This is a genomic window from Ornatilinea apprima (assembly GCF_001306115.1).
Taxonomy (GTDB): Bacteria; Chloroflexota; Anaerolineae; order Anaerolineales; family Anaerolineaceae; genus Ornatilinea; species Ornatilinea apprima.
In genome coordinates this window covers 1-105,320 of sequence record NZ_LGCL01000004.1, presented here as the reverse complement: position 1 = coordinate 105,320, position 105,320 = coordinate 1, and the positions used below count along the sequence as shown (strand labels likewise).

Sequence of the window (105,320 nt, the reverse complement as noted above, 5' to 3'; positions counted from 1 at the left end):
AGTATTCGTCCATCATCCAGCCCATCATCTGCGGGGTGGTGCCCACGTCGGGGGCGGGCACGTCTTGGCGCGGGCCGATGTTCTTCCACATTTGCTGCACCCAGCCGCGCACCAGGCGCTCTTTCTCGCCGAGCGAGAGGGTGGCCGGGTCAACGATCACGCCGCCCTTGCCGCCGCCGAGGGGAATATCGACCACGGCGCATTTCCAGGTCATCCACATGGCCAGGGCGCGCACGGTGTCGGCGGTTTCGGCGGGGTGGAAGCGGATGCCGCCCTTGTTGGGGCCGCGCGAGTCGTTGTGCTGCACGCGGAAGCCCTCAAACAAGCGAATGCTGCCGTCATCCATGCGCACGGGGATGCGAAAGTGGTATTCGCGCAGCGGCCAGCGCAGAAATTCGCGCACCTGCGGGTCTAGGGCCAGCAGCTCGGCCACATGGTCAAATTGTGCTTGAGCCATTTCAAACGCATTCGTTACAGAAGCCGTCATCGAGTAGGTCTCCTATTCACGATTTCCAAAGGTTTGATCGACTGCATTTCCGGTTGAAGGCGCGCTCCTCAGGCACAGGCGATAAATAAGCGGACACACCGGTTGTGTCCGCTTGGAAATCACCTTATGTTTCCTGAAATATAGCAAAGGATCAGCACAGCTCCTCCACCACGTTAATCTGCCTTAAGAGTAGCAAAATCGGGCGGGGGCGTCAAGATGACAGAATTCTCTTATTCTGGTGATATGTATCAATGTCTGACAAATAAAAATACCGCTGCGCGGATGCATTGTCACGCGCAGATCGTGAAGAAGATCACGTATGTCCCACTATCGCTGAGATTTGCGTTCCTGTAGCTGTTTTTCAAGCTCTTCGCGCACCACCTGGGGGTTGGCCTTGCCGCGCGCGGAGCGCATCACCTGGCCAAAGAACCACTGCGCAAGGGTCTCTTTGCCGTTGAAGTACGATTCCAGCTCTTTGGGGTTGGTTTCCAGGGTCTGGCGCACCAGGCGCGCAATGGTCTGCGCGTCCGAGATCTGCTCAAGACCCTGATTGCGGATGATGTCGTCTGCCTGGCGGCCGCTGCGCAGCATTTCAACCAGCACGCTTTTGGCAGTGTTGGCGTTCACGCGCGCGTTTTTCACGTCTTGCAGCAGGGCGGCCAGCCCGGCCGGGGTAACCTTAATGGTCTGGATGGTTTCACCGCTCTGGTTAAGCCAGCCAAACAGCTCGCCGGTGATCCATACACCCACCGTCTGGGGGTCCAGATCGGGGTTGGCGCGCAGCACCTCTTCAAAATAGTTGGCCACCGCCTGCTCAGAAATCAACTGCTCGGCAATGGCTTCGGCCACACCGTAAGAGCGGATAAAGCGATGGGCCTTGGCGCGCGGCAGCTCGGGCAGGGTAGAGGCGATAGCTTCGATCCAGGCCGCGTCCACCACCAGGGGCGGCAGGTCAGGCTCGGGGAAGTAGCGGTAATCGTGGGCTTCTTCTTTGCTGCGCTGCGAGAAGGTAACCTCATTGGTCTCGTCCCAGCCCAGAGTTTCCAGGCGCACCGGCTCGCCGCGCTCCATCATGGCGATCTGCTGCTCAATCTGGTAGGCGGTGGCGCGCTCTAAAGCGCGGAAGGAGTTAAGGTTCTTGATCTCAACGCGGGTGTTGAGTTCCTGGCTGCCTTCCGGTCGCACCGAGACATTGGCCTCAAAACGGATGACGCCCTTTTCCATGTCGCCGGTGTTGACCCCCAGGTAGCGCAAAATGGCGCGCAGTTCCTGGGCGTAGGCGCGCACTTCTTCCACGCTGCGCAGGTCGGGTTCAGTAACAATCTCCAGCAGGGGCACGCCGGCGCGGTTGAGATCGATCAGGGAATAGGCCCCGTCTTCCTGTTCCACATGGGTGAGCTTGCCGGTGTCTTCTTCCAGGTGAGCGCGGGTGATGCGAATGACCTTTTCACCCTGCGAGGTGTAAATCGTCAGGCGGCCGTCTTTGCAGATGGGATATTCGTACTGGCTGATCTGATAGCCCTTGGGCAGATCGGGGTAGAAGTAATTCTTGCGCGCGAAGAGACTCATCGGCGCGATTTCACATTCCAGCGCCAGGCCAACCCGCACAGCGTATTCCACGGCTTTTTCGTTGACCACAGGCAGCACGCCCGGCAGCCCGCAGCAGACCGGGCAAACCGCGGTGTTGGGGGCGGCGCGGGTGGGGTCTACCACCGGGCAGGAGCAGAACATTTTTGAGTTGGTGGCCAGTTCGGCATGCACTTCCAGGCCAATGACGGCTTCGTATTTCATTCAGTTCACTTTTCCGGGAGGTTCAGCGGTGGGATCAAGGTGAGATTAAAATTTCGTCCATTTTACCACAAGCGGTTGGGGGCCGCACCCGCTTTTTGGGCGGACAGCCGTCCGCCCCTACAGAAGAGGGCGACTCTATTCCCTTTCTGCCGTTAAATCCAAACGTGATAATGGTGGGTTTCGGGGCGGCTAGCTTGCCGAAGCACCAACATTCTCGCGCCCCTGCACCCACCCTACTTTTCTGCTCTACGCCGGTGCTCTGGTAGGGTGGTGTGGAGGCGGCCGATCCTTTTTGAGTCATGATGATTTCATCACCGCCCGAAACCCACCGTTGAATCCAAACGTGATAATGGTGGGTTTCGGGGCGGCTAGCTTGCCGAAACACCAACATTCTCGCGCCCCTGCACCCACCCTACTTTTCTGCTCTACGCCGGTGCTCTGGTAGGGTGGTGTGGAGGGCGGCCGATCCTTTTTGAGTCATGATGATTTCATCACCGCCCGAAACCCACCGTTGAATCTTCGGGCGGACAGCCGTCCGCCCCTACAGAAGAGGGCGAATCGCACCACCCTTACATAAGGTTACCTGGCGTGTCGCTCAACAAACCGGGCGATGCGTTCCAGGGCCTCTTCAATCTGGTCGTAGGCGGTGGCGTAACAGGCGCGCACAAACCCTTCGCCGCCCGCGCCGAAGGCCGATCCCGGCACCACAGCAACGCGCTCCTCGTGAAGCAGCTTCTCCGAAAATTCTTCGTCGGTCATGCCAGTTACGCTGACCTTCGGGAAAGTGTAAAACGCGCCTTTCGGCTCAAAGGTGGGCAGCCCCATGGCATTGAATTTTTCCACCATCAGCCGGCGGCGGCGGTCATACTCGCCCACCATTTGCTTTACAAACGGCTCGCCTTCTTGCAGGGCGGTGATGGCGGCCGACTGGGCAGTGGTGGGAGCCGACATGATGGTGTACTGGTGCAGGCGCACCAGGCCTTCAATAATATCCGGCGGGCCGGCGATAAAACCAATGCGCCAGCCGGTCATGGCGTAGTCTTTGGAAAACCCGCCCAGCAGCAGGGTGCGGTGGTACGCGCCCGGCAGGGTGGGAACGCAAACGTGCTGATGATCGCCATAAACCAGACGGTCATAAATTTCATCTGAAACCACAATCAGGTCATGCTCTTCCGCGATCTCGATCACTTCTGTGAGCGCTTCGCGGGGGGCCACCGCGCCGGTCGGGTTATTGGGATAGCCCAGCAGAATGGCGCGCGAGCGCGGGGTCACAGCGGCGCGCACAGCGGCCGGGTCGAGGGCAAAGTTGTTCTCCATCGTACTGGGCACTTCCACCGGCACGCCCCCGGCCATGTGCGCTTCGGCCTGGTAGGCCACAAAGCAAGGCGTGGGGATAATCATCTCATCGCCGGGGTTGAGCAGGCCGGTAGCGGTGAGATACAGCGCCTCAGACCCGCCCACGGTTACAATAATTTCCCGCTGGGGATCATACTCCACACCGTAGAGCTTTTTAAGATGGCTGGCAATGGCGCGACGCAGTTCAATGAGACCGTGATTCGAAGTGTAATGCGTCTCTCCCTTGCGCAGCGAGCGAACACCCGCCTCAAGGATCGGGTCGGGGGTGGTGAAATCAGGCTCGCCAATACCAAGCGAGATGACATTGTCCATGGTGGACACAATATCAAAGAACTTGCGGATGCCAGACGGCTTAAGGCTGGTAACCCGGTTGGAAAGATAGCTCCTCGGGCTGTGGGTGGATGTTTGCGGTTTGCTGGGCGCGGCACTCATCGGATAGGTTTACCTCCTGAACAATCAACTAGACAGGAATAACCAGCCACTCATCGCGGTATTCCTGGTACTGTAACTCATAAATCCGGTCGCCCTGTACGCGAACACGGAAACCTTTTCCGCCGGGAAGGCGGTATTCACGCAAAATTTCCAGCACTTCCAGCCGTTCTTCTCCCACCCGCACAGCCAGCGGCCGCTGCGGATAGGAGGCCCCAGCGTAACACTCTACCGAATCGCTCACCGGGTAATCTGTGAATTATCTCCCACATTCAAGCGATCGGGCTGGCCGGTGAGGATCACACGGTCACCGATCAGGCTGTCAGTCAGAATCATCTGGTCAATGGTGGATTCGTCACCGATGATCGAGTTACGAATCACGGCTTCGCTGACCTTGCAGTTCGCGCCAATTGACACATTTGGGCCAATCACAGCATGGCTGACTTCGGCGCTGGGGTCAATATAGACAGGCGGAACCACTACCAGTCCATCCTGGCCGGCGTAACGCTGGCTGTTGTCGCAGCCGTGATGAAGCAGGTAGCCGTTGGTCTCCAAGGTGGTTTCGGGAATGCCCGCGTCCAGCCAGATTTCCACCGGCACCGTACGGAAGATCTGCCCGCGCTCGAGCAGAATATTGACCGCGTCGGCCAAAAAATACTCGCCCTTCAGGGTGGTGCCGCGGCGCATCTGCTCTTCAATCGCGTCGATCAGGTCTTCGCCGTTCTTGAAGTAATAGAACCCCACAATCACCAGATTGTTGCTGATATCCTGCGGTTTTTCAATCAGGCGGGTTACGCGGCCTTCGGGGGTGACCTGCGCCACACCAAAGCGGCGCGGATCGGGCACGGGTTTAACCCAGGCCAGGCCGTCGGCATTTTCAGCTGCCAAAAAAGACAGGTCGGTTTCGATGAGCGTATCTGAAAAGGCCATCAGCGTGGGGCCTTTGAGGTAATCACGCGCCAGGTAGAGCGCGTCAGACTGCCCGCGCATCACAGCCTGGATGAGGTACTGCACCTTTTTCTCGGGGTGGAACTTCTCCATATGCTTCTGGATGGGCGCTTTGCCCTGCTCGCCGGTGATGAAAATATATTCCACGTCCCAATCCACGGGCAGGCTCTTGAATTGATCCAGGGCATAGTCCAGCACCGTGCGGCCGGCAATCGGCACCAAGGGTTTGGGCTTGCTCCAGGTATGCGGGCGCATCCGGGTTCCAAAACCAGCCATCGGCACAGCGATTTTAATTGTCTTGGTCATGCAATTCTCCCCATTCGAGTATTTGCTGCCATTTATTGTAACATTACTACGCCAGATTCCAACTTGCAAAGTGCTTACCAGATCAGCGAGGCGCAGCGGCTGATTCGGCCGGTATGAGCAAAGAGCCACCATCTGGCAGGCAATCGCGCGATGGTGGCTCTCAATACAGTCTACTTCGCGGTTATCCGATTTGCGTGAGCAGCTTGTCGGTTTGTTCTTCGATCAGGTCCACCGCGCGTTTAAGCGTTTCAGCGTCGAAAGCCAGCCGCGCGCCAGCCGCTTCGTACAATTTGGGCAGGCTGGCCGTGCCGCCCAGGCGCAGCGCCTTGCGGTAATTTTCCAGCGCCGAAGCCTGATCTTTGAGGGCGTTGGCCCACACCTGCACCGCGCCGAGCTGGGCCAGGCCGTACTCAATATAGTAGAAGGGCAGGGTAAAGATGTGGTGCTTGCGGTGCCAGCCGCAGGCCAACACGTCTTCCAACCCGCTCCAATCTTCGGCGGGGATAAAGCGCTGCCATTGTTCTGTCCAGGCGGCGTCGCAATTGGCCGGATCTTTGGCCTTTTCGGGGTTCTCGTAGACCCAATGCTGGAAAGCGTCAATGGTGGCCATATACGGCCAGAAGACCAGGCCATCATCCAGATGCTCCACAATGGCGCGCGCGGCTTCTTGGGGGGTGTAAAAGCCGCCCTGGTCTTTGGTGAGGTAAGGCGTGGCCAGCAGTTCCATGCCCATCGAGGCCACCTCGGCAAACTCCAGCGGGGTTTGCGTCTGCGGCAGGTAGGGCAGATGGAAGGATTCAAAGGCGTGGAAGGCGTGCCCGCTCTCATGCAGAGTGGTCTGTACGTCGTTGTGCGTGCCAATGGCGTTGGCAAAAATAAACGGACGCTTGCTGACGGCGTAGGTGGTGCAGTACGCGCCAGAGGCCTTGTTCTTGCGATTGGCCAGGTCTAAAAAGCCCTCGCGCGCCATGGTGTCGAAATATTCTCCTAACTGCGGATCGACATGATGGAAGACCGCCGAAGCCTTTTCTTTCAGCTCTTCGATGGTGGCAAAGGGTTTGAGGGGCGGTTCAGCAATCGGCAGACGGCCGAGCGGATCACGGGTGATGTCCCAGGGGCGAATGCTCTCCACGCCCATCTTCTGGCGGTGGCGCTCGTACACACGTTTGGAAGCCGGCACAACCACTTCTTCAATCGCCTTGTGAAAACGCTTGCAGTCCGCCGGTGTGTAGTCAAAGCGGTTGAACTGCTGCCAGCGGTAGTCGCGGTAACCGGGCTTGCCGGCATTGGCGGCCATTTGCAGGCGCAGATCAAGCAGTTCCACCCACTTCTGGTTGGTTTTTTCGCGGTCGCGCAGCGCCACTTCGGCGCCCATGCGCCAGGCCTTCTCGCGCACATCGCGCGGGGCGCTTTGGGTTTCGGTGAGCAGCTTGAGCAGGGTTAACTCCTGGCCGTTCCACTCCACCGTCTGCGCGCCGAGGATTTTCTCGTACTCGTTGCACAGCTTTTGCTCTCTGGCCTGCAGCGGCAGGTTCTCTTTGCGGAACAGTTCGGCTTCGGAGCGCATATTGCGCAGCGGAATTTCAAACCCTGCGGGTTCCAGGCCGCTTTGCACCAGCTTTTCTTTGAGCGCCTGCTCGGCCGACATGGCCGGCGGGAAAATGGTATCCATAAAGTGATCAAAACGCGCTTCGGCCTCGTGGTCGGCGGTGTAAGCGGAATGCGCCACATAGAGGCGGTTATACAGCTCGTCAAGGTGCTCGCTGATGCGCGACCAACCGGCCAGCCAGCTTTGCAGGTTCTCGCTGGAGAGTTGGGTTTCGATCAGCGCCTGATAATGCGGGGCAAAATCGCTCCACTCCCATTTCATTAACGCTTCAGTCGATTCAGGAAAAACGCCTGTCATTGATTGTCCTTTCTATCCAAACCTTCTGGGATTTGTAAATGCCAGTCGGTGGCCTGCTGGTAGGCATGCGCCGCGCGCAGCAGCGCGTCTTCGCGGAAGTGCGGCCCCATCAACTGCATGCTGACCGGCAGCCCCTGGCTGTCAAACCCGACCGGGAAGGCAATCCCCGGCACACCGGCCAGGTTGGCCGGCAGGGTGAAAATATCTTCAAGGTACATTTCCAGCGGCGAACCGCTGTGCTGCCCGATGCGGAAGGCGGTGGTGGGCGCCACCGGGGCGGCGATTACATCCACTTCGTTGAAGGCGCTTTCAAAATCATGCTTGATGAGGGTGCGTACCTTCTGTGCCTGGCCGTAGTAGGCGTCGTAATAACCGGCGGAGAGGGCGTAGGTGCCCAGCATGATGCGGCGCTTGACCTCGGCGCCAAAGCGCTTGCCGCGCGTGTTGAAGAACATCTCCCACATGCGCTCGCCTTCCTCGCGCGGGCCAAAACGGATGCCGTCGTAGCGCGCCAGGTTGGCCGAAGCCTCGGCGGGAGCGATGAGGTAATAAACCGGCAAGGCGTAGGCGGTGTTGGGCAGGCTGATCTCAACGATCTGCGCGCCCATCTGGCGGTAGGCCTCAATGGCGGCGCGCACGCCCTGTTCCACTTCGGGTTGAATGCCATCTATAAAATATTCTTTCGGCACGCCCACACGCAGGCCCTGGACGCTGGCCTGGTCCAATCGAACAGAAGGAACGGGCAAATCCATTGAGGTGGCGTCGCGCGGGTCGCGGCCGGCGATGTGCGGCAGAATGAGCGCGGCGTCTTCAGCGCTCTGCGCCAGCACGCCCACCGTATCGAGCGAAGAGCCATAAGCCACCAACCCATAGCGCGAGACGCGCCCATAGGTGGTTTTCAGGCCGGTTACCCCGCAAAAAGCGGCCGGCTGTCGCACGCTGCCGCCGGTATCGGTGCCCAGGGCGGCGGGGACAATGCGCGCGGCCACCGCCGCGGCGCTGCCACCCGAAGATCCGCCGGGGACGCACTCCAGGTTCCAGGGGTTGTGGGTGGGGCCGTAGGCCGAGTTCTCGGTGGACGAGCCCATCGCAAACTCATCGGTGTTGGTTTTGCCCACCGTAACCACGCCCGCCCTCAACAGGCGTTCCACCGAAGTGGCTGTGTAGGGCGGGATAAAATTCTCTAAGATTTTAGAGCCGCAGGTGCAGCGCACCCCCGACTGCGCCAGCACATCCTTAATCGCCATCGGCAGACCCAGCAACGGGGGTAGTTCGATGGAAGGGTCCTGCCGCCAGGCGGCGTATTTGCGGTCGGCCTCATCAGCCTGGCGCAGCGCCAGCTCGGGGGTGGGGGTGAGGAAGGCGTGCAGGCAACCATTCAGGGCCTCCAGTCGCTGGAGACAGGCTTTGGTCAGATCGTAGCTGGTGATGTCCCCCTGGCGCAGAGCGTCGAGGGTGGCGCGGACCGACATAACGTTTTCGGCTTTCATGGGCTACTCCAGCACCGGCGGCACGCGGAATTGGTGATTCTCGGTCTGGGCAGCGTTACGCAAAACGTCGTCCGCGCTCAGTCCCTGCTCGGCAACATCCGGGCGCAGAACGCTGCGCGGAGGCAGCACGCTGGATGTGGGCGGGATTCCGCTGGTATCCACCGACTGCAGGCGGGCGGCATATTCCAGAATATCGGAAAGCTGCTGGCGGAAGGATTCGAGTTCTTCCGCGGTCAGGTCCAATCGGGCCAGCTCGGCAATGTGTTCGACTTCAGATTGGGTCAGGCTCATGAGAATTATTATATCAAGAGTTCCACAGGCTGGGGATGATTTGTTGGTGGGTGCGTTCTTCCGTAAGGTCCGGTTCTTCCGTAGGGTGCAGCGGCACCGCACCGCCTTCGTGAAGGCGGGCTTACAACATCAATCACCATCGCGGGTAGGGTGGGTGGAAGGCGGGAAAACTGCTTCAAAGGTAAACCGGCGTACTGGCCCGCCTGAAACCCACCAATGGGTTTATCACCGGCGGGTTTCGGGCGGGGACAAAATGACTCTGCCTCAAGAAAGACCGTCCGCCCTCAACACCGCCCTACAAGAGAATCGCAATCTTCGGTAGGGTGGGAGCAGGGCGGGTCGAACTGATCAATGGTAAACCCGCATAGCTACCCGCCCGAATCCCACCAACAAAAGCCAATGGCGGGTTTCGGGCGGGGACAAAATGGTTTTGACACAAAACAGACATTCCGCCCTCAACGCCGCCCTACAAGAGAAATGTTCTTTCGTAGAATACAACAACCCTGCCGGGGTTGGGTCAGGCCGTCTTTTCGACCACCCAGAAATGCGACAGCCCCAGATGTTTGAGGGGTGTCTTTTCCAGAAACTGCAGCACGGCGCGCAGGGCTTTGCCCAACGCGGGGCGGCGGGCGATGATGTTGTCGTACGCACCAAAGATCACCGTGCGCTGTACCACCTTCACCGGCAGGCCGGCAAACAGGGCTTGCAGGTCGCGCGTGGTGTAGACGTTGACATGCGGGGCCAGCCGGTCGCGCCAGGCGCGCGGTAGATAATTGACCAGGGGAATGTTCCCAAAATGGTAACGCCCGCGCCAGTAGATACCGTGCGTCTCAAAGGGATAGCCTCGGTTGGGGCAAAAGAGCGTGAGCCGCCCGCCAGGCTTGAGCACGCGCACAATTTCGCGGATCACCTGCCGGTCGTCGTTGACATGCTCAATCACTTCATGGCTGAGCACCAGGTCAAATTCTTCGGCGGCGAAGGGCAGCGTCTCACCAACGGCGCACAGCGTGTTCAGCCCCAGGGCGCGCGCTTCCTTCGCGCGCTCAAACTCCACTTCCAGGCCGGCGGCCAGGCTGGCGCGCTCGGCGAGGCGCCTGAGGTACGCGCCCACACCGCAGCCGTTTTCCAGCACGCGGCCCTGAGCGCGCTCACCGGCGGCGTCGAGAATCATCGTCAGGCGGCGTTCCTGCCCGGCGCGCCACACATAAGAAGGCTCGCCGCGCAGAGCGGCTTTTTGAGAATGTTGTTCGCCCATGAATTTGGTCAGCTTTCGTTGGAATGCGGCACCCAGGCCAGCACAGTGGTGCCTTCACCCGGCTCTGAGGAAATGTCCACGTCGCCGCCCACGTTGCGCGCGCGGGTCTGCATGTTGGGCAGACCGTGGCCCAGCGCCAGGCGCACTTCGTCGGGTTCAAAACCGCGCCCGTCGTCGCGCACTTCCAGCAGGGCGCGGTCAACGGTGCGCCACAGGTTAACATAAACGTGGTGGGCGCGGGCGTGCTTGGCCGCGTTGGCCAGCGACTCCTGACAGATATGGAAAAGCGCCAGCGCCGGGGCGTCCGGCAGATCGGCCAGGCCGTCGGCGGGGCCCTGCAACGAGACTTCCACCAGGGTGTTGGCGCGGAATTCGCTCACCAGGCGGCGGATGCCCTGCAGCAGGTTTTCATCGTGCAGTTGGTGCGGGCGCAGGTCTAAAATGTAGGCGCGAATGTCGCGAATAGTGCTGTTCAGGGAGTCGATTGCCTGCACAATGCGGTTGTAGGCTTTGTCGGGGTCTTCACGCATCAACAGGCGGGCATGCTCCAGAATTAATCCCACGGCATAAATAGACTGAATCACACCGTCGTGCAAGTCCATGCCGATGCGCTCGCGCTCTTCAAGCACGGCCAGGCGGCGCTGCTGCAGGCTGAGGTGCACATTTTCGAGCGCGGTGCCCACCCAGGAAGAGATGGCTTCAATGAACTGCTTTTCAGTCTCATCGATGGGGCGCGGGCGTTGGGTTCCCACACACAGCACGCCCTGCACGCCCTGGCGTCCGTTGAGCGGGAAGCAGACAATCTGAGTGAGGTGATGCTCGGTCACCGAGTAATCGAGCTTGCGCGTGTCGCTGCCGGGGATGTGAATATGCATCGGCGCGCCGCTTTCGGCGGCCTGGCCCACCGCTCCCTCGCCCATGCGGAACTGCGGCTGCGACCAGAGCTTGCGCACCGGGCTGCCCTGGTGGTGCACCAGGCTGAGGCGCTTGCTGTCGCCCTGGATGAGATAAACCTCGCCCACTTCGAGTTGCAGGCTTTCAAGCACCTGATGAATGGAACGCTCCAGAATTTGATCAATATCGGTGGAAGAAGCCAGCGCCGCGGCCAGGTCGTTGATTAACGCCAGGTTGCGGTTCTTCTGGGTAAGATCGGCTTCGTTTTCCATCAGTTTGGCATAGAGTTTGGCGTTGCGGATGGCGGTGGCGGCGTAGGCGGCAAAGGTCTGGATGATCTGCTCGTCGGCTTCGGTAAACTCGCCGCCGTCAATTTTGTTGGTGATGTAAATCTGCCCCAGGTGCTCGCCGCCGTAAAGGATGGGCACACCCAGAAAGCTGTTCATTTGCGGATGATGTTTCGGGAAACCGGCGCTGCGCGGGTCGCTGCCGATGTCCGGCAGGCGCATGGGCTCGTCGGCACGCATCAACTCACCGATCAGGCCGAGACCGCGCGGGGGGTGGGGCATTTTCGCGATGTCTTCCGGCAGCATGCCCACCGGCACAAACTGTTCCAGCTCGCCATTCTCGCCCAGCACACCCACAGCGGCATAACGCGCGCGCGCCTGGCGGCAGGCCTCTTCGGCAATGCGCTTCAACAATGCGTCAAGAGAGCTCTCCTTGACCAGGTCCACGCTGGCGCGGTGCAAGGAGGCCATTCGCTCTTCAAGTTGCTCGCAGGATAAAGTATCCATAGGGTTATCCATTGAATTTTACCCGATGTCGCCGGTAACCGTCAATTTTGGTCAAAACAAGCTCGTTACCAGAATCAAACCAGGTTTATTTGGATATTTTATCACATTTTTGTCCGATTTAGAAGCATGCCCCGGGGTTCGCCCTCAACCCTCTACAGGCTTTTTACCCCGCCCGGCAGGCTGGTATAATCGAAACAGGAGGACCGCAGACAATGGACGGAATTTTTCGACGAAAAGAAGAAGAAAAACGTATGGGCGCCGAAGGCCGCCTGCCCCCCGGACAGGCGCTGACCAACAAGTTCCCGGTGCTTCATTATGGAACAATCCCCACCGTTGACCTGACGACCTGGACCTTAAGGATATGGGGGGCTGTAGAGCAGCCCTTTGAACTGAGTTGGGAGGAATTTAACCGCCTGCCGCGCACCACACTGCACATGGACATTCACTGTGTAACGCAGTGGAGCAAGTTCGACACCACCTGGGAAGGCGTTGCGCTGCGCACACTGATCGACGAGGGGCTGCTGCGCCTGAAACCTGAAGCGAAGCACGTGCTGCAGCACGCCGATCACGGTTACACCACCAACCTGCCGCTGGATGTGATGCTGCAGGATAATTTTCTGCTGGCCACGCACTTCAACGGCGAGCCGATCACGCCCGAACACGGTTATCCGCTGCGCGGGGTGGTGGGGGCCATCCCCGGGCGGGCCGACCTGAAAACGCCCTATTTCTGGAAAGGGGCCAAATGGCTGCGCGGGTTGGAATTTCTGACCCAGGACCAGTTGGGCTTCTGGGAGAAGGCGGGCTATCACAATGACGCCGATATCTGGAAGGAACAGCGTTACGCCAGCCAGGGTTGAGGCGGTTTTATATTCGGAAGAAGAAATTGATTGGGTCAACGGGAGCCGAGCGGCTCCCGTTTTGCTTTCCGTCCGGGCGAATCCAACCATTGGGGACTGGCCATCTGGCTATTGACAGGCAGACAAAAGCTGATTAAAATCCGATACAATTATACAATGATACAATAAGACAATTTTACGGGTAAGCAGACAGGAATCGAAATGGAAATGCAAAAAGACACCGCGCTGGACAAAATCTACATCGACTTTCAATCGGGCGTGCCGATTTACGTGCAGTTGATGGAGCAAATTGAGAATCTGGTGATGGGCGGGCAACTCAAACCCGGCGATCAGATGCCCACGGTGCGCCAGCTGGCGGCCGAGCTGGGCGTCAACTTTAACACCGTGGCGCGCGCCTACCGTCTGATGGACGAAGCCGGGATCATCTCCACCCAGCAGGGGCGCGGCACGTATATCCTCGCGCCGGAAAAACTGGAAGAAACCCAACTGCTGAAAATGGAAGTGCTGGACTGGCTGACGCAGCGCTTCTTTGCCGACGCGGCTTACAAAGGCTTCAGCCTGGAAGAAATTCGCGCCGCCTTTGAAAAAGAATGGAGCGACTGGATGAGCCGCCGTGATTTGGCGGCTGGCGCTGACGCCCCGCAAGATACCTCCAGCGCCTGATGGGAGCCAGGTCTGCCTTGAGAACGGATTGAGCAACAACCGCAGCCTTCGCCCGCCAGGAAACAACCGGCAAAGGCTGCGAATTTTTTATCCAATATCAAATTGAAGAAAACCATGAAAACAAAAACAACCCTTATCATATCTCTGCTGATCATCGCGCTGGTGTTCGTCTCCGGCTGGCTGGTTTACAGCCAGATGCCGGGACCGGTGATCACCCACTGGAATGCCCAGGGGCAGCCAGACGGATACTCGTCCAAAACCACGGCCATGGTTCTGATGCCGCTGATGATGCTGTTTACCAGCGCGCTGCTGTTTGGCGTTCCGCTGATTGACCCGCTGCGCAAGAATGTTGAATCTTTCCGCGGCATTTACAACCAGACCATTCTGGTAGTGAACGGGTTCTTATTGGTGGTGCACGTTGTGAGCCTGGCCTGGAACATGGGCTGGCGTATTAACATCAACGTAGTCATGCTGGTGGCGGTGGGGCTGATGTTGTTCCTGCTGGGACGCCTGATGTCGCACGCGCGGCGCAATTACTTCTTTGGCATCCGCACCCCGTGGACGTTATCCTCGGACCTGGTGTGGGAGAAAACGCACCGCTTTGGCGGAAAGGTGTTTCAGGTAGCCTGCGGCGCGCTGCTGCTGGGCGCGCTGATCCCCGACGCGGCCTTCGCGGTGATAATGCTGGTGGTCTTGGGTTCCGCGCTGGTGCCGGTCGTGTATTCCTATGTAGTTTGGCGGCAGATCGAACAACAGGTCGGGCAGTAATCATTAAATGTTTCACGTGAAACATACGCTTGAAAAAAAAACAAAATGTTTCACGTGAAACTTTAACACAAAGGATAACGAACATGATAGAACCAGTCATTGAAGTAACCCAATTGACTCACCAGTATAACGGGCACGCCGCCCTGGACCAGTTGAGCTTTAGCGCCCAAAAAGGGACGGTGGTGGGGCTGCTGGGGCCAAATGGGGCCGGTAAAACCACCACGGTGCGCCTGCTGAACGGTCTTTTCCCGCCGACCAGCGGGCAAATGCGCGTGCTGGGCTTTGACCCCGCCCGGCAGGGCGGAGAGCTGCGCCGCCGCACCGGCGTGCTGACCGAAACCCCCGCGCTCTACGAACGCCTGACCGCCCGCCAGAATCTGGCCTTTTTCGGCACATTGTGCGGGTTGAGCGCGGCAGAAGTTTCGGCGCGCGCGCAGGAACTTCTGGATTTCTTCGAGCTGCGCGAACGCGCCAATGACCGCGTGCAGACCTATTCCAAAGGCATGAAGCAGCGCCTGGCCATCGCCCGCGCGCTGCTCAACCGCCCGCAGATCCTGTTTTTGGATGAGCCTACCTCCGGCCTGGACCCGGAAGCCTCTCAGCAAGTGCACGAACTGATCGCCAATATCCGTGATCAGGACGGCCAGACCGTAATTTTGTGCACCCACAATCTGTTTGAGGCCGAGCGATTGTGTGACAAGATGGGCATTCTCAACCGCGGACGCCTGCTGGACTTTGGCAGCCTGACAGAACTGCGCCAGCGCCACGCCCCCGGTCTGTGGCTGCAGGTGCGCTTTTACCAGTCTGCGCCAGCCGCCATTCCCTCGATCAGCGGCCTGATGGAAGCTGTGATGGAAAACGAGCTGACCTGGCGCTTGAAGGTCAGCGAAGAGGCGGTGGTTCCCGCTCTGGTGAGCCAGATGGCCGCCAGCGGCGCGCAGATACTTTCACTGCAGCCGCAGTCGTTGTCATTGGAAGATGTCTATTTCAAATTGCAGAACGCACAGAAAGAAGGTGTGCAATGAACCCACGCATTTTACTTGCCATCGCAAAAAAAGACCTGCTGGAAGTGCGCCAGAATAAAGCGGCCTGGATGCCCATGATCATTGTGCCGCTGGTCTTCATCATCGTATTCCCGCTGATTATCCTGGTTTTGCCGCAGCTCTCCGGCCAGGCCGCCGAGCAGATGATCAACGACCCCGACATGGCAATGATGTTTGAGCGCCTGCCGGGCATCATCGCTGACAAAATCGCTGGCATGAACCCGATGCAGTCGATTGTGGTGATGATGCTGGGCTATTTCTTCGCGCCCATGTTCCTCATCTTCCCGCTGATGTTCTCCACCACCGTGGCCGCCGAATCCTTCGCCGGGGAGCGCGAGCGCAAAACTATGGAAGCCCTGCTTTACACGCCGGTTTCGGATACGGAATTGTTCTTCGGCAAAATGCTGGCCGGGCTTATCCCTGGCATCTTCATCTCATGGGCCAGCTTTTTGTTGTACAGCGTGGTGCTCAACGCCGCCGGATGGCCGCTGTTTGGCGAGCTGTGGTTCCCCCTGGCCACCTGGTACCCGCTGATCTTCTGGGTTACGCCCGCTCTGGCCGTGATGGGCGTGGGGCTGACGGTGCTGATCTCGTCCAAAGTGCAGACCTTTATGGGCGCGTACCAGGCCAGCGCCTCGCTGGTGATTTTAGTGGTCGGGTTGATGCTGGGGCAGTTCGCCGGGGTGGTTTACCTGAGCGTGGGGGTGGGCATGCTGATCGGTCTGCTGGCCTGGATCATCGCCGGGGTGATGGTGTTTGTGTCGTTCCAGAACTTTAACCGCGCCAAACTGCTGGTCAGCGGCAGTTAAACACAGAAGGATACCAACATGCTGGAATTCACATTTCTTCTGGCAATCCTGATCGAATGGGCGGTGCCCTTTGTGCTGGCCTTTCTCATCGCGCGCCGCTACCGGGCTGCCTGGGGATTATTCTGGGTGGGGGCGCTGGCTTTTGCCGCTTCGCAGATCGTGCACATCCCGCTCAATCTGGGCATCTCGGCTCTGTTCCGCAATGGGCTGATCCCCGCCCCGACGCCCGAAGCGGCCATCGCGGTGAACGCGGTGCTGGCCGGCACCACCGCCGCGTTGTGCGAAACCCCGGCGCGCCTGATCGCCCTGCGCCTGCTCAAAGAGCGCGGCCGCGATTGGGGTTCGGCGCTGATGGTGGGCGCCGGGCACGGCGGGATTGAATTCTCTTTGTGGGGCTGCCAGTGATGATGAATTTCGCCATCATGCTGCTGGCGCGTGAGCAGGGCGCGGCTGCCTTTGGCCTGCAAGACGCGCAGGTGCAGCAGTATTGGAGCGCGCCCTGGCACCTGCCCCTGGCCGGGGCAGTGGAGCGCATCACCACCATCGTGCTGCATGTTCTGTTGACCAGCCTGGTTTGGCTGGCCGTGCGTACGCGCAACTACTTATGGTTTGGCACCGCGCTGCTGTGGCACGCTCTGACCGATTCACTGGTGGTGCTGCTCGCGTCGGTAGAAGTCTCCATCTGGACGATTGAAGCGGTGCTGGCGGGGATCATGATCATCAACCTGGTAGGGCTGTTTCTGCTCCAGCGGCGCTACGGCGCGCTGCCAGCCGAAACATAAATAGAATACTTGTTCTACTATAATCAAAAAACTCTAACAAAACTCTTAACGAACTTCTGGCACAAAAGAACAAAATGTGATAAACTATTCAACGGCAGACGCCTGGGTGCCCCCCTCACCCTGGCGTTTGTCCTTTAACGGGCTTTTCCTGATCAACGCTCTTCTGTGGAAGAGCGTTTTGCGTTAAAAACCAACTTCCCCATACACCCGACCACCTCCCGGCCATCTTTCCTTTGATTTTTCATCCCCAGGCGTGTACACTAATAATCAGCTTATTCATCTTCTTCACCTTTATTCGAGGATTAATCAATGAGTCAAAAAATATCTTTCCCCTGGGGCAGCAAAAGTATTGACCTGGAACTGCCCGAAACCTGGACCTTGATGGGCAATATGGAGCCCGCCTCGCGCGTGGGGATCGACGACCCGCACGCCGAAACCGAAGCGGCGCTGCGCGCGCCGATTGGGTCACCACGCCTGGCAGAGCTGGCCGCGCACGGCATGAAGATTGCCCTGGTGATCGATGACGACAGCCGCCCAACCCCGGTGAAGGATATTCTGCCGGCGGTAGCGCGCGAGCTGCAAGAATCGGGGGCCGCGCTCAGCCAGGTAACGGTCGTACCGGCATTGGGCGTGCACCGCCCGATGACCGAAGAAGAAATCGCCCGGCGGCTGGGCCAGGGCTGGCTGGAACAGATGAACTGGGTGCAGCACGACTGCGACGACCCCGAGAAACTGGTCTACCTGGGCGATACCTCGCGCGGCACGCCAGTGTGGTTCAACAAAACCGTGGCCGAAGCCGACCTGATCATCTCGATTGGCTGCATCGAGCCGCACATCATTGCCAGCTTTGGCGGCGGCTACAAGAATCTGCTGCCGGGGGTGGCCGCGCGCCAGTCCATCGCCCACAACCACGCCATTAACTGCCAGCCAGAGACCTTCAACATGGTCGGCCAGCCGATTGAAAACAACCCCATGCGACTCGATCTGGAAGAAGCCGGGGGCATGCTGAAAGCGCCCGTGTTTGTGATCAACGCCGTGCTGAACAGCGCCATGCAGGTGGTGCGCATTGTGGCCGGCGACCCGATTCAAGCCCACCGCGAGGGCGCGCGCACCAGCGCCGAGATCTTTGGCTGCCCGCTGCCGCGCCTAGCGGACGTGGTCATCACCGCCTCGCGGCCCATGGACCAGGACCTGCGCCAGGGGGTAAAAGCCCTGGCCAACACCATCCGCGCCCTCAAACCGGGCGGGGTGATGATCACCCTGATCCGCGCCGAAGAAGGTGTGGGCGTGTTTGGGCTGGCCAACCGTAAGCTGCCGGTAGGAAAAACAATGCTGCGCCTGCTGGCTCCGCTGCTGCTGCCGCGTATTGGCAAATTGAATCTGAAAGGCATGGGCGAAGAAGATCGCTTCTTCCTGTACTTCGCCTTGCAGGCCATGCTGCACGGCAAGCTGCTGCTCTATGCGCCTACCATCCCCGCCGAGATCCATGAGCGCATGCCCTTTGTGGAGTTCGTCGGCAGCCCGCAAGAGGCGCTACAGATGGCCATGAAGAAATACCCGGCCAAAGCGGATGTGGTGGTCTTCCCCTATGGGGGCAGCAGCTACCCGATTTTGCCGGAATAATTTTTTCTAGAATAAATGATTTCACAGGGCAGGCCTCGGCCTGCCCTGTGTTTTCATATTAATTTTCTCTTGTAGGGCGGCGTTGAGGGCGGACGATTTTCTTTGCGCCAAAACCATTTTGTCCCCGCCCGAAACCCGCCGTTGGCTTTTGTTGGTGGGATTCGGGCGGGTAGCTGCGCCGGTTTACCATTGATCAGGCTGAGCCGCCCTGCTCCCACCCTACGGAAGATTGCGATTCTCTTGTAGGGCGGCGTTGAGGGCGGACGATTTTTTTTGCGCCAAAACCATTTTGTCCCCGCCCGAAACCCGCCGGTATCTTATTGGTGGGATTCGGGCGGGTTGCTGCGCCGGTTTACCATTGATCAGGCTGAGCCGCCCTGCTCCCACCCTACCGCAGATTTGGTTCTCTTGTAGTATTGAATGCCCGCTGCCGGTGCGGCGGCGCCGCACCCTACGACTCCACGACGGACTCTTTCTCTCCCCCAAAATCCGCGCTTCATGGATTTTGGGGGAGCCGGAGGGGGGCTCCGCCCGAAACCCGCCGTTTTCTAGATTGGAAAAAATCGCAATTAACCGCCATTCTTATGTAGGGATGCGTCACCGTCTTAAAAAAACAAAATCCGCACCCATCCGCTCATTTTTTCAGTTTTCTTTTATTACCAGCGTGGTATCATAAAAGTAAAGGAGGATGGTCGTGAATCCCTATGCGCTGTGGATGGGTATGGGAGCCTCATTTGGGCTGTGGAACCTGGCGCGTAACGCGCAGCCAGGGCAGGCCATGTCGCGCCTCAACAGCGGATTGATCATCCTGGCTTGCAGTTTGTGGGGCGCGCGCTTTTCCTACGTCTTGCTCAGCCTTCCTTATTACCTTCAGCACCCGCTGGAAATCTTGCAACTCTGGCAGGGCGGATTCACCTGGCCGGGAGCTGTGCTGGCCGCTTTGCTGTCCATCTACTTGATCGCGCGCAAGCGCGGCCAACCCTTTGGACGAATTGCCGACCAGCACGTCAGTATTCTGCCGCCGCTGGTCATTTTATCCTGGCTGGGCTGCTGGCAGACGGGCACCGCCTACGGCATGCGCATGCCCACCGATATTTTCTGGGCCTTTCCCTCATTAGACGAAACCGGCGAGCTGGCCCCGCGCTTCCCGGTGCAGTTAATCGCCGCCGTGCTTTCGCTGGACCTGTTCTGGCGGGTGGAATCATCGCATTTGCGTCCTGACCAGCCGGGGCGGCGCGCCAGCCTGGCCGGACTGGCCCTCTTCAGCGTGTATTTCTTTGTCTCTCTGCTGCGCGCAGACCCCGCTCCCAAACTGCTCGGCCTGCGCTACGATGCCTACCTCTCTGGCGTGCTGCTGCTTATCAGTCTGGGCGCCTTTCTGAAAACTACCCACCGTTTTGAAAAGTTATCCCCCGCCAGCTAGTCATCCCGGATTGCTGAGCGGTCTCTGCCGCTGGCGATGTTGGTAGTAAAATAAGACAGCAAAAACCTGCTGATCGATTCGTATTGAGACAACCATGAAAATCAATCTCGCGCTCGCCCAAATCAACACCCGTCTGGGTAAGGTTGAAGACAACCTGGAAAAACACCTGGCCTATATTCAGGAGGCAACCTCCAACGGTGCGGACCTGGTGGTATTTCCGGAACTTTCACTCACCGGCTATGTGCTGCAAGACCTGGCCTCGGCTGTGGCGCACAAACCGGTCAGCACCGACCCCGTCTTTCGCCCGCTGCTGGAAGCCAGCCAGAAGGTGGATTTGATGGTGGGGTTTGTAGAAGAAGACGCCCGCAGCCGCTTCTACATCTCGGCCGCCTACCTTTCGCGCGGCGAGGTGCTGCACGTGCATCACAAAGTGTACCTGCCCACCTACGGTCTGTTTGACGAGAGCCGCTTTTTCGCCTGGGGCGATTCGTTGGAGGCCTTCGACACGCCCTTCGGCCGCCTGGGCATGCTCATCTGCGAAGACTTCTGGCACGCTTCGCCGCCCTACTTGCTGTGGCTCGACGGCGCGGACATTCTGCTCTTCCAATCCGCTTCGCCCGGTCGCGGCTTAACCTACGAAAGTGAGCTGAACACCGCCCACTGGGTCGATCACATCAACCGCGCCTACGCCAGCCTGTTCACCTCCTTTGTGGTGCACTGCAACCGTGTGGGTTTTGAAGACGGGCTGAACTTTTGGGGCGGCGCTTCGGTCTATGATCCCAACGGGCAGGTGCTGCTGCACGCATCGCAATTTGAAGAGACCCTGGCGATGTGCGAAATTGACCTGAACGAGCTGCACCGCAGCCGCGCGCGCCTGCCGCTGCTGCGCGACGAGCGCACCGCCCTGGTGCAGCGCGAGCTGAACCGCATTCTCACCAGCCGCCAGAGCAATTGCGGGAGATAAAAAAGCCTGATGAAAAAACTTCCCATCACCATCACCCGACCCAAAAAGAAAACCATCTCCAACCTGGAGATTAACGCAGAACTGGCACGCCAGATCCTCACCGGCTTCGTCCGCTCAGAGATCACCCGCACCGGCTTTACCCGCGCCGTGCTGGGCCTCTCCGGCGGCATCGACTCGGCACTCTCCTGCTTTCTGGCAGCCGAGGCCCTGGGGCCGGAAAACGTGCTGGCGGTGCGCATGCCCTACCGCGCCTCTTCAGCCGACAGCCTGGAAGACGCCCAGCGCGTGATCGATGCCACCGGCGTGCAGTCCATGACAGTGGAGATCACCGAAATGGTCGACCCGCTCTTCGCCAAATTTCCCGACATCACCAACCAGCGCAAGGGCAATATCATGGCGCGTGAGCGCATGATCATCCTCTACGACCAGTCCGAGGCCTTCAAAGGTCTGGTGGTGGGCACCGGCAACAAAACCGAAATTCTGCTGGGCTATTCCACCCTCTTTGGCGATTCGGCCTGCGCCCTGAACCCAATTGGCGACCTGTATAAAACCCAGGTGCGCCAGCTTTCACGCCATCTGGGCATTCCCAGCTCGGTGATAGACAAAGCCCCCTCGGCTGACCTGTGGGCAGGGCAAACCGACGAAGGCGAGCTAGGCTACACCTACGCCGAGGTAGACCAGCTGCTCTACCTGCTGATTGACGAGCGCTACACCCCGCAGGAATGCGTGGAAGCTGGCTTTGCTGAGGGATTTGTGCGCTCGGTGGTCGAGCGCGTGCGCCGCAACCAGTTCAAGCGCGTGCTGCCGCCCATCGCCAAACTCAGCAACCGCACCATCGGTTACGACTTTCTATACCTACGCGATTGGGGGACCTGATCCCGTTGCACCGTCCCTTGTTGCATCTGCCCCCCGCCCTGCGCCATCGCAAGTTTGCCCTGCTGTGGGCCAGCCTGCTCATTTCCTACGCCGGTTCCAACATGCAGTTGTGGACGCTCTATTGGCATTTAAGAGACCTGTCCGACCAGCCGGTGGTGGTGAGCGGCATTGGACTGGCGCGCTTCATTCCCATGCTGGCGTTTGCCCTCTTCGGCGGGCTGGTGGCCGACCTGTTCAACCGCCGCCATATTATGTTTGTCTCTCAATTGACCATGATGGCCATCGCAACTGCCCTGGGGGCGCTCACCCACAGCGGAATGATCCAGATCTGGCATATTTTTGCCCTCACCGCCGTGCAGGCCGTGGCAGCCGCCTTTGATATTCCCGCCCGCCAGTCCATCATCCCCAACCTGGTCTCCAAAGAAGACCTGCCCAACGCCTTCAGCATGAGTTCCATTGCCATCAATGTCGGCGCGATCATCGGTCCGGGGCTGAGCGGTCTGGTGATCAGCCGCATGGGGCTGGACGCGGTTTACTGGATCAACGCCGTCAGCTACATTGCCGTGTTGGTTGCCGTATTGGTGATGGGCAAAGTGCAGCAAGAGACCGCTGCCGCCCCCGGCAGCCGGCGCAAGGCCTTCTCGTTGGAATCGATCCGCGAGGGCATCCAGTTCATCCTGCACCAACCGATGATTCTTTCCACCATGCTGCTGGACTTCTTTGCCACCTTCTTCTCCACCGCCGACACGCTGCTGCCCTTTGTGGCGCGCGACATTCTGCGCGTGGATGAAATCCGCTACGGCTGGCTGGCAGCCGCGCCCTCGTTGGGCGCGATGAGCGTGGGCCTGGTGGTTTCGCAACTGCGCGGCATTCAAAACCAGGGGCGGCTGCTGCTTTCGGCGGTAACCATTTACGGCGCGGCGACCATCCTGTTTGGCATCTCGCAGCAGTTCCTGCTGGCCATGGTGGCCCTGTTCTTGATTGGCGCGGGAGACTCGCTGAGCGCCATTATCCGCAACACCATTCGCCAGATTCACACCCCCGACCGTCTGCGCGGGCGCGCTATCAGCGTCAACCAAATCTTCTTCCTGGGCGGCCCTCAGTTGGGAGACATCGAAGCCGGTCTGCTGGCGCAGGCCTTCGGCACGCCCATCGCGATTATCACCGGCGGCATTGGCTGCATTCTGGCGGTGATCGGCATCGCCCAGCGCTGGCCGCAGCTACGCAGTTATAACGGCGACGAACCCCGCCCGGCCACCAGCCCGGAAGCCGCCTGATCCACTGCGCGCGGGGGGTGCAATCGCGCGCGCGGCATGCTATAAACAATATATTCCTCAAACCATAAGCACAGCGGAGCGAACAACCCCATGCGCGAATCCACGTTGCCTTTCAAGACCAAGCTGCTCTACGGTTTTGGCGATATTGGTTTCAGCCTGACCACCACTATCCTGGGCGCGTTTTTTGCCATCTTTCTCACCGATGTGGTGGGGCTGGCGCCGGGGGTGGCGGCGATTGCCATTTTTGTCGGGCGCAGTTGGGACTACATCAACGATCCGCTGATTGGCCACCTGACCGACCGCACGCGCACGCGCTGGGGGCGGCGACGTCCGTTTCTGCTCTTCGGCGCGCTGCCCTTTGGTCTGGCCTTCTGTCTGCTGTGGCTGCGCCCGCCCTTTGAGAGCCAGGTGGCGCTGGCGGTATATTACGCGCTGGCTTACCTGCTCTTCGACATGGCCGCCACCTTTGTCTACATGCCCTACTACGCCCTCACCCCCGAACTGACCTCCGATTATGATGAGCGCACCTCGCTGACCAGCTTCCGCATGTTCTTCTCGATTGTGGGCAGCCTGGTGGCGTTTACCGTGCCGATCATGCTGGTGGGCGGTTTCAACCCCGAAAATTTAGAGCGGGTGGCCGTGATGGGCGCGGTTTTTGGCGCGGCCAGTGTGCTGCCGCTGCTGAGCGTCTTTTTTGGCACGCGCGAGCGCGAAGAGTACATGCACCAGGAACAGCCCAGCCTGCGCGACTCGTTCAAAGCCGCCCTGCAAAACCGACCCTTCATCTTTGGCGCGGTGATCTTTTTACTCACCTGGGTGAGCGTGGATATTCTGCAGGCCACTTTGCTGTATTTTGTCAAATACATTCTGGGTCGTGAGGCGCAGTCCGACCTGATTATGGCGGTTATTTTTGTAACGGCGATGATCTCGCTGCCGTTGTGGAATTACGCCGCCCATCACTGGGACAAGCGCACCGCCTACATTTCAGGCATTTCCTTCTGGGCGGTGGTGCAGGTGGTGCTGATCACCACCGGGGCAGCCACACCCCTGCCGCTGGTCATCTTTTTATGCGTGCTGGCCGGCATTGGCGTGGGCGCGGCGCACGTGCTGCCCTGGTCGATCCTGCCGGACGCGATTGAGTGGGACGAGTGGAAGACCGGCACGCGCCACGAAGGGATGTTCTACAGCCTGATCACCCTGATGCAGAAGGTGGCCTCCTCGCTGGCCGTGCCGCTGATTTTGCTGCTGCTGGAGATGACCGGTTACCTGCCCAATTCGGCCGTGCAGCCTGCGCGCGCCTTGTGGGGCATTCGCTTCGCCGTGGGTCCCATTCCGGCGCTGCTGCTGTGCGGCGGCCTGCTGTTTGCCGCCCTTTACCCGCTCAAACGCCAGGAATATCGCGACCTGGTGCAAGACCTGGAAGCGCGGCGCGCCTCGGCCGCCCCGGAATAAGAGACCGCCATGCCAACCATAACCATCAAACCCGCGCAAACCGCCCGCGAGCGGCGTATCTTCCTCACCTTGCCGTGGAAAATTTATCGCCGCGACCCGCTGTGGGTGCCGCCCCTGCTGCCAGACCGGCGCAAAGCCATCGACCCGCGCCGGGGGGTGTTCTTCCGGCGCGGCGGTGAAGCCGAATTCTTCATCGCCTGGCGCGGCGGCCAGCCGGTGGGGACGATCTGCTGCGCGGTGGACCACCCGTCCAACCGTGAGACCGGCCTGCAAGAGAGCGTTTTTGGCTTCTTTGAATGTATTGACGATGGGGATGTGGCGCGCGCCCTGTTTGATCACGCCACCGCCTGGGCGCGCCAGCGCGGGCTGAGCTCAATCACCGGGCCGTTTCACCTGGATTATGAGGACAGCTACGGCGTGCTGATCGAAGGCCGTGACCGCCCGCCGGCGATTCTGTGCGGGCACACTCCCGCCTATTACCAGACTTTTTTTGAATCGTACGGTTTTACGCCCTCGCGCGGCGACAATATCGCCTTCGCCCTGGATCTCAATAAGCCATCCCCGGCGCTGGATCGCCTGGCGCAGGGCGCGCAGCGGGCGCGCGAGCAGGGGCGTTTCACCGTCCGCGCGGCGCGTTTTGCCGAATGGGAAGCCGAAATTGACCGCGTGCACCCGCTGATCAACGCCGCCCTGGCGCACCTGCCGGACCACCGCCCGTGGCCGCGCGAGGCGCTGCAAGAGTCCTTCGCGCCCTTCAAGCAAATTGCCGACCCTGAGCTGATTCTATTTGTGGAAGAGCAGGGCAAAGTGGTGGGGTTTTTCCCCGGTGTGCCTAACCTGAATGAGGCGCTGATCCATGCCAACGGACTGCGCTACCCGTGGAACTATCTGCAGCTCGCCTGGTGGATGCGCCAGCCGGTGCGCTGTTTGGCGGTGAAGAGCGTGCTGGTCTACCCTGAATATTGGAGCAGCGGCGCGTCGCTGCTGCTGTTCGATGAGATGCTGAGCCGCGCCCGCGCGCGCGGGTACTGGTGGGCCGATTTATCGCTGACGTCAACAGATAATCCCAAAACGCCCATGCTGGCCGAGCGGCTGGGAGCGAAGATCTATAAGCGCTACCGGGTATACCGTCTGGAAGTGTAAAAAAGGCGCGCTTGTTCGGGCGGACGGCCATCCGCCCCTACGGAAGAACGTTTCTCTTGTAGGGCTGTGGTGAGGGCGGTCCGTCTGTTTTGAGGTCGAGCAGTCTCAAACCGCCCGAAACCCGCCGTTTGTTGGTTGGTCAATCACAATTGACCGCCTCTTGTGTAGGGGCGCAAGGCCTTGCGCCCGTTTTTTGGGTGCCTGCACCCATGTTTTTCGCCCACTGGGATGCCTGCGCCCGGCGGTTTATTGCGGGGGCGCGATCTGCGCGGCGTACCAGGCCATGTATTCCGGCATGTGCGCGGCCCAGTATTCATTATTGTGCGCGCCATCCGCTTGCAGCCAGAGATGGTCAATCTCATATTCTTCCAACAAACGCACAAACCGCTGCGCGCCGCTGAAATAACGGTCGCTTGTGCCAGTATCGACATATACCCGCGGAACCTGACCTTCGGGCGTGAGACCGAGCAAATAAAACAGGCGGTAATCGCTGAACGGTGGGTTGGGAATGCTGTGCGCGCCCACGGCCGAAACCGTGCCGGGGTTCTCAAACGCCAGCAGCGCCGCCCAGCCCGCCCCGCGCGAGATGCCGCCGATGGCGCGGCAGCGTGCCTCTCCGCAGGCGTTTGCTTCCGCGCTGAGCCAGGGCAGCAGCCCCTGAATGAGCGCGCTGCCATATTTCGAATCGAGATAATCTTGCAGGTAATATTCCTCGCGCGGCATGGCCACGATAAAGGGCGCGGCCTGTTTGCTGGTGATGAGATGGTCGGCGGCTTGCGGCAGGTTCAAATCCAACCACTGTTCGTGAGTATACGACTGGCCGTGCAAGAGAATCACCAGCGGGTAGGGCGTCTCCGCGGTGGGGTCGTAACAGGGCGGGAGATACAGATTCACCGTGATCGGCTTGGGGAAAAGCTCCGTCTCAAAGACGCGCGTCTCCACCCGCCCATTCGGCTCCTGGCAGCCAACTGGGGTGGGCGTGGCCGGGATGGGGCTGGGGGTGGCGGTTGGCGGCACAGGGGTCGCGGTGTCTACGGGAAGGGTCGCCGAGGCCGTCTGCGTCAAGACAGCCGGCCGCGCGAATATTACCCTGGGGGCAAAAGGCGGGCGACAGGCGCTGAGCAGAGACACGGCGGCCAGACTGACCAGAAAGAGAGCAATGTTTCTTCGGGTGAATGGCTTCCTTGACGTTTGGCGCATATTCGGATTATACTCTAACGCGCCGGGGTGTAGCGCAGTTGGCAGCGCACCGTGTTTGGGACGCGGGGGTCGGCGGTTCGAGTCCGCCCACCCCGACAGGCACCGCCAGACGCCGAAATGCGCGAGGCGGTTGTTTCTTAAGGTTCTATAGGGACAAATTGCATTGGATAAGCCGTTTCTGTCAATCATCATACCCGCTCACAATGAAGAGAACCGTCTTCCTCAAACCCTGGAGGAAATCGACCGGTTTATTCAATCCCAAGCCTATGCAGTGGAAGTGCTGGTAATCGAAAACGGCAGCCGCGACCGCACCTTTGAACTGGCGCGAGAATACGCGGCGCGCATGCCCTTTCTGCATGTGTTTCAAGAAACGGCGCGCGGCAAAGGGCTGGCCGTGAAGCGTGGCATGCTGGAAGCGCGCGGCGACTACCGCTTCATCTGCGACGCGGACCTGTCCATGCCCATCGCCGAAGTTAACCGCTTTTTGCCCCCCCAACTGCAAGACCCGCATGTGGTTATTGGCTCGCGTGAAGCGCCAGGCGCAGTGCGCTACAACGAACCGGCCTACCGCCATTTCATCGGGCGCATCTTCAACATGATGGTGCGCGTTCTGGCCTTACCCGGTCTGCAAGACACGCAGTGCGGGTTTAAGCTGTTCAGCGCCGAGGTGGCCGAAAAAGTGTTTCCTTTGCAAACGCTGGCTGGCATGTCGTTCGATGTGGAAGTGCTCTACATCGCGCGCATGATGGGCTACCCGATTGTTGAAGTGGCCATTCCCTGGTATTTCAGCGCTGAAAGCCGCGTGCGCCTGTTTGAAGACTCGATGCGCATGGCCGGAGACCTGCTGACCATCCGGCGCAACGCCCGCCAGGGAGTATATTCTCCCGTCCCCCGCTAACATGAAAGCCGAAATTCCCCCACAAACCCGCTACCCAGACCTGGAACAGGAAAAGCAGCTCTGGCAGCGTGGAGTTGTGCGCGCCGCCGGCCTGGACGAAGCCGGGCGTGGAGCGTGGGCCGGGCCGGTCTGCGCGGCAGCGGTGATTCTGCCCGCTGAGGAGAGCGTACTGGAAACGTTGAGCGGGGTGCGCGACTCCAAGCTGATGACCGCCCGCCAGCGCGCGGAATGGGCGCCGCGCGTTCAAAACGCGGCGGCTGCCTGGGGCGTTGGCTGGGCCTCCAACGATGAAATTGACGCGCAGGGCATCCTGCCGGCCACCCGCCTGGCCATGCGCCGCGCGATCGAGGCGCTGGGGCTGCCCCCCGAACACCTGCTGATCGACGCCGTCAGGCTGCGCGATCTACCCCTGCCGCAAACGGTCTTAATCAAAGGCGACTGGCGCTGCCTGAGCATTGCCGCGGCGGCCGTGCTGGCCAAAACCGCCCGCGACGCGCTGATGGCCGGGTTGGATTCGCAGTACCCCGGCTACGGTTTTGCCCAGCACAAGGGCTACGGCACGCGCCGGCACCAGTCTGCGTTGGACGCGTTGGGGGCCTGCGCGCTTCACCGCCGGTCGTACGCGCCCCTGCGCGCCCGTCTGCTGCCCGCGGACGAATCCTTGAATTGACCCCCTATGGCAAAGAAATGAAAAGACGCGCCAGCGAACCGGCGCGTCTTTTGGTTTTGGTTAAGCGTCTGCCTAGGCGTTGCTGTAGTTGCGGCGCAGGAAGACTTTGGTAATTTCAGCCACAACCGAGGGCACGAACAGCAGCGGAATGGCTTCGGCCAGCTCGAGCGGGTTGAGCGGCACGGTGTCGAACACACCCTGCAAGAAGGGAACGTAGACGACCATGATCACCAGCACAAAGGAAACCAGGAACGCGTAGTTCATCCACTTGTTGGAGAAGATGCCGATCTTGAAGAGCGGGTAGTACTCCGAGCGGGCGGTGTAGGCGCGCAGCAGCTCCGAAAGACTGAGGGTTACAAAGGCCATCGTTTCGGCCAGGCGGCGGTCGCCGGGGCTCATGCTCAGACCCAGATAGAAGGCCGTGAGGGTTACCGCGGTGATGGCTATAGTCTGGATGACGATGCCGATCCACATGGGTTTATTTATAATGTTCTCATCGGTCGGGCGCGGATTCTGCTTCATAATATCCGGGTCGCCCTTTTCCATGGCCAGCGCCAGCGCCGGAGCGCCGTCTGTAAGCAGGTTGAGCCACAGCAGCTGGATGGCAGCCAGGGGTGAGAAACCGCTCACCATAGTCGCGATGAAGATGGTGGCAATTTCGGCCAGGTTACAAGAAAGCAGGAAGTAGACAAACTTGCGGATGTTCGAGTAGATGATGCGGCCTTGCTCAATCGCCGAAACGATACTGGCATAGTTGTCATCGGTCAGCACCATATCGGCAGTTTCTTTGGCCACATCGGTGCCGGTGATGCCCATCGACACGCCAATATCGGCGCGCTTGATGGCCGGGGCGTCGTTGACGCCGTCGCCGGTCATAGCCACCACTTCGCCGTTCCCACGCAGCGCGTCTACAATGCGCATCTTATGCTCGGGCGAAACGCGGGCGAACACGTCGGTTACTTTGACACGCTCGCGCAGGGTGGCATCATCCATTTCGTTCAGTTCGTTTCCGGTCAGCACCTGGCGACCGGGCTGCAGCAGGCCGATATTCTCCGCAATCGCTTTTGCAGTGTTGGGGTAATCGCCGGTGATCATGATGGTGCGAATGCCAGCGCCGCGCGCTTCCAGCAGGGCGGGTTTCACTTCGGCACGCGCCGGGTCAATCATACCAACCATACCCGCGAAGATCAGGTCTTTTTCCAGTTCTTCGCTCTTGACCTCTTCGGGCATCACGTCCACAATGCGGTACGCCAGACCCAGCACGCGCAGGGCGTCTTTGGTCATATTATCGTTGGCGGCGAGGATCATCTGGCGGGCTTCATCATCCAGCGGTTTGGACTCACTCTCGCCCACCGCGTAGCGGTTACACAGGCCCAGCACTACATCGGGCGCGCCTTTGACCGCGATGGTATACAGGCGGCGTTCTTCTTCCTTGCCGTGGAAGGGGGAAATATCGTCGTGCGCCGGTTCTTTTACGGCGTGAATGGTTACCATGCGTTTGCGGGATGAATCAAAGGGGATCTCCTGCTCGCGCGGGTAAGCCTGGTTCATCTTCGAGGCAAACGCGCCCGCCTTGGCTGCCGCCACCAGAATACTACCTTCAGTGGGGTCGCCAATCATGCGGTAATTATTGTTGCCGTCCTCACCGGTTACCTGTTCCAACTCAGCGTCGTTGTTGAGCACGCCCAGCCAGAGGGTGTTGGTGTGGGCCGGGTAATCATCCACTTTGATCGTTTGGCCGTTCACCAGGAAATCGCCGTGCACGCTGTAGCCCGAGCCGGTTACTTCCATAAAATCGCCGTTGGCCCAAATGCGGGTAACGGTCATTTCGTTTTGGGTCAGGGTGCCGGTTTTATCGGTGCAGATTACCGTGGCGGAACCGAGGGTTTCCACCGAGGCCAGGCGGCGAATGAGGGCGTGGCGGCGAACCATCTCACGCATACCCAGCGCCAGGCTGATGGTTACCACAGCCGGCAGTCCTTCGGGCACGGCGGCAATCGCCAGGCTGACGGCCACCATGAACATCTCGCGTACTACGTCCCAGCTAAACTCTCCGGCGCGCAGCACACCAGCCACAAACACCAGGGCGCAAACCGCCAGCGCGCCGTAACCCAACAGCTTGCCCAGGTCTTCCAGGCGCTGCTGCAGGGGGGTCTGCTCTTCGTCCACGCTTTGCAGCATGTCAGCAATCATACCCAGTTGGGTGTTCATGCCAATCGAGGTTACCAGACCGCGGCCGCGGCCATAGGTAACCGTGGTGCCCATGAAAGCAGTGTTTTTCCGGTCGCCCAGGGGAATATCTTTTTCAAGATGCAGGGTGGCGTTCTTCTCCACCGGCACCGATTCGCCGGTCAGCGCGGCTTCGTCGATGCGCATGTTGACCGCCTCAATCAGGCGCAGGTCGGCGGGGATGAAGTTGCCCGCTTCGAGGAAGACAATGTCGCCCGGAACCAGCTCGTGCGCCGGCACGGTAACACGCTTGCCGTCACGCAGTACCTGCGCTTCGGGCGCGGCCATGCGCTTGAGGGCTGCCAGAGCTTCTTCGGCGCGGCTTTCTTGAACCACGCCCAGAATGGCGTTCAACAACACAATCGCCATAATGGCAACGGCTTCCACCACGTCTCCCAATGCCAGCGAGATCACCGCCGAGACGATCAGCAGAATAATGATGAAATTATTCAACTGTGCAAAAATCATTTGCAAGAAGGTGGGGCGCGGTTTTTCTTTAAGCTGGTTGGCGCCGTAAATTTCCTGACGTTTGGCAACTTCTTCCGAGGTCAGGCCGTGGCTGATCGGCGACTCGAGTTTCTCAAGTGCTTGATCAGCAGTCAACGCATGCCAGGATATTTCCAGATCCTCTGGCACCCGTTTCAATATGGATACCTCTTTTTCCGACATATTGGGTTGCTCTCCTAAAACAATGATAATCAACAGCAAAAAGCTGATACCACACTAAACCTGCGGGGAAATCCGCGTTCCTTCTGGAATTTCGGTGTTTTTGGGGATGACCACAATTCCATCGCGCACAACATACAACTCGTCATCCAGGTCTTCCACATCCGTAAATGGCTCGATGACCACGTTGTTGCCGATGCGCACATTCTTGTCCAAAATCGCACCGCTGATCTGGCAGTTCTCGCCAATTCCCAGCGGGAGGGTGCTTTCACGGTAGTCTTCTGCTGAATCGCCGTAATAATCCGCGCCCATCATGATGGTGTCGCGCAGCACGGAACCTTTGCGAATCTGACTGCGTAAGCCGATCACCGAGTGAATCACCTCGGCGCTTTCAATGCAGCAGCCCTCAGAGACAAAAGCCTTATCCAGGCGGGTGTTCTGGATGTTGGAACCGGGCAAAAAGCGCGCGTGCGTGTAAATGGGGTTGACCGGGTCAAAGAAATTGAAGGGCGGGTTTGGGTCACACATACGCAGATTGGTGTCGTAAAACGAGCGAATGGTTCCAATATCTTCCCAGTAGCCGTCAAAATCGTAGCCGAAAACGGTGTGGGTCTTGATCGCCAGGGGAATGATATCGCCGCCAAAATCGTCGAGGTGCGAATACTTCTGCAGCAGCTTGACCAGCACGTCGGTCTTGAACAGATAAATACCCATCGAACCCAGGAAAGGTCTCTCAGGGTCGTCGCGGCTGACCAGGTCGGCCAGCACATCGGGGTCTTTGGGTTTTTCGGCAAATCGGGTAATGTGATAATCGGGATCGCGCTTGAGAATGCCAAAACGCCCGGCATCGTCTTTGCGAATGGGCTGCACCGCGATGGTGATATCGGCGTTGTTCTTTTCGTGGAAATCATACATGGCGGCGTAATCCATACGGTAGAGGTGGTCGCCGGCCAGAATCAAAACATTTTCGGTGTGAGAGGAAAGAATTTCAAAAATTTGCTTGCGCACCGCGTCTGCCGTGCCCTGGTACCAGCCTGCGTTCTGCATGGTCTGCTCGGCGGCCCAAATTTGCACCCAACCGGTATGAAAAACATCAAAATTATAGGTATGCACAATGTGGCGGTGAAGGGAAACGGAATTGAACTGCGTGAGAATGGCAACTTTGTAAATACCGGAATTAATACAATTGCTGATGGGAATATCAATCAAGCGGTATTTTCCACCAATCGGAACCGCCGGTTTCGAACGGTTTTTGGTCAGCGGGTATAAACGGCTTCCGCGGCCGCCACCCAAGATCACAGCTAATACTTTTGTTGATTGTGGCATTTTCCTTCTCCCTGGATGCTTCCCAACAAAATATATTGATCGATCCATCTTCTCCCATGATAAAGAATAACCGAGAACCCTCTGGAAGTCAAATCCAACCGAGGGGGGATTCTGAATCTGTTTCACTTGCCGCGACTGTTAAAAAAACAGCGCGGGGAACGATCATTCTCACGCGCTGCAACGAGATCGGAGTGGTAATGGGAGAATGCCGGTGGCGTTATTCTTCCAGCAGACCAGAACCGGTTTCCTGAAAAGCTTCCACATCTTTGAGAGTTGGTTCGTAGGCACCAATTTGCGCCAGCACCTCAAAGGGCACGGTGAGATGGGTTATGCCAGCCATGCGCACAGCGTAAATCTCTTCAAGCGATTTGATGCTGGCGGCAATAATCTGCGTGGACGTGCCCGCCAGGGCGCGCACCAATTCCGCGGCCAGTTGGTGTCCATCTTCCAGGCGGCGCAGCGCGCGGTCGTGGTAGAAGATGAGATACTGCGCCCCGGCCGCGTTGGCCGCCAGCGCCTGGGCGGTGTGATAGACAGTGGTAACCGCCACCGGCTGGTGCGGAGAAAGGCGCGCGCAGGCCGCCAGTCCGGCGGTTGTCGCCGGAATTTTCAGCACCAAGCGCTCTTGCAGCAGCTGGCGCGCGCGGTCGGCTTCGCGCAGCATGTTATCCAGATCGGGCGCGGTGAGCTGGTAAAAAACGGGCACGCCGGGCATGGCGGCCGCCAGGTTGAGCAGGGTGGTTTCGGGGGGATATTCGCTGCGGGTCAGCAGGCTGGGGTTGGTGGTGATCCCTTTCACCCAGCCCCATTCAGCCACCTTTTTTGCCTGCTCCACATTGGCAGAATCGAGATAAAAGGCTTTCATACCGTCCTTGCGATTATGTTGCGGTGGATTCTAATTTGCCTGTAAGGTTGATTTGATTGTATCAGTTTTTATCGGCGGAGGCTACCAGGGCAGGCTGGCTTTCAAGGCGATTGCTGCTTTTTTCACCTTTCCCTCCCTGAGACGGGCCGAGGGTAGAACCGATTTGCAAGCGCGCCGCTCAACAAAGTACATACGCTTGACAATGGTTTGACATAAAAATAAGATTTAATTGACCTTATTTATAGTTCTACGAACAGGAGGCCTGTGTGAATACCTCTAAAACCCTTTGGATTGCTATTTATTTTCTCAGTCCGCTGCTGCCGATTGGGCTGATCCTGGCGGCGCAGCCATACGCGCTGAACAGCACGCCCCTCCTGCTCTCGATGGTGTTGGGCGCGTCCGCTTACACCTTTCTCTCCTGGCAGTTTGTGCTCAGCGCGCGCCCGCCGTTCGTAGAGAAACTCTTTGGGCAAGACAAGCTGTACCGCTTTCACGCGGTGATGGCAGTGGTCAGTTTTGTGTTGGGCTTTGCCCACCGCCAGATTAAAGTGCTGGTGTTTAACCGGCAGGTGTTAATTTCGACCATTGCGCTGATCCTGCTGGCGGCGGTGATTGTGGCCAGCCCCCTCTTCTTGATCGATTTGAAACCCAAACCGGTGGCCGCGATCAAGCGCTTCTCGGCGCGCGTCTTCCGTCTTAAACGCCGCACGGTCAAGCGCATTCACAACCTCACCCTGCTGATCAGCGGCCTGCTGCTGGTGCATGTTTTGGACAGCACCAGCGCGGAACAGTCGGTTGCGGCACGGGCGGTGTATATCGCCTATTTCGCGGTGGGAATGGGCTTTTACCTGTATCACCAGGTGCTGCGGCGCTGGCTGTTGAAGAGCCGCGCCTGGCGAGTGGAAGAAGTTACCGAGAGCGCGCCGAATATCCACACCATCAAAGTTGCTCCTCAGCGGGGCAAGCGCTTTGACTACCAGCCGGGGCAGTTCGCCTTTTTGCGGGTGTTCAGCCCGCGCATCGAGAGCGAAGAACACCCCTTCACCATCTCTTCCAGCCCCACCCAGCCGGGATACCTGACCTTCACCGTTAAAACCTCAGGAGACTACACCAGCCAGGTCGGGCAGATTCAGCCCGGTGACGCGGTAGCGGTGGACGGCCCGTATGGCGTGTTCTCGTACCTGCGCCACAAACCACAAGGCAAAATTGTGATGATCGCCGGGGGAATTGGCGTTACCCCCCTGTTAAGCATGCTGCGCTACATGCGCGACGCCGACCCCAATCACAACGTGCAGTTGATCTGGGGCGTGCAGCGCGAAGATGAACTGGTCTATCGCGAAGAGGTGGAAGGACTGAAAAGCACGCTGGCACAGTTTGAATGGGTGCCGGTCATGTCAAACCAGCCAGATTGGCCGGGCGAGAAAGGTTTTATCACCCGCGAGCTGGTCGAAAAATATGCTGTGAAAGCGGGCGAAGACCCGCGCGCGATGGACTTCTACGTCTGCGGGCCGCCGGTGATGATGGAGAAAGTGATTCCCATGCTGCAAGGCATGGGCGTGCCGAACAGCCGCCTTCACTTTGAGCGCTTCGGGTTCTAAACGTCCAGCACGCGCAGCAGCACCGAGCGCGCTTGGGGATGATTGCGGTGCTCAAACAGGTAGATGCCCTGCCAGGTGCCCAGGCTGAGCGCGCCGTCATCGATGGGAATGGTGAGGCTGGGCTGGGTAAGCATGGCGCGAATGTGCGACGGAGAATCATCCGCGCCTTCCAGAGTGTGCCGGAACCAGGTCTGGTTTTCGGGCACCAGGCGTTCCATAAAGGTTTCCAGATCCATTTTGGCGGTGGGATCGTAATTCTCACTGATCACCAGCGAAGCGGAGGTGTGCTGCACATAGAGGCAGCACAACCCTTCGCGCGCGCCCCAGCGGCGCAGGCGCTCGGTTACCAGAGGGGTAAATGGATAGAGTCCCTTGCCGTGGGTGCGGATGGTGAGGGTGTCTTTATACCAGTTCATCTCCACCTTCTTCAGGGAAAATCAGGCGGTCTCATCGGCCAGGGTGCTCCAGCGGGAGAGTTTGGCGTCCATGTCGTGCTGCACCTGCTGGTACTCCGCGCCGAGCTGGTGCGCCTGGTCGGGGGTGAGGCCAGCGTTTTCAAACAGGCGGGTGATCTCGGCCAGGCGGTTTTCCAACCCGGCGATCTCATCTTCCAGCTTTTCCATCTGGCGGGCGCGCTCGCGCTCGCGGTTGTTGGAGCGCTGCCCGGTTGGTTTGGGGCGCGCGGCAACAGGAACTTTTTCGGGGACGGCTTTTTCTGGCAGCTGCGCCTCGGTCTCGGCCTGGCGGGCGGCGCGGTACTGGCTGTAGGTGCCGTTGAAGACGTGCAGGGTCTCTTCTTTGGGATCCACTTCCCACACCTGAGTGGCCAGCTTGTCGATCAAATAGCGGTCGTGCGAGACGAGCAGAATGGTGCCCTGGAATTCGGCCATCACATTCTGCAGCACCTCCTGCGAGGGCAAGTCGAGGTGGTTGGTAGGCTCGTCCAGCAGCAGCAGGTTGGCATTCTGCAGGGCCAGCACGGCCAGGGCTAAACGCCCGCGCTCGCCGCCGGAGAGCATTTTTACCACCTTAAACACATCATCTCCGGTGAAGAGGAACTTGGCCAGATAGTCGCGTATGCTGGCGGGCAGCAGGTGCGGCGCGGCACGCTCAATCTCTTCCATCAAGGTGTGCTCAGGGTTCAGCCCTTCATGCGCCTGGGCAAAGTATCCGATGTGCAGGTTGGCGCCCATCAGCACCTCGCCGGCGTAACAGGGCAATTTACCCAGCAGGGTCTTCAGGAAGGTGGTTTTGCCCGCGCCGTTGGGACCGATGATGGCGGCGCACTCGCCGCGTTTGAGCAGCAGGTCGGGCACCTGAAAGAGCGGGCGGCCTTCGTCGGCATAGCCAATGCTAAGGTTTTCACTGCGCAGCACCAGATCGCCGGAGCGGGCGGCGGCGGCGAGATTCAAATACAGCGAGCGCGCCTGGGTGGGCGGGGCGATCTGCGCTTCTTCCAGCAGACGTTCCAGCCGCTTGCGGCGGCCCTGCGCCTGGCGAGTGTTCTGGCCGGCGATGTTGCGGCGGATGTATTCTTCTTCTTTTTCAATAAAGGCTTGCTGCGACTGGTATTCCGCCAGCAGGCGCTGGTAGCGCTCTTCACGCTGGTCGAGGTAGGCGCTGTAATTGCCGCGGTAGACTTCAAGGGCGGGTGTCAGCTCCCAGATGTGGTTCACCACCTGATCGAGGAAGTAGCGGTCGTGTGAGACGATCAGCACCGCGCCAGGGAAGTCGCGCAGGTACGATTCCAGCCACTCAATCGCGGCAATATCCAGATGATTGGTGGGTTCGTCCAGCAGCAGCAGATCGGGGTCAGAAAGCAGCAAGCGCGCCAGCAGAGCGCGGGTGCGCTCGCCGCCAGAAAACTGCTCCATCGGGCGGTGATAATCGCCGGGAACAAAGCCCAGACCGGTGAGGGTCATGCGTATGCGCGTCTCGTAGGTGTAGCCGCCGCGCAGTTCAAAGGTCTCTTGCAGGCGGCCGTACTCGGCCAGCAGAGCGTCGTGATCCTGAGATGGGTCGCTCATGGCGTTTTCCAGCTCATGCAGGCGGCGCTGCAGGGTAATCAGGTCATCGAAAATGGTAAGGCATTCCTGCCACAGGCTGTGCGAGGTCTCAAAGCGCGCTTCCTGGGGCAAATAGCCCATCTTGAGGCCGCGCGAGCGGGTGAGGCTGCCGGCGCTGGGCTCTTCCAAACCGATCATCACGCGCAGCAGCGTGGTTTTGCCCACGCCGTTGGCCCCCACCATGCCTATGCGCGCGCGGTGAGGGATGCTGAAACTGAGGTCCGAGAAAATATCATCTGGACCGTAGGCTTTGCTGAGTCCGTTGGCGGTAAGGAGAGCCATGCGTGAAAAAACTCCAGGCGAAAATATCCGCGTGAAGTATAACATAGCCTGCCGTTTGGTTGATCATTGACGGCGGCGGGGGCGTGATATAATGCGATAAATACCGCTTCCATTTTTCCCTGCAAACCAAGAGGCAAGGCATGAAAAAATTTATCGCGATCGCCGGAAACATCGGCGTGGGAAAATCTACCCTGGCACGGCTGCTCAGCCAGCGGCTGGAATGGCAACCTTTCTACGAGCCGGTTACCGAAAACCCGTACCTGTCAGATTTCTACAAAGACATGCGCGCCTGGGGCTTTCACTCGCAGATCTTTTTCCTCTCCCACCGTTTGCAAATCCACCTGGACCTGGTCAATTACCCCGGTTCGGTAATTCAAGACCGCAGCATTTACGAAGACGCTGAGATTTTCGCGCAGAATTTGTTTTTGCAGGGGCACCTTTCGGAACGAGATTGGAAAACCTACTGGACGCTATACCAGTCGATGACCGAGTTCTTGCCCCCACCCGATCTGGTGATCTATCTGCGCGCTTCCGAAAAAACGCTGCTGGAGCGCATCTCGCACCGCAACCGCGATTATGAAAAGAAAATTCAGCCTGAATACCTGAAAGAACTGAACCAGTTGTATGAAAACTGGATCCACGGTTTTACACTGTGCCCGGTGCTCACCGTGCCAGCCGACGACCTGGATTACGTGGCGCATTCCAGGCACCTAGATTTAATTTTGACCAAAGTACAGGAGAAATTAATCGGCAAAGAAGTGGTGGTTTTCAATGCCGATGAAGTAAAAGCCAACAAGAATTAGCGTAAAAGCAACAGCCCGGCCAACAACCGGGCTTTTTATTGGGTTGCTTTTAACGCGGTTCTATGATGAGCTTGATCGCCGTGCGTACCTTCCCATCAATGTCCACGTCCACAAATTCCGGCATGCAAATGATCGGAATTCCGTCTTCTGCAAGGTAGCCCTTGGCCAGAACCAGTGCCTTTATCGCCTGATTCACCGCCCCCGCCCCAATTGCCTGAACCTCTGCATACTTGTGTTCTCTCATTACGCCCGCAATGGCCCCGGCCACTGCTGCAGTGCGAGAGTTGGCTTTTACTTTGATGACGTCCATTTTAACTCTCCCTTCAATCCTCGTTGACATAGTAGGTGAAAACGAATCACTTAACGCAAAGGGGCTATACCATTATGGACTATTAATACGGTATTTGTTAAAAAATTGTACAAGATTTAACCGATGGATTCAAGTGCCGGGCGCGGTTGCTGGTCTGGACAACAATAAATGCTCCGGCTTTTTGATGAATTAACACATTAAGACGAAATGAGAGAAATTTTATTACACGTTTTGTGGATCGGGTTTTATCCACGGTAAGTTATCCTTATTCCCTTTAATCTTTAATGGATTAACAGGTAGTTGTCGCCGTAGAGGTGTGGATAATGTGGATAACCGCCCGCTCTACCCATCAACACCCCATATCTGGGGGAAAACCTAAGGTCACCTTCTCTATTTTGCGAAATTTGAGCGGCGCGTTTGTACACAATCGCCTGTGGATAACCGGGAAAAGATTTCACATCTTTTTTCTTGGGCAAGAACAGCTTGGGGAGCAAATCCAGATATTGGGCGTGGTCAATCTATACCCCTATATCTGGGGGGTGTAAGTTTTAAGTTTATTCACAGATTAACTGGCTGCACAGAAAATTTCTCCACAGTTAACACCAGTTATCCACAGTTATGGACTGTTTATCCACAGATATACGCATAAAATTGGGGAAAAGTGGAAACTCAGGCGCGCTCAATGCCGTTTTTGGCAGCCCAGGTATCAAGGGTCTCTTCAACCCCATCCAGGTAGGCGTCCAGGGCGGCCAGGGATGCGTCCATATCTGCCGGGTTGAGCCCCAAATCTGCCAGGGAGGTTTGCCAGGTCTGCTGGGCGGCGGCGGGTTCCGCCAGGCTGCACACGGCGCGCGTCCAGACGCGCAGCAAAATCCAGGCCGCGGCGGCAGGCTGCTCGTTCCACAGCGCGTCAACGGCGTTGAGGTAATATACGCGGCGCTGTGGCAGCAGAACAGCCGGGCAGTCGGGCTGGCGGCCCAATTGCTCGAGGGCTGATTGACAGGCCGAGAGCAGAGTCTCGCGGCGATCCGCGGGCAGGGGGGCGGGCATGAACAAGTCAGTCAGACCCGAAGCCAGGCCGGGCCGCTGAAGCGCCTGGGCGCGGGCGGGAAATTCGAGCATGAAGCGCCGCTCGGTGAGCGGCAGGCCGGCCAGAATCGACACCGCGTTGGCGGCTTTTTCCAGGGCGCGCAGGTACTGCCAAAAGGTGAACGCCGGGTTCTCAAAACGCCCGGCGTGCAGATCAAACCAGATGGTGCGCGCCGCTTCGGCCATGGGCCAGGCGCGGCTCATCACATTTTCCGGCGCGTTATACTGTGAGCAGACGCTGGCCTGGGTAAATTCAAACCAGTGTTGTTGATCGTGCAGCACCAGCGGGCTAGCGCACATAAAGCCGCCCACCCAGGCGTCTTTGCGCAGCTTGCGCGGCTGGTTGAAGTAGGCTTGGGACAGGTGGCACAGGTCGATATGCACTTCGTTGGTGGCCTGAATGACCTCACGCGGGGCTTCTGGCGTGCTGCTGTGCACCAGCACCATATCGATATCCGCCGCGCCGCCCAACAGGGGTTCCTCTTTCAGCATAGACCCGGTGAGATAGACGCAGATAATATCGCGGCTGCGGTAGACCCGTTCGGCCACCGCGTTGCGCGCCAGCTTCATGAGCGTGTCTCGCGTGATTCGCATAGAATGGTTTCCCCTCCTGGTCAGTTACCGCCGGCTGATGTAAATTCAGGTCAGCTCGCGTCGCCCACCAGGGGCAGTTCGGGCTGGAAGGGCGGCAGGTGCAGCACCTGGCGAATGCGGTTCTCAATCGCGCTTAAATCTTCCGGGTTGCGCACAAAGTCGATATCGTTGGTATCGATGGCAAGCACCGGTATTGATAACTTCTCGGCCTGGTGAACGAAATAATCTTCGTAGGCCTGGTTGAGATCGGCAATGTAGTCGCGTTCCATCTGCCGCTCGTAGGGGCGGTCACGCAGGGCGATGCGCTGCATGAGCGTGCGGGTGGAGGCGCGCAGGTAAACCACCAGGTCGGGCGGGGTGATCTTCTCGCCCAGGGCTTCGTGGACACGGTAATACATTTCCAGCTCATCGCCGTGCAGGTTGATGCGCGCGAAGAGCGAATCTTTATCAAAGGTATAGTCACCGATGATGTGACGGCCTTGTTCCATCAGCGCCGGAACCCCTTTGTTCTGCTGGTGATAGCGGCTGAGCAGAAAGAAGATTTGCGTTTGGAACGCGTAACGGGCGCGGTCGCTGTAAAAATCATTCAAGAAGGGATTCTCTTCGAAGACTTCCAGCAGCAGGTTGGCCTCAAACGAGGGCTGAAGCAAGCGCGCCAGGGTGGTTTTCCCGACGCCAATGACACCTTCTATAACGAAATACATGACTTCTCCATCGATTATCCCCGCAGGCTCTGCGGGGAAGATTGGTTTGGTGCGAATAATATACCACACATTGCGCGGCGAGATTTCTAAAAAATCAACAATTCAACGATCATCGGGTGGGCGGCGAACGGGCGCAAATGATGAATCAAAAACCGGTCCCCGCATGGGAACCGGCCTGGTTGGAGCAAGAAAAAGGTTATTGGGGCATCGGCAGGGCTTCGAGCTGGGCGATCATGTCGCTGACCACGTCGAAACCGCCCTGCCAGAAAGCGGCCTGGCGCACGTCCACGCCGGCTTTGTCCAGCACGTCCATCGGCGCGGCCGAACCGCCCGCCGCCAGCAGGTCTATGTAGCGCGGTTTGAAGGCTTCGCCCTCAGCCTTGAACTGGCTGTAGAGCGAGAGCACCAGCAGCTGCCCGAAGGTATAGGCGTAGACATAGAACGGGGTGTGGTAAATGTGCGGGATGGAAACCCACTCCCAGCGGAACTCGTCGTTGATCTCTACCGCGTCGCCAAACTGCTCGCGCAGGTTCTTGAGGTAGGCGTCGGCCAGTTCATCCACCGAGGCGCCGTTCTTGATCATCTCGTGCGCTTTGCGCTCGAAGAGGGCAAAGTAAGCCTGGCGCAGAATGGTGGCGTAGTTGTCGTCCACCTGGGCAAAGAGCAGATCGCGGCGCACGGCCTCGTCGGTCTCTTCGGCCAGCAGGCGGTCAACCAGCATCATCTCGCCGAAGGTTGAGGCGGTCTCGGCCAGGGGCAGGCAGGCGTGGGCGGTGAAAATGCTGTGGTGCGCCGAGAGCATGTTGTGAATGGCATGCCCCAGCTCATGTGCCAGGGTGGAAACATCGTCGGTGCGCCCCTGATAGTTGACCAGCACGTAGGGGGTCATCTCGGGTACCACATAGGCGCAGAACGCGCCGCTGCGCTTGCCTTTTTGAATGGTGCTGTGCAGGTGCTTGTCGGCAAAGACGCGCTCAGCCAGCGAACCAAACCGGGGGTGGAACTCGTTGAAGGACGACAGCACCATATCGGCGGCCTGCTCAAACCCATAATGCTTATCCGAGACGGCTACCGGGGCGTAGACGTCGTAGCGACGCAGGCGCTCCACGCCCAGCCAACGCGCTTTGAGCTTGAAAAAGCGCTGGAAGACCGGGGCGTTCTTCTGGCAGACATCCAGCAGGGTGTTCACTACCTCATCGGGGATGTCGTTGGCCAGGTTGCGGGTGGCCATTGGGTTGGCAAAACCGCGCAGATCCACATTCTCGTTGCGCCAGTCGCGCACCAGGTTCTGGTAGATCTGGCCGAGAATGGGCGCGTCTTCACCGTAGACGCGGTACAACTCCTGGTAGGCGCGCGCGCGCAGATCGGGGTCGTGGTGGCGGGCGTAAACCATCAGCTCGCCGCGCGAAAGCTCTTTCACCTCGCCGTCCACTTCCAGCTTGAAGGTATAGCGGTTGGTGATGGTGGAGTAGATCATGTTCAGCGCGCTGGCGCCGGTTACGTCTTTAATGTTGATGATCTTTTCTTCCGGCTCGGTGAGGGTGAAGGGTTTGAATGAACGCATCTGCACCAGCCAGTAGCGGTAGTCGCCGCTGGCATCCAGCAGGCGCTGGGCATTCGCGTCGTCCAGATCTTTCCACCACAGGCTGAAGAAGAGCATGCGGTTGCTCAGCCCGGCCAGGAACTGGTCCACTTTGGCTTCCAAAGACTGGGCTGCCTGGTTTTGTGTGTCTTCCGAGTACCACAGCCCGCTGAAGCTGCCCAGGCGCGCGGCCAGGCGGTTGATCTCTTCCATCTTCTTGATGGTGGATAAGAACATCTCAGCCGAAATTTCGGGAACGAACTGCTCGCGGATTTTCTCAAATTCGGCGGTCAGGCTGTCGAGTTGGGTAAAGGCGGCTTCCAATTCGGGGCTGCCGGCCGCGGGGAACAGGTCGGCCAGGCTCCATTCGGTTTGAGGGTAAGCTTGGATTTTGCTCATGGGGTCTCCAAATCAATCCTTATGCGTTACGAATAAACTGTCTCAGGTGGTCAATCGGGCGGCGCTGGCCGGTGTGGGGGTCTTCATAAAACCAGCACAGCCAGCCATTGCGCGGGCCAGGTTGGATGGCGCGGGCGATCTGATGGATCGAGCCGCGCTGACCATTATATTCTAAACTGGCGTCGGCGGAAATTTGGGCCGAGCGGCTGCCTTCCGCGCCGAAGTATAAGGTTTGGCCGGGCCGCAGCAGACCGGCCTCCAGCAGCGTGCCGAAAGCAATGCGCGGCTGGCGGCGCGGGTTGGGGGTGGCGCGCAGGGCGGTTTCGTCGGGGGCGGCAGGCAGGCTGGCGATGCGCTGGCGGGCGATTTCCACATACTGAGGGTCGCGCTCAATGCCAATCCACTGGCGGCCAAGCTGCTGGGCCACCGCTCCGCTGGTACCGGTGCCGAAGAAGGGGTCCAGAATCACATCGCCGGGGTTGCTGGCGGCCAGCAGCACGCGGTAGAGCAGCGATTCAGGCTTTTGGGTGGAATGGGCTTTTTCGCCGTTCACGCGCAGGCGCTTGCGCCCGGTGCAGATGGGCAGGTGCCAGTCCGAGCGCATTTGCAGCCCGTCGTTGAGTGACTTCATGGCGTGGTAGTTAAAGGTGTATTTCGCGCGGCGGTCTTTTACCGCCCAGATGAGCGTCTCGTGCGCATTGGTGAAGCGCACCCCGCGGAAGTTGGGCATGGGGTTGGTTTTGACCCAAACGATGTCGTTGAGAATCCAGAAGCCCAGGTTTTGCAGAATGCCGCCCACGCGGTAGATGTTGTGGTAGGTGCCGATGACCCACAGCGTGCCGCCGGGTTTGAGCACTCTGCGGCAGGCAGAAAGCCACTCCTCGGTGAACTGATCGTAGGTGTCAAAGCCTTCAAACTGGTCCCACTCGTCATCCACCCGATCCACGCGCGAGAGGTCAGGACGGTGCAGCTCACCGCGCAGTTGCAGGTTATAGGGCGGGTCAGCAAAGATCAGGTCAACCGAATTTTTGGGCAGGGTGGCAAGCACCTGGCGGCAATCCCCCAGGATGACCTGGTTGAGTGGCAGCGCGCTGGAGGGTGGTTGTTCGGACATGATGGTTTGAGCCTGAGGAGTAAGAGTTGGGTTAATTGTATCATTGATAGGAATCGGGGGATAATGAAGAAATTTGCCTCTCCAGCCCGGCGGCTGCCTATTTTGGACCCCACCCCAAGCCCTCCCCAAAATGCTGGAAAACGCATTTTAGGGAGGGTGGTTTGTTTTGCCCATCCAACGGGATTCTCCCGTAGGGCGGGTGAAGGGCGGAATATCTGTTTTGAGGTAAATCAATCTCAAACCGACCGAAACCCGCCGTTAGCTTAATGGTGGGATTCGGGCGGGTGGTTACGCCGGTTTACCTTTGAATGGGCTGCCCCGCCCTGCTCCCACCCTACCGCTGCTCAATGCCGGTAATTTTCGGGCGGACGGCCGTCCGCCCCTACCGAAGAATGAGGTTTCTCTTGTAGGGCGGGTCAATTGGCATTAAGGCAAAACCATCTCACTATTGAGCTCCAACTTGCGTCAGGGTGAAGGCAGATACCGCCCCAAATTTACCCGAATTTCGTGAGGAATTTACCCAAAATTAATATTGAAATAAACCAATAAAATATATAGTGTTAAACATGGCGCGCCAGTGGCTCCTTATTATAAATTGATTGAATTCTCAACGCGGCTGATCCTATTATCATGCACGATCTGCTCAAGAAAACCCGCTTATTAACCCTTCTGTTCTTTATTGGGGTCGTTTTGCTGACCATTCTGGTGGTCTTCTTGCCGTTGGAGATGCAGTTGGAAGACACGCTGGTCTCCAATTGGGTGCTGACCGCCCAATCCCGCTCACTATCGTTTCACCTGTTTCTGGAAAAAAACACGGAAGGCGCGCAGAGTGTATCCAGCCGCTCGGTGATTCGCGACCAGCTGGCCGAATATCACCAGCAGGAACTTTCCTGGGAAGATCTGCAAGCATCCACCCAGCCCAAATATGTTGAAGGCGTGCGCGTATTGGAAAACCTGGCATACGCCTACCGGGTGGTGGAGGGAAAAATTCTGGCAGCGTATCGCGCAGCCGATGCCAGCCCAACGGTGGATGATGAATTTGTTTTTCTGGATGATATTCCGGAATTTGCGGTATTGAACCAGGCCGGTCAGCATTACGTGGTGGTATCGTCGGAAGTCAAGAAAGAAAACCAGTGCCTTGGCAAAGATGTGCTGATCTATTCCCTTGATCCCATTCTTGAGCAGCTTAATAACGCTGAAATTCAGGTTTCGATCATTTCTGAAGCGGATTTATCGCCCTTCTTGAATCTACCGGTGCTGCGCAGTGGAAAAGATTACCGCGTGGTCAAAGAGGAGGGCAATCTTTACTACCTTGAATGTCTGCCAGATTCCCAACATTATCTGAGCGTCCAAACGCCTTTGAAACAGATCGTCGGCCCCACCCGCCAGGGAATCGGTTTCTTTTTGGTGATCTATTTGCTGGGTCAGATGCTGCTGTTTCTGCTTGCCCGGCGAGGGATTCTTCAGTACGCCAATTTGATGATCAACCAGGTAGAAAAGAGCAAGGAAGAGTTCCGTGCTTTTGCCTACCACGATACGCTCACCGGCAGCTATTCGCGGCTCTCACTGGAGCACTGGCTGGAAAGACAGGCAAAGACGGGCTATAAAAAGGCTTTGACCGTGGTATTGCTGGATATTGATATGTTCAAAGATATCAATGATACCTACGGGCATAAAACCGGCGATGAAGTTCTGATTACCCTGTCCAAAACGGTGCATCGCTGCATTCGCAAAGATGATCTGCTGGTGCGCTATGGCGGCGATGAGTTCTTGATTATTTTCCAGGATATTGATCGCACCTGGGTCAAGGACATTATGTCGCGGATTGAGCAGCAGCTTGCGCAAGACCATTCCTTCGAGTTTCCAATTGAAATCTCCTACGGAATGGTTGAGATTAAAGATATTAACCATTTTTATGACGGCCTGAAGCAGGCGGATAAGCAGATGTATGCCCAGAAGAATGGAAAAAAGTAGTCACAAGCCTTAATTGATTTGAAATGCGAAACCTGCAGGGGTAGAGAACATTGAAGCGTTTCAGCAGGCGGAAAAGTAAAAAATGTCTCTGAAGATCGTTGATGATCAATGGTGGGCTACGGGCGGGCTTGTAAATTTGCGGAAACCATATCGTTGAATCGCTCTGCACCCACTCTACTAATCGGCAATGAATTCGATCGAAGGTAGGGTGGGTGAAGGGCGGCCTTAAGGTATGCTTTCATTACTGCTTCAAACCGCCCGAAACCCACCAATCGGAGCATTGAAACGTTTCATCAGGCAGAAAACCAAAGAACGTCACTTAAGATCGTTGATGATCAACGGTGGGTTATGGGCGAGCTTGCCAATTTGCGGAAACCATATCGTTGGATCGCCCTGCTCCCACCCTGCGCGTGGCTTTCCACCTATGATTTCGGGTGAGTGAATTTGCGCCCCGGCGCGCGAACCCATTTCTATTCACGCGAGAATCTTGCTTTCATTTGGTTTATAATAATGTGGTAATCAGGAATATTCCGGTATATACTGGTTTAACAAAAAAAGTTCAGGAAGAGGGCCGCGAATCATGAAAGTATCTGTCTCACAACAACAACTGGCACACGGTCTGAGTGTGGTATCTCGCGCTGTTTCGCCGCGCAGCACTTTACCTGTGCTTTCCAATATTCTGGTCGCTACCGACGAAGGGCGATTACGCCTGTCTGCCACCAATCTGGAATTGGGTATCTCTTGCTGGATTGGCGCGCAGATCAGCGAAGAGGGCGCCGTTACAGTTCCCTCGCGCACCTTCAGCGACCTGATCAACACCCTGCCCAACGAGACGGTTCTGCTCGACCTGAATGAAAAGACCCAAACGCTCAACGTTCGCTGCGCTTCATCCAACACCGATATCAAGGGCATTGACGCGCAGGAATTCCCGCCCATGCCGGTTCCCGATTTGAGCGCGGGCACAGAGCTAAACGTGGCCGACTTCAAAGAGATGATCCAGCAGGTGGTGTTTGCCGCCTCCACCGATGAAGCCCGCCCGGTGCTGCAGGGCGTGAACCTGACCGTCTCTGACCATGAGATCTCGATGGCCGCCACCGATGGCTTCCGCATTTCGGTGCGCAAGGCGCGCCTTTCCACCCCCAGCGAACGGCCGGTCTCGGCCATCATCCCGGCGCGCGCGCTCAGCGAGCTGGCGCGCATCGCCAGCGACACCGATGAAAAGGTAACCATGGTGGTGCCGCCCGGACGCGGGCAGGTGCTCTTCCATTTTGACGATATTGAACTGGTCTCGCAGTTGATTGAAGGCAACTTCCCCGACTACAAGGCCATCATTCCGCGCTCGTCCAAAACCTCCACTATCATGGCCACCGCCGCCTTCCAGAAGGCCTGCAAGCAGGCCGAGATTATCGCCCGCGAGGGCAACTATGTGGTGCGCCTCAACATCCAGAACGGCGAAGAAGGCCCCGGCAGCGTGGAAGTTTCCGCGCAGTCGGAAGAGACCGGCAACAGCGAGGTAATGGTGGATGCCAACATCACCGGCGGCGGGCTGGTGATCGCCTTCAACGTGCGCTATCTGCGCGAGGTGCTGGACGTGATCAAATCGCCCAGCGTGGCGCTGGAGACCAACGCCAACAACACCCCCGGCGTGATCAAAGCGGTAGGCAGCGAAGACTTTACCCATGTGATCATGCCCATGCACCTGGGCTAACCCGCACGCGAGGGCGAAAAACGGTGGAATTACTGGTGTCCAATTGGAAAAATGGTTAGAAGATTTGATTGAAGCTCCCTTCCCAAGGACAGGGAGCTTTTTAACACCGGAGGCGCTGTGACCCTGCCCCCCACATCCTCATCCGATTTTTTGCTCAGCATTCACCTGGGCCTGTCGCAGTACCCCATCCTGAGCAGCCGCATCCGCTCGCGCATGCGCAAGCGGTTAATTGAGCGCGGTATTATTGACCGGGTTACCTTCGAGGCGCGCGCGCGCAAAATGGCCATCCGCTCGCAAAAACGCGAGGGCCTGCTCGACCCGCTGTATGAGGAACCCGCGCCGGTGTGGGATCAGCGCCTGGCCAAAGTGCGCGATTACCTCACCGATTTGCTCTTCAGCCAGCGACTGACCTTTGAAGAGTTCAGCGACATTGTCAACCAGGTGCTGCTAGAGCGCGGTGTGGCCGAAAAAGATAGCCTGCTGTCCATAAACCCCGAGCTGTCTCCCATTGAAAAGGTCTTTGAGCAGGCCATGACGATTGAGCGCCTGCCCTATGAAGAACGCTCCAAAATGGAGGCGCGCTTGCTGGAATGCAAGGTGGTGCTGATCCGCTCACTGATCAGCGACCAACTGCGTTATATCAACATTGCCAAAGAGTGGTTCACCATTGAAGACTTGGCCGAGATCTACAAGCGCAAGATCGGCGGTGGAAAGATCGGCGGCAAGGCGGCCGGCATGCTGCTGGCCATTCGCATTCTGCGCGAGCTGGCGGATGAAGAGTTGTTGGACTGTTTGAACGCGGCGGAATCGTATTATGTGGGTTCCGACGTGATGTATTCCTTCATGAACATCAACAATCTCTTCCACTGGAACGACCAGAAGTACAAAACTGAAGAAGAGATGCGCGTGGATTACCCGCACATCATCGAAGATTTTGAGTCGGGTGAGTTTCCGCCAGACGTGCTGGAACGCCTGCAGGGCCTGCTGGCCTCGGTGGGAAAAAGCCCGCTGATTGTGCGCTCTTCCAGCCTGCTGGAAGATAACTTTGGCACGGCCTTCGCGGGCAAGTATGAAAGCGTGTTCCTGCCCAACCAGGCTACCCAGCAAGAGAACCTGCGCGCGCTCACGCGCGCCATCGGGCGCATTTTTGGCTCCACGCTCAACCCCAACGCGCTGGTCTACCGCGCCAGCAAAGGCCTGGCCGACTACGACGAGCGTATGGCCGTGCTGATTCAGGTGGTGCAGGGCGAGCAGTTTGGACGCTACTACCTGCCGCACGCCGCCGGGGTGGCCTTCAGCCGCAACCTGTACCGCTGGTCGCCGCAGATCAACCGCGAAGACGGTTTTGTGCGCATGGTGTGGGGCATGGGCACGCGCGCCGTGGACCGCGTGGGTAACGATTACCCGCGCCTGGTGGCGCTCAGCCACCCCACGCTGCGGCCTTCCACCAATGTTAAGGCTATCAGCCAGTATTCGCAGCGCTACGTTGATCTGATTGACCTGCAGGAAAACCGCTTTCACACCCTGCCCATTCACGACGTGCTCACCACGCGCTACCCGCCGGTGCGCTACCTGGCTCAGGTGGAAGAAGACGGTTACTTTTTGCCCTTGCGCTCGGCATTAATGAGCGACCCCAAACGCCTGGTGCTGACCTTTGACGAACTGCTCAAGCGCACATCCTTCGCGCGCCACATGCGCACCATTCTACGCACGTTGGAGACCCAGTACCGCGCCCCGGTGGATTTGGAGTTCACCCTGGGGGTGAGCGACAACAGCGAGTCGGCCCAACCCGACCTGTGCATTACCGTGCTGCAGTGCCGCCCGCAAAGCCACCTGATCGGCACCGCCCAGCGGCCTTTCCCCGAGCAGGTTAACCCCGAGCAGGTGATCTTCCGCACCCACTTTATGGTGCCCGAAGGCTTTGTGGATGGGGTGGACTATGTGCTGTTTGTGCCCCCGCAGGGCTATTTTGCCCTGCCCACCCTCAACGCGCGCCACGAGTTAAGCCACGCCATTGGGCGGGTGAACCGCGCCCTGGAAGGCAAGCGCTACATCAGCGTGGGGCCGGGGCGCTGGGGCAGTTCCAACTCCGATTTGGGCGTGCCGATTGGTTACGGCGACATCTACAACACGCGCGCCCTGGTGGAACTGGCCGGAAAAGATGTGGGCCCCGAACCGGAGCCTTCACTGGGCACGCACTTCTTCCAGGATTTACTGGAAGCGCAAATTTACCCGCTGGCCGTGCTGCTGGACGATGAAAAAGCGCAGTTCAACCGCGCCTTTTTCTACGAGGCGCCCAACTGCGTGGACGAGTTTGTTGACGTGGATGAAAAATTATGCGGCGCGCTGCGCCTGATCCGCGTGGCCGATTTCGCGCCCGGCGCTCACCTGACGATTGTGATGAGCGACGAGAAAAACCAGGCGCTGGCGTACCTCAATACCAACGCGCTCTAAAGGGCGTGATTGCGGTTGGTAATAATTTCATTACTTTTGGACAATTTATGTCAAATTAACGCATTTCTTTTTCATTCTTCCATACAATGGAGAGAGTGCAAAAAGGTGAAGTGCGCCGGGGCTGGACGTTAACTTGCACTCTGCTGGCTGGCTTTTTTGCCCGGATAGTTTTTTCCCTCAATTCGTAAATTTTTCTTATCGTTGGAGGAGCCGATGCACCGATCGTTTCACTGCCTGCTCACAGCTTGCCTGCTCATTGGATTGTTCAGCCCGTTCGCGGCTGCGCCGGTTTTGGCGCAAACGCCATCCGCAGATGTATCCGTCGCGGTGGAATTTTCGCCCAGCACGATCGCGCTGAAGAGTGTCTCGCGTTTGACGTTTACCGTCACCAATGCGAACGCGACCCACGACCTGACCGGCCTGGCTTTCAGCAACACCTTCCCCGCCGGGTTATCTTTGGCCGATCCGGTCAACCTGGCGCAAACCGGCTGTGGTGGAGCAAGCATCACGGCCAATCCCGGCGAGTCCAGCATCAGCCTGAGCAGCGGGGTTGTAGCGTCCGGCGGCAGCTGCGCGGTCACGGTCAGCGTGCAGCCGTCTACATCCGGCAATAAAACAGTCACCGTGGCCGCCGAAGATGTGACCGGTTATATCGACGGGAGTAATGTATCCAACGAAGCTGCCGCGAGTGACGAACTCTCGGTGGCCACATTTGACTACAACGCCGAGATCAACAAGCAGTTCAACCCCATCTCCATCTCGCCCGGGGATATTTCCCGCCTCAGCGTTTCCATCTACAACGCGAATTCATTTGACCTGACCACCGCCTCCTGGACGGACAACCTGGAGGGCGTGCAGCCCGGTTTATACATTGCCAACCCTCCGAACGTCAGCACATCCAACTGCGGAACCGCCCCGGAAGTGACCGCGGTGGCCGGCAGCAGCACGCTCACTCTGGCCAACGCCACCGTGCCGGCCAAAGTGGGTGAAATCAACGGCGTGTGCACCGTGGAAGTGGATGTTTCTTCCATCACGCCCGGTAACTTAATCAACACCATCGCGGGGGGCAACCTGTCTGCCACCGGCAACCTGGGCACGGTCAGCAACACCGACCCGGCCAGCGCCACCATCAATGTGGATACCATTCAAGCCCCTTCGGTAACCAAGGCGTTCGCGCCCAACACTATCTGGGTGGGGCAGACCAGCCGTCTGACGATCACCATTCGCAACAACGATTCCTCGCACAATCTCACCGAAGTATCCCTTGCTGATGTGTTGAACGACCCCGAACCGCACAACGTGGTGCTGGCCAGCACAGTCAGCCCTTCGCTCAGCAACTGCGGAGGATCCGCCGTGCTGACCGCGGTTGCCGGAACGGACAACCTGTCCATCGCTAACGCGCAAATCAGCCCCAATACCACCTGTTCAATCGCCGTCAATGTAACCTCGTTCACGCAGGGCGAATATACCAACACCATTCCGGCCAGCGCGGTGCAAACCCGCCAGGGGGTCACCAACGCCACACCGGCCCAGGCCAACCTGAATGTTCAGGCTGTTGGCCTGGTAAAGTCGTTTTCGCCCACCACCATACTGGCGGGGGAAATCAGCACTCTCACCATCACGCTGCGTAACCCCACCGGAACGCCATACACGGGCGTGGCGCTGGATGATGTGATGCCCGGCGCGGCTTTGTACGTTACCGGAACGCCCACCACCACCTGCGTGGGTGGATCGGTATCCATCGCCACCACCAGCCGCACGGATGATACCGTGCGCCTGACCGGCGCAACGGTGCCTTCCGGCACGGTGTCTTCTCCCGGAACCTGCACCATTACCGCTCAGATCACCACCCCCGACACGATCTTAACCAGTTCCCATCTCAACGAGATTCCCGCCGGGTCTTTAAGTTCAGATGTGCCCGGCTTTACCAACGTGCTGCCGGCCAGCGCGACCTTGAACGTGCAGCCCTTAAGCATTGGGGTGGTTAAAACCTTCTCGCCAACTTCTTTCGAGCAGGGCGGGCAGTCTACGCTGATTGTCACGCTCCAAAACAGCACCAGTTCGCCGCTGCATGTAACCCAGTTAGTTGATAACCTGCCCTCTGGCCTGGTGCCCGACCCGGCCACGGTGGCCACCACCTGCGCCAACGGACAGGCGGTTGCCGTGGTGGGCAGCCCTTCCACGCTGACCCTTTCCGGCCTGGATGCCAGCGGAGCGGCGATTCCCTCCGGAACCGTCTCTGTGCCGGGCACATGCACCTTCTCGGTCAAGGTGACGGCGCCAGCCAATGCCAGCTATACCAATACGATTAATGCCAACTCCATCACCACGGTGGAAGGCCTGACCAACCTGAGCAGCGCTTCGCGGTCGGTAACGGTCTATCCCACCGGTCAGGGGATGACCGGCAGCTCGAAAACCTTTTCTCCCGATATTATCAGCGCGGGTGGTAACTCGCGCCTGAGAATCTACCTCACCGCCCCGGCCGACGAGGCCATCACCGGCTTGACTGTAACCGATGTGCTGCCCACCAACATCACCATCAGCAACTCCACCGCGGCGTCCAATTCCTGCGGCGGCACGCTCACTGCCAACACCGGGGAAGGCACCATCACCCTGACGGGCGGCAGCATTGCTATGGGCGGTAACTGTACCATCGATGTGTATGTAACCAGCAGCGTTTCCGGGCTGTATTCCAACACCATCAACGCCGCCACCCAGATCAGCAATGACCAGGGCCAGCGTCCGCCCAATAACTTAATCGATGACCTCACCGTCAGCAACATGACGATCAGCAAGGCCTTTTATCCCAGCCAGGTCGCGCCGGGCGGGCGGTCTACCCTCACCATTACCCTGCGCAACACCAATACCGCCCCCCTGATCAATGTCGCCATCACCCAGGACAACCTCAATACCATGGGCGGCACCAGTTTTACCGTCGCCAACCCATCCAATAAGTCCACTACTTGCGGCGGCACGGTGACGGCTGACTCTGGCTCGCAAATTATCTCCCTGAGCGGAGGCAGCGTCCCGGCCCAGGTGGGCGGCATCGCCGGAATCTGTACCGTCAGTGTGGATGTGGTATCCTCCCCTTCCACCACGCCTGGCGACAAGACCAATACCCTCTACCGCACCAACGTCTCTGGCACCATCCAGGGCGCGGGCACGGTGATCAGACCCGTGGCGAACGCCACCGCGCAGCTCACCGTCAGCAGCCTTACCCTGGGGGTGGTCAAAGGCTTTGACCCGCTGACCGTGTTTGGCGGCTCGTCTTCAACCATGAGCGTGCAGTTGATCAACCCCAACAACACCCCCCTGACCGGCATCGCCTTTACCGACAGCATGCCAACCGGCATGTACGTGGCTAACCCGGCGGATGTCTCCACCGGCACCTGCGGCGGCACGCTGACGGCTGTGCCAGGCGCGGGCAGCTTTAGCTTCAGCGGGGGCAGCCTGGCGGCCAACAAGCGCTGCACTCTGACCCTCAGCGTGACGATGAACGTCAACGGCAACCGCACCAACACCATCCCCGCTGAGGGCGTAACCTCGTTTAACGGCGCCAAGAACAGCCAACCGGCTCAGGCTTCCTTAACCAACCTGCCGGGCGTGAGCATTTCCAAATACTTCGCCCCCACCAGCATGATTCTGGGCGAGACATCACTGTTAACCATCCAGATTAAGAACACCGGCAATATCGCCCTCTCGAATTTGGGCATGGTCGATACGCTGCCCGCCGGCCTCACCATCGCCAGTTCACCGTCGCCCACCAACGCCTGTAATGGCCTGCTCACCGCCGCGCCCGGCACCAATACCATTTCCCTGGGCGCGGGCAGTATTGCCCCCGGCCCCAATACCACCTGCAACATTACCGTTCCGGTTACGGCCAGCGCGGCGGGAACCTATAACAACACGATTGGCAAGAATACGGTTACCACCGCGGAAGGCGCCACCAATACAGAACCGGCCACTGACACGTTGACCGTCAACGCCGCCCCCACCATGCAGATGGTAAAGACTTTCGATGTGGCGGGTTCCAGCGAAGCCCCCTACACCGACGGTGACACCCTGGCGTATACCCTGACGGCTACCAACACCGGCGATGTGCCGCTCACCGGCGTGGAAATCAGCGACCCCGGCGTGGTTTTGGGAACCTGCACCCCGCCCCAACCGGCCAGCCTGGCCCCCGGTGAATCTCTCACCTGCCCGGCTACCCACATTGTAACCGCGGACGAAGCCGCGGCAGGATCATACACCAACACGGCCTCCGCCGACAGCGACCAGATCGGGCCGGTAACCGACTCCGTTACGGTGCCCACAGATCAAACGAATATTCTGGGAATCAGTAAAGTCATCACCACTGCTGGTCCCTATGAGTTGGGCGACACACTCAATTACACCATCACCGTGACCAATATTGGTTCGGGTACGCTCAACAATGTGGGTGTGGCCGACCCCGGCATGGTCTTGGGCGCCTGCACCCCGCCTCAACCCGCCACGCTGACCAGCGGACAGTCGATGAGCTGCCCGGCCAGCCATGTGGTCACCCAGGCCGATGTGGATGCGGGCACCTTTACCAACACCGCCACCGGCGACAGCAGCGAAACGGACCCGGTGACGGACTCGGTAACCGTGGAGATTAAAGACAACGCCCGCCTGGAAGTGTACAAGCAGGTTACGTCCAACGGCCCATATAACACAGTCGGCAAAACCATCACCTACGATATTTCCGCCATCAACACCGGCGACCAGACCCTCACCGGGGTAACCATCACCGACCCCGGTACGGGCGTAACCCTGGGCGCCTGCACGCCTGCCCAGCCAGCCACCCTGACCACCGGACAGATTCTCTCCTGTGCGGCATCCCACGACGTCACCGCGGATGACATCACCGCGGGCGGCTTCAGCAACACAGCCTATGCCGACAGCGACCAGACCAGCCCGGTGAGCAGCACCGCCGAAGTGATCACTCAGACGCCCAAAATTGACCTGGCCAAGACCGGCACGCTCAACCTGGGCGCCAACGGCCGCGCCGACGCCGGGGATACCATCACCTACGCCTTCACCGTCACCAATACGGGCGAAGTGACCCTCAACAACATCACCCTGATCGACATTGTGGGCGGGGTGAGCATCAGCGGCGGGCCGATTGCCAGCCTGGCACCCCTCGCCAGCGACAGCACCACCTTCACCGGCAGCTACACCCTCACCCAGGCGGACGTGAACGCGGGTAACTTTACCAACACCGCCTCGGTGACCGGTGCGCCGCCGGTGGGCAACATCGTCAGCGACACCGACAACGACACCCAAACCCTGACGCCCGCGGCATCGATTGACCTGCAAAAAACCGGCACGCTCAACCTGAACGCCTCGGCTCCCAATGGCATTGCCAACCCCGGCGACACCATCAGCTACGCCTTTACGGTCACCAATACCGGCAACGTAACCCTCACTAACATTACCCTGGCCGATACGGTGGGCGGCATATCCATCAGCGGCGGTCCGATTGCCAGCCTGGCCCCCGGCGCGAGCAACAGCAGCACCTTTACCGGCAGCTACACGCTCAATCAGACGAATGTGGACGCAGGGACGTTCACCAACACCGCCACGGTCACCGGCACCCCGCCCAGCGGGCCCAATGTAACCGATGCGGACGATGACACCCAGACGATCATCCCGGTACCTTCTATTGAACTGGTCAAAACTGGCACGCTCAACCTGGGCGCCAACAGCCGCGCCGACGCAGGCGATACGATTACTTATGCCTTTACGGTGACCAATACCGGCAATGTAACCCTCAGCGGCGTCACGCTCAGTGATCCAAAAATCACTGAGAGCGGCGGACCGATCACCCTGGCCCCCGGCGCCAGCAACAGCACCGCCTTTACCGGCACCTATACCCTCACCCAGGCGGATGTGAACGCGGGAACGTTTACCAACACGGCCACCGTCACCGGCACCACGCCGGGCGGCCCAACCGTCAATGACAGCGATGGCGATACCCAAACCCTTGACCCCGCCCCCTCGGTTGCGCTGCAAAAAACCGGCACGTTGAACGACGGCCCGGATGGAGAGCCGGACGAGGGTGAAATCATTACCTATGTCTTTGCCGTCACCAACACCGGCAATGTAACCCTCACCAACCTGACGGTAACGGAAACGGTGGGCGGCATTACCCTCACCGGCAGCCCGATTGCCAGCCTGGAGCCTGGGGCAAGCAACAATACCAACTACACCGGCAGCTACACACTTACCCAGGAGGTTATCGATTCGGGCACCTTTACCAACACTGCCCAGGTCAGCGGCACCCCGCCGAGCGGCAGCCCGGTTACGGACAGCGACGATGACACCCAACTGCTCACGGATGTGCCCGCGATCACGCTGGAAAAAACCGGCACGCTGAATATGGACGTGGTTGCCCCGGATGACCGCGCCGATGTGGGCGACACGATCCGTTATGCGTTCACGGTGAGCAATACCGGCAATGTAACCCTCACGGATATTACCCTGGCCGACACAGTGGGCGGCATCACCCTCGCTGGCGGGCCCATCACCAGCCTGGATCCGGACGACAGCGACAGCGACACCTTCACCGGCGTCTACACCCTCACCCAGGCGGATATCGACGCGGGTACGTTCACCAACACCGCCGAAGTGACTGCCACCCCGCCGGAGGGGGATGATGTAACCGGCAGCGACGACGACACGCAAACCCTGGCAGAAACCGCGCGGATCGGAGTCGCCAAACGCGTGACAGGTTCGCCCGCAGAGATAACCCCCGGCGTGTGGGATGTTACTTTTGAAATTCTGGTACGAAATTATGGCAATGTAACCCTCAGTTCTATCCAGGTTACTGACGATCTCTCGGCGGTATTTCCGCCTGAGTCGCCCTTTGCGGTGCAATCGCTCACCAGTGACGATTTCACCGTCAATTCCGCCTATGATGGACGGACCGATGCGAACTTGTTGGACGGAACAGACAGCCTGGCGTTTGGAGAACAGGGAAGCATTACCCTGGTGGTGCGCGTAACCCCCGCGGACGGCGGTCCGTTCAACAACACGGCCGCCGCCAGCGCGATTTCACCGTCTGAAAGCCCGGTGAGCGATACCTCTCACAACGGCGCCAACCCCGACCCCGACTACGATGGCGACCCCACCGATAACAACGATCCCACCCCGGTGGACTTTGGCGCGGACCTGTTTGACCCGCCGTACGGCATCAAGACCTACGATTCTTTTGGCATGCCGCTCCTGCAGTGGACGATGGTGTGGATCAACAATTCCAATATCGTCAACGTCGGCGCGCGCGTTTCAGACCCCATCCCCTCTGGCGCGGTGTATGAGGCTTCCGGGCTGCCCAGCGGCACCGGTATTCCCGATGGCGCGCCGGCTGGCTCGACCGATGTGGGTGTGGTTTGTAACCCTCTGGGAATCATAGACCCTAAAGAGATCAGCCCCACAATCAGTCTCAGCGCGACTTTCACCACCTGGTGCTACTACGAAGGCCCAACACTTACCTATCCGCGCGGGCGCATTGTGTGGGAGGGCGCCCTGGGGCCAGACCTGGGGATCACCGACCCGGCGCTGGCAGAAAACGAGCTGACCATTACCTTCAATTTGCGCGTGCTGGAAGGCGAGCATGAGATCAACAATCGCGCCACTATCGATGTAGACCGCAACGGCAATGGCTTGATCGAAGGAGAAACGGAAGTCGAGGCGGCCAGCGCCACCGAAACCTGGTCGAACTGGCCCGAAGCGCTGCCGCTGACCGGCTTTGCCCCTGGTAAAATCACCGATTTGAGCGGGCGGCCGTGGGTGGAATACGACCAGAGCCAGGACCTGCTGCTGGAAATTCCGGCCTTGAACGTGAAGGTGCCCATTCTGGGCGTGCCGATTGTGCATGGTGAATGGAATCTGGACTGGCTGGGCGGCAACGCCGGTTACCTGGAGAATACCGCCTTCCCCACTCACGCCGGCAATACCGGCATCACCGCGCACGTCTACGACGCCTTTGGCAAACCGGGTCCATTCCTCAACCTGACCTCGCTGAAATGGGGCGATGAGATCATCATCCACTACGGCGGGCTGCGCTATGTGTATGAAGTGCGCGAGGTGCAGCGCTTCTTAAGCGCGGATAACTTCTCGGTGCTACAATCCGAAGACTTTCCCTGGGTAACGCTGATCACCTGCCAGGGCTACGATGAAAAGACCGATACCTACCACTGGCGCAGCGCGGTGCGCGCTGTGCAGACGCGCATCGAAGAATAACGCGAAACTGTTGGTACAATGAATCACAATGCCCCCGGATCAAGCGACCGGGGGCATTCTTTTTGTTTATTCTTTCCAGAATTCCACAAATTCCACCTGGGCGTCCGTCTCAGGTGAGGCATACCCGCCGGGGACCGCCAGCCGCAGGGATTGAATACGCTTCAGTGCGGCCTGGCCGCTCAGTCCGTGGCGCACCAGCCAGCAGCCCACCACGGTACCGGTGCGGCCGATGCCGCCCCAGCAGTGCAGGTAGACGGACTGGCCGCTGGCAAGGGCTTCGTCCAGCGCGTTGAGAATCTCTTTCATCTGCGCGCGGGTAGGCAGGCCGTAATTTTGAATGGGAAAATGGTGCGTGTTCACTTCCACGCCGCGCCAACCAGCCTGTTCTTGCAGAATTTTCTCGTAGGGGGGCAGCTCGCCGTCTTCGGTCAGGTTAATAAAACAGGTGATGCCCGCGTCGAGCAGGCTGCCGAGGGTGGTGCGAGTTTGCTCGTCAAAATAGCGCGAGGCGGGGTATTCGCCGGCCAGGAAGCGGCCTGGTTCGACCCAATAGGACGCGGGCAGCGGTACCGGAGGCGGAAAGTCAGACATGCGCTTACTCCTGGGTGTAGACGCGCCCGATGTCGTCGCGTTCCGGGCGCTTGAGCAGGGTGGTGCGGCCTTCCACAATCTCATGCACGGCAGACGGGCCGGGGTGCACGCGCCCGATGGCGGCGCATTGAATGCCTTCGGCCTGCAGGGCGCTAATGATGGCTGAGGCGTCCGCTTCGGGGGCGGTGAGCAGCAGCGCGCCTGAGGCGATAGTGGCCAGCGGGTCGAGTTTGAAGAATTGGCAAATGCGCGCGCCCAGCGGCAGAATATGCACCGCCTCACGCTCAATCACCAGGCTGGTGGCGCTGGCGTCGGCCAGCTCCCACAGGGCGGCGGCCAGACCGCCTTCGGTGGGGTCGTGCATGGCGTGCACCCGCCCGGCCTGCATGGCGATGCGCGCGTCACGGGTGATGCCGATGCCGGGGTTGGTGAGGTAGCCGGCGGCGGTCTGGATTTCTTCTTCGCTCAATATCGCCCGCAGCGGCGCGGCAAATTCGCGCGCCAGAATGGACACGGCCTCTACCGGCACGCCCTTGGTGAGCAGTACCACGTCGCCGGGCTGCGCGCCGCGCGGGGTAACCAGGCGCTCTTTTTCCACCTCGCCGATCAGGGTGCCCAGCACCAGCGGGCGGTCGAGGTTGTAGGTGATTTCGGTGTGCCCGCCCACCACCGAGATGCCCAAATCGCGGCAGGCCTGGTTGATCTGGCGGCTGATTTCGAGCACATCCGCGGGGGTGGTTTTGCCTTCGGGCAGCAGCAGGGTGCAGGAGAACCATTTTGGCTCTGCGCCGGTGGTGGCGATGTCGTTGGCGTTGATCTGCACCGCGTACCAACCGATCTGGTCGCTGGCAAAGGTGATGGGGTCGGATTTAATCACCAGGCAGCGGCTGCCCAGGTCGATCACGGCGCAGTCCATACCGATGCCCGGCCCCAGCAGGATGCGCTCATCCAGTTGGGGGGCTTCTTTAATCACCTGCTGGAGCAGGGAGATGGGTAATTTTCCAACGGGTAAAATGGGTAGGCTCATTGTTCTCCGATTCTCGAATCGCTGGCGTTATTGTACCATCCCGCGCGGGGGTCAGAGGGGCAACAGATCAAACCCGGCCTCGGCCAGGGCGGCCAGCGCCAGCGCAAACTGCGCCTCGCGCACCAGCAGGTAGTCAGTGTCGTAGGTGGAGATGGCGAAAATGCTCACCCCGGCGGCGGCCAGGGGGTTGGCCAGCGAGGCCAGCACGCCCACCAGCGAAAAATCCAGCGGTCCCAGCACCTTCAGTATGCGCCAGCCGGTCTCGGCGGTGACGCGGCCGGGCAGGGCCTGCTCGTCGACGACGATGGAGAGTTCGTCGCTGGTGCGAGTGATGGAAAGGAAGCCCTCGCGTGGCAGCCAGGCGGGTATGTCTGCGGCGGGGTCAAGGCGCGCCACAGCCAGGCGTTGGGGCATGATTTGCAGTCGCGGAAGGGGCATGGTCATCCGTCCAGGGGTGGGATGATGGTGATTATACAGGCAGTTGGGCGCGCCGGCAACCGCATTTCAGGCGGCCATCCGCCCTTACCGGAGACCGGAAATTTCTTGTAGGGCGGGTAGAGGGCGGACAATCTGCTGTGAATCAAAACCATTTGTCCCCGCCCGAAACCCGCCGGTAAAAAACACATTGGTGGGTTTCAGGCGGGCATGACGTTGGTTTACCTTTGAAGCGGTGTTTCCGCTTTTCACCCACCCTACCCATGAAGGTGATTGGCAGCCCCAATCCCGGTAGTGGTGCGAGGCCTTGCGCCCGTTCTTTTTTTGGGCGCGTGGCCTAGTTGATAGTACAATTAGACTACAGAAGCACAAAGAGAGGGTTTCCATGTCTACCTTAAAATCCATTCTGCAATTCAACCCGCTGACGGCCGTGCGGCGCAATCACGCGTTGGAGCACGCCACGCTGCGGATTCTCAGCCTTAAACAACCGCGCCTCAACCTGGCCGGCTACTCCGATTTTCGCGGTTTCTGGGTTTTCGGCGCGTTGTCCACCGACGCGCTGCAAGAAGCCGTCGATGAGGCCCTCAGCCGTCTGAAAGCGGGCGAGTACAGCCTGGCGGTGCACCCCACCTGCGGGACGAATTTTGTTGTCTCCGGGTTGGCGGCGGGCAGCGCGGCCTGGTTGGGAATGCTGGGCACGCGCAATGTGAAAAGCAGCCTGGAGCGCTGGCCGCTGGTGGTGGGGCTTTCCACCCTGGCGCTGCTGCTCGCTCACCCGCTGGGACCGAAAATGCAGCGCGCCGTTACCACCGAACCGCGCCTGGGCGACCTGCGCGTGTTTGAGATTGTGCGCCTGCAGCGCAACGGCACTCCCGTTCACCGCGTGGTCACGCAGCAAGCCCAATCATCGCGGAAAGGGCAAGCCTGATGGCGCAGCAGTCCCAACCGGTGGTATGCATTCTGCACGGCGACGATACCTACGCCATGGCGCAAAAAGTGAATGAGGCCGCCCAGTCGTTGGGCGACCCCGGTATGGCGGACCTGAATACGGCGCGCCTCGACGGGCGCAGCGTCAGTGAAGATGAAATCCACATGGCGGCCAGCTCGCTGCCCTTTTTGGCCGAGCGCCGCCTGGTGATTCTCACCCATCCCCTGGCGCGCCTCACCTCACCGGCAGCCCGCGAGCGCTTTACCCGCCTGCTGGACAGCCTGCCGCCCACCACGGCATTCTATTTGCTGATCGAAGATACGTACCGCAACAAGAAAGTGGGCGGCGAGTGGACGGTGGTATGGGATGTGCTCAAAGACAGTCACTGGCTGATGAAGTGGGTTGCTTCCACAGCGCAGTCGGTGGCGGTGAGCGAGTTCCGCCTGCCCACCGGCGCGGGCATGCGCGCCTGGGTGCAGCAAAAAGCGGTGGAACTGGGCGGGACGTTTCACCCGGCGGCGGCTCAGGCCCTGGCCGACCAGATTGGTAACGACACGCGGGTGGCCACCCTTGAAATTGAGAAGCTGCTGACCTATGTCGATTTCGCGCGCGCGGTGGAGGAAGACGATGTGCTGCTGCTCACCTCCGCGGCGCACCAGGCCAGCGTGTTTGATCTGGTGGACGCGCTGGGCCAGGGTGACGAGCGCGCCGCGATGCGCCTCCTGCAAACCTTGCTGGAGCAGGAAGACCCCTTCTCTGTATTTGGCATGATTGTGCGCCAGTTTCGCCTGCTGCTGCAAGCCAGAGAGGTGATGGATGAGGGCGGCGGGCTGGACCTGATTCAAAAAGAGCTGGGCGCGGCCCGTTTTGTGGCTGAGAAAATGGCATCCCAGGCACGGCGCTTCTCCATGAAGCGGTTGGAGAGCGTGTATCACCGCCTGCTGGACGTGGACGAAGCGGTGAAAACCAGCCAGATGGATTTTGACCTGGCGCTGGATCTGTTGGTCAGCGAGGTCAACCGCCAGGGCTGATTCTTCGAATATTTTTTCCACTTAAATTACCAGTTATCCACAGATAATCGCCAGTTTATCCACAGGCTGGCGGTGTTTTTTCCACGAGTTGTGGATGGTTTTCCACCTCGCGCGCTGTGTTTTCCACGGGCGAGGGCAGGTTTAGCCATCGAAAGGTCAGTTTTCCACAAGATTCTGAGGTGGTTATCCACCAGATTCGCAGAAGTTATCCACAGTTTTGGCGGGTTTTTCCACAAATGGCAGGCGCGTGGGGAATCGCTGTTTTCCCAAGTTTCCCCCAGATATGGGGGGTAAAAAATTGCAATGTCCGCATATATGCGGATATTTCCCGCGCTGCGCGGCAGAGTTTCCACATGCGCAGTGAGGTTATCCACAATTTTGACATAGTTATCCACAGCTGCCGGATAAAAAAAAGCGGGTTTTGCAGAGGCCAGGGCTGGCCGGGAAACTGCTTTTTTACCGTGGCGCAAACATGAAATAACCAACAGCGGGTCGGCAAACGAACCGCGCGCGGGCCGCAAAGGCGCAAAAAAAGGCGCGCGGGTTATCCACCGCGCGCGCCGCTCTATCCACGATTTATCCGCAATTCATTCCCCGAATCTGGCCGGGTTTTACACAATTTCTGGCCGGTTATCCACAGAATGAAAGAAGTTATCCACAGTCTCAATCCTGGTCAGGGCGCACCCCGGCCATCATCAATCCCAACTGTTCGGGGGTGGAGGTGGGCCCGTCAACGATGCCCACAATTTCGCCGGCAAAGATGACCGCGATGCGGTCAGACAGGGCGCGAATCTCATCCAGGTCTTCAGAGATAAGCAGGGTGGCCGTGCCAGAGTGGCGCTGGTCCAGAATTTCCTGCTGAATAAATTCGCGGTCGCTCAGCACGCGCTTGTTTTCCTGGTTAACAGTGCCTTCGCGCTGGTCGAGCAGGCGGTGGTGGATGTATTCAGTCGCGCCAATATCCACGCCGCGGGTGGGCTGTGAGGCGATCAGCACTTTGGGGGAGCGGCTCAGCTCGCGCGCCAAAATCAGCTTTTGAATGTTGCCTCCCGAAAGGCTCTTCAGCGGGGTCTGGATGGTAGGGGTTTTAACGTTGTACTCCTCCACTTTGGTGCGGGTTTCGCGCTCGATGGCGTTGAAATCGAGGAAAATGCCGCGCGAAAACGGTTGCTTGCCGTGGTCTTCGAGAATATAGTTGTCGGCCACGCTGAAGTCTTTAATCGCGCCTTCGCGCATGCGCTCTTCGGGAATGTAGGATTGGCCGGCCAGAATGCGCTGGGCGGGCGAAGCGTGGGTAAGTTCTTTCCCGTCGATGAGAATCTGCCCGCTCTTCACCGGGCGCAGTCCCGCCAGGGCTTCGGCCAGCTCACGCTGCCCGTTGCCCGAGACACCCGCCAGTCCCACAATTTCACCCGCGTGCACCTCCAGCGACACACCTTTCAGGGCGTCGGTGCCGCGGTCTCCACCCACAACCAGGTCTTTGATTTGCAAAGCGGTCTGGCCACGCTGTATCGGTGCGCGGTCATACTGCAAGATCACCGGGCGTCCCACCATCATCTCGGCCAGGTCGGTTTTCGAGACACCATCGGGGCAGCACTGGTTGACAACTTTGCCGTCGCGCAGCACGGTGATGCGGTGGCTGATAGCCAGCACCTCGTGCAGTTTATGGGAAATAAAAATCAGCGCGTGCCCGTCTTTGGCCATCTGGCGCAGGGTGACGAAGAATTCATCCACTTCCTGCGGGGTCAGCACGGCGGTCGGCTCATCGAGGATCAGCAGGGCCGCGCCGCGGTAGAGCGCTTTGAGAATCTCGACGCGCTGCTGCTCGCCCACGGCCAGCTGCCACACATAGGCTTGCGGATCTACATGCAGACCGTACTGCTCTTCCAGCTGCATCAGGCGTTTTTCCACCACGTCCAGGTCGAGCATGAATCCGCGCGAAGATTTCAACCCCAGAGCCACGTTTTCCAGCACGGTTAGCTCTGGCACCAGCATGAAGTGCTGGTGGATCATGCCGATGCCGGCATTAATCGCGTCTTGCGGGGAGCGGAACTGGTGTTCGACGCCGTTAATGATGATCTGGCCTTCGTCCGGGCGGTACAGGCCGTAGAGCTGCTTCATCAGGGTGCTTTTCCCCGCGCCGTTTTCGCCCAGCAGGGTGTGGATCTCTCCAGCTCTGACATCAAAGTTAACGTGATCATTGGCCAACACGCCGGGGAAGCGTTTAACAATATTCACCATTTCAAGATGTTCAATGCGTTCCTGGCCGGTAGGCAGCAAATTGGTCATGGCTTTCTATCCTCTTCCAATATTGAAAGGTATCCGTTCCCGCGGCTGCCGTGCGGCTCGGCACCGCAGCCCTGAGAACGGCCGGTCAGCCGAAGCTGACCGGCGCGTGCGCAGCAAAAGAAATTACTCGGCAACCGCCAGCGGATCGATGGTGCCGTCCATAATGCCCTGGATGGCAGCGTCGGCCGCGGCTTTGATCTCGGCGGGAACTTCAATCGCCGGGTTGTAGGCGATCACCAGACCGCCGTTCTTGAAGGTGAGGGTGTAGGCTTTACCGCCCATCACACCGGCGTTGTGGCTTTCGATCATGTCTTTGATGATACCGGTCCAGTCATACACCTGGCTGGCTACGACGGTATCGGGGGCCAGAGCGGTCTGATCCCACTGGGTGCCGAACCACTTGCCGCCGTTGTCTTTGGCAATGCCAATCGCGCCCACCACCGACTGCGAAGAGCCGGTGAGCATGTCGGCACCGGCGCTCATGTGGGTTTCGGCGGCGGTGGCCATCAGCGAAACATCCGAGAAGGAGCCCGTGTAAGAGATCTGCACATTCACGTTCGGGTTGGCAGATTTCGCGCCAGCGGCGAAGCCGTCCACATACAGTTTGGCGTCGCCGGCTTCCACCGGTCCGCTCACGCCCAGCACGCCGCTTTCCGACATCAGGGCGGCGATGGTGCCCAGAACGTAGCCGCCTTCCTGGGCTTCAGCCTGGTAAGCAAACACGTTCTCAATGCCCTGGGCCTGGAAGGTGTCAATCGAAGTACCCCAGGCAAAGCTGGTGTCGGGGAAGTCGGGGGCCACTTGCGACAGCGAGGTGCCGTACTGCGAACCGTGGGCAACCACCAGGTCGTAACCCTCTGAGGCGTAGTCGCGCAGGGCCGCGGCGGCATCCGGCACGTTGAACATGCCTTCCGAGTAGGCAATTTCCATTGCCTGGGGGCCGCCCATCTCTTCTTGCACTTTCAGCAGGCCCTCATAGAAGGACTGGCTGAAGGCCATGTCGGTGATCGAGCTGGGCATCACCACAGCGACACGGAAGGTCTCTTTCACTTCGGGGGCTGGCGTAGCGGTTACCACCACTTCTTCCACTACTTTTTCGCCTTCCACTACACGGGTAACCTCTTTTTCGATTACTTCGGGTGTGGGGGCCGCGCAGCCGGCTACCATCACAGCCAGCAAGACCATCAATACAACGCCAACAAACAATTTGGACTTCATACGATTTTCTTCCTCCTGATTAGGGTTGAGCAAATAACAGTTGGGTAAGAGAAAGCAAACGACATTTTTTCTTCGGGTTCCCTCCTTTTGATCGATGGCTAGCCATCAGCTTTCGCCGCGCTGGAACGGTTTGGTCAGCGCCGCGGGTTTGCTGGTGCGATTAACCGATACCGCGAGCGCGAAAATCGTCAGCAGGTAAGGCATCATCACCGCAATATCGGACGGCAGCGGAATGCCCAGCACCTGCACCCACAACTGCAGGGCGTTGACAAAGCTGAAGAGCAGCGCGCCGCCCAGCACACCCAACGGACGCCAGCTGCCAAAATAGACCAGCGCCACGGCAATGAACCCCATGCCGTTGGTCATGTTCTCTTGAAAGAGGTTAATCAGAGCGATTGAAAGCGACGCCCCGGCAATACCGGCCAGGGTACCCCCAATCATCACTGTGGTATAGCGAATACGGGTGACATTAACACCCAGGGTGTCGGCGGCTTGCGGGTTCTGCCCCACTGCGCGGACTTTGAGGCCAAACGTGGTTTTATTAAGGATGAAAGCGGCCACCGGCACCAGCAGGAACGCGCCGTAGACCAGCAGATTGTGCCTGAAAAGCACATCGCCCACATAGGGCAGGTCGCCCAACAGTGGAATTTTAATGGGCTGGAAGCCGGTAATCGATTCAACCCCGCCCAACGTTTTCTTGTAAAGCAGAGTAGAGAGGCCTAACCCAAATAACTGCAAGCCAATGCCGCTGATGCCCTGTTCAGCCTGCAAAGTAACGCTGACAACGGCCATCATCAATCCCATCAACAGGCCGGTGGCCGCCGCGGCCAGCAGCCCCAGCCACAGATTGCCGCTTTTTTGCGCCACCAGAAAGCCGGTATACGCGCCCATCAGCATGATGCCTTCAACACCCAGGTTGAGCACCCCCGAGCGCTGCGCGAAGGTTTCGCCAATGGCGGCGTAGAGATATGGGGTTGCCAGACGGATTCCCGAATACAGAATGCCTAACAGGACGGGTAAGGTAAAGAGATTACTCATGCATTTCCCTCCTGCGGGCGCGCACGCGCGCCCAGATGTTGGCACTCACCACAAATAGAACCATTAATCCCAACATGGCGGTGATGAGCGAGGAAGGCACCTGCACCGCTCGCTGCATTTTATTGCCGCCCACAATTAAGCCGCCAAACAGCACCGAGGCCGGGATGGTTCCCAGCGGGTGCAGTTGGCCGAAGAGGGCGGCCACAATGCCAGAGAAGCCGTAGCCGCCCGAAAGGCCTTCGAGCATGCGGTGCTGCACGCCCATCACTTCCACCGCGCCGGCCAGCCCGGCGAACAGGCCGCCCAGGGTGAGGGAGATGGCCTGATAGAAGGGCACGTTGATGCCGGCGTAGCGGCTGGCGTGCGGGTTAAGCCCCACGGCGCGGATGCGGTAGCCGATGGTGGTGCGCCACAGGAAGACGTACACCGCCACGGCCAAAATCACCGCCAGAATAGCGCCGCTGTGCAGCAGGGTTTTGGGAACCAGGCGGGTAAGCCAGGCCGCTTCGGGCAGCAGCGCCGATTGGGCGATGCGCGTGCCGGCTTCGATCTCGGCCGGGTCAATCATGGGGCCGCGCAGCAGAAAGTTGGAGAACTGCAGGGCAATGGCGTTCATCATCACCGTGCTCAAGATCTCGTTCACTTCCATGCGAGACTTAAGCAAGCCGGGGATGCCACCCCATAACGCACCCGCTGCCGCCCCCACAATCAGGCAGGACGGCAGCAGGATGATACGCGGCAGGTGGTTGAAGCCAATCGCCAGGGCGGTGGCAGCCAGGGCGCCCACAATCAGCTGCCCTTCGCCACCGATGTTGATCACACCCCCACGATAGGAGATAACCACGCCCAGGCCAACCAGCAGCAGCGGGGTGGCTTTGACCAGTGTTTGGGTGATGCTGGATGTGCCACCGACTGCGCCGTCGATGAGCGCACTGTATGCAACCAGTGGGTTGACTTCCAGCGCGAGCAGCATTCCGGCGCCAATCAACAGGGCCAGCAGCAAGCCAACCAGGGGGAGCAGGGCTTCTATCGTGCGGTTAAGGATACGTTTAAGGTCCGGTTTTTCCGGCATGTTGACTAGACCCCTTTCGCGTAAGGTGGTTTACAGGTTGTTCTTATCTTGTGGAAAAATGGCGGGTAGAGAAGGCCAGGAGATAAACAGCTCATTCAGGCGTCTTTCTGACGAAAGGTAACGGATACAGTAAGAGCGTTCCACCATTAAAGGCGACCCAGCTATTCAGATAAGCCAATAATTCGTGATGTGAAAATATTATACAGAGACTGAATTAAAAAAACAAACGTTTTTGATCAAATTGTCAGGCAAACAGATGGTTTTTTTCCTCACGCGCGGGGCGGATTGGCTTCGGCAGGATGCGGACCCCACCCCAAGCCCATCCCAACATGCTGGAAAAGGCATTTCAGGGAGGGGGTTTGGTTTCATGGGGCGGACGGCCGTCCGCCCCCACGAAAGAAGCCGGGCCTCAACCCCAAGGCACCTTCCCTGGCTTGCCGGGGAAGGCCGGGATGGGGTCTACGTATTGCCAACCTTGCTTATCAATTACGGAATCGTCGGCTTTCGCGCGGCGATCATGCCATTCACCTTCACCAATCCCCCCGCCGCTCAAGCCGACCTACAAGTATGTTTTTGGGTCGGATGACCTGGATTGCGTTAAAACCATTTTGTCCCCGCCCGAAACCCGCCGTTGAATCCAGATATGCTGATTGGTGGGTTTCGGGGCTGCCAACTTGCCAAAGTGCCAACATCCTCGCGCCCCTGCACCCACCCTACCTGTCCTTGAAAATCATAGCGAAAAAAGACTTAAAAACCGGTCTCCCTTCAATAAGGGGAGACCGGTTTTCTCAATTCACTCGGGTTAATCGTCCCAATGCAAAATGCTGTTGCGCAGCTCGCCCCATTTGAGCGCGTCTGCAATGCACTGCTCAATGCTGAGCTGCGGCTCCCAGCCCAACAGGGCCTTGGCGCGGTCGCGGTTGGCGTAAGCGCCGGCCACGTCGCCGGGGCGCGGGGGCGCTTCGCGCTTGTTGATCTCCTGCCCGTAGACGCGTTCAAAGGCGCTGAGCAGCTCTTTGACCGTCACTCCGTTGCCGGTGCCCAGGTTGATTACCAGGTAGTTGTCGGTCGGGTTTCCGGCGCGCTCGAACACCGCGTCGAAGTCGGTGATGGCTTTCACATGTGCTTGCGCCAGATCCCAGACGTGCACATAATCGCGGATGCCCGTGCCATCTCGCGTGGGCCAACCGGTGCCGGTGATGAGAAACTCGTCCAGCTCACCCAGGGCGGTCTGTACCAGCTTGCCAATCACCAGCGAGGGGTAGCGGATCTGCAGGCCGGTGCGCATTTTCGGGTCGGCGCCGATGGGGTTGAAGTAGCGCAGGGCGATGCCTTTCATGTTATAGGCGGCGCAGAAGTCTTTCAGCACCATTTCCATCATGTACTTGGTGCGCGCGTAGGGGCTGCCGGGGCGCAGCGGTGAATCTTCCACCACCATATAACCCGGCACGGTGTCGTAGAGCGAAGCAGAAGAGCTGAAGACCACCTTGCCGTAGCCCAGGTCGGAGAGGGTTTTGAACAGCTCCACTGATTTGGACACGTTCTCACGGTAATATTCGTAGGGCATGGCGGTCGACTCGGGCACGATGATCAGCGCGGCGCAGTGCACGGTGGCTTGAATATCGGGGTGCTCTTTGAAAATACGCTCAATCAGCGCCCGGTCGGCAATGTCGCCCTGGTAGAAGATGCGGTCGCGGGTAAACTCAACCCGCCCGCGGACCAGCGAATCGAGAATGACGGGGGTGTGGCCGCTGTCGATCAGCGCCGAAGCGATGGTGCTGCCAATATACCCGGCCCCGCCGGTGATGAGAAATTTCATAACGTCCCTCCTGAATTCAGATTACTGGCTCGCGCCGCAGCCCAGCTCGCCCAGCGCGGTTGTCAGGGCGGTGTCTTTTTCGGGTGACGCGGGCGTCTGGTTGTCAATACGCTGCCACAGACGGCAGAGCGGTTCCTGCATAAAGGGGGTAATCGCCTGGGATTCACGGCTGAGTTCCAGGGCGCGCTCCCAACTGCCGGTGTGGGCGTAGCCTTCAATGAATGGCAGGCGTTCCATCGGGTCGTTGGGGTAATCACCCAGGGCAAAGGCCTCGTCTCCCAGGGCGGCTACCTGCGGCCAATCCCCCAACTGGCGCGCCAGGTCGGCCTTTTGATAATAATAACACCAATTGTGCGCCGGTTCGCTGCCGAAAATGGCGGCGGGCGGGCGGGCGGACTGGTCTGCGGGAACGGCGTTGATGCGCGCCGTGTCGGTCAGCTCGGCGGAGACGCGCATCAGCTCGGGGATCATCTTGTTGAGTGGCTCAATTTCAGGGTCCAGCACGCGCAGGCAGGCCGGGGGCGCGTACTGCACCGCCACCACGTCCGACGTGCTGCCGCTGAAGGTGGAGGCCAGGTAATTCTGCTCAATGGGCAGGCCGGGGCGCAGGTCTTTGAGGCCCAGCTCGAGGCGCACGGTGGGGAAGTAGAGCATGTACGACATCTGCGCGCTGTTGTTATCGGGGGCGAACAGCCAATTGAGCGGCGAGGTGAGCGAGTTGTCGCTGCAAAACTCGGTGGGCAGGTCGTTGGTCAGCAGGGTGGTGCCGGGCTCCAGGGCGGGCATGCGCCAGGCGAGCTGCCAGAAGAGGCCGCGCTGAACGTCCCACGAGCGGCGAAACTCATTGGCCGACTGAAAGTGCACGCCGATGGCCAGCGCGGCGAAAACGCCTACCAGCCCGGCTTTGTACCAGCGCGGACCCGGCAGCCAGTTGAGCAGCGCCGCCAGCGCCAGGCTGCTGCCCAGCATGAAGGGCAGAGTGAAGCGGTTGGAGGGGTAGATCAGCGAAGGAGTGAGGTTGGTCATCCAGAAAGGCGCGCCGGCGAAGAGCATCGCCAGCAGGCCAAAAGCCAGCATGGCCAGCGACTCGCGCCGCTTGTGGTCGTCCGCGTCTTCGGGTTTGGTTTTCAGCAGATACACCAGCAGCCCCACCAGGCTGGCGGCCACCAGCAGCGCCAGCACCTGTGTGGTGCGGCGGCCTAGTTCAACGGTGTTGGGCAGCCAGAAGACGCGTCCCCAGGCGGCCAGGGCGGTGGTGAAAAAATCGCGCAGCACGGCCAGCGCCAGCCCGGCGATAGCCTGAAGGGGTTGCGCGCGCAGTTGCGCCAGCAGCACGTTTTCGTAGTTCTGGTTCTGATATTCGAACAGAAAGGTGCGCCAGACGAAAGCCGCCACAAAGACCAGCAGATAGGGAATCCACCCCAGGGCGGCGCGGCGCAGGCGCTTCTGCTTCTCGACGGGCAGCGCCAGCCAGATCACCAGCGGGCGCAGCAATTCGAGCATGAAGAAATATTCCATCATAAACAGGTTGGCCGCTGCCAGAACCAGCGCCAGCGGGGTGTACAGCCAGGCGCGTTGTGGATTTTTGACGGCCAGCACAGTCAGGCAGAAGGAGATCAGCAGCGCGCTGAGCACCACAAAGAAGTGCCCGTAGGTGATGGCAATATGCTGCTGGGTAAAGCCGGGGTAAAGCACAAACAGCAGGCTGGCCCACAGGGCGGCGTCTTTGCGGCGCGGCCACAATAGATTCACCAGCCACCACACGCCCATGCCGGTGAGCCAGCGGAAGACCAGCGCGAAGGTCTGCCAGTGCCAGGGCTGCTCGCCCAGCAGCGGGGTGGTGAGCTGGTAGAGCCAGCCCCACACCGGACGGTTGGTGGAAAAATAGCGCGTCAGGCCGGGCGCGCCCAGCTTTTGCGAGATCCACACAAAGGCCCAGTCATCCCAGTAAAATCCCAGCCAGGGGATGAGAATGCCGTAGCTTAACACGCAGGCCGCCAGCAAAGCCAGCGGAACGCTCCAGGTTGGAAATTGAAAATTACGCAGACGGGTCAAGAGGGTTTTCATCATGGGGAGGTTTCTGGGAGATCGCTTTGCGGATGAGGTATATGGGGCGCTGTTTGACTTCCTGGAAGATATAGCCGATATAAATGCCGATCAGCCCCAGGGTAACCATCAGGCTGCCGCCAATGATCAACAGCATGAACATTAACGAGCTCCAACCGGGGGCCAGTTGCGCGGTGTTGCCGGTGACCCAAAAACTGAGCACATACACGGCTTCGATGAGGGCCAGCACCAGAAACAGCGCACCAATGCTGACGGCGGCGTACAGGGGCATAAGGGAGAAGGAGAAGATGGCGTTCATCCCCAGGCGCAGCATTTTTCGCAGTGAATACTTCGAGGCGCCGGCCAGGCGCTGGGGCGGGGTGAAAGGCAGAATGATGGTTTTGAAGCCCATCCAGGCCACCATGCCGCGCAAAAAGCGGTGATATTCGCGCATGCCGCGCAGCTTTTCAACTACCACGCGTGACATCAGACGAAAATCGGCACCGCCGGGCAGAATTTGGGTTTCGCCCAGGCGGTTGATGACCCGGTAAAAGAGGGCCGAGGTGAGGCGTTTGAAGGGCGTAAGGCCCTGCTCTTCCACGCGCTGGGTGAGCACGATGTCGTAACCCTGTTCGGCCAGGGCCAGCATTTCGGAGATGAGCGCCGGGGGGTGCTGGCCGTCACCGTCGAGGGTGATGGTGTAGTCGCCGCAGGCACGATCTAACCCGGCGGTGAGGGCGGCCTGGTGCCCAAAGTTGCGGCTGAGTTCGATCACGCGCACGCGCGCGTCGGCCTGGACAAGCTGCTCCAGCACGGCCTGGGTCTGGTCGCGCGAGCCGTCGTTGACGTATAAGATATTGAAGGTGTAAGGCAGCCCGGCGATGGCCTCGCTCAACTGCTGGTGAAAGAGGGCCGCGGCGGCTTCCTCATTGAACATGGGAATCACCAGGTCCACCGTGGGAGGGCAGAGAGGGCAGAGAGAAGGGTTCAAAACGCCTCAAAGGTTACAAGGAATCAAAGGCAAAACTGCCTGTCAGGGTTATTATAATGGAGAATCAAGCGCAAGCGGCGGACGAAACGCGCCGGATAATATTTTCACGAAAAAACAAAAACTACACGAAATTAATGTTCTACGTTGTGAATGTTAAAGAAAGCGGCTTTTGGGCCGGGCGGGGGCGGCGGACTGGCGCGCTGGCCCGACTCATATTCGAGCCGTCTGAGGCGCATTCCTTGCCCAGGCCGCGCGTCTGGGCTAGAATGGTCTCATGCCGCTCGCCGGTTGCCGCGCCGCTGGAACAGCGCGCCTGACCTGCGTTCAACCCGGTTGGAAGCGTAAAAAATCTTTTTTGGAAGAAAAAAATATTTTCGATGCCTTACAAGCGATTAAGCACCAAAAAAATTGCCGACATTGTGGGGGTTCACCCCAACACCGTGCGCCTGTATGAGAGCGTGGGCTTTCTGCCGCCCATTCCGCGCGCGGCCAACGGCTATCGGCAGTACACCGAGGCGCACATCGACCAGATGCGCCTGGCGCGCAAAGTGATGGGCTCGCCCTGGCTGGGCCGGCCCATCCGCCGCATGGGTGTGGAACTGGTGCTGACCGCCGCCAAAGGCGATCTCTCCGAAGCGCAGTGGCTGGCCTACCAGCACTTGAAACTGGTGGAGACGGAACTGGCGCAGGCCGAGCAGGCCGCCGAGGTGCTGGCACGCTGGGCCGCGGGAGAGCGCACGCAGGAGGACGGCCAGCCCGCTTTGCAGATTAAAGAGGCGGCGCGCGCCCTGAATCTGACGGTGGACGTGCTGCGCAACTGGGAGCGCAACGGGCTGATTGAGGTGCCGCGCAACCCGCGCAACCGCTACCGGCAGTACGGCGCGCCGCAAATGGAGCACCTGCGCGTGCTGCGTATTCTACTGCGCTCAGGCTACAGCACCATGGCTGTGCTGCGTGCCATGCTGCGCATGCAGGGCGAGGGGGGCAGCAGCGGCGATGTTCTGCGCCAGGTGCTGGATACCCCGCGCGAAGATGAAGACGTGCTCACCGCTGCCGACCGCTGGATCACTTCGCTGCGCAGCCAGCAGCAGCGCGCGCTGGAGATCATTGAGCTGGTGGAAGAGATGCTCAAGAAGCTGTAGGCGGAGCGTTAAACCATCCACATAAAACGAATGTTTAAGGGCATAATACCTGTTTATGAAAAAGCCGACCCCCGCCCGAAACCCGCCTGTATTTTGTATGACCTTGGAAGAACCAGAATCGCCATTCTTATGTAGGGGCTCGAGGCTGAACACCCGTTTTTTTGGGTGTCAAGCCCGGTTTTTTGGGGCGGATGGCCATCCGCCCCTACCGAAGAAGGGGATTCTCTCCGAAACCCGCCGGTGTTGGAAAGCGTTGTGACGGCGCCACAGCCGGGGATGGGGTATCCACTCAACCCCAAGGCACCTTCCCTGGCTTGCCGGGAAAGGGCGGGAAGGGGCCGATAACGGGCTAACCTCGCTCATCAATTACGGAACCGTCGGCTTTCGCGCGGCGATTCCGTAAATCACATTCACCAATCATTCCCCCGCCGCTCAAGCCGACCTACAATATTGTTATTCGGGCGGATGGCCATCTGCCCCTACCGAAGAAGGGGATTCTCTTGTAGGGCGGTGTTGAGGGCGGAACGTCTGTTTTGAGGTAGATCTATCTGAAACCGCCCGAAACCCGCCGTTATTCTACTACGGGGCGGAGCAGCCGCAATATCTGCCGCCCATCAACCCTGCTGGCGCAGAAGTTTGCGGTACTGGAAGGAAAAACGCAGGCTGAAGAAAACGAACAGCAGCACAATCAACAGCGGCAGCAGGCCGCCTGCCACGCGCAGCACCACAAAGGGGGTCTCGAACAGGAAGCGCAGCCAGAACTGCATGCCTTGCATCTGCCACAGACCGGGGGTGAGGTAGCCCAACTCCTGAATCTTGATCGCGCCATTGGCATACAGCGCCGTGTAGATGGGCAGGAAGGGGATGAAAGACAGCAAACTGTACTGCGCGTAACGCAGATAGCGCTGCGCCCGCGAGGCCTGGTCGGAAAAGATATCGGTTTGCTCGCCCTCTTTGCGGGTGGTGTAGAAATAGTAGTTGTAGCTGCCCTTTTGGGGCGACACACAGCGCCATCCGCTGTCTTCAAACAGCGACACATACTCGTCCATCTCTTCCTGGCGCTTGAAAAACCGGAAATCAATCTTATAGACGCGCTCTTCGGGTTGGCCCTGCTCAAAGACATACTTCCATCCACTGCTGACGTTCACCAGATGCCAGCCCTGCCGGGACTGCGCTTCGAGCCAGGCTTCTTCTTTTTCAAACGATAAAAACAACTGATATTCGGTTCGTTGGGTGTTCATTGGTTGGTGTCTCCTTCAAGAACGGCCGCGCTGATCGCGACCAGATGTTGCAAGCGTTGGTATTCCAGTTCCATTACCTGGCGGCCCAGATTGGTGAGGGTGTAGACTTTGCGGCGGCTGTCGCCTTCGTCTTCCAGCAGCTCAATCAGTTTTTGCTTTTTCAAATTGTCCAGCGCGCCATACAGCGTGCCGGGGGCCAGGTTGACCCGCTCATTGCTGAGCGATTTTACATTTTGCATAATGCCGTAGCCATGCAGCGGCTGCGTCAGGCTGAGCAGAATATAATAGGTGGCTTCCGTCAGCGGGAGGTGTTGATTCAAGTTCATGAAATCTCCATTGATATCGACTTTCTTTATACCGGTCATCGTTGCATCGTTATACGATATATCGTTAAGCGATATAATATCTCGGTTTCGCCGGGTTGTCAAGGGTGAAAAGGAGAGTTTCGAAAAAAATGATTGACCACGACTTCTGAATTTACTCTTGACAAGGCAAAAAGGTCATGATAAATTTTGAAAGTTGTAAATATTCTGACTAGAAAGGGCGCGAAAATTTTTTGTTCAACTCAGCATCGGTGCTTGTCTTCCATAGAACCGCATGAGCGCGCCTGTTCACTTATCGTCAGACGATTAATTTTGATTTCCAATTGAGTTGACCAGCCACGGGACGCGTTTGTGCCCCGTGGCTTTTGTTTTAACCTGGGTTAAAACCAGCTCGGGTGCTTTCTTCCAGCGCCGATCTGCCCCATCGCCAGATGGATTTCCCATATTTACCGTTCACCAGCCACGGGATTTTACCGTGGCTGGTGATTGTTTAAGCGATGGTAACAAGGTATTTTTCACAATGAAGAACAAGAATAACAACATCCACGACGGCGTCGTGATCAAGAAGAACAACGGACAATACTGGGTATGGAGCAATGGGCGGGAACTGCGCTGCGGGTTGAACCTGCATTCCAACCCTGCCAATGGCAAAGGCAAAAATAAACCTACCCGCGCCGCCAGCCCGGAGATTGTGGTTGGCGAGCAGGTGGGCGTAACCATGAACGCCGACGGCTGCGCGCAGATTTGCGAAGTCTATGAGCGCAGCAATCGTTTGGCGCGGCGCGCCGCGCAGTCCATGCCGGGGTCGCGCGCCAGTGAGCAGGTGATCGCCGCCAACATCGACCAGATTGTGGCGGTCATGTCGCTCAGCCAGCCCGCTCCGCGCTGGAACCTGCTCGACCGCTATCTGGCCTCGGCCGAATCGCTGGAGATCGAAGCGCTGATCTGCCTGACCAAGGCGGACGCCGCCCGCGGCGACAGCGGCGAGCTGGACGAAGCTGCCCGGGCCGAGATCGAAACCTACCGGCAGATTGGCTACCGCGTGCTGCTCACCAGCGCGGTCAGCGGTGAAGGTCTGCCCGAACTCAAGCAGGCCCTCGGCGGGCGGGTCTCGGTGCTGCTGGGCAAAAGCGGCGCGGGCAAAAGCTCGCTGCTCAATGCCCTGCTGCCCGGCCTGAATCTGCGCGTGGGCGAGATCAACGCGGTGACTGGCAAAGGCCGCCACACCACCACCGGCGCGGAAATGCACGCCTGCGACTACGGCGGCTGGCTGGTGGACACCCCCGGAACGCGCGAGTTCGGCCTGTGGGACGTGGACAGCGACGACCTGGCCTGGTTTTTCCCGGAGATGCGCCCCTGGCTGGGGCAGTGCCGCTTTGGCCTGGACTGCCAGCACGACGAAGAGCCGGGCTGCGCGCTGCGCCAGGCGGTGATGAGCGGGCACATCAGCCCGCGCCGCTATTTCAGCATGATGAAGTTGAAGGAAGAAGGGTACTTCCAATGGTAGATGAGTTTTATGAATGGATGATTGAAGAATCGCGCCTGCGCGGCAAGCGCATGTCGAAAGACCGGCACCGTTCCGGCGCGCGGGTGGAGACTGAGGGTTTCCGCTGCGCGCGCTGCGGGGCGTTTGTAGTAAGAGATGCGCTCTTTTCCGGGGTAATCAACCGCAATCACTGCCCCTACTGCTTATGGTCGCGGCATGTGGACTGGCAGCGCGCCGGTGACCGCATGTCGGCATGCAAGGGCAAAATGCGCCCGGTGGGGCTGGCGCTCAAACGTGAGCGCAATCAATACGCTGCCGATTCAGGCGAGTTGATGCTGATCCACGCCTGTGAGGAGTGCGGCCAGGTCTCGGTCAACCGCATCGCCGCCGACGACTGCGCCGAAGAAATACTGGCCTTGTTTGAGAACACCGCACTGCTCACGCCGCGGGTGCGCCAGGCGCTGCAATCGGCGCAAATCGAGTGGCTGGGGCAGGAGAAAAGGCGGGTCGTTCGCCGCCGCCTGTTTGGCGTGGAGGAGGTGGATTGCGCCATGGCGCCCTAGACTTTTTTGGTGTGTCTTCCTTGACAATTTGGGGGGCTAGTGTTTATAATACCAAACACGTTCCACGATAGCTCAATCGGCAGAGCAAGCGGCTGTTAACCGCTCGGTTCCAGGTTCGAGTCCTGGTCGTGGAGCTAGTTTTTTTTAAGAATTTTCTTGTAGGGTGGGTGCAGCGTCAGCGGAACCCACCTTTTTGCTTTAATTTATTCGGTTCCAGTCCCCCATGAGGGGGTAAGTATTCGAGTCCTGGTCGTGGAGCTAGTTTTTTTTAATGCCCCATTCGGTTCCAGGCCCCCATGAGGGGACGATGTTCGAGTCCTGGTCGTGGAGCCTGTTTTTTTAAGAATTTTCTTGTAGGGTGGGTGCAGCGCCAGCGGAACCCACCTTTTTGCTTTAATTTATTCGGTTCCAGTCCCCCATGATGGGACGATATTCGCGCCCTGGTCGTGGAGCCTGTTTTTACCCCCGCTTGTGTTCTCCCCCATTTTCGATACGGCTGAAAATGGGGGAGAATGCGTTATACCTTACCCAACTGTCTCCAAAAACGCGCTGGCGGCGCGGCGGTAAACATCGGGGCGCGACCACATTAAGGGATGGCTGCCCTGATTCACATAAACCACACTGCAATCGGGGATCTGCCGGGCCATGCTTTCCATCTGGCTGGCAAAGCCGGGCAGCGATTCATCCGCCAGGCTGCCGGTGAGCAGCACCGGGCAGGCGATTTGCGCCAGCCGCCCGCGGAACGGGTCGCCGCCGGTTTGGGCGAAGCGCCGCAGCATATCGCTGTCGGCCTGCACCACCTGCTGCCAGTCGGGGCCGTGCGCCTTTTCCCAGAACTGCGCGGCGCCCGGATTCTCCAGGTCGCGCCCGTCGGCTTCGCTTTCCAGCTTGCCGGGCGGGAAGATCTCCAGCCCACTGTCGGCGATCACCGCTTTCACCCGCGCGGGGAACAGGATCGCGGTCAGCAGGGCAGTGATGGCCCCGCCGCTGGCGCCGGTGACCACCGCCTGCCCGGCGCCAAGGTGCGCGATCAACGCGCCAGCCGCGCGCGCGCCCTGCTCCCACCAGTCCACCGGCCAGGTCTGCACCCGCTGCGATTGGCCGGTGCCCAAAAAATCCATGCAAACGGCCCGGCGCGTCTGGCTGAAATAATCCACTTCGCCCTGGTGAAAGACGGATGAAGCGGTATTGCCGGGCAGAATCAGCAGCAATTCTCCGCTGCCCTGCTGGCGGTAAAAGATTTGGTTTCCTTCAAAGTTAAAGAATGGCATGGTATCCCTTCCGTATTTGTTTCCAATATCGAATACCTCTCCACATGGAGAGATGGCTGGACCATAGGCAGGGATTGGGGAAAAAATGGAGACGGTAAAAAACCGCTACTGGACCGGAAGATCATCCCTGCTTGCCGATCATCACCGCGCGGAACCCAATAGGGCACTTCCTCCCCGAGAATCAAAAAATGGCGGGGTTGGATGGGTTGGGTTTGGCGGGATGGCTGGTCAAGCAGCTTAGATGATATTCATATTCACCTCAAAATCCGGTCTGGTGTAATTTTAGCAGGAAAATCGCGGGGTGGGGCTGGCCAGGTGGGCGGAAAATCGGCTGACCTTTCGGCTGTTCTCCCCAAAAAAACGTCTTTTCTGGTTTTTGGGGAGCCGCGAAATAACGGTGCGTTGGCTGCACGCCGCTCAACCACCAGCGCCCTTTCCACACGGTCAACAAAAGTTACGCAGCCAACGACACCCTACGGAGTTCCAAATGGAGGGAGCGCCTAAGCCTGGGCGGCAAACCACTCTTCTTCCAGCATGGCGTAGAAATATTCGTCCCACCAGCGCTCGCCGCTGAGATGAAGGCACTTCTGAAAATGACCTTCGCGGCGCATGCCCAATTTTTCCATCACGCGCACCGAGGCGGTGTTCTCCGGCTGGCAGGTGGCGATGACGCGGTGCAGTTTCAGCGTTTCAAAGCCGTATTTCAGCAGGGCGGTGGCTGCCTCGGTGGCGAAGCCGCGGTTGTGATAGCGGGTGTGAAACACCCAGCCGATTTCATAGGTATTCGGACCAAACCAGGGATGGAACATCATGTGGCCAACCAGCGCGTTTTCTTCTTTGAGCATCACGGCAATGGACTCTTCATAGTCACTGGTGCCCTCGGTGACCAGCTCGCGCGCCTGGTCTTCGCTGAACTGGCCGTCCGGCAGATAGGCGGTCACCGCCGGGCTGGACATATACTCGTATACCATTTGCCAGTCTTGCGGCTGGAAGCGGCGCAGAGCAAGACGCTGCGTTTCAAAAGGTTCAAAGTTCATTGGGTTTCCTGTTTAATCTTGCTTGCGCAGGATGTAATTCAGCCCCTCAGCGTCCTGGCCGGTGAAGGTGAAGCCGCATTTGGCCAGCACGCCCTGTGAGGCGGCGTTGTGCGGCAGCACGCCGGTGGCGGTGATCGCCCGGCAGCCCGGTTGGGCAAAGGCCCATTCCACCAGGGCGCGCAGGGCTTCGCTGGTGTAGCCCTGTCTGCGGCAGCGCGGATCAATGCCGTAGCCCACTTCCACCACGCCGTCCGCGTCCGGCTCGCCCTTGAAGCCAATGCTGCCAATCCCGGCGGGCTGGTCTTGGGGAATGATCAAAAAGTAAGTGTACCAGGCGTAGCGCTCTGGCTGGGCCAGGGCCATTTTGTGCAGTTTAATGGAGATGGCGCGCTTCACCGGCGGGTCGCTGATCTCCGGCAGCACCGGCATGCCCAGGTCGGCCTCCAGTTGGGGCAGAGCGTGCAGCGCCCATTCCAACTGGCGCGGGCTGAGCGCGCGCAGGGTCAGGCGCGGGGTCTCGATCACCGGCAGGCGCATGCGTTCCTCCACCCAGGCCAGCGCGCGCCGGTCAAGGTCTTGAATCAGCCCGTGCTTGCCGTCCATGTAGGCTTCGATATCGTGGGGAAATTGGGCCGCCAGGCGCGCTTTGAGCTGGCTGTATTCCTGCGCTTCGGCCGGGTGGGCGGTGAGATAATCGCGAAAGCGCAGATGCCGCCCGATGTGCGGGCTGCCCAGCCCAAACGCGTGCAGGTGATGGCTGCGCCGCTCCTCGCTGCCCTTGATGTAAAAACGCCGCCCGGGGATGCCGTACTCCCCTTTGGGCAGGTAGCCCAGTCCGCGCATGGTCTCGTCATACGCATCCAGGCTTTCGACCTGGCTCACTACCAACAGCATGTCAATCACCGGCTTGGCCTTGATGTCGGGGATGGCGGTGCTGCCGATATGGTGAATGTCCACCACCTGGCCTCCCAATGCAGCGCGCAGGTTTGCCGCTTCTTCCGCGAAGGCGGTTTTCCAGGCCGGATTGGGGTCGGTTACTTCGATAGTGCGCATGGGTCCATCCCTTTGTGGTTGGGCTATTCCTACAATTTTGGCAGAGAGTCGCTGGCTTCCGCAAGAATATGGGTGCAGTTGGTTTGAATGCGGCGCAGATACTCCATCAGCGCGCCGCGCTCGGCTTCCGAGAAGCCCTCCAGAATCTCTTCCTGGCTGCGTTCCACCACGCCCCACAGTTGGGCCAGGGTGGTTTCGCCTTTTTCAGTCAGCCGCAGCCCTTCTTCAGATTGCGCCACCAGCCCTTCGGTTTGCAGCGGGGCGATTAATGCTTGCAATTCTTCCCCAAAGTGAGCGGTATCGCGGGCCACCTGGTCGCTCGTCATGCTGCCATCGCATTTCATCACCATCAGCAAAATCACCTGGGTACTGTTGAGCGGGGTCACTTCGCGCAGGCGCGCGTCCAGGGCCAGCTGCACATGCTTGCCGGTGACGTTTAGCTCACGTCCCAGGGTCGAACGGATTAAGTTGATTAACATAGCCATCACCAATTTCCATTTCAATTCATAAATACTGATGCCAGCCGCCACCCCCACGTTGAGCGACTCGACCTGGCGCGACATAGGGATTTGCACCACCATGTCCGCGTTTTCGACCCACAACGGGTCAATTCCGCGCGTCTCATTACCCACCACCAGCGCCACCGGGCGCGGCTGCAACCGCGCGGCCGATTGCAGACTCGGCGCGTAGGGGCTGGTGGCCACAATCTGATACCCGGCCGCCTTAAGCGCGGCAATTGACTCGCTCACCGAGGCGTAGGGTGTCAGCAACGTGCGGAAAACCGTGCCGCGCGAGGCATCCACCATTTTGCGGTAGAATAAATCCAGTTCGCCGGTGGTGGAAACCACCTCGCGCACACCAAACGCCTGGGCGGTGCGTAAAATGGTGCCGATATTGCCATGGTCGCGCACATCGTCCAGCACCAGCACAAAATCACCCCGCGGGCGGTGGCGGAGGTTCTCCGCCGGGATGCGCGCCACCCCGATCAACGGGATGAGGTAGTTCGTGTCGCTGATTTTCTTAAGAATGCCCTCTGAAGCGTGGCAAACCTGGCAGCCTTTCTGCTGCAGGTCAGACAAGAGGGGCAGGTCTGCCTGGCTGGCGGCGCAGAACACCCGCTCCACCATCCAGCCGCTGTGCAGCGCCCAGGCCAGAGCTTGTTCGCCTTCCAGCAGGCATTTGCCCGCTGCCCTGCGCCCGGCGGCGCTGGCCAGCTCGCGCGCTTCGATCACACGCGGGTCTTTAATCGTATGAATTTCTTCCAATTTGTTCATTGAAGTGATTCCACCTGGCTGGCAGGGTGTTCATCCGCAAGGCCAACCGCCTAATCCATAGTTCCTCTATTTTAACCGTCAACAGGAAATCCAGGGATATGAACGCCCAGAATGGTCAGGCTGTGTGGCCGCTGCTTACGGACCCCACCCCAAGCCCTCCCCAAAATGCGTTTCCCTGCATTTTAGGGAAAGAGGTTGGGAAGAATGGGATTTCTCTTGTAGGGCGTTGTTGAGGGCGGATCAACTGGTATTAAGGCAAAGCCATCTTGTAACCGCCCGAAACCCGCCGTTAGCTTAATGGTGGGTTTCGGGCGGGTGGTTACGCCGGTTTACTTTTGAATGGGCTGTCCTGCCCTGCTCCCACCCTACCGCTGCTCAATGCCGGTAATTTGCGGGCGGATGGCCGACACCGCTCAATAAAAAAAACCGGGGCGGAAACGCCCCGGCTGATGGGTATGATGTGCGCCTTACGCGCTGACCGGCGCTTCAGGCTCTTGCGCGGGCTGTTCCTTGGAGAGGATCACCGCGCCGTCTTCGTTCAGGTCGACCAGAATGCTGTCGCCCGATTCGAATTCATGCGCCAGCAGGGCGTCAGAGAGCGGGTCTTCCACCTTCTGCTGGATCACACGCCGCAGCGGGCGCGCGCCCATATCGGGGTCGTAGCCTTCTTCGGCCAGCAGATCGAGCGCGGCTTCGCTGGCGTGCAGCTTGATCTCGTGCTCTTGCAGGCGGCGGGATACTTTATCCAGCTCAATGTTGACGATCTTGCGGATGTCTTCTTTATTGAGCGAGCGGAAGACCACCACGCCGTCCAGGCGGTTGAGGAACTCCGGCCGGAAGACCTTTTTGAGCGAGTCGAGCAGCTTTTTGCGCATATCGTCGTAGGCGATTTTCTCTTCCACCGATTCGTCGCGCTGCAGCTTGAAGCCGAACATGGTCTGGCGTTTGATATCTTCCGCGCCAATATTGGAGGTCATCACAATGATGGTGTTGCGGAAGTCCACTTTGTGGCCCTTGGCGTCCGAGAGCTGGCCTTCTTCCATGATTTGCAGCAGCATGTTGTGCGCCTCGGGGTGGGCTTTTTCAATTTCGTCAAAGACCACAATCGAGTACGGGCGGCGGCGGATAGCCTCGGTGAGCTGCCCGGCGTCTTCGTAGCCAACGTATCCGGGAGGTGCGCCCACCAGGCGGCTGACGCTGTGGCGTTCCATGAACTCCGACATATCCAGTTGGATGACCGACTCTTCGCTGCCGAAGAGGAAGCCCGCCAACGCTTTGGTCAGTTCGGTTTTGCCCACGCCGGTAGGTCCGAGGAAGATGAAGGAACCAATCGGGCGGTGCGGGTCTTTGAGACCCGAACGTCCGCGGCGCACGGCCTTGGAGATGACCTGTATGGCTTCTTCCTGGCCAATGATGTGATTGTGCAGTTCCTCTTCCATCTTGAGCAGGCGCGCTGATTCTTCTTGCGCCATCTGCATCACCGGCACGCCGGTCCACATTGAAACCACTTCGGCGATGTCTTCGGCGGTTACCAGCGGGCTGTTGTCGCGGTCCCACTGGCTGCGAATGCGGTCGATTTGCTCTTCGAGCATTTCAATGCGTTCCTGCAGCACCTCAGTCTCTTCTGAGTTGGTGTTTTCTTCGGCGGCGGCGCGGCGCTGGCGCAGTTCGCGCAGCTCAGCGACCATTTTCTTGCTTTCCTGAGCGGCCGGGCTTTTGTACATGCGCACGCGCGAAGAGGCCTCGTCCACCAGGTCGATGGCTTTGTCGGGCAGGAAGCGGTCAGTCACATAGCGCGAGGAAAGCCGCGCAGCCGATTCGAGGGCTTCGTCTGAGATATTGAGATGATGATGCTCTTCGTACGCGCTGCGGATGCCGCGCAGAATTTCAATGGTTTCGTCCACCGAGGGTTCTTCCACGATGATGGGCTGGAAGCGACGCTCAAGGGCCGCGTCGCTTTCGATGTGCTTGCGGTATTCGTCCATAGTGGTGGCGCCGATCACCTGCAGCTCGCCGCGCGAGAGGGCAGGCTTGAGAATATTGGCAGCGTCAACCGAGGAACCGGCCGCGCCCGCGCCCACCAGCATGTGCACTTCGTCAATAAACAGAATCGCGCCCGAGGCTTTCAGCTCGTCGATGACGCGTTTGAGTCGCTCTTCAAACTGGCCGCGGTACATGGTGCCGGCGATCAGCGATCCTACGTCGAGCTGCAGTACCTGCTTGTCGAGCAGCAGAGCGGGCACATCGCCGTCGATAATGCGCTGGGTAAGCCCTTCCACAATGGCAGTTTTGCCCACGCCCGGCTGCCCGATGAGGGCCGGGTTGTTTTTGGTGCGGCGCGCCAGAATTTGAATGACGCGCTCAATTTCCATCTGCCGCCCAATTACCGGGTCGAGTTTGCCTTCTTCCGCTTTGGCGGTCAGGTCGGTTGCCAGCTGGTCGATGAGCGGGGTTTTGGCTTTATCTTTTTCTTTCTCCTTGCGCGGCTGGCGCGGGGTAGAGCCGCTGGTCGCCGGTGTGGATGAGCTGCTCTCTTGCAGCACGCGCCGGGTCTGCCGGCGAATTTGCTCGGGTGTAACGCCCAGCTTGCGCAGGGTGTTCATCGCCTGGCCGTCTTCAGAGCGGATCAGGCCCAACAGCAGATGCTCGGTGCCGATGTAGTGATGCCCCATGCGGCGGGCCTCGTCAATGGCGAATTCCAGCACCTGCTGAACGCCGGCTGAAAGGTCAATTTTGCCGCCGCGGTACTCGCCCTGTGGGCTGAGGCGCTCAACCATTTCGCGCACGCGATCCATTTCCAGGCCCAATTCTCGTAGAACCCGCCCGGCAACGCCCCCTTCTTCTTGAATCAACCCGAGCAGGAGATGTTCGGTGTCGATGCGCTCCTGGCGCATCCGCTCAGCTTCCTGGTGAGCCAGGCTGAGAACGCGCCGCGCGCGTTGTGTGAATCTTTCCATTCCTGCCATGATATTTACCTCCGATTGCACCAGTCCCAGGTTTTATACTGCCCAGGAATCAACAATAAATCAAATTGTAAGGAACGCCGGGCGCATGCCAGGCTTCGTCACCTGTTATTCTGGTGTCTCTACTTTGATTCTACCAGAGTTTAGCGCGCTTCGAGCAAAGGATTAACTTGTTTGTACAGCGATTTGAATAAGAAATACATTAACCTTTTCCCCCTCGGGCTTCGCGCCGCGCCATGACCAGCAAGAAGATCAGGGTCAGCAGCGAAAGCGCCGCGCCAACCGCCACCATGGTGATATAAGGCGGGTCGGGTCGGTTGGCTACAATCTTGATATCCAGATCCACAGGTGTAACGTCAAATGGCAGGTAGGCGTTATCCACCTGCCATACCTTGAGATGCTGCCATAAATCGTGGGCGATCATCAGCAACCCGCCCAACAGCCCCAACCGTTCCAGCCAGCCCGGGCGGCGCTGGTTGAGCCAGTGCTGCATTTCCAGAGCGGCCAATACCATCAGCAGCGCCGCCGGCACAATGAGCATGCGGATGCTGGCGCGCTCGCCAGAGAGCAGGGGAATGGGAATGTAGCGCACCACGCGGTAGATGCGTCCCAGCGAGAAGAGCGTCAGCACCACAATGGGCAGCCAAAAAGCCGGGTAGCCGTGCTGGCTGTCGCGCCGGCGCGCCCACAAGTAGAGGCCAAAAACGCCCACCCATAGCGCCCCCGCCAGGCCAATGTACAGGTTATATTCCCACCAGGCCAGGTCGCTGAGCATGCTTTGCACCGTGAAGGATTCGGCCGGAAATTTGAAACTGACCATCGACATGAGCATGTCCCAGGCGGTGGGGTAGCCGCCCAGGTAGTCCTGATCAAATTTACCCAGCAGCAGAACGGGCGGCAAAATGCGCACCAGGCTGAGCAGGCAAGAGAACACCAGGGCCTTCAGGGCGGGAATAAAGCACTCGCGGGCGGTAAGCCCCAGCAGGCCAAGAAGCATCAGCGACCAGACGAACTGGTGAAACGAGCCCTGCAAATACATCAAGAGCAGCAGCCCGGCGGTTTTGGCCACCCACTTCCAGGAGTAGTCGCCTTCTAAAAACTGGAAGGCCAGCAGAAACAACCAGGGGAAGAGCAGGTAGCCGCCCCAGGTGATGTGCCCCACGCTGTAGTGCGCTAAAATGTGCCCGTTGAAGTTAAAAAGCAGGAACAGGCCGGTAAAGGCCGCCAGCGAGAGGTTAAACTTCTTGCGCAGCGCCAGCAGGCCCAGCGCGCCCAGGGTATACAAAATGAGGGTGTGCACCAGGAAGAAAGGCCCCACCTCCATGAAGCGCAGCAGCAGAATATCGGGCGAGAGCAGCACGTCGGGCAAGCACATGAAACGGTCGGTTACCTCGCGCAGGGCAGAGGCATCCGGCATGTGCAGGGGCAGTACACCCAACATCATGGCGTCTTTGAGGAATGCGGTGCGCGGGGCGTTGATTTCGGCCCAGTCCAGCCAATCGAAGGGGATTTTCCCCCAGTTGAGAAAGCGCCCCCAGGCGTACACGCCCAGGGCATATAAGCCGGCCAGCCACACCCCTCCCAGCCAGGCGTGTTTTTTCTCGGTTTCCCGGTAAAACAACGCGGCCAACAGGTCATCCAGCAGGCGCAGCAGTTGGGATATTTTTTCGTTCATGGGCGTGGGCTATTCCGCGAGCAGGTAGGCTAAAACCCAGCGGGTGGTATCGGCCAGGGCGTCTGTGTGGGTGCGCTCGTAGTGATGCGAAGCGTCTACCCCCGGGCCAATCAGCGCCACGGCCAGGTCGTGCCCGGCGCGCCAGGCAGCCGAGCCGTCCGAGGCGTAGTAGGGGTAAATGTCCGGGCGGATATCGATGCCGTGCTGCTGCGCGATCTGGCGCAGGCGGCTGCTGAGACCGTGGTGATACGGGCCGCTCGAATCTTTCAGGCACAGGGTGGCGTGGTACTCGTCGGAATTCTGGCCTTCGCCGATGGCGGCCATGTCGATCACCACCAGCTCGGCGGTGTCGGCGGGCAGCCCGGCGGAACCGCCGTGCCCCACCTCTTCAAAGTTGGAGAATAGCAGATAGGTGGTTTGGCGCGGTTGAAGATTGGCCGCGACCAGGGCTTTCACGGCGGCCACCATGCAGGCCACGCCCGATTTATCGTCTAAAAAGCGGGAACGGATGAAGCCGTTATGCTGCGACACCCGCGGGTCGAAGGCCACAAAGTCGCCCACCTGAATGCCCAGGGCGGCGGTTTCTTCGCGGCTCTGGGTGCGCGCGTCCAGGCGCATTTCCATGCTGTGCGGCCCGCGCTCGGTGGTGGTAACCTCGCTGCCGTAGACGTGCGCCGCGGCTTTAACCGGCACCAGCGAGCCGGGAATTTGCGCCCCCGACTGGGTGAAAACCGTGCAGTCCTCGGCTTCCACGCCGTTCCAGCTCAACCCGCCCACGTTGGTCAGCTCCAGCCGCCCGCTGGCTTTGATCTCTTTAACCATCGCGCCCAGGGTGTCTACATGCGCGCTGAGGGCGCGCGGAGCGTCTGCGCGCTCGCCGGGCAGGGTTACCAGCAGGCTGCCTTTGCGGGTGAGGCGGGCTTGCACGCCGGGCAGCGGCGCCAACTCAGCGCGCACGCGCTCAATGCCCAGGTGGGCAAAGCCAGTAGGGCTGGGGGTGCGCAGCAGGTCGGTCAGAAAGGCGAGCAGGTCATCCAGGTTGATGGTCGGCAGGGGCATGGGAATCTCCTTGGTGTGAGCGCTTTTCTCAGGACAGGGTCTGTCCTTCGTAGTCCAGAATGGCCTGCCGCCAGCTTTCCTTAATCGGCATGCTCTGGCGGGTGTGATAGTTGTAAGCCACCATTACCGTCTCGGCGCGGGCCAACTCTTCGCCGGTATCGCTGTCGGCGATCAGGTAGTCGAAGCGCAGGCTTTTGTTGCCCAGTTTACCCGTGCGCATGCGCACTTCAATCGTCTGCGTCAGGTGAATGGGCGCCAGGTAGGCCACGTGGATATCGGCGACGATGAAGGGCACTTCAAAGAAGTCTTTTCCGTCAAAAATGCCCAGCTCTACCAGGTAAGCAAAACGCGCCTGTTCAATGAAGGTGAGAAAACGCGCGTTGTTGACATGCCATTGGGGGTCCAGATCCCCGTAGCGAACTTGCAGAGGGTAAACGAATTTGTATTCTTCCATAGCCAGGATTCTACCACAGGCGGGGGGCTGGCAAGATGCTTAACTCTAATTCGGACAAAGCAGCTTGAATTTGGTTAAATTTGGAAGTATAATTTAGTCAAATTGGATAGGAATTGCATATTCAGGGCGATTCATCAGTATTGCGGGGTGATCTCTATCACTTGTGGTATTTTTCTGGTAAGTTTAGACTAATATCCAGAGAAAAATTACCCACTTTACAGAAGTAATCACAAATTTATCCATCACGAGGTATAAGGAAATGCAAATCACAAGACAGGCCGACTATGCCTTGCGGGCCATGCTGTATCTTTCTGAGCTTGAGCCCAATCAACGTGCGGCAACCAGCCAAATAGCCGAAAATAAGAATATTCCGCCCAGTTTCCTGGCCAAGATTATATCTCAGCTTTCAATTGCTGGTTTGATTCACACTTCGCGCGGCGCGCGCGGCGGTGTCTCTCTGGCGCGCCCGGCTGCGGAAATCTCCGTTCTGGAAGTGGTGGAAGCCATTGATGGCCCGCTGTCGCTCAACGAGTGCACGCTGAATAAAGGCGCCTGCCCCTTCGGCTCGAAGTGCCCCATGCGGCCAGTCTGGTGCGATGCTCAGGAAGAATTGGTTCATCGCCTGTCTCAGACCACATTTGCCCAGGTGATCAACCTTTAACCGGCAGCTCTCATCCGCCGGTATCATCAGAGAATAAGGGGGTGTGAATGTCTCACGGCTTGTCTATCGACCGCCAGTGGGTATTGGTTTTGTCGGGCGGTGAGATTGTGGTGGATTGGGGGGATGACCGCTTTCAGGATGTGCGCGAAGGAGGCTTTCTGGAGAGGCATGCGGTGGCGGGCGCGGTGGTTGCGCCAGACGCGCAGCTGGAATCCTTAAAACAGGCGGGCATCGTTTCGGCGTACAATCAACGCCAGGTCTACTTCACCTACCTGCCGTAGCAACCGCGCGGCCGCTAAAAATTGCTTTTTGCGATAACCTTCCCTTTCCGGGGAGGTTATTTTTTTGTCATTCTCGCCAGGCTTTGTTCCATAGAAAGTCCGTCTGCAAGTTGCTCTGATGAAGAGAACCAGTTGATTTGCGCGCGCCAATTCAAGGTACAATCAGTAGAAATCTTTTCCCCTCTCAACACAGTGGTATTGCTGTATGAGTCACTCCCCTTTTGATCCTGTTTCCGCTTCGTCAATCACCGCGCGCCGTCCGGTCAGCCTGGCCGGTCAGGTAACCCTGTTTGGGCTCAGCCGTTTTGTGTTCAACATCAGCCTGCGCATGGTGTACCCATTCCTTGCGTTCTTCGCGCGCGGCCTGGGAGTAGACCTGTACGCCATCTCTTCGGTGATCACCTACCGCTCGCTGGGCGGCATTCTGACGCCGTTCATCACCCCCATTGCTGACCGTTACGGGCGTAAAACCGGTATGCTGCTGGGGGTTGGCCTGTTTGTGCTGGGCTCGCTGGCGATTCTGATTTGGCCGGTGTACCCGGTGTTTGTGCTGACGCTGTGCCTGCACTCGCTGGGTGTTTTCATCTTCGCTCCGTCCATCCAGGCCTATATCTCCGATCACGTCCCCTACTTTCAGCGCGGGCGCGTGCTGGCGCTGGTCGAGATCAGTTGGGCAGCCAGCTTTTTCGCTGGTATTCCGCTGGTGGGGCTGCTGTTCGAAACCTACGGCTGGTTTGCCGTCTTTCCCATTCTGGCGGTGTTAAGCATCATCGTCTTTGTGGTGGTGCTCTCGGTGGTGCCAGCCGACGCGCCGGATGGCGCGCGCGGGCAGGCAGCCAGTCTGCTGGATGGGGCGCGCCAGATTGTGGCGTCGAAAGCGGCTGTGGCGGCGCTATTGATGGGTCTCTTGTACAATATCGCCAACGACGTGTTTGGCGTGGTGTTTGGTGTGTGGCTGGAGGATTCCTTTGGCTTGAAAATTGCCGCGCTGGGGGCGGCTTCGGCGGTGATTGGGATTGCCGAACTGGGCGGCGAGTCGCTGACTGCCGGTTGGGTAGACCGGATTGGCAAGCAGCGCGCCATTTTCATTGGCCTGACGGCCAACTGCCTGGTCTCGCTGGCACTGCCCTTCTTGGGGCGTTCACTGCCGGGCGCGCTGGTGGGTCTGTTTCTCTTCTACATCAGCTACGAGATTACGGTTGTCAGCAGCATGCCCATTGTGACCGAAATTGTGCCGGGCGCGCGCGCCACCATGCTGGGGTTGAACGTGGCCGCGCTCTCCGCCGGGCGCGGGGTGGGCGCGTTCCTTTCGGCGCGTCTGTTTACTTCGTTTGGCATTTGGGCCAATTTGCTGGCCGCTCTGCTCTTTGATGTGCTGGCCATCGCGGCCCTTTCTCAAATTCGAATGGACGCTCACGGACAGCAAACCGGCGAGAAACCCGTGTAAGGAGGTGTGAAATGCTCATCCATTCCGCATCACAGTTGGTTACGCTGGCCGGCGGCCCGCGCCGCGGAGCCGATATGAACCGCCTGGAAATTATCGCCGATGGAGCCATGTTAATGGAAGCGGGTCGCATCGCCGCTGTGGGCGAAAGCGCCGCGCTGCTGGCGCGCTACCCGCGCGCCGAGCGCCTGGACGCGCGCGGGCGGGTGGTGATGCCCGGCCTGGTAGACCCGCACACCCACCTGGTGTGGGCCGGCGACCGCGCGGCCGAATTTGAAATGCGCCTGCAGGGCAAGTCTTATATGGAAATTATGGCCGCCGGAGGCGGGATCGCCGCCACGGTGCGCGCCACGCGCCAGGCCAGCCGCGATGAATTACTGGCGCAAACCCGCCAGCGGGCCCGGCGCATGCTGGCCCACGGTACCACCACCGTTGAAGCCAAAACCGGCTACGGCCTGGACCTGGCCTCGGAGCTGGCGCAGTTGGAAGTGCTGTTGGCGCTGGATGAGGAGGGTCCGCTGGAGATTGCGCCTACCTTTATGGGCGCGCACGCCGTGGCGCCGGAGTTCAACGGCGACGCGCAGGCCTTCACCGACCACATCTGCGCGGTGATGCTGCCTGCTGTGCGCGATTGGTGGCAGCAAAATGCCGCCGCGCGCGCCCTGCCCTTTGTGGACGTGTTCAGCGAGAAGGGTGTGTTTGACCTGGAGCAGACGCGCCAGATTCTGCTGGCGGCGCGCGCGCTGGGTTTTCCGCTTAAGCTGCATGTGGACGAGTTTGAAAACATCGGCGCGGCCAGCCTGGCGGCTGAGCTGGGCGCGGTCTCGGCCGATCACCTGGTGAAAACCTCGCCGCGCGATATCGAAGCCCTGGCGCGCTCTGATACGGTGGCGGTGTCGCTGCCCTGTACGCCGTTTGGCCTGGGACAGCATGAGTACACCCCCGCGCAGCAGATCATCGCTGCTGGCGGGATGTTGGCCCTGGCCACCGACCTGAATCCCGGCCCGGCCTGGTGCGAGAATATGCAGTTTGTGCTCGCCCTGGCCTGCCGCGCTATGCGCTTGACCCCCGCCGAAGCGCTTTGCGCCGCCACCATCAACGCCGCGGCCGCCGTGCGGCGCGATGGGCTGGTTGGCTCGCTGGAAGCAGGCAAACAGGCCGACGCGCTGGTGCTGCAAAGCGGCGATTTTCGCGACCTGGCCTACCGCTTTGGCGTTAACCAGGTGCAAACGGTGATTAAAAAAGGCGAAGTGGTTTACAACGCGCCCATCATTTGATTGGAAGGAAACCAGACAACATGCCCACCCTGGAACAAGCCCGCCAATGGTACCAGAGCGCCGAATCGGTGCATAACTTTGACCATGTGCTGCGCGTTTACCGCACCGCCGAGCGCCTGGCGCAGGCAGAAAATGCCGACCTGGAGATTGTACGCGCCGCGGCCTTGCTGCACGACGTGGCCGACAGCGCGGCCGGCAGCCAGCAGCGCAAAGAGCATCACATTGCCTCAGCCGAATTTGCCGCCGGTGTGCTGGCCGAAGAAGGCTGGCCGCCTGAGCGCATCGCGGCGGTGCAGCACTGCATTCGCGCGCACCGCTTTCGCCATAACGGCGATGAGCCGCAGACGGTGGAAGCTAAAGTGCTCTTCGATGCCGACAAGCTGGATGTGCTGGGCGCGATTGGCGTGGTGCGTGTGGTGGCTTACGCCACCCTGGCCGGGCAGCCCATCTACGCTGAGCCTTCGGCGCGCTTTTTAGCCAGCGGAGAAAAAGAACCCGGCGAGCCGCACAGCGCCTATCATGAGCATCTCTTCAAGCTGGTTAAAATCAAAGAGCGCCTCTTCACCCACGCCGCGAAAAAGCTGGCTGAAGAGCGCGACGCCTATATCCGCGCCTTTTTTGAGCGGCTGATCGCTGAATCAAACGGTGAGTTGTAAAATGCGCGGACTGCTTGCAAAACTGTAAATACACATAGTTGAAATCCGTGTCTCAAAGCGGTTAAAATCAAAGTATGAATGTGCAATTTGGCCCGATCCTGGTGGTGGAAGACACCCCGCACCTGCTTGAACTGCTGGAAGTAACCCTGCGATTTAAGGGCTACCCGGTGATCACCGCGCGGGACGGCGAAGAAGCACTGGCTATCATGGAGAATGAGCACCCCTCGCTGGTGATTACCGATATCCTCATGCCCAAAATGGACGGGTACGCGCTGGCCTTCAATTTACGCAAAGACCCGCGCACCAGCCGCATTCCCATCATTTTCATCTCGGCCACCTACCTTACCCAAGACGATAAAAATTTTGCCCTGCAGTTGGGTGGGGTGCGCTTCATTGAAAAGCCGATTGACACCGAAGATTTTCTGCTCACCGTGGCCGAGATTCTCACCCAGGGGCCAGGCAGCCAACTGGATCCCATGCCGGCGCGTGATTTTTATGTGGGCTACCGCGAGCGGCTGGAGAATAAACTGGCGCACAAGAATACCCAGATCCAGCGCACCGAGCGCTTGCTCAAAACCCTGCCCGATCACCAGCGCCCGGCGTTTGAGGCCCTGCTCAAACAGGTGATTGATGACCGTGATAAAATTCAGTCCGAGTTGGAACGACTGTACCAGACTCTGGAAGAGCTGCGCAGCGCGGGAAAAACTTCACAGCAGAACGATTAGTGTCTCCGCGAATACCGGCACGCACCCGGTCCGCACGCCAGCGGGCCGGTTTTTGTTGCGCGCGGCACGTTGCCAGCCGGTAAATTAATGGAATGAAAGCGAACGAACAGCAAGATGACACAACCACAACTACTCGATTTGAAAATTCTGGCGCGCCAGGCCGGCGCGATTCTGCGCGAGGGCTTTGGCCGCCAGCACCAGGTTGACTATAAAAGCTTGACCGATATTGTTACCGAAATTGACCGGCAGTCGGAAGAATTTTTGACCGGCCAGGTCTTAAGCCGCTTCCCCGGCGACACCATTCAGGGTGAAGAGGGCGGGCTGACCCAGGGCGAAAACGGGCGCGTGTGGCATATCGACCCGCTGGACGGTACGGTGAATTACGCTCACGGTGTGCCGATCTTTTCAGTGTCGCTGGCCTGCGCCTGGGACGGCGCGGTGCAGTTGGGCGTGGTCTACGACCCCATGCGCGACGAGATGTTCAGCGCGCGGCGCGGCCAGGGCGCGTGGCTGAACGACGCGCCCATCCACGTTTCGCAAACGGAGGAACTGGTCAGCGCGCTGCTGGTTACGGGCTTCCCTTACACCATCCGCGAGCAGGAAGCCACCAACCTCGACCACTTTACCCATTTTTGCATGCGCGCGCGCTCGGTGCGCCGCCTGGGGTCGGCGGCCCTGGACCTGTGTTATGTAGCCGCCGGGCGACTGGATGGCTACTGGGAAATCGGCATCCATTCCTGGGACGTGGCCGCCGGCGGCTTGATTGTGGAAGAGGCCGGCGGGCGCGTTACCACCCTGCGCGGTGACGAAGCCTATTTCAAACCGCCCTACGACCTGGCCTGCGCCAACCCGCGCTTGCAGCCGCAGATGCTGGATGTGCTGCGCCTGGGCCTGACCCGCTCGTAAGTGAAGAACCGGCCAACTGGCATTGCGGTTTTTCCAGGCCTGCCTGAACAAACCAGTACGCCTCCACAATCCCATAAGTGCTCCTTATTTTTTGTATCCACAAAAAATGGTTTTGACGCAATTGCTTTGAAACCGCTTTCCACAATGGGATAACTCGCTGTACAATAAATCAACAGCACATTTTTACACATTGTGGGTCTTAATACAGGAGGAACCGTATGCAGTACAAAATTGACGGCACTGTTTTGCAGGCATTGGAAGTGCATCTCACACAGGGCGAAGCCATGTTCACCGAATCGGGCGGCATGTCTTGGATGAGCGACGGCATTGAAATGGCCACCAATACGCGCGGCGGTCTGATGGCTGGTTTGGGACGCGCCCTGGCGGGTGAATCGTTATTTATGACCACTTACACCTGTACCGCGCCGCAGGCTTTTATGGTGTTTACTCCTGAAGCGCCTGGCAAGGTAATCGATATCAAACTTGAGGCTGGCCAGAGTCTGATCGCGCAGAAAGACGCCTTTATGTGCGCGGAAAACACTGTGCAGATGGAAATGCATTTCCGCAAAAAACTGGGCGCCGGCTTTTTCGGCGGCGAGGGCTTCATTCTGCAAAAGGTAACTGGCCCCGGAACCGTGTTCTTTGAAATCCCCGGTGAGGTGAAAGGTTACACCCTCAAAGCCGGCCAGCGCATTAAAGTAGACCCCGGGCATATCGCCATGTTTGAGCCGACCGTGCAGTACGACATCCAGATGGTCAAGGGAATTACCAATATTATGTTCAGCGGTGAAGGCCTCTTCCTGGCCACCCTCACCGGCCCGGGGCGGGTGTGGATGCAAACCATGCCGATTGCCAACCTGGCCAGCAAGATCGCCCGTTACATCCCCAGCAAGGGTTAACCGCTGAATTAACGGAAGAAAAAACAAAATCTAAACGCATTAAATGGCCGCCAGAGAGGAATTCCACCCTCTCTGGCGCTAGTTTTTATTAGGGTGCTGCATCTGGTACAATAGCCAATAATTACCCCTGGCCAAAGTGAGACCGCATGGAAGAAATCCGTTCCGCAGTTCCAGAGAAGACAACCGAAGAATTGTTTCAGGCTGCAAATGTCAGCGCCTTTGCCAGCGCGCACGCCATGCACGACACTTTTCCGGCCTTTTTACCCAGCCTGGCGCCGCTGCTGATCGAAAAGTTCAGTCTCAGCAACACCCAGGTTGGGTTGTTTACTGCCTGCTTGCGTCTGCCTTCCATGCTGCAACCGCTGCTGGGGCATCTTTCAGACCGGCGCGACCTGCGCTGGATCGCCATTCTGACGCCAGCTTTGACTGCCACGGCTATGAGCCTGCTGGGAATCGCCCCTGGTTACACGGCTATTCTGGTGCTGCTGCTGGTGGCAGGGTTAAGTTCGGCAGCTTTTCATTCGGTGGCGCCAGCCATGGCCGGTCAAGTCTCGGGCAGCCAGTTGGGCCGCGGCATGAGCTACTGGATGGTGAGTGGAGAGTTGGGCCGTACGTTGGGTCCATTGATTGCCGTTGGCGCGATAAGCTGGTTGACTCTGCCCGGGTTACCCTTCACCATGCTGATGGGCTGGGCCGCCTCCTTCATCCTATATTTTCGCTTGCGCGCCATCCCAATGAACGCAATGCAAGCTTCAGAAGGGTTGCCGTGGCGCGGCGCGCTGCGCCAAATGAAGCCGGTGCTTCTGCCGTTGATCGGTCTCATGGTGATGCGCTCCATGCTGGAAAACGCGATGGCCATATATTTGCCGGTGTATCTCACGCAGAAGGGCGCTTCGCTGTGGCTGGCAGGGGCTTCTTTAACCATCTATGAGGCCGCCGGTCTGTTTGGCGCGCTGCTGGGCGGGTCGCTCAGTGACCGGCTGGGGCGCAAAAAGATGATTATGTTTTCCATTATGACCGCACCCTTGCTGACCGGCGCGTTTGTGCTGGCGCCATCTGCCGCGCGGCTTCCGCTGCTGCTGTTGATGGGCTTCAGTATTTTGTGTGTCAACCCGCCAATGATGGCCCTCATCCAAGAAAGCGCGCCCCAAAACCGCGCATTTTCTCTGGGTGTTTTTTTGGGTTTTAATTTTTTGATTGGATCTCTGGCTTCCATTGTGGCTGGCGCGTTGGGAGATACCTTTGGCCTGACGGCTGCCTTCGCGAGCAGCGCCGGCCTGTATCTATTGGGAGCGCCAATGGTGCTGTTCTTACCCCGCACCCCGAAACGTTAATCTCTGGCCTTGCAATGCGCGCATGATTCTGGCATGATCAGAAAATCAGAAGACAGAAAGAGCCAGCCATGCCTTCCATTTATTCCATTCTTCATCCCGAAATCTACCACGGCCATACGGCGCAACCCCCGTTCTTTGAGGGCTGGTATTTTAAGCTGGTCAATCGCGAAGAAGACCAACGCTGGGTGGTCATCCCCGGTGTGTTTTTAGGCAAAAACCACGCGGATTCGCATGCCTTTATTCAGGTGCTTGATGGTCAAAGCGGGCGGGTGAATTACCTGCCCTTCCCGCTGGAAGAATTTTCCGCGGCGAAAGACCACTTTGAAGTGCAAATTGGCCCCAACCGCTTTACCAGCCAACAGGTTGAGTTGCAAATCATCCGCGAAGAAATGGAACTGATCGGGCAGGTGCAATTTGAAACCCCGCGCCCCTGGCCGGTGCGCCTGCTCTCACCGGGGGTGATGGGCTAGTACGCCTGGGTGCCGGGGATGGAATGCTATCACGGTGTGTTGAGCTTCTACCATTCCCTGCAGGGCCGCCTGCGCATCAACGCCGAAACGATGGATTTCAGCGGCGGGACGGGCTACATGGAAAAAGACTGGGGGCGGGCGTTTCCCTCGGCCTGGGTGTGGATGCAGACCCATCATTTTGACAGCCCCAACACCTGTCTCACCGCGTCCATTGCCGTCATCCCCTGGCAGCGGCGGTCTTTTGCCGGGATGATCATCGGCCTGGAGCGCGAAGGCCGCCTGCACCGTTTTGCCACCTACACCGGCGCGCGGGTGGAAGTGTTTCGCGCGCTAGAGCATGAACTGCTGTGGGTGGTGCGCGGCGGCGGTCTGCGCCTGGAGATGCGCGCCGAGCGTACTCAGGGCGGGCTGCTGCAGGCCCCCACGCCCGAGGGAATGGGGCGGCGCATCGCCGAAACCCTCACTTCGCGGGTGGAAGTGCGCCTTTCGGGGCCGGGCGGAAAAACATGGTTCCATGAAATCGGGCGCAACGCCGGCCTCGAAGCGGTGGGTGATCTGGACGCCCTGCGCGCGCTCATCGGGCTCACTTAAAGGAAGGTGAATCATTGTCGAACACATTGCGCATGGTCAGCGGCGCAGACCTGGACCCGCGTGCCCTGAACGCGGCGCGGCTGCAGGTCTGGCCGGAGGAAGAAAACAGCGCGGACTGTATTGCCAGCGTGCTGCGTTTGGAGAGCCACCACAGCGCTGCCTTTGTGGAAGACGGGCGGGTGGCCGCCTTTGTGGATGGTTTTCTCACGTACTCCGGCGAGGGCGTGCCGCGCTGGGAGGTGGATTTACTGGGCACCCTGGCCGATTATCGCGGGCAGGGGCTGGCGCGCCGCTTGATTGAAGACAACCTGCGCGCCGGCTGGCAGCGCGGGGCGTCTTTCTCGCGCGCGCTGATTCAACTCGAGAACCACGCCAGCCAGCGCGCCTTCGCGGCCTGTGGGTTTGCCCCGGCTGATGGGGTTGTGCGTTTGTGGGTCTGCTCGCGGCCGCTGAGTGAGCCCGCGCCCCTGCCGCCCGGCCAGCACCTGGTGCCGGTGGAGACCTTTAATTACCGCGGCGTGTGGCTGGAAGGCAAATTGAGCGCGCAGGGGCTGCGCGCCGCGCGCGCCTGGTTGCCGCAAGGCGGCGGGCAAATCTGCGGGGTGCTGATGCCGCGCGAGCGCGAAGACCTGCACCAGGCCGCGCAAAACGAGGGCTACGCGTGGGTGAACGATTACCAATGGTGGCTGCTCAGCCGTTTGGAGCAGGGACGGAAGGAGGAATAAAATGTGGGCTGAACTCAAAAAATTCTTGCTGCGCGGTAACGTGGTCGATTTGGCGGTGGGCGTGATCATCGGCGGTGCGTTTGGCGGAATCGTCAACTCCCTGGTCAACGACGTGATTATGCCGCCCGTGGGCCTGTTGCTGGGCAAAGTGGATTTTAAGGACCTTTACCTGCTGCTGAAAAGCGGCGAGCCGGCCGCTCCCTATGCCACCCTGGCCGACGCCCAGGAAGCCGGGGCAGTAACGCTGAATTACGGGGTGTTTCTCAACAGCGTGATCAGCTTTCTGATTGTGGGGCTGGCTGTTTTTCTGCTGGTGCGGGCGGTGAACCACCTGGTGGAGAAAGAAGAACCCGCCGCCCCGGCCGAACCCAGCGAGAAAACCTGCCCGTTCTGTGCCACCGCCATCCCAGTGGAAGCAGTGCGCTGTCCGCATTGCACTTCGGACCTCTCGGAATAAAGGATTTTTATGAAGCTGGAAGAACTTCGCGAAATTTTTGACCACCAACAGCGCGTGGACGTGGATTACCCCGACATTCAGCGCGAGGACGGTCCGCTAACGGTGCGGCACATCAACCTGCGGCCCGCCGAGCGCGGCTTTGTGATCTACTCACGGTTGGACGAGTCGAATGCGGACGCGGCCATTGAAGCCGAGATCGCCCGCTTTCGCGCCGCCGGGCAGGATTTCACCTGGAAGGTATACGATCACGACACCCCGCCCGACCTGAAAGCGCGCCTCACCACGCGCGGATTTTCCGCCCAGGAGCTGGAAGCGGTGCTGGTGCTGGACATGGACAGCGCCCCGCCCGCGTTTTTCCACCCGCCCGCCCAGACGGCCCGCCGCCTGAGCGACCCTGAGGCTGTTCTGGCGGCTTTTGAAGCGGTGGAAGTGCCGGTGTGGCAAGACGAGGGCATGCGCGAGTTGGGCGCGCTGCTGGTGGATGAGATGCTGGCCAACCCGCAAGAATTGAGTTTTTTTGCCGTGTACGCGCAAGAGCAGCCGGTCAGCCTGGCGTGGATTCGCTACCATCCCGGCACGCAGTTTGCCAGCCTGTGGGGCGGCTCTACCCTGGAGGCGTACCGCGGCCAGGGCGCGTACCAGGCTCTGCTGGCGGCGCGCGCGATCGAGGCGCGCCAGCGCGGGGCGCGCTTTCTGACGGTGGATGCCAGCCCGATGAGCGAGCCGATTCTGCTGCGGCGCGGGTTTCAACCCATCTCGCGCGCCCAGGATTTTGAATACACCTTTGAAGCCGGCCCGGTTTGAAAAGGGTGATTGGCTTCGGGTATAATGCGGGCAGCTTATCGGACGGATTAAAGGAAACCCATTGTGATGAACCGCGTATTTCTGGTGCGGCACGGTGAAAACCCGGCCAATATTACCAAGCAACTCTCCAGCCGCCATGTGGACTATTCGCTGACCGAGAAGGGCCGCGCCCAGGCGCGCCAGACCGGGCAGTACTTTGCCAGTCTGCCTTACCCGATTGACGAAGTCTACGCTTCGCCGCTCAAACGCGCCCATGAAACCGCGCTGTTGATCGCCCAGCCGTTCGGCCTGCCGGTCACGGTGATGGACAACTTCCGCGAGGTGGACGTGGGCCGCCTGGAAGAGCCGCCCACCACCATGGCCAAATGGGAATTTCACAACCAGATTGTCGAGCAGTGGTTCACCGGCCACCCGGAAGCGCGCTTCCCAGGGGGCGACGATTATCACTCGCTGTGGAGGCGTATGCGCGCCGGTTTACTTCAGGTGCTGCGCGGCAAAGACAACCGCGCCATCGTGATTGTGGGCCACGGCGGTATTTTCTCGTTCACCCTGAAAGACCTTTGCCCGGCGGCCGATATGAACGTGGTCTTCTCCATTGGTAACGCCAACTGCTCGGTTTCGGAATTTGAAATGACCGCGCGCGGCGATGACTTGCGCGCCAACCTGGTTCGCTGGGCCGATTATTCACACCTGAACGGCGAAGCGGCGGTGCTGGTCAATCCGCTGCCGGCGGAAGGCGAATTGGAATAACTCCTTGCCGCATGCTTGTTTTCTTTTTAACTGGTTTTAATGCTAGAATGGATTAAGGAAAATAATCAGAAACTGTAACAGTGCGTACTGGTTTCAATCAGAATATTTCGGAGGAAAAAATGGCAAAACTGGAATATGTGGAAGGCATTGGCGAAACCTATGCCGATAAGCTGCGCGCAGCCGGCGTAACGACAACCGATAAATTATTGGAAATGGGCAGCACCCCCAAAGGGCGCGAAGAGATCGCGCAAAAAGCAGGAATCCCTGAGAAATTAATCCTCGAATGGGTCAACGCGGTGGATCTGTTCCGTATCAATGGGGTGGGCCAGGAATACGCTGACCTGCTGGAAGAAGCTGGTGTGGATACGGTTCCCGAGCTGGCGCAGCGCAAGCCCGAGAATCTGTACGCCAAGATGGTGGAAGTCAACACTGCCAAGAAACTGGTGCGCGCCATGCCCACCGAGGCCCAGGTGGCCGACTGGGTGGCGCAGGCCAAACAGCTTCCGCGCATTGTTAAATACTAGGAGACCGGCATGGATGAACTGGTCAAGCTGCTGGTGAAGAAAACGGGCATTTCCGAAGAGATGGCCCGTAAAGTGGTGCCAGTTGTGCTGAACTACCTGAAAGACCGGCTGCCAGCGCCTTTGAGCAGTCAGCTAGACGGTGTGCTCGACGACGGTGAGATCGGTCTGGACGATCTGGCCAAAGGGTTGGGCGGACTGTTAGGAAAAAAGTAAATCCATTCAAGAGCCTGCGTGAGCAGGCTCTTATTTTCTCAACGGAAAAAACCGTTCAAAGCGATCAACAAAAACGCAGGAGGAAACCACCCATAAGGAAAAAAGCAAACAGGAGTGAAGAATGAAACAAGTGAACTGGATTGAAATTACACGCTGGTCGGCGCGCCTGGTGAGTGTGTTGCTGCTGGTTCTGACGCTGGTGATCTTCTTTGGCGAAGGGCTGCCCGCCTTTGCCGCTCTCACCGCGACCGAGATATTGATGATGCTCTTTTTTGGGTTAATGGCGGCCGGGCTGGTGTGGGCCTGGTGGCATCCCATAGCGGGCGGAGCGCTGACCCTGCTGGCTTTCCTCTTTTTTGCCGGGGTGAACCTGGTGAGCAGCGGCAGTCTGCCGGGCGGTTGGGTTTTTCCGCTTTTCCCGTTGAACGGCGCGCTGCATCTGGTCTACGGCTTTCAACTCTACTGCTGCCGGCGTTTTGAGAACCAGCCTTAAAAACAAGTTTTCCTTTGGCAGGTAACCTGCCCGGCATGAGCTGCATCTCTCTTTTATCACTGCATCATTAAATTGCTGGAAGGAGAATCACGATGAAAGCCGTATTCAACGGTACAATTATTGCTGAGAGTGAACAAACCCAGGTGGTGGAAGGCAACCATTATTTTCCGCCCGCGTCGCTGAAGATGGAATACTTTCTCCCCTCTGACCGCCACACTACCTGCCCGTGGAAAGGCGAGGCCAGTTATTACCACATCCGCGTGGGAAACGTGGAAAAGCAAAACGCGGCCTGGAGCTACCCGCAGCCCAAAGAGGCTGCCCGGCAGATCAGTGGATATGTGGCTTTTTATCCCCACCTGGTGCAGGTGGTAGAAGATTAAAGGAAAACCATTAAAAGCAGCATGAATACAGATCCCATTTACCATATTACAACTCGTTCAGATTGGCGCAAGGCGCGCTCTTCCATGCTTTATCACCCCTCCAGCCTGGAGAGCGAGGGCTTTATCCACTGCTCGGCGCTCAACCAGGTGTGCTCGTCGGCGCGCCGTCATTTTTACGGGCAAACCGGGCTGGTGCTGCTGGAAATTGATCCCACTGTGAGCGGGATGAAGGTGCAATGGGAAAACACCACCGGTGGTGAAGAACTCTTCCCGCATCTCTACGGCCCGCTGCCGGTGCGCGCGGTGCTGCGTGTGTACGACTTCCCCCCCAACCCCGATGGCAACTTCTCCCTGCCGGCAGGCCTGCCAGCGCGCGGCGATTAATCCGCCGGTTTTTACGTTATAATCGGATTGGTTTTTCACCCCTAACAGAAGGATTACATGATGAACGCGAAACAATGGAAGACTCCCCCCGCCATGCAAATTGACCCGGCTAAAACCTACCGGGTAACGATGAAGACCAACAAAGGCACGATTGAGCTGGACCTGTACCCGGAGCACGCGCCTAAAACGGTCAACAATTTTGTGTTTTTAGTCAAAGAAGGCTTTTACGACGGTGTAACCTTTCACCGCGTGATCAACAATTTTGTCATTCAGGGCGGCGACCCAACCGGCACCGGCATGGGCGGCCCTGGCTACCGCTTTGAAGACGAACTGGTAGGCAACCCCCTCAAGCATGAGACGGGTGTAATGTCGATGGCCAATGCCGGGCCCAACACCAACGGCAGCCAGTTTTTCATCACCCATTCGCCGCAGCCGCACCTCAACGGCAAGCACACCGTCTTTGGGCGGGTGGTGAATGGCATGGACGTGGTCAATGCCATCAAACAGGGCGACCGCATGCTGGAAGTGACTGCCAGCGAAGTGGAATAGCCCCATCTTTTAGAAACACCGGCCGGCTCGCTTTGGCAGAGCTGGCCTTTTTATGCCTATTGGCGCAACAGGTGACCTTTGAACGCTGATCGCTCAACGAACATTTTGGCACTCATCCCGGCCTACAACGAAGGCGCGGCGGTGCGCGCTGTGGCCGAACAAAGCGCGGCCTGCTTGCCGGTGCTGGTGGTGGACGACGGCTCGAGCGACGATACGCTGCTGCATGCGCGCGCCTCGGGGGTAGAGGTGCTGGAGCAAAACCCCAACCAGGGCAAGGGCGCGGCCCTGCGCGCCGGGTTTCGCCTGGCGCTGGAGCGCGGTTATGAAGCCGTGCTCACCCTGGACGCCGACGGCCAGCACGACCCGCAGGAGATTCCCGCGTTTATGCGGGCTTACACCGATGAAACGCCCGATCTGATCATCGGCGCGCGCGATTTCAGCCAGATGCCCCCCGCGCGGCGGCTGGGCAACAGCCTGGGGCGCGGCTTGTTCTCTTGGGCAGTGGGCGCGCAGATCCCCGATAACCAGTCGGGCTACCGCCTGATCTCGCGGCGGCTGATGGAAAAGCTGCTCAGCAGCCAGCAGCAGGGCTACGAGTTTGAGGTGGAGATGATTGCGGTGTGCGTGCGCGAGGGTATGCGCCTGGCCTGGGTGCCGATTCGCACTATTTACGGCGCGGAGAAGAGCCACATCCAGCCGATCAAACACATCATCCGCTTCTTTGATCTGGTGCTGCGCGTGCGGCGTCAGCGCCGCGCCTGGGAGGCGCTGAAGCGCGCCGCCTGACCCCGGCGCTGGGGTTAAACTCAAACCACCCTCCGAAATTGGAGGGTGGCTTATGTTATAATCAGTGCCGAAGGTGGGAATCGAACCCACATACCCGAAGGTACGCGATTTTGAGTCGCGCGCGTCTGCCAGTTCCGCCACTTCGGCAATTGCACGCTTAGTATATCCAATCTTTGCAGAAGGGTCAAGGTATTTCTTTAACATGCGACTAGGAATTTTTGGACTGCCCCAATCGGGCAAAACCACGTTATTCAACGCCCTGACGGGCAGCTCTACCCCCACGCTGCCGGTTTCCGGCAAGATTGAAGTGCACACTGCCGTGGTGGACGTGCCTGATCCGCGCGTTGACCGGCTTTCGGGCATGTTTAACCCTAAGAAGACCATCTATGCCAAAGTAACCTATGCCGATATCGCCGGTCTGGACGGTTCCGCGGGCCGCTCGGGCATCTCCGGGCAGTTGCTTAACCATCTGACGCAAATGGACGGCTTTATTCATGTGGTGCGCTGCTTTGAAGACGAAAACGTGCCCCACCAGGCGGGCAGCGTGAATCCGCAGCGCGACCTGGAGACGATGGATAGCGAGTTCATCCTCAACGACCTGATCGCCGTGGAACGCAAGCTGGAGCGCCTGACCGATGAGCGGCGCAAGGGCGGCGGGCGCGACAAGGGCCTCATCGAGCGCGACATTGAGCTATTCAACCGCATGCACGCCGCGCTGAGCGAAGAAACCCCGCTGCGCGACATTGAGATCAGCGAGGAAGAGGCTAAAACGCTTTCCGGGTTTGGGCTGCTCAGCCAGAAGCCGGTGTTGGTGGTCTTCAACCTGTCCGAAGGGCAGACCGCGCCGCAGATTGCCTACGAGCACCAGCGCAGCATGGTGGTGGCCTTGCAGGGCAAGTTGGAAATGGACATTGCCCAACTTCCACCCGAAGACCGTGAAATGTTCATGGCCGAGTACAACATCGAAGAACCCAGCCTTAACCGCATGATCCGCCTGTCGTATGACCTGTTGGGCTTGCAGTCTTTCTTCACCGTGGGGCCAGACGAAGTGCGCGCCTGGACGGTGGAGCGCGGCGCGACCGCGCCGGTGGCCGCCGGGGTGATCCACACCGATTTGCAGAAGGGTTTTATCCGCGCCGAGGTGGTAGCCTATGACGACCTGGTAGAGCTGGGCGGGTTGACTGAGTGCAAAGGCAAAGGCAAGCTGCGCCTGGAAGGTAAAGAGTATATTGTCAAAGACGGGGATGTGTTAAACATCCGCTTTAACATCTGACCCTTGCCCCAATCCAATTTCTCAAGCGCGTGGAGCCGTTCTGGTCCACGCGCTTTTGCATGCGGGGTTTTTCCGTAGGGTGCGGACGGCGTTCATTCGACCGAAAATTACGGGGATCTAAATCCCTTCCACCCCTCGGGTGGTCCCCCGGCCTTCCCCGGTAAGTGGAATGGTGCAAAAAAGTGGACACAAAAAATGTCCTGATCGGGTAAAACTAAAGAAATGGAGATCAGGCATGGAAAAGAGAAATTACCGAGAATACCCACCAGAGTTCAAAATGAACGCGCTGGAA

General features: G+C 59.0%; 90 protein-coding genes, 3 tRNA genes and 1 pseudogene. 52 read left to right on the top strand and 42 right to left on the bottom strand.

From position 1 onward, the window contains the following. From ADN00_RS01800 to ADN00_RS01755, 10 genes are all read right to left on the bottom strand, one after another. The coding region (locus ADN00_RS01800) for a Glu/Leu/Phe/Val family dehydrogenase (RefSeq protein ID WP_330218342.1) at positions 1-487 on the bottom strand (487 nt) is incomplete at its 3' end. A gap of 327 nt (positions 488-814) precedes the next feature. Then, positions 815-2,278: an Asp-tRNA(Asn)/Glu-tRNA(Gln) amidotransferase subunit GatB gene (gene gatB / locus ADN00_RS01795; RefSeq protein ID WP_075061242.1), complete on the bottom strand. Its 1,464-nt coding sequence runs from the start codon at positions 2,276-2,278 to the stop codon at positions 815-817. A 579-nt stretch (positions 2,279-2,857) separates the two neighbouring features. Further along, on the bottom strand, positions 2,858-4,066 hold the full coding sequence (locus ADN00_RS01790) for a pyridoxal phosphate-dependent aminotransferase (RefSeq protein ID WP_075061241.1): 1,209 nt from the start codon (positions 4,064-4,066) through the stop codon (positions 2,858-2,860). Positions 4,067-4,094: 28 nt separating this feature from the next. Beyond that, entirely contained in the window at positions 4,095-4,307 is a 213-nt protein-coding gene (locus ADN00_RS01785) for a hypothetical protein (protein WP_075061240.1), read from the bottom strand. Next, the gene (locus tag ADN00_RS01780) at positions 4,304-5,317 is read right to left on the bottom strand and encodes a sugar phosphate nucleotidyltransferase (RefSeq protein WP_160317451.1); all 1,014 of its coding nucleotides are present in this window, start codon (positions 5,315-5,317) and stop codon (positions 4,304-4,306) included. Before ADN00_RS01780 ends, ADN00_RS01785 begins: the two co-directional genes overlap by 4 nt. 181 nt (positions 5,318-5,498) lie before the next feature. Further along, positions 5,499-7,223, bottom strand: a complete 1,725-nt coding sequence (locus ADN00_RS01775; RefSeq protein WP_075061239.1) for a M3 family oligoendopeptidase — start codon at positions 7,221-7,223, stop codon at positions 5,499-5,501. After that, positions 7,220-8,713, bottom strand: a complete 1,494-nt coding sequence (gene gatA / locus ADN00_RS01770) for an Asp-tRNA(Asn)/Glu-tRNA(Gln) amidotransferase subunit GatA (protein WP_075061238.1) — start codon at positions 8,711-8,713, stop codon at positions 7,220-7,222. Before gatA ends, ADN00_RS01775 begins: the two co-directional genes overlap by 4 nt. A 3-nt stretch (positions 8,714-8,716) precedes the next feature. After that, entirely contained in the window at positions 8,717-9,004 is a 288-nt protein-coding gene (gene gatC, locus ADN00_RS01765; protein ID WP_075061237.1) for an Asp-tRNA(Asn)/Glu-tRNA(Gln) amidotransferase subunit GatC, read from the bottom strand. Positions 9,005-9,521: 517 nt separating this feature from the next. Continuing rightward, complete coding sequence (locus ADN00_RS01760; protein WP_075061236.1) at positions 9,522-10,259, bottom strand: class I SAM-dependent methyltransferase; 738 nt, start codon at positions 10,257-10,259, stop codon at positions 9,522-9,524. An 8-nt stretch (positions 10,260-10,267) separates the two neighbouring features. Next, positions 10,268-11,947: a sensor histidine kinase gene (locus ADN00_RS01755; protein WP_075061235.1), complete on the bottom strand. Its 1,680-nt coding sequence runs from the start codon at positions 11,945-11,947 to the stop codon at positions 10,268-10,270. 212 nt (positions 11,948-12,159) lie between these two features. Here ADN00_RS01755 and ADN00_RS01750 point away from each other — a divergent pair, with 212 nt between their 5' ends. The 13 genes and pseudogenes from ADN00_RS01750 (at position 12,160) to ADN00_RS01685 (ending at position 25,627) form a co-directional block, all read left to right on the top strand. Continuing rightward, positions 12,160-12,804, top strand: coding sequence for a sulfite oxidase-like oxidoreductase (locus tag ADN00_RS01750; RefSeq protein WP_075061234.1), 645 nt, complete (start codon positions 12,160-12,162; stop codon positions 12,802-12,804). A 201-nt stretch (positions 12,805-13,005) separates the two neighbouring features. Continuing rightward, positions 13,006-13,467 (top strand): GntR family transcriptional regulator, encoded by a 462-nt coding sequence (locus ADN00_RS01745; RefSeq protein WP_082389794.1) that lies wholly within the window; start codon positions 13,006-13,008, stop codon positions 13,465-13,467. 114 nt (positions 13,468-13,581) lie between these two features. After that, positions 13,582-14,235 carry an SdpI family protein gene (locus ADN00_RS01740; RefSeq protein WP_075061233.1) on the top strand — a complete coding sequence of 218 codons (654 nt, stop codon included), beginning with the start codon at positions 13,582-13,584 and terminating at the stop codon, positions 14,233-14,235. Between the two features lie 83 nt (positions 14,236-14,318). Beyond that, complete coding sequence (locus ADN00_RS01735) at positions 14,319-15,260, top strand: ABC transporter ATP-binding protein (RefSeq protein WP_075061232.1); 942 nt, start codon at positions 14,319-14,321, stop codon at positions 15,258-15,260. Continuing rightward, positions 15,257-16,087: an ABC transporter permease subunit gene (locus tag ADN00_RS01730; RefSeq protein WP_075061231.1), complete on the top strand. Its 831-nt coding sequence runs from the start codon at positions 15,257-15,259 to the stop codon at positions 16,085-16,087. The genes ADN00_RS01735 and ADN00_RS01730 overlap by 4 nt, the downstream gene beginning before the upstream one ends. 18 nt (positions 16,088-16,105) lie before the next feature. Then, a pseudogene (locus tag ADN00_RS20505) lies at positions 16,106-16,869 on the top strand (YhfC family glutamic-type intramembrane protease). A gap of 309 nt (positions 16,870-17,178) precedes the next feature. Then, positions 17,179-18,492, top strand: coding sequence for a nickel-dependent lactate racemase family protein (locus tag ADN00_RS01715; protein ID WP_075061228.1), 1,314 nt, complete (start codon positions 17,179-17,181; stop codon positions 18,490-18,492). Between the two features lie 694 nt (positions 18,493-19,186). Beyond that, positions 19,187-19,915 (top strand): prolipoprotein diacylglyceryl transferase, encoded by a 729-nt coding sequence (locus ADN00_RS01710; protein WP_075061227.1) that lies wholly within the window; start codon positions 19,187-19,189, stop codon positions 19,913-19,915. Positions 19,916-20,009: 94 nt separating this feature from the next. Further along, the gene (locus ADN00_RS01705; RefSeq protein ID WP_075061226.1) at positions 20,010-20,879 is read left to right on the top strand and encodes a nitrilase-related carbon-nitrogen hydrolase; all 870 of its coding nucleotides are present in this window, start codon (positions 20,010-20,012) and stop codon (positions 20,877-20,879) included. 9 nt (positions 20,880-20,888) lie between these two features. Continuing rightward, a complete protein-coding gene (locus tag ADN00_RS01700) occupies positions 20,889-21,755 on the top strand; it encodes an NAD+ synthase (protein ID WP_075061225.1) in 867 nt (288 codons plus the stop codon). A 5-nt stretch (positions 21,756-21,760) separates the two neighbouring features. Then, complete coding sequence (locus tag ADN00_RS01695; RefSeq protein ID WP_160317450.1) at positions 21,761-23,032, top strand: MFS transporter; 1,272 nt, start codon at positions 21,761-21,763, stop codon at positions 23,030-23,032. Between the two features lie 90 nt (positions 23,033-23,122). Continuing rightward, complete coding sequence (locus ADN00_RS01690) at positions 23,123-24,484, top strand: MFS transporter (RefSeq protein ID WP_075061223.1); 1,362 nt, start codon at positions 23,123-23,125, stop codon at positions 24,482-24,484. A gap of 9 nt (positions 24,485-24,493) precedes the next feature. Continuing rightward, positions 24,494-25,627, top strand: coding sequence for a GNAT family N-acetyltransferase (locus tag ADN00_RS01685; RefSeq protein ID WP_075061222.1), 1,134 nt, complete (start codon positions 24,494-24,496; stop codon positions 25,625-25,627). A 246-nt stretch (positions 25,628-25,873) separates the two neighbouring features. On the opposite strand, the gene ADN00_RS01680 is transcribed toward ADN00_RS01685, so the two are convergent. Next, the gene (locus tag ADN00_RS01680; RefSeq protein WP_082389791.1) at positions 25,874-26,827 is read right to left on the bottom strand and encodes an alpha/beta hydrolase; all 954 of its coding nucleotides are present in this window, start codon (positions 26,825-26,827) and stop codon (positions 25,874-25,876) included. Between the two features lie 23 nt (positions 26,828-26,850). On the opposite strand from ADN00_RS01680, the gene ADN00_RS01675 reads away from it, so the two are divergent. The 3 genes from ADN00_RS01675 to ADN00_RS01665 all read left to right on the top strand — a co-directional run bounded on the left by ADN00_RS01675 (position 26,851) and on the right by ADN00_RS01665 (position 28,395). Next, positions 26,851-26,923, top strand: a tRNA-Pro gene (locus ADN00_RS01675). Between the two features lie 67 nt (positions 26,924-26,990). Further along, a complete protein-coding gene (locus tag ADN00_RS01670; RefSeq protein WP_236691460.1) occupies positions 26,991-27,725 on the top strand; it encodes a dolichyl-phosphate beta-glucosyltransferase in 735 nt (244 codons plus the stop codon). Between the two features lies 1 nt (position 27,726). Continuing rightward, on the top strand, positions 27,727-28,395 hold the full coding sequence (locus tag ADN00_RS01665) for a ribonuclease HII (protein WP_075061219.1): 669 nt from the start codon (positions 27,727-27,729) through the stop codon (positions 28,393-28,395). Between the two features lie 72 nt (positions 28,396-28,467). On the opposite strand, the gene ADN00_RS01660 is transcribed toward ADN00_RS01665, so the two are convergent. The 3 genes from ADN00_RS01660 to ADN00_RS01650 all read right to left on the bottom strand — a co-directional run bounded on the left by ADN00_RS01660 (position 28,468) and on the right by ADN00_RS01650 (position 33,481). Beyond that, positions 28,468-31,293, bottom strand: coding sequence for a cation-translocating P-type ATPase (locus ADN00_RS01660; RefSeq protein WP_152966217.1), 2,826 nt, complete (start codon positions 31,291-31,293; stop codon positions 28,468-28,470). A gap of 54 nt (positions 31,294-31,347) precedes the next feature. Further along, on the bottom strand, positions 31,348-32,616 hold the full coding sequence (locus ADN00_RS01655) for a glucose-1-phosphate adenylyltransferase (RefSeq protein WP_075061218.1): 1,269 nt from the start codon (positions 32,614-32,616) through the stop codon (positions 31,348-31,350). Between the two features lie 217 nt (positions 32,617-32,833). Next, the gene (locus ADN00_RS01650) at positions 32,834-33,481 is read right to left on the bottom strand and encodes a transaldolase family protein (protein WP_075061217.1); all 648 of its coding nucleotides are present in this window, start codon (positions 33,479-33,481) and stop codon (positions 32,834-32,836) included. Between the two features lie 266 nt (positions 33,482-33,747). Here ADN00_RS01650 and ADN00_RS01645 point away from each other — a divergent pair, with 266 nt between their 5' ends. Then, a complete protein-coding gene (locus tag ADN00_RS01645; RefSeq protein WP_075061216.1) occupies positions 33,748-35,079 on the top strand; it encodes a ferredoxin reductase family protein in 1,332 nt (443 codons plus the stop codon). Here the strand turns inward: ADN00_RS01645 and ADN00_RS01640 are convergent. Together ADN00_RS01640 and ADN00_RS01635 are read right to left on the bottom strand one after the other, a co-directional pair. Next, on the bottom strand, positions 35,076-35,495 hold the full coding sequence (locus ADN00_RS01640) for a secondary thiamine-phosphate synthase enzyme YjbQ (protein WP_075061215.1): 420 nt from the start codon (positions 35,493-35,495) through the stop codon (positions 35,076-35,078). The two genes, ADN00_RS01645 and ADN00_RS01640, sit on opposite strands and share 4 nt — an antisense overlap. Positions 35,496-35,516: 21 nt before the next feature. Further along, entirely contained in the window at positions 35,517-37,427 is a 1,911-nt protein-coding gene (locus tag ADN00_RS01635) for an ABC-F family ATP-binding cassette domain-containing protein (protein WP_075061214.1), read from the bottom strand. Positions 37,428-37,567: 140 nt separating this feature from the next. On the opposite strand from ADN00_RS01635, the gene ADN00_RS01630 reads away from it, so the two are divergent. Then, positions 37,568-38,230: a deoxynucleoside kinase gene (locus ADN00_RS01630; protein ID WP_075061213.1), complete on the top strand. Its 663-nt coding sequence runs from the start codon at positions 37,568-37,570 to the stop codon at positions 38,228-38,230. A 49-nt stretch (positions 38,231-38,279) separates the two neighbouring features. On the opposite strand, the gene ADN00_RS01625 is transcribed toward ADN00_RS01630, so the two are convergent. The 5 genes from ADN00_RS01625 to ADN00_RS01600 all read right to left on the bottom strand — a co-directional run bounded on the left by ADN00_RS01625 (position 38,280) and on the right by ADN00_RS01600 (position 44,022). Beyond that, a complete protein-coding gene (locus ADN00_RS01625) occupies positions 38,280-38,540 on the bottom strand; it encodes a stage V sporulation protein S (RefSeq protein ID WP_075061212.1) in 261 nt (86 codons plus the stop codon). Between the two features lie 669 nt (positions 38,541-39,209). Further along, a complete protein-coding gene (locus tag ADN00_RS01615) occupies positions 39,210-40,223 on the bottom strand; it encodes a hypothetical protein (protein ID WP_075061210.1) in 1,014 nt (337 codons plus the stop codon). A 50-nt stretch (positions 40,224-40,273) separates the two neighbouring features. Next, a complete protein-coding gene (locus ADN00_RS01610) occupies positions 40,274-40,927 on the bottom strand; it encodes a deoxynucleoside kinase (RefSeq protein ID WP_075061209.1) in 654 nt (217 codons plus the stop codon). A 196-nt stretch (positions 40,928-41,123) separates the two neighbouring features. Beyond that, entirely contained in the window at positions 41,124-42,908 is a 1,785-nt protein-coding gene (locus tag ADN00_RS01605) for a M3 family oligoendopeptidase (RefSeq protein WP_075061208.1), read from the bottom strand. 19 nt (positions 42,909-42,927) lie between these two features. Continuing rightward, positions 42,928-44,022, bottom strand: coding sequence for a site-specific DNA-methyltransferase (locus ADN00_RS01600; RefSeq protein WP_075061207.1), 1,095 nt, complete (start codon positions 44,020-44,022; stop codon positions 42,928-42,930). A gap of 630 nt (positions 44,023-44,652) precedes the next feature. Here ADN00_RS01600 and ADN00_RS01595 point away from each other — a divergent pair. The 4 genes from ADN00_RS01595 (at position 44,653) to ADN00_RS01580 (ending at position 58,420) form a co-directional block, all read left to right on the top strand. Beyond that, positions 44,653-45,996, top strand: coding sequence for a GGDEF domain-containing protein (locus ADN00_RS01595; RefSeq protein ID WP_075061206.1), 1,344 nt, complete (start codon positions 44,653-44,655; stop codon positions 45,994-45,996). 580 nt (positions 45,997-46,576) lie between these two features. After that, positions 46,577-47,704 carry a DNA polymerase III subunit beta gene (dnaN, locus tag ADN00_RS01590; protein WP_075061205.1) on the top strand — a complete coding sequence of 376 codons (1,128 nt, stop codon included), beginning with the start codon at positions 46,577-46,579 and terminating at the stop codon, positions 47,702-47,704. Positions 47,705-47,821: 117 nt separating this feature from the next. After that, positions 47,822-50,158: a PEP/pyruvate-binding domain-containing protein gene (locus ADN00_RS01585; protein ID WP_075061204.1), complete on the top strand. Its 2,337-nt coding sequence runs from the start codon at positions 47,822-47,824 to the stop codon at positions 50,156-50,158. Positions 50,159-50,371: 213 nt separating this feature from the next. Further along, positions 50,372-58,420, top strand: a complete 8,049-nt coding sequence (locus tag ADN00_RS01580) for a DUF7507 domain-containing protein (protein ID WP_075061203.1) — start codon at positions 50,372-50,374, stop codon at positions 58,418-58,420. Between the two features lie 66 nt (positions 58,421-58,486). On the opposite strand, the gene ADN00_RS01575 is transcribed toward ADN00_RS01580, so the two are convergent. From ADN00_RS01575 to ADN00_RS01565, 3 genes are read right to left on the bottom strand one after another with little or no spacing between them, the layout of a single operon-like run. Continuing rightward, a complete protein-coding gene (locus tag ADN00_RS01575) occupies positions 58,487-59,011 on the bottom strand; it encodes a protein-tyrosine phosphatase family protein (protein WP_160317449.1) in 525 nt (174 codons plus the stop codon). 4 nt (positions 59,012-59,015) lie between these two features. Continuing rightward, positions 59,016-60,038, bottom strand: a complete 1,023-nt coding sequence (locus ADN00_RS01570; protein ID WP_075061202.1) for an AIR synthase family protein — start codon at positions 60,036-60,038, stop codon at positions 59,016-59,018. Between the two features lie 51 nt (positions 60,039-60,089). Then, complete coding sequence (locus ADN00_RS01565) at positions 60,090-60,476, bottom strand: ACT domain-containing protein (RefSeq protein WP_075061201.1); 387 nt, start codon at positions 60,474-60,476, stop codon at positions 60,090-60,092. Positions 60,477-60,858: 382 nt separating this feature from the next. Here ADN00_RS01565 and ADN00_RS01560 point away from each other — a divergent pair, with 382 nt between their 5' ends. Together ADN00_RS01560 and holA are read left to right on the top strand one after the other, a co-directional pair. Then, positions 60,859-61,401 (top strand): DUF6391 domain-containing protein, encoded by a 543-nt coding sequence (locus tag ADN00_RS01560; protein WP_075061200.1) that lies wholly within the window; start codon positions 60,859-60,861, stop codon positions 61,399-61,401. Next, positions 61,401-62,432: a DNA polymerase III subunit delta gene (gene holA / locus ADN00_RS01555; protein ID WP_075061199.1), complete on the top strand. Its 1,032-nt coding sequence runs from the start codon at positions 61,401-61,403 to the stop codon at positions 62,430-62,432. The genes ADN00_RS01560 and holA overlap by 1 nt, the downstream gene beginning before the upstream one ends. A gap of 663 nt (positions 62,433-63,095) precedes the next feature. Here holA and ADN00_RS01545 read toward each other — a convergent pair. The 7 genes from ADN00_RS01545 to ADN00_RS01510 form a co-directional block, all read right to left on the bottom strand. Further along, the gene (locus ADN00_RS01545; protein ID WP_075061197.1) at positions 63,096-64,721 is read right to left on the bottom strand and encodes an ABC transporter ATP-binding protein; all 1,626 of its coding nucleotides are present in this window, start codon (positions 64,719-64,721) and stop codon (positions 63,096-63,098) included. A 123-nt stretch (positions 64,722-64,844) separates the two neighbouring features. Further along, the gene (locus ADN00_RS01540) at positions 64,845-65,939 is read right to left on the bottom strand and encodes a BMP family protein (protein WP_075061196.1); all 1,095 of its coding nucleotides are present in this window, start codon (positions 65,937-65,939) and stop codon (positions 64,845-64,847) included. A 105-nt stretch (positions 65,940-66,044) separates the two neighbouring features. Beyond that, positions 66,045-66,977: an ABC transporter permease gene (locus ADN00_RS01535; RefSeq protein ID WP_075061195.1), complete on the bottom strand. Its 933-nt coding sequence runs from the start codon at positions 66,975-66,977 to the stop codon at positions 66,045-66,047. Further along, complete coding sequence (locus ADN00_RS01530; RefSeq protein WP_075061194.1) at positions 66,970-68,049, bottom strand: ABC transporter permease; 1,080 nt, start codon at positions 68,047-68,049, stop codon at positions 66,970-66,972. Before ADN00_RS01530 ends, ADN00_RS01535 begins: the two co-directional genes overlap by 8 nt. Positions 68,050-68,851: 802 nt before the next feature. Beyond that, positions 68,852-69,868 carry a UDP-glucose 4-epimerase GalE gene (galE, locus tag ADN00_RS01520; protein WP_075061192.1) on the bottom strand — a complete coding sequence of 339 codons (1,017 nt, stop codon included), beginning with the start codon at positions 69,866-69,868 and terminating at the stop codon, positions 68,852-68,854. Positions 69,869-69,889: 21 nt separating this feature from the next. Then, positions 69,890-71,938: a hypothetical protein gene (locus ADN00_RS01515; protein ID WP_075061191.1), complete on the bottom strand. Its 2,049-nt coding sequence runs from the start codon at positions 71,936-71,938 to the stop codon at positions 69,890-69,892. Then, positions 71,907-72,905: a glycosyltransferase family 2 protein gene (locus ADN00_RS01510; RefSeq protein WP_152966216.1), complete on the bottom strand. Its 999-nt coding sequence runs from the start codon at positions 72,903-72,905 to the stop codon at positions 71,907-71,909. Before ADN00_RS01510 ends, ADN00_RS01515 begins: the two co-directional genes overlap by 32 nt. 134 nt (positions 72,906-73,039) lie before the next feature. On the opposite strand from ADN00_RS01510, the gene ADN00_RS01505 reads away from it, so the two are divergent. Beyond that, positions 73,040-73,222, top strand: a complete 183-nt coding sequence (locus ADN00_RS01505) for a hypothetical protein (RefSeq protein ID WP_152966215.1) — start codon at positions 73,040-73,042, stop codon at positions 73,220-73,222. Positions 73,223-73,282: 60 nt separating this feature from the next. Next, positions 73,283-74,047 carry a MerR family transcriptional regulator gene (locus ADN00_RS01500; protein ID WP_075061188.1) on the top strand — a complete coding sequence of 255 codons (765 nt, stop codon included), beginning with the start codon at positions 73,283-73,285 and terminating at the stop codon, positions 74,045-74,047. Between the two features lie 614 nt (positions 74,048-74,661). Here ADN00_RS01500 and ADN00_RS01495 read toward each other — a convergent pair. Both ADN00_RS01495 and ADN00_RS01490 read right to left on the bottom strand, forming a co-directional pair. Next, positions 74,662-75,288, bottom strand: a complete 627-nt coding sequence (locus tag ADN00_RS01495) for a DUF2812 domain-containing protein (protein WP_075061187.1) — start codon at positions 75,286-75,288, stop codon at positions 74,662-74,664. Further along, a complete protein-coding gene (locus ADN00_RS01490) occupies positions 75,285-75,614 on the bottom strand; it encodes a PadR family transcriptional regulator (RefSeq protein ID WP_075061186.1) in 330 nt (109 codons plus the stop codon). Before ADN00_RS01490 ends, ADN00_RS01495 begins: the two co-directional genes overlap by 4 nt. 517 nt (positions 75,615-76,131) lie before the next feature. On the opposite strand from ADN00_RS01490, the gene rsgA reads away from it, so the two are divergent. From rsgA to ADN00_RS01475, 3 genes are all read left to right on the top strand, one after another. Continuing rightward, positions 76,132-77,118 (top strand): ribosome small subunit-dependent GTPase A, encoded by a 987-nt coding sequence (gene rsgA / locus ADN00_RS01485; protein WP_075061185.1) that lies wholly within the window; start codon positions 76,132-76,134, stop codon positions 77,116-77,118. Beyond that, positions 77,112-77,660, top strand: a complete 549-nt coding sequence (locus ADN00_RS01480) for an RNHCP domain-containing protein (protein WP_075061184.1) — start codon at positions 77,112-77,114, stop codon at positions 77,658-77,660. Before rsgA ends, ADN00_RS01480 begins: the two co-directional genes overlap by 7 nt. Positions 77,661-77,721: 61 nt before the next feature. Continuing rightward, positions 77,722-77,794: transfer RNA gene (locus ADN00_RS01475), tRNA-Asn, on the top strand. Between the two features lie 390 nt (positions 77,795-78,184). Here the strand turns inward: ADN00_RS01475 and ADN00_RS01470 are convergent. From ADN00_RS01470 to ADN00_RS01435, 8 genes are all read right to left on the bottom strand, one after another. Then, on the bottom strand, positions 78,185-78,931 hold the full coding sequence (locus ADN00_RS01470; RefSeq protein WP_075061183.1) for an alpha/beta fold hydrolase: 747 nt from the start codon (positions 78,929-78,931) through the stop codon (positions 78,185-78,187). A 500-nt stretch (positions 78,932-79,431) separates the two neighbouring features. Beyond that, positions 79,432-79,968 (bottom strand): GNAT family N-acetyltransferase, encoded by a 537-nt coding sequence (locus ADN00_RS01465; RefSeq protein ID WP_075061182.1) that lies wholly within the window; start codon positions 79,966-79,968, stop codon positions 79,432-79,434. A gap of 12 nt (positions 79,969-79,980) precedes the next feature. Then, positions 79,981-81,021, bottom strand: coding sequence for a bifunctional GrpB family protein/GNAT family N-acetyltransferase (locus ADN00_RS19940; RefSeq protein ID WP_075061181.1), 1,041 nt, complete (start codon positions 81,019-81,021; stop codon positions 79,981-79,983). Positions 81,022-81,050: 29 nt separating this feature from the next. Next, positions 81,051-82,295 carry a TrmH family RNA methyltransferase gene (locus tag ADN00_RS01455; RefSeq protein ID WP_075061180.1) on the bottom strand — a complete coding sequence of 415 codons (1,245 nt, stop codon included), beginning with the start codon at positions 82,293-82,295 and terminating at the stop codon, positions 81,051-81,053. A gap of 467 nt (positions 82,296-82,762) precedes the next feature. Then, the gene (locus ADN00_RS01450; RefSeq protein ID WP_075061179.1) at positions 82,763-85,261 is read right to left on the bottom strand and encodes an ATP-dependent Clp protease ATP-binding subunit; all 2,499 of its coding nucleotides are present in this window, start codon (positions 85,259-85,261) and stop codon (positions 82,763-82,765) included. Between the two features lie 199 nt (positions 85,262-85,460). Beyond that, complete coding sequence (locus tag ADN00_RS01445) at positions 85,461-86,933, bottom strand: hypothetical protein (protein WP_075061178.1); 1,473 nt, start codon at positions 86,931-86,933, stop codon at positions 85,461-85,463. A gap of 9 nt (positions 86,934-86,942) precedes the next feature. Beyond that, complete coding sequence (locus ADN00_RS01440) at positions 86,943-87,992, bottom strand: M42 family metallopeptidase (protein ID WP_075061177.1); 1,050 nt, start codon at positions 87,990-87,992, stop codon at positions 86,943-86,945. Positions 87,993-88,020: 28 nt separating this feature from the next. Continuing rightward, positions 88,021-88,446: an acyl-CoA thioesterase gene (locus ADN00_RS01435; protein WP_075061176.1), complete on the bottom strand. Its 426-nt coding sequence runs from the start codon at positions 88,444-88,446 to the stop codon at positions 88,021-88,023. A 259-nt stretch (positions 88,447-88,705) separates the two neighbouring features. Between ADN00_RS01435 and ADN00_RS01430 the strand changes: the two genes are divergently transcribed. The 22 genes from ADN00_RS01430 to ADN00_RS01330 all read left to right on the top strand — a co-directional run bounded on the left by ADN00_RS01430 (position 88,706) and on the right by ADN00_RS01330 (position 103,755). Beyond that, positions 88,706-89,107, top strand: a complete 402-nt coding sequence (locus ADN00_RS01430) for an RrF2 family transcriptional regulator (protein WP_075061175.1) — start codon at positions 88,706-88,708, stop codon at positions 89,105-89,107. Positions 89,108-89,154: 47 nt separating this feature from the next. Further along, on the top strand, positions 89,155-89,388 hold the full coding sequence (locus tag ADN00_RS01425) for a hypothetical protein (RefSeq protein ID WP_075061174.1): 234 nt from the start codon (positions 89,155-89,157) through the stop codon (positions 89,386-89,388). Positions 89,389-89,593: 205 nt separating this feature from the next. Next, positions 89,594-90,835: an MFS transporter gene (locus tag ADN00_RS01420; RefSeq protein ID WP_075061173.1), complete on the top strand. Its 1,242-nt coding sequence runs from the start codon at positions 89,594-89,596 to the stop codon at positions 90,833-90,835. Between the two features lie 11 nt (positions 90,836-90,846). Then, positions 90,847-92,109, top strand: a complete 1,263-nt coding sequence (gene hutI, locus ADN00_RS01415) for an imidazolonepropionase (protein ID WP_075061172.1) — start codon at positions 90,847-90,849, stop codon at positions 92,107-92,109. 20 nt (positions 92,110-92,129) lie between these two features. Then, the gene (locus ADN00_RS01410; RefSeq protein ID WP_075061171.1) at positions 92,130-92,765 is read left to right on the top strand and encodes an HD domain-containing protein; all 636 of its coding nucleotides are present in this window, start codon (positions 92,130-92,132) and stop codon (positions 92,763-92,765) included. A 74-nt stretch (positions 92,766-92,839) separates the two neighbouring features. After that, positions 92,840-93,490 carry a response regulator gene (locus ADN00_RS01405; RefSeq protein ID WP_075061170.1) on the top strand — a complete coding sequence of 217 codons (651 nt, stop codon included), beginning with the start codon at positions 92,840-92,842 and terminating at the stop codon, positions 93,488-93,490. A gap of 114 nt (positions 93,491-93,604) precedes the next feature. Next, on the top strand, positions 93,605-94,396 hold the full coding sequence (locus ADN00_RS01400) for an inositol monophosphatase family protein (protein WP_075061169.1): 792 nt from the start codon (positions 93,605-93,607) through the stop codon (positions 94,394-94,396). Positions 94,397-94,614: 218 nt separating this feature from the next. After that, positions 94,615-95,295: a TIGR00266 family protein gene (locus ADN00_RS01395; protein WP_075061168.1), complete on the top strand. Its 681-nt coding sequence runs from the start codon at positions 94,615-94,617 to the stop codon at positions 95,293-95,295. A 146-nt stretch (positions 95,296-95,441) separates the two neighbouring features. Further along, positions 95,442-96,629: an MFS transporter gene (locus ADN00_RS01390; RefSeq protein WP_075061167.1), complete on the top strand. Its 1,188-nt coding sequence runs from the start codon at positions 95,442-95,444 to the stop codon at positions 96,627-96,629. 68 nt (positions 96,630-96,697) lie between these two features. After that, complete coding sequence (locus tag ADN00_RS19460) at positions 96,698-97,099, top strand: hypothetical protein (protein ID WP_082389788.1); 402 nt, start codon at positions 96,698-96,700, stop codon at positions 97,097-97,099. Between the two features lie 18 nt (positions 97,100-97,117). Further along, positions 97,118-97,690 carry a tocopherol cyclase family protein gene (locus tag ADN00_RS19455; RefSeq protein ID WP_082389787.1) on the top strand — a complete coding sequence of 191 codons (573 nt, stop codon included), beginning with the start codon at positions 97,118-97,120 and terminating at the stop codon, positions 97,688-97,690. A 14-nt stretch (positions 97,691-97,704) separates the two neighbouring features. Beyond that, complete coding sequence (locus ADN00_RS01380) at positions 97,705-98,415, top strand: GNAT family N-acetyltransferase (RefSeq protein ID WP_152966214.1); 711 nt, start codon at positions 97,705-97,707, stop codon at positions 98,413-98,415. 1 nt (position 98,416) lies between these two features. Continuing rightward, positions 98,417-98,872, top strand: coding sequence for a large-conductance mechanosensitive channel protein MscL (mscL, locus tag ADN00_RS01375; RefSeq protein WP_075061165.1), 456 nt, complete (start codon positions 98,417-98,419; stop codon positions 98,870-98,872). Positions 98,873-98,881: 9 nt separating this feature from the next. Continuing rightward, complete coding sequence (locus ADN00_RS01370; RefSeq protein ID WP_075061164.1) at positions 98,882-99,676, top strand: GNAT family N-acetyltransferase; 795 nt, start codon at positions 98,882-98,884, stop codon at positions 99,674-99,676. 66 nt (positions 99,677-99,742) lie between these two features. Further along, on the top strand, positions 99,743-100,426 hold the full coding sequence (locus ADN00_RS01365; protein ID WP_075061163.1) for a histidine phosphatase family protein: 684 nt from the start codon (positions 99,743-99,745) through the stop codon (positions 100,424-100,426). Positions 100,427-100,545: 119 nt separating this feature from the next. After that, positions 100,546-100,950, top strand: a complete 405-nt coding sequence (locus ADN00_RS01360) for a DUF4332 domain-containing protein (protein ID WP_075061244.1) — start codon at positions 100,546-100,548, stop codon at positions 100,948-100,950. Positions 100,951-100,959: 9 nt separating this feature from the next. After that, positions 100,960-101,163, top strand: coding sequence for a hypothetical protein (locus ADN00_RS01355; protein ID WP_075061162.1), 204 nt, complete (start codon positions 100,960-100,962; stop codon positions 101,161-101,163). Between the two features lie 121 nt (positions 101,164-101,284). Next, on the top strand, positions 101,285-101,656 hold the full coding sequence (locus ADN00_RS01350; protein WP_075061161.1) for a hypothetical protein: 372 nt from the start codon (positions 101,285-101,287) through the stop codon (positions 101,654-101,656). Positions 101,657-101,748: 92 nt separating this feature from the next. Continuing rightward, on the top strand, positions 101,749-102,036 hold the full coding sequence (locus ADN00_RS01345) for a DUF427 domain-containing protein (RefSeq protein ID WP_075061160.1): 288 nt from the start codon (positions 101,749-101,751) through the stop codon (positions 102,034-102,036). Positions 102,037-102,057: 21 nt separating this feature from the next. Continuing rightward, positions 102,058-102,420, top strand: a complete 363-nt coding sequence (locus ADN00_RS01340) for a DUF952 domain-containing protein (protein WP_075061159.1) — start codon at positions 102,058-102,060, stop codon at positions 102,418-102,420. Positions 102,421-102,480: 60 nt separating this feature from the next. Continuing rightward, complete coding sequence (locus ADN00_RS01335) at positions 102,481-102,969, top strand: peptidylprolyl isomerase (protein WP_075061243.1); 489 nt, start codon at positions 102,481-102,483, stop codon at positions 102,967-102,969. Between the two features lie 78 nt (positions 102,970-103,047). Continuing rightward, on the top strand, positions 103,048-103,755 hold the full coding sequence (locus tag ADN00_RS01330; RefSeq protein ID WP_075061158.1) for a glycosyltransferase family 2 protein: 708 nt from the start codon (positions 103,048-103,050) through the stop codon (positions 103,753-103,755). Positions 103,756-103,820: 65 nt separating this feature from the next. Here the strand turns inward: ADN00_RS01330 and ADN00_RS01325 are convergent. Then, positions 103,821-103,902: transfer RNA gene (locus tag ADN00_RS01325), tRNA-Leu, on the bottom strand. A 55-nt stretch (positions 103,903-103,957) separates the two neighbouring features. Between ADN00_RS01325 and ychF the strand changes: the two genes are divergently transcribed. After that, the gene (gene ychF, locus ADN00_RS01320; RefSeq protein ID WP_075061157.1) at positions 103,958-105,028 is read left to right on the top strand and encodes a redox-regulated ATPase YchF; all 1,071 of its coding nucleotides are present in this window, start codon (positions 103,958-103,960) and stop codon (positions 105,026-105,028) included. Positions 105,029-105,320 lie beyond the last annotated feature (292 nt).

Excerpts from the sequence above, each read along its gene's own strand:
- ADN00_RS01685 (WP_075061222.1), top strand. The coding sequence starts at position 24,494 with ATGCCAACCATAACCATCAAACCCGCGCAAACCGCCCGCGAGCGGCGT.
- ADN00_RS19460 (WP_082389788.1), top strand. The coding sequence starts at position 96,698 with ATGCCTTCCATTTATTCCATTCTTCATCCCGAAATCTACCACGGCCAT.
- hutI (WP_075061172.1), top strand. The coding sequence starts at position 90,847 with ATGCTCATCCATTCCGCATCACAGTTGGTTACGCTGGCCGGCGGCCCG.
- ADN00_RS01410 (WP_075061171.1), top strand. The coding sequence starts at position 92,130 with ATGCCCACCCTGGAACAAGCCCGCCAATGGTACCAGAGCGCCGAATCG.
- ADN00_RS01340 (WP_075061159.1), top strand. The coding sequence starts at position 102,058 with ATGAATACAGATCCCATTTACCATATTACAACTCGTTCAGATTGGCGC.
- ADN00_RS01665 (WP_075061219.1), top strand. The coding sequence starts at position 27,727 with ATGAAAGCCGAAATTCCCCCACAAACCCGCTACCCAGACCTGGAACAG.
- ADN00_RS01455 (WP_075061180.1), bottom strand. The coding sequence starts at position 82,295 with ATGAACAAATTGGAAGAAATTCATACGATTAAAGACCCGCGTGTGATC.
- ADN00_RS01445 (WP_075061178.1), bottom strand. The coding sequence starts at position 86,933 with ATGAACGAAAAAATATCCCAACTGCTGCGCCTGCTGGATGACCTGTTG.
- ADN00_RS01490 (WP_075061186.1), bottom strand. The coding sequence starts at position 75,614 with ATGAACTTGAATCAACACCTCCCGCTGACGGAAGCCACCTATTATATT.
- ADN00_RS01535 (WP_075061195.1), bottom strand. The coding sequence starts at position 66,977 with ATGAGTAATCTCTTTACCTTACCCGTCCTGTTAGGCATTCTGTATTCG.
- ADN00_RS01450 (WP_075061179.1), bottom strand. The coding sequence starts at position 85,261 with ATGGCAGGAATGGAAAGATTCACACAACGCGCGCGGCGCGTTCTCAGC.
- ADN00_RS01470 (WP_075061183.1), bottom strand. The coding sequence starts at position 78,931 with ATGCCATTCTTTAACTTTGAAGGAAACCAAATCTTTTACCGCCAGCAG.
- ADN00_RS19455 (WP_082389787.1), top strand. The coding sequence starts at position 97,118 with ATGGAATGCTATCACGGTGTGTTGAGCTTCTACCATTCCCTGCAGGGC.
- holA (WP_075061199.1), top strand. The coding sequence starts at position 61,401 with ATGGCGCAGCAGTCCCAACCGGTGGTATGCATTCTGCACGGCGACGAT.
- ADN00_RS01365 (WP_075061163.1), top strand. The coding sequence starts at position 99,743 with ATGAACCGCGTATTTCTGGTGCGGCACGGTGAAAACCCGGCCAATATT.
- gatA (WP_075061238.1), bottom strand. The coding sequence starts at position 8,713 with ATGAAAGCCGAAAACGTTATGTCGGTCCGCGCCACCCTCGACGCTCTG.
- ADN00_RS01750 (WP_075061234.1), top strand. The coding sequence starts at position 12,160 with ATGGACGGAATTTTTCGACGAAAAGAAGAAGAAAAACGTATGGGCGCC.
- ADN00_RS01580 (WP_075061203.1), top strand. The coding sequence starts at position 50,372 with ATGCACCGATCGTTTCACTGCCTGCTCACAGCTTGCCTGCTCATTGGA.
- ADN00_RS01360 (WP_075061244.1), top strand. The coding sequence starts at position 100,546 with ATGGCAAAACTGGAATATGTGGAAGGCATTGGCGAAACCTATGCCGAT.
- ADN00_RS01420 (WP_075061173.1), top strand. The coding sequence starts at position 89,594 with ATGAGTCACTCCCCTTTTGATCCTGTTTCCGCTTCGTCAATCACCGCG.
- ADN00_RS19940 (WP_075061181.1), bottom strand. The coding sequence starts at position 81,021 with ATGCGCACTATCGAAGTAACCGACCCCAATCCGGCCTGGAAAACCGCC.
- ADN00_RS01495 (WP_075061187.1), bottom strand. The coding sequence starts at position 75,288 with ATGAACACCCAACGAACCGAATATCAGTTGTTTTTATCGTTTGAAAAA.
- dnaN (WP_075061205.1), top strand. The coding sequence starts at position 46,577 with ATGAAAGTATCTGTCTCACAACAACAACTGGCACACGGTCTGAGTGTG.
- ADN00_RS01740 (WP_075061233.1), top strand. The coding sequence starts at position 13,582 with ATGAAAACAAAAACAACCCTTATCATATCTCTGCTGATCATCGCGCTG.
- ADN00_RS01335 (WP_075061243.1), top strand. The coding sequence starts at position 102,481 with ATGAACGCGAAACAATGGAAGACTCCCCCCGCCATGCAAATTGACCCG.
- ADN00_RS01730 (WP_075061231.1), top strand. The coding sequence starts at position 15,257 with ATGAACCCACGCATTTTACTTGCCATCGCAAAAAAAGACCTGCTGGAA.
- ADN00_RS01715 (WP_075061228.1), top strand. The coding sequence starts at position 17,179 with ATGAGTCAAAAAATATCTTTCCCCTGGGGCAGCAAAAGTATTGACCTG.
- ADN00_RS01530 (WP_075061194.1), bottom strand. The coding sequence starts at position 68,049 with ATGCCGGAAAAACCGGACCTTAAACGTATCCTTAACCGCACGATAGAA.
- ADN00_RS01600 (WP_075061207.1), bottom strand. The coding sequence starts at position 44,022 with ATGTCCGAACAACCACCCTCCAGCGCGCTGCCACTCAACCAGGTCATC.
- ADN00_RS01630 (WP_075061213.1), top strand. The coding sequence starts at position 37,568 with ATGAAAAAATTTATCGCGATCGCCGGAAACATCGGCGTGGGAAAATCT.
- ADN00_RS01545 (WP_075061197.1), bottom strand. The coding sequence starts at position 64,721 with ATGACCAATTTGCTGCCTACCGGCCAGGAACGCATTGAACATCTTGAA.
- gatC (WP_075061237.1), bottom strand. The coding sequence starts at position 9,004 with ATGAGCCTGACCCAATCTGAAGTCGAACACATTGCCGAGCTGGCCCGA.
- ADN00_RS01400 (WP_075061169.1), top strand. The coding sequence starts at position 93,605 with ATGACACAACCACAACTACTCGATTTGAAAATTCTGGCGCGCCAGGCC.
- ADN00_RS01650 (WP_075061217.1), bottom strand. The coding sequence starts at position 33,481 with ATGAAAGCCTTTTATCTCGATTCTGCCAATGTGGAGCAGGCAAAAAAG.
- ADN00_RS01405 (WP_075061170.1), top strand. The coding sequence starts at position 92,840 with ATGAATGTGCAATTTGGCCCGATCCTGGTGGTGGAAGACACCCCGCAC.
- ADN00_RS01575 (WP_160317449.1), bottom strand. The coding sequence starts at position 59,011 with ATGTCTGACTTTCCGCCTCCGGTACCGCTGCCCGCGTCCTATTGGGTC.
- ADN00_RS01350 (WP_075061161.1), top strand. The coding sequence starts at position 101,285 with ATGAAACAAGTGAACTGGATTGAAATTACACGCTGGTCGGCGCGCCTG.
- ADN00_RS01480 (WP_075061184.1), top strand. The coding sequence starts at position 77,112 with ATGGTAGATGAGTTTTATGAATGGATGATTGAAGAATCGCGCCTGCGC.
- ADN00_RS01390 (WP_075061167.1), top strand. The coding sequence starts at position 95,442 with ATGGAAGAAATCCGTTCCGCAGTTCCAGAGAAGACAACCGAAGAATTG.
- ADN00_RS01760 (WP_075061236.1), bottom strand. The coding sequence starts at position 10,259 with ATGGGCGAACAACATTCTCAAAAAGCCGCTCTGCGCGGCGAGCCTTCT.
- ADN00_RS01735 (WP_075061232.1), top strand. The coding sequence starts at position 14,319 with ATGATAGAACCAGTCATTGAAGTAACCCAATTGACTCACCAGTATAAC.
- ADN00_RS01370 (WP_075061164.1), top strand. The coding sequence starts at position 98,882 with ATGAAGCTGGAAGAACTTCGCGAAATTTTTGACCACCAACAGCGCGTG.
- ADN00_RS01565 (WP_075061201.1), bottom strand. The coding sequence starts at position 60,476 with ATGCCCCTTCCGCGACTGCAAATCATGCCCCAACGCCTGGCTGTGGCG.
- ADN00_RS01655 (WP_075061218.1), bottom strand. The coding sequence starts at position 32,616 with ATGCCACAATCAACAAAAGTATTAGCTGTGATCTTGGGTGGCGGCCGC.
- ADN00_RS01500 (WP_075061188.1), top strand. The coding sequence starts at position 73,283 with ATGCCTTACAAGCGATTAAGCACCAAAAAAATTGCCGACATTGTGGGG.
- ADN00_RS01515 (WP_075061191.1), bottom strand. The coding sequence starts at position 71,938 with ATGATGAAAACCCTCTTGACCCGTCTGCGTAATTTTCAATTTCCAACC.
- ADN00_RS01435 (WP_075061176.1), bottom strand. The coding sequence starts at position 88,446 with ATGGAAGAATACAAATTCGTTTACCCTCTGCAAGTTCGCTACGGGGAT.
- ADN00_RS01595 (WP_075061206.1), top strand. The coding sequence starts at position 44,653 with ATGCACGATCTGCTCAAGAAAACCCGCTTATTAACCCTTCTGTTCTTT.
- ADN00_RS01355 (WP_075061162.1), top strand. The coding sequence starts at position 100,960 with ATGGATGAACTGGTCAAGCTGCTGGTGAAGAAAACGGGCATTTCCGAA.
- ADN00_RS01640 (WP_075061215.1), bottom strand. The coding sequence starts at position 35,495 with ATGAACTGGTATAAAGACACCCTCACCATCCGCACCCACGGCAAGGGA.
- ADN00_RS01615 (WP_075061210.1), bottom strand. The coding sequence starts at position 40,223 with ATGCGAATCACGCGAGACACGCTCATGAAGCTGGCGCGCAACGCGGTG.
- rsgA (WP_075061185.1), top strand. The coding sequence starts at position 76,132 with ATGAAGAACAAGAATAACAACATCCACGACGGCGTCGTGATCAAGAAG.
- ADN00_RS01465 (WP_075061182.1), bottom strand. The coding sequence starts at position 79,968 with ATGAACTTTGAACCTTTTGAAACGCAGCGTCTTGCTCTGCGCCGCTTC.
- ADN00_RS01700 (WP_075061225.1), top strand. The coding sequence starts at position 20,889 with ATGAAAAAACTTCCCATCACCATCACCCGACCCAAAAAGAAAACCATC.
- ADN00_RS01745 (WP_082389794.1), top strand. The coding sequence starts at position 13,006 with ATGGAAATGCAAAAAGACACCGCGCTGGACAAAATCTACATCGACTTT.
- ADN00_RS01395 (WP_075061168.1), top strand. The coding sequence starts at position 94,615 with ATGCAGTACAAAATTGACGGCACTGTTTTGCAGGCATTGGAAGTGCAT.
- ychF (WP_075061157.1), top strand. The coding sequence starts at position 103,958 with ATGCGACTAGGAATTTTTGGACTGCCCCAATCGGGCAAAACCACGTTA.
- galE (WP_075061192.1), bottom strand. The coding sequence starts at position 69,868 with ATGAAATTTCTCATCACCGGCGGGGCCGGGTATATTGGCAGCACCATC.
- mscL (WP_075061165.1), top strand. The coding sequence starts at position 98,417 with ATGTGGGCTGAACTCAAAAAATTCTTGCTGCGCGGTAACGTGGTCGAT.
- ADN00_RS01610 (WP_075061209.1), bottom strand. The coding sequence starts at position 40,927 with ATGTATTTCGTTATAGAAGGTGTCATTGGCGTCGGGAAAACCACCCTG.
- ADN00_RS01690 (WP_075061223.1), top strand. The coding sequence starts at position 23,123 with ATGCGCGAATCCACGTTGCCTTTCAAGACCAAGCTGCTCTACGGTTTT.
- ADN00_RS01430 (WP_075061175.1), top strand. The coding sequence starts at position 88,706 with ATGCAAATCACAAGACAGGCCGACTATGCCTTGCGGGCCATGCTGTAT.
- ADN00_RS01775 (WP_075061239.1), bottom strand. The coding sequence starts at position 7,223 with ATGACAGGCGTTTTTCCTGAATCGACTGAAGCGTTAATGAAATGGGAG.
- ADN00_RS01540 (WP_075061196.1), bottom strand. The coding sequence starts at position 65,939 with ATGAAGTCCAAATTGTTTGTTGGCGTTGTATTGATGGTCTTGCTGGCT.
- ADN00_RS01705 (WP_075061226.1), top strand. The coding sequence starts at position 20,010 with ATGAAAATCAATCTCGCGCTCGCCCAAATCAACACCCGTCTGGGTAAG.
- ADN00_RS01425 (WP_075061174.1), top strand. The coding sequence starts at position 89,155 with ATGTCTCACGGCTTGTCTATCGACCGCCAGTGGGTATTGGTTTTGTCG.
- ADN00_RS01780 (WP_160317451.1), bottom strand. The coding sequence starts at position 5,317 with ATGACCAAGACAATTAAAATCGCTGTGCCGATGGCTGGTTTTGGAACC.
- ADN00_RS01605 (WP_075061208.1), bottom strand. The coding sequence starts at position 42,908 with ATGAGCAAAATCCAAGCTTACCCTCAAACCGAATGGAGCCTGGCCGAC.
- ADN00_RS01635 (WP_075061214.1), bottom strand. The coding sequence starts at position 37,427 with ATGGCTCTCCTTACCGCCAACGGACTCAGCAAAGCCTACGGTCCAGAT.
- ADN00_RS01505 (WP_152966215.1), top strand. The coding sequence starts at position 73,040 with ATGTTCTACGTTGTGAATGTTAAAGAAAGCGGCTTTTGGGCCGGGCGG.
- ADN00_RS01625 (WP_075061212.1), bottom strand. The coding sequence starts at position 38,540 with ATGGACGTCATCAAAGTAAAAGCCAACTCTCGCACTGCAGCAGTGGCC.
- ADN00_RS01570 (WP_075061202.1), bottom strand. The coding sequence starts at position 60,038 with ATGAGCCTACCCATTTTACCCGTTGGAAAATTACCCATCTCCCTGCTC.
- ADN00_RS01345 (WP_075061160.1), top strand. The coding sequence starts at position 101,749 with ATGAAAGCCGTATTCAACGGTACAATTATTGCTGAGAGTGAACAAACC.
- ADN00_RS01755 (WP_075061235.1), bottom strand. The coding sequence starts at position 11,947 with ATGGATACTTTATCCTGCGAGCAACTTGAAGAGCGAATGGCCTCCTTG.
- ADN00_RS01440 (WP_075061177.1), bottom strand. The coding sequence starts at position 87,992 with ATGCCCCTGCCGACCATCAACCTGGATGACCTGCTCGCCTTTCTGACC.
- ADN00_RS01680 (WP_082389791.1), bottom strand. The coding sequence starts at position 26,827 with ATGCGCCAAACGTCAAGGAAGCCATTCACCCGAAGAAACATTGCTCTC.
- ADN00_RS01660 (WP_152966217.1), bottom strand. The coding sequence starts at position 31,293 with ATGTCGGAAAAAGAGGTATCCATATTGAAACGGGTGCCAGAGGATCTG.
- gatB (WP_075061242.1), bottom strand. The coding sequence starts at position 2,278 with ATGAAATACGAAGCCGTCATTGGCCTGGAAGTGCATGCCGAACTGGCC.
- ADN00_RS01790 (WP_075061241.1), bottom strand. The coding sequence starts at position 4,066 with ATGAGTGCCGCGCCCAGCAAACCGCAAACATCCACCCACAGCCCGAGG.
- ADN00_RS01560 (WP_075061200.1), top strand. The coding sequence starts at position 60,859 with ATGTCTACCTTAAAATCCATTCTGCAATTCAACCCGCTGACGGCCGTG.